Raw genomic sequence first — 115,343 nt, forward strand, 5'->3', positions numbered from 1 at the left:
CGTCGAGATGAGCGTTTCGGGCGGAGTGGCCGGCGCACTGCGCGACCGCCGGGCCGATCGCGCTCCGGAAGACTCCGTGTCGGCAGACGCGGTCGAGACGCTGACGGCATCCGTCCCGCTGACGGCCGCCGTGCCGCTCCTGGATGCCGCGACGGACGATCGGGTCTACCCGCCGCAGGAGTGAACGGCCGCGACCGGATCGTGATCAGTGCGCCGAGAGGCCGCCGTCGACGAAGAGCGAGTGCCCGGTCACGTAGGCCGAGCCTGCGCCGGCGAGGAAGACCGCCGCACCCGCGAAGTCCTCGGGCAGTCCGTTCCGCCCGATCATCGTGCGCGCGGCGAGACTCGCGACAGCCTGCGGATCCTGCTGCAGCCGGGCGTTGAGCGGTGTCAGGACGAAGCCGGGAACGAGCGTGTTGCTCGTCACCCCGGTGCCGCCCCAGGCCTCGGCCTCGGAGCGCATGAGGGACTCGACGGCACCCTTGGATGCTCCGTAGATGCCGCTCGTGGCGAAGGCGCGGTGCGCCTGCTGCGAGCTGATGTGGATGAGGCGCCCATAGCCGCGCTCCGCCATTCCGGGCGCGAAGCGCCGTCCGAGCAGGAAGGGCGCGAGCGCATTGACGGTCATGGTCGCGTCCCAGTCCTCCTCCGTGATCTCGGCGAAGGGCGGGCGGATGTTGATCCCGGCGGAGTGCACGACGATGTCGGGCTCACCGAAGGGTCGTGCCGCGTCTTCGGCGGCGGCGCGGATGCCGGTGCGGGAGCTGAGGTCCCCGATCACTCCCTCCGCGGTCCCGCCGGCATCGCGCAGCGCGTGGACGGTCTCGGCGATGCGTTCGGCGCCGCGGGCGACGATCACGGTGGACGCACCCGCTCCGGCGAGGGCGGTCGCTATCCCGCGCCCGATCCCGGAACTGCCGCCCGTGACGATCGCCGTGCGTCCGTTGAGCGAGAAGAGGCTGTCGAGGTAGGTCATGGGGTCTCCGGGTGCGTCACCAGCTGAGGGCGGCCGTGAGCGAGTGGTCGGGGGAGGCGTGGGCGAACTCGGGAAGCGCCTCGATCTCGGTGACGAACTCCGAGACCGCCGCTGCGTAGGCGGGGTCGAGGTGCGTGCGGGCGATCTCGTGGAGCGGGGGCAGATCCATCGCGACGATGAGCGAAAGACGGGCGGCGACGGCGTCGTGCGCTCCGGCATCCTGCAGCACGCGGATGCCGCCGCGCAACGCCGCGAGGTAGTCCAGCAGCACGGGGAGCCGAGCCTTGCCCTGCGTGATCGAGGTGCCGTCGGCTCGGACCCGCCAGTGCGCGACCACATCGGGGATCACGTCGAAGGCGGTCGCCTGGGTGTACATCAGCTGCGCCACGACCTGATCCTCGTAGGCGACTCCTTCGGGGAAGCGCAGGTCTGCCCAGAAGTCGGTGCGGCTGATCTTCGACCAGGCCACGATGTTCGCCGATGCGGCCGGGTGGTCGAGGATCGTCGTGCCGAGGCGCTGCGGGTCCGTGGCCGCGGCTACCCAGGGCTGCACGCGGCCGGCCACGTAGGAGTCGCCGCGCGTGCGCGTGCGCACGTACGCTCCCGCCACGAAGTCGCTGCCGCTCTCGGCGAGCGTGCCGGTGAGGCGGGCGAGCGCGGTCGGGGTGAGTTCGTCATCGGCATCGAGGAATCCGAGGAGGGGCGTGTCGACGAGCTCGAGTCCAGCGTTCCGCGCGGCACCGAGACCGTGAGCCTCGTCGCGGCGGAGCAGGCGGAAGCGCGGATCGTCGGCCGCGGCCGCCCGGAACACATCATCGGTGGCGTCGGTCGAACCGTCGTCGACGAGGATCGCCCGCCAGCGCGGCTCGGTCTGCGCGCGTAGAGAGTCGATCGCGGCAGGGGCGAAGGCGGCGATGTCCCGCCCGGGGACGATCATCGTCACGATCGGGTCGGGTGCGCTCACCCCCTGATTGTATGGCCGCGGGGTCAGGCGAGGACGGCGCGCACCGACTCCGCGACCAGCCGGGCGAGGTGCTCGGGGGCGTCGTCGGGGAGCGCTCCGCGACCGAAGGTGAAGCGCACCGAGGTCTGCGCGATCGCGGGGTCGATTCCGCACGCCAGCAGGACGGGGGAGGGCTCATCGCTGCCCGCCGCGCACGCCGAGCCGCTCGACGAGACCACCCCGCGTCGCTCGAGTTCGAGCAGCACCGATTCCCCGCTCGTGCCGGCGAACGTGAAGCTCGCGGTTCCGGGGAGCCGCTGCGCAGGGTCTCCCGTGAGCGCCGCCTGTGGCACCGCCGTCAGGACCGCGGAGATGAAACGAGCCGTCGCCCGTCCGACCCGCGTGGCGACATCCACCCGTTCGACCTCGGCCAGGTCGAGAGCCGTGGCCAGCGCCACCGCTCCCGCGACGTTCTCGGTTCCCGACCGACGCCCGCGCTCCTGCCCGCCGCCGTGCAGCAGGGGTTCGAGCGGAACGCGCCCGCGCACGGCGAGAGCGCCGGTTCCCTTCGGGGCGCCGAGCTTGTGCCCGGCGATCGAGACGGCATCCGCACCCAGTCCGTCGAGGGGCAGCCACCCGGCGGACTGCACGGCGTCGAGATGCAGGGGCACCCCGGCATCCCGGGCGAGATCGGCGAGCGACACGGCATCCTGCACCGTGCCGATCTCGTTGTTCGCATGGCCGACGCTCACGAGTGCCGTGTCGTCGCGCAGGAGCGCCTGCAGGTCGGATGCCGCGATCCTTCCGCATCCGTCGACGGGCAGGAGCGACACCTCGATGTCGTGGAAACGGCGCACGAAGTCCGCGGACTCGAGGATCGACTCGTGTTCGATCGGCGAGACGATCAGATGGCGCTTGCCTCTCGCGAGGGCGCCGAGCGTGATGCCCTTGACCGCGAGGTTGTTCGCCTCGGTGCCGCCCGAGGTGAACACCACGTCACCGGCACGCATGCCGAGCGCCCGGGCGACACGACGTCGCGCGTCGTCGAGTGCGCTCGCCGCGGCCTCGCCCACGGTGTGGTGGCTCGAGGGGTTGCCGAAGACGTCGGTGAGATACGGCCGCATCGCCTCGAGCACCTCCGGGCGCACCGGCGAGGTCGCGGCGTGATCGAGGTAGAGCACCCGCGTCAGCCGATCCGCAGATCCAGGCCGAGGTCGAGTGCGCGAGCGGAGTGCGTGAGCGCACCGACCGAGATGACGTCGACTCCGGTCGAGGCGATCGCGGCGACCGTGTCGAGATTCACGCCTCCGGACGCCTCGACCGTGGCGCGCCCGTCGATCATGGTGACGCCCGCGCGGAGGTCGTCGAGGGTGAAATTGTCGAGCAGCACGGTGTGCGCCCCTCCCTCGAGCACGGCGGGGATCTGGTCGAGGCGATCCACCTCGACCACGACGTGCGCGGTGTGCGGAAGGCGCGCGATCGCGGCGCGCAGCGCCGTGGCGGTATCGACGCCGGAACGGGTGAGGACGGCGAGATGGTTGTCCTTCGCCATCACGGCATCCGACAGGGAGTGCCGGTGGTTGCTGCCGCCGCCGCAGGCGACGGCATGGCGCTCGAAGGCGCGCAGGCCGGGTGTCGTCTTGCGGGTGTCGGCGATCCGAACGGGCGTCTGCGCGACCGCTCGGACGTACTCTGCGGTGACCGTCGCGATGCCGCTCATGCGCTGGGTGAAGTTCAGTGCAACGCGCTCGGCGGTGAGGATGCTGCGCGCCGAGCCCGATACGGAGGCGAGCACGTCGCCGGTCTCGAACGCATCGCCGTCACCGACGTGCAGGTCGACGGTCACGTCGGGGTCGGTGAGGGCGAAGGCGGCAGTGAAGACGGTGCCGCCGCTGAACACGCCGGGCTCGCGCGTGACGAGATCCGCGGTGGCGGTCGCATCGGCGGGGATCAGCGCTTCACTCGTCAGGTCGCCCCACGGAGCGTCCTCCTCGAGGGCGGCGGCGACGACACGAGTGAGGGTGGCGGCGGTGAGCATCAGACTCCGATCAGGGCGGGTTCGCGGAAATGGGCGCCGACGGACGCGGTGCGCAGGAGCGCAGCGGATGCCGTCGCCTCGGCGAGCACCAGCAGATTCGCGTCCTCGTGCGCGGCGACGTCGATCGGGGTGGGGAGCGCGGCGCGCCAGGCGCGGATGGTCGCGAGCGCGAGTCGCAGTCCGTCGTCCGTGCGCAGCAGCCCCACCTCGTCCCACATCAGTCGCTGGAGGGCGTCGCGCGAGAACGGCGAGGAGATCGGCGTCGCCGCGTTTTCGACGATCGCGTGCGGCCCCGGCGCCTGCGGCCGAGGCCAGGGCGCTCCGATCGCCGCAGCGGCGCGGGCCCCGAAGACGGCGCCCTCGAGCAGCGAGTTCGAGGCGAGGCGGTTCGCGCCGTGCACGCCGGTGCGCGCGGCCTCGCCCACGGCGAAGAGACCGGGCATGGTCGTACGACCGTCGAGATCGGTCGCGATCCCGCCCATCAGGTAGTGCGCCGCCGGCGTCACGGGGATCGGCTCGCGCGCCCAATCGAAGCCGCGCTCGCGGGTGACGCGGTCGATCGTCGGGAAGCGCCGAGCCAGGGTCGGGGCGCCGAGCATCGTGGCGTCGAGACGAACGGGCGAACCCTGCCGGGCGGCCTGACGCGCGATGGCCCGCGACACGACATCGCGAGGTGCGAGTTCACCGTCGGGGTGGCTGTCGAACGTGAAGCGGCGACCCGTGTCGTCGATCAGTGTCGCCCCCTCGCCCCGGACGGCCTCGGAGATCAGGAAGGCGGGCTGCGCGTCGAGGATCGTCGGGTGGAACTGCACGAACTCGAGGTCGGCGACCGCCACGCCCGCGCGCAGGGCGGCGGCGATGCCGTCACCGGTCGTGCCGTCGGGATTCGTGGTGTGCGCGTAGAGGTGCCCGGCGCCTCCGGTCGCGAGCACGACGGCATCCGCGTCGAACTCGTCCGACCGCCCGTCGCGCAGCAGACGGATGCCGCGCACGGCAGCCCCGTCGACGATCAGGTCGACGAGGAACGCGTGCTCGACGACCGCCATCCCGGTTCCGCGCACGGCGGCGGTGAGGGCACGGGCGATCTCGGCGCCGGTGGCGTCGCCGCCCGCGTGCACGATGCGCGCGTGGCTGTGCGCGGCTTCGCGACCGAGCAGGAGCGCGCCGTCGGGGGAGCGGTCGAAGGCTGCTCCGCGGGCGATCAGCTCGGCGATCCGAGCGGCGCCGTCCGCGACGAGCACCCCGACCGCCGCCTCGTCCGACAGACCGGCTCCCGCGGTCATCGTGTCGGCGGCGTGCAGGGCAGCCGAGTCGCCCGCCCCGTAGACACCCGCGACTCCGCCCTGCGCATACCCCGTGCATCCGTCGCCGAGCGTGCCCTTCGTCACCACCGTGACGGTGTGACCCGCCTCGTGCGCGTGCAGGGCCGCGGTGAGGCCCGCGACGCCCGAGCCCACCACGATGACGTTCATCGCGCGCTCGCAACCACCGGCGGCTTCGCGGCGAGCATCCGCTCCAAGGAGACGCGCGCGGGGTCGGCGACGTCGGACGTGACGGTGATCCGGTTCGGAGTGCGGCCTGCGACGAGCTCCTCGAGCACCCAGGCGAGGTAGCCGGGGTGGATGCGGTACATCGTCGAGCACGGGCACACGACCGGGTCGAGGCAGAAGATCTCGTGCTGCGGATACTGTGCGGCCAGTCGCTTGACGAGGTTGATCTCGGTGCCGATCGCGAACGTCGTGGGTTCGGTCGCCCCATCGATCGCGCGTCGGATGTAATCGGTCGATCCCGCCTCGTCGGCCGCATCCACGACCTCCATCGGGCACTCCGGATGCACGATCACCCGCACGCCCGGGTGCTCGGCGCGCGCCTGCTCGATCTGCCCGACCGTGAACCGGCGGTGCACCGAGCAGAAGCCGTGCCACAGGATCACCCGGGAGTCCTCGAGGACCTCGGCGCTCGACCCGCCGAGGGGCTTGCGCGGGTTCCACATCGGCATCTGCTCGAGCGGCACTCCCATCGCCTTGGCGGTGTTGCGGCCGAGGTGCTGGTCGGGGAAGAACAGCACACGGCGTCCGCGCTCGAACGCCCACTCGAGCACGGTCTGCGCATTGGACGACGTGCAGACGATGCCGCCGTGCCGACCCACGAATCCCTTGATCGCAGCGGAGGAGTTCATGTAGGTGACCGGGATGACCGGCACGCGTCCGTCCTCGTCGGTCGCGTCGAGATCGCCGAGCACGTCTTCGAGCTGCTCCCAGCACTCCTCGACCTGATCGATGTCGGCCATGTCGGCCATCGAGCAGCCGGCCGCGAGGTTCGGGAGGATCACGGCCTGGTCGGGGCCCGAGAGCAGGTCGGCGGTCTCGGCCATGAAGTGCACGCCACAGAAAACGATCGCCTCGGCATCCGGCCGGCCCTTGGCCGCCGTCGCGAGCTGGAAGGAGTCGCCCACGTAGTCGGCGTGGCGCACGACCTCCTCGCGCTGGTAGAAGTGTCCGAGCACGACCACGCGGTCGCCGAGCGTCTGCTTGGCGGCGCGGATGCGCTCATCGAGCTCGGCCTCGTCCGCCTCGCGGTAGGCGACGGGGAGCTCTCCCTGACGCGGAGCTCCGGTCGGGATCACGTCGCCCATCGACGAGCCAGGTCCGTACCCGGGGCGGGTGTCGAAGTCCCAGGGGCCGACGGCGAGGTCGGTGGTACAGGTCTCGTCGACGGACGCGCCGGTGACGATCGCCTGGATCGCGTGATCGACCGAGCCGTCTCGCGGCGGGACGGCGGGTGCGGGGACGAAGGTGATGCTCATCGGATGCTCGTTTCTTCGGGACCGAGGGGGCCGCGGGCGGCCAGTTCGACGTCGGTGTTGTCGCGGTACAGGCGGGCGGGACGGTGGCTGCCGGTGCGGAAGCGGTCGGTGGGGATGAGGTTGCCCGTCGCCTCGACCTGACGCCGGAAGTTGGCGGGATCGAGTTGCCGGCCGAGGATCGCCTCGTAGGCCTCGCGCAGGTCGGCGAGCGTGAACTCGGAGGGGAGGAAGCCGTGCGCCACGCGGCTGTAGCCGACCTTGCTGCGCAGGCGCCACAGGGCGTACTCGATGATGTCGGCGTGATCGAAGGCGAGTTCGGGGAGCGCATCGACGTCGAACCATTCGACGTTCTCGGGCGCGCGCCCGGATGCCCGGTGCGCGGCGCTCTGCGCGAGGACCTCGTCCTGACGCAGGAGCGCCCAGTACACGATCGAGATCACGCGCGTGGGGGAGCGGTCGACGGCGCCGAAGGCGTACAGCTGCTCGAGATACGACGGGGTGAGACCCGTCGTCTCGGCGAGCGTGCGCGCGGCGGTGTCGATCGGGGATTCGTCGGGGGCGATCCACCCGCCGGGCAGTGCCCAGCGGTCGGCGAAGGGTTCGCGCGTGCGTCGCACGAGGGGTAGCGCGAGCGCGGGAGTGCCCGGCGCCGACGGGCGCAGCGTCAGGATCACGGTGGACCCCGCGACGCGGATGCCGTCAGTTCGAGTCATAGTTACCTTAACCTCCGTCTCGATCTTAGTGTCATCGAGACATTTAGTGCGAGTGGATGACGCTCCGCGGCGTCGAGTCCGAAACGTTATGTGACGGCGGAGAGAACTCTTGTCCCCCCGGACGGGGTTTGTTAGGTTACTGTCCTAACAAACCCCGTCGCTCGGCAGAGCAGCCGACGACGGCCACGATCCCCACCCCCGAGGATCGGCTCCACACCCGGAGCACCCCTCCTGCAGTGCAGCACCGAGAGGAATCAAGAATGATCCGTAATGGCAAGCGCAAGATCGCGCTCACCGCGGTAGCGGGGGCATCCGTCCTCGCTCTGGGCCTGACCGCCTGCGGTTCGGGCGGCAGCGGCGACTCCGACGCGAACGGCGACCGCGCCCTCCGCGTCTGGGCGGGCAGCCAGACCCCGATCACAGCCAACTACAACCCCTTCGCGCCCACCGTGCTCCACGGTGCGCTGGGCCCCATCTACGAGCCGCTGTTCTTCTTCAACAAGACCGCGGACACCGAGCCCGTCGGCCTCATCGGCGACACCTACGAGTACAACGAGGACGGCACGGTGATCACCGTCACCATCAAGCCCGACCTCAAGTGGAGCGACGGCGAGCCCCTCACCGCGGCCGACGTCGCGTTCTCGTTCGGCTACGAGGCCAACAGCCCCGAGGCCAACGGGCTGGTGTCGGCCGAAGCCACCGACGACACCACCGTCGTGCTCACCTACGACAGCGCCCAGTACACCACCGAGTTCCAGCGGCTCGGCTCGACGTACATCCTCCCCGAGCACATCTGGAAGGACGTCGACGACTACGCCAACTTCGCCAACGAGGACCCGGTCGGATCCGGCGCCTACGTCGTCGACAAGACCACGAGCGAGTCGTACACCCTGGTCGCGAACGAGAACTTCCGCGACGCCGCCGACCTCGGCGTCAAGAAGGTGCAGTACATCGCGGTCGACAACAACCAGACCGCGCAGGACCTGCTCGCGGCCGGAAAGCTCGACTGGACCGGCATGTTCATCCCGAACCCGGATGACGTCACCGCGAACGGCGCGATCGACTGGATCAACACGCCGCAGGACCCGACGGTGCTCTACACCTGCTCCAACGCCGACCTCGGCTGCACGGGCCCGCAGACCGACGTCGCCGTGCGCCAGGCGCTCAACGCCGCGATCGATCGCGGCACCATCAAGGAGAAGGCGTTCGTCGACCTGACCGCCGAGATCTCGCCCACCTACGCCCTGCTGCCCCGCGACGAGAAGTGGGTCGCCGACCCCGCGAACGAGCTCAGCCCGCAGGAGGCCAACGCGGCCGAGGCCGGATCGATCCTCGAAGCTGCTGGCTACACGAAGGGCTCCGACGGCATCTACGAGAAGGACGGAGTGCCCGTCGAGCTCAGCCTGACCTCGGTCGACGGATGGACCGACTACAACGACGCCGCGAAGCTCATCGCCGAGCAGGCCGAGGCCGCGGGGATCAAGATCAACGCCTCGACCGTGCAGTGGCAGGAGTTCTCCGACACCCGTCAGAGCGGGGAGTACCAGCTCATCGTCGGCGGCATGATCGGCACCTCGGTCGCCGATCCGTTCCAGATCTACCGGGACTGGTTCGGCGGCACCGCCGTCGCCTCGACCGGCCCCGTCGGCGAGGAGATCCCCACCGGGCGCTGGAACTTCAGCCGCTACGACAACCCGACCGTCGACGCCGCGATCCAGTCCGCGATCAGCACGAACGACGAGGCGACGAAGAAGGAGCTGTACGCGACGATCCAGACCGAGATCGTACGCGACCTCCCGTACATCCCGCTGGTGATCAACGCCACCCAGACCTTCTACAACACGAAGGACTACACGGGCTGGCCGACGGAGGACGACCTGTACGCGTTCCCGCCGTCCTGGGGCGCGATCGCGGCGGGCTACGTCCTGACGCATCTGCAGCCGGTCGAGTAAGCACCGCCAACGGGGAAGCAGGAAGTCAAGGAAGACGCACACATGAAGTTCTATGCACGACGGATCGGGTTCTATGCCTTCACGCTGTGGGCCGCGATCTCCATCAACTTCCTGCTTCCCCGCATGATGCCGGGCAATCCCGCCGACATCATGATCGCCAAGATGCAACGCGCGGGCGGTGACGTCTCGGAGACGACCATCCGCAACATCAAGCTCCTCCTCGGAGGCGATGACTCCTCGCTGTGGGAGCAGTACCTCTCCTACTGGGGGCGGATGTTCCAGGGCGACCTGGGCGTCTCGGTGACGAAGTTCCCGACCCCGGTGACCGAGCTCATCGGGCAGGCGCTGCCGTGGACGCTGATCCTCGTCGGCACCGCGACCGTGATCTCGTTCATCCTCGGCGTCGTGCTCGGCGCCTGGGCGGGGTGGAAGCGCGGCACGTGGGTCGATCACCTGATCCCCGCCACGACCGTGCTGCAGTCGATCCCGTACTTCTGGATGGCGCTCATCCTCGTCGCCGTGTTCGCGGTCGGCCTCGGCTGGTTCCCGATCTTCGGGGGCTACGACGTCTTCGACTTCCCGGACGGCCCGGAGCCGACCTGGGCGTTCTTCACGAACGCCGTCTCGCACGCGATCCTCCCCGCGGTCACGATCGTGATCAGCTCGGTGGGCGGATGGCTGTTCGGCATGCGCAACATGATGGTCTCGACCCTCGCCGAGGACTACGTTCTCACCGCCGAGGCCAAGGGGCTGCGTCCCCGGCGCATCCTCACCACCTACGCCGCGCGCAACGCGGCCATCCCGTCGATCGCGGGCTTCTCGATCACCCTCGGGTTCGTGGTCGCCGGGTCCATCGTCATGGAGCAGGTCTTCACCTACCCGGGCATCGGCAAGCTGATGTTCCAGGCCGTCACCAACAACGATTACGCGCTGATGCAGGGACTCTTCCTCGTCATCACGATCACCGTGCTCGCCGCCAACTTCTTCATGGATCTCATCTACGGATTCATCGACCCGAGGGCTCGCCAGAATGTCTGACACCAAGCTCACCCCGATGCAGATCGTCAAGGAGCAGCCGACCGACACGCCTGCCACGACCATGACGCTCGCCACCGCGACCGGCCGATCGAGGCGGGGACGCGGACTGATGCCCACCCGCTCGGCGAAGTTCGTGACCGGCCTCGTGCTCGTGCTCGCGATCACGCTGTTCGCGATCATCGCGCCGTTCTTCACGCAGAACCCGCGGAGCACCGACAACGCGGCCCTGCAGCCGCCCTCCGCCGAGCACTGGCTGGGCACGACCAAACTCGGCAACGACATGCTCGCCCAGCTCGCGATCGGCGCGCAGGGTTCGCTGCTCGTCGGCGTCAGCGCCGGGGGCATCGCGATCGTGCTGTCGCTGCTCTTCGGCGTGCTCGCCGGATACCTCGGCGGGTGGCGCGAAGACGGGCTCGCCCTCATCACCAACGTGATGATCGTCATCCCCGGCCTGCCGCTCGTGATGGTGATCGCGTCGTTCGTGCCGCAGCGCAGTTGGCAGCTGGTGGCGTTCGTGCTCGGCATCACGTCGTGGGCGGGTGCCGCGTACGTGCTGCGGCTGCAGACGCGCTCGCTCCGTACCCGTGACTACGTGTCGGCCGCGAAGGTGGCCGGTGAGCGATCGTTCCGGGTGATCCTCGTCGAGATCATGCCGAACCTCCTGCCCTTGCTGACCGCGCAGTTCCTCTTCGCGATCATCTTCGCGATCCTCGGCGAGGCGGGCCTGTCGTACCTGGGGCTCGGCCCGAACTCCTCGATCACCTGGGGTACGATCCTCAACGACGCGCAGTCCGGGCAGGCACTCGGACGCGGAGCGTGGTGGTGGTTCGTGCCGCCGGGCGTGATGATCGCGCTCCTCGGCGCGGGGCTCGCGCTGATCAACTTCGCCATCGACGAGATCATCAACCCGAAGCTGCGCAACGCGCCGGATGCCGCACGACGCGTGCGCCGGGCAGCCAAGACGAAGGGGGTCGCGGCATGAGCGACGCCGTCCTCACCGCCCGCGACGTCTCGATCGAGTACGAGGTCGATCCGCCGGTCAAGGCCGTCCGCAACGTCTCGCTGACCCTTCACCGCGGCGAGATCCTCGGTCTCGCGGGGGAGTCGGGGTGCGGAAAGACCACGCTCGCCTACGGCATGAATCGGCTGCTCAAGGCTCCGGCCCTCATGACGAGCGGGGAGATCGTCTTCCACGACCGCGACGGCGACGACATCGACATCGTCGGCCTGCGCGACGACGGTCTGCGGGCCTTCCGCTGGGACAAGATCTCGATGGTGTTCCAGGGCGCGATGAACTCGCTCAACCCCGTGATCGACGTCCGGGCCCAGATCTACGACATCTTCGACACGCATCGCCCCGGTATGACGCGCGCGGCGAAGAAGGAGCGCGCCGAGGAGCTGCTGACATTGGTGGGCGTCGATCCCGCGCGACTGACGAGCTTCCCGCACGAGCTCTCGGGCGGCATGCGTCAGCGCATGATGATCGCGATGGCCCTGGCCCTCGACCCGCAGGTCATGATCATGGACGAGCCCACGACGGCGCTCGACGTGGTCGTGCAGCGCGGGATCATCCGCGAGATCATGCGGCTGCGCGAGAAGCTCGGCTTCGCGGTGATCTTCATCACCCACGACCTGCCGATGCTGATCGAGATCTCCGACCGCATCGCCGTGATGCTGCAGGGCGAGATCGTCGAGCAGGGAACCGCCGCGGAGATCTACCGATCTCCGCAGCACGAGTACACGAAGCGGCTGCTGTCGAGCTTCCCCAGTCTGCGCGGAGAGCGCGGGGACTTCGTCCGCACCGGAATGCACGAGAGTCAGGAGCAGGTGCGATGAGCGCTCACACGGATGCCGGTGCCTCCGCGCGCACGCTCGAGGCGCGGCACCTCACGAAGGACTTCCATCTGCGGTCGGGCTTCAAGACCAGCATCCTGCACGCGGTGAAGGACGTGTCCTTCACGCTCGAGGCGGGCAGGACGATCGCGCTGGTCGGGGAGTCCGGATCGGGCAAGTCCACGATCGCGCGCATGCTGATGAAGCTCGAGACGCCGACGAGCGGGCAGATCCTGCTCGACGGAGCCGAGACCGGCACGCGGGGGCAGTCGCTCGCCCGCTATCGCTCCGACGTGCAGATGGTGTTCCAGGACCCGTTCGCCTCACTGAACCCGTTCCACTCGATCGTCCACCACCTCGAGCGGCCGCTGCGCATCCACCACCCAGAGCTGAGCGGCGCGCAGGTGCACGAGCGTGCCCTGGAGCTGCTGGACCGCGTGCGGTTGTCGCCGGCGAAGAGCTTCGCCGAGCGCAAGCCCCACGAGCTCTCGGGCGGGCAACGTCAGCGTGTCGCGATCGCGCGTGCGCTCGCCCCGGGCGCGCGGTTCATCGTCGCCGATGAGCCGGTCTCGATGCTCGACGTGTCGATCCGACTCGGGGTGCTCAACCTGCTCGCGGATCTGCAGCGCGAAGACGACCTCGGCGTGCTCTACATCACCCACGATCTCGCCACCGCCCGGCACTTCTCCGACGAGATCATGGTGCTCTACAAGGGCGATGTGGTCGAGCGTGGCCCGGCCGACGAGGTCATCCTGAACCCGCAGCACGCCTACACGAAGACGTTGCTGGGGGCCGCGCCGGAGCCCGAGAACCTCGGTCGCCTGCGCGACGAGGTCAGGCGGGAGCTCGCGGCGGAGACCCGCTAGACTGGGCGCACAATCGAACACGGGCCGAACGACCCCCGCGGGAGAGCCCCGGCGAACGCAGCCGGGCACCGAAGGAGCAAGCCTCCCCGCCAATCTCTCAGGTACGCGTACCGCGCGGTTCCGGCCACTCTGAAAAGCGATCCCGCCCGTCGGGGGATCCGCCGACGGTGAAAGCCCTGCGTCAGCGCGGGCGAAACTCTCAGGCCCATGACAGAGGGGGAGTTCCGAGGAACGGCGCTGCCGTCGTTCCGCCCGTCTGCATCCGGGAGAACTCCATGTCCGATCCCCGTTACACCCCGCTCCGCGAGCGCCATGAGGCACTCGGCGCGTCGTTCACCGACTTCGGCGGCTGGCAGATGCCGGTGCGCTACACGTCCGACCTCGCCGAGCACCACGCGGTGCGGCAGTCGGCCGGTCTCTTCGACATCTCGCACATGGCGGAGTTCCTCGTCACCGGGCCGTATGCGGGGGAGTTCCTCGACTACGCGCTCGCCGGTCGCATCTCGGCGATGCCCGTCGGCAAGGCGAAGTACTCGCTCGTGCTGGCCGCCGACGGGGGGATCATCGACGACGTCATCGCCTACCGCCTCGCCGACGACCGGTTCATGGTGATCGCGAACGCCGGCAACCGCGGATTCGTCGACTCCGCCTTCGCCTCGCGCGTGCGCTCCTTCCCGTCGATCATCGAGCGGCAGCAGGAGCGCGCGGAGGGCGAGGAGCGCAGCTTCGCCGGTTTCCTGGGCGACCGGGGCGTCGACGTCGAGGACGTCTCCGATTCCTTCGCCCTGATCGCGGTGCAGGGCCCGGCGGCGCAGGCGATCCTGGCCGACACGGAGGGGATCGACGCGCTCAGCGTGCCGTGGGGCGAGCAGAAGTACTACGCCTGGGCCCGGGCGACGTTCCGCGACGAGCCCCTGCTCATCGCCCGCACCGGGTACACGGGCGAGGACGGCTTCGAACTCCTCGTGCGCACCGACGATGCCGCGGCGCTGTGGGACGCGCTCCTCGTCGCCGGGGAGCCGCACGGTCTCGTGCCGGCGGGGCTCGCCGCCCGCGACACCCTCCGCCTCGAGGCGGGGATGCCGCTCTACGGGCACGAGCTGACGACCGAGACCAAGCCCGCGCAGGCGGGGCTCGGCCGGGTCGTCGCCGCCGACAAGCCGAGCTTCATCGGCAAGGACGCGGTGGATGCCGCGGCCGACGCACCCGTGCTCGTGGGGCTCGTCGCCGAGGGCAAGCGCGCCGGCCGGGCCGGCTACGGCGTCGTCGATGCCGACGGTGCCCCGCTCGGTGAGATCACCAGCGGTGCGCTCAGCCCCACTCTCGGCCATCCGATCGCGATGGCCTACGTGACCCCTTCTTCCGCGGAAGAGGGAACCGCAGTATTCCTGGACGTGCGGGGGACGAGGATCCCCGCGACCGTGACCGCTCTGCCTTTCTACCGGAGGACGAAATGACCGATCTCAGCACCCTGCACTACACCGAGGAGCACGAGTGGATCGCCGTGGAGGGCGACACCCTCACCGTCGGCATCACCGACTACGCCGCCGACAAGCTCGGTGACGTGGTCTTCGTCGAACTGCCCGCCGTGGGCACCGAGGTCGCCGCGGGCACCGTCGTCGGCGAGATCGAGTCGACCAAGTCGGTGGGCGAGCTGTACGCGCCCGTGACCGGCACCGTCGTCGAGGTCAACGACGCGGTCGTCGACGACCCCTCGCTCGTCAACGCCGAGCCCTTCGCGGGCGGATGGCTCATCAAGGTCTCCGTCGCGGGCGGAGCGCCCGACGGACTGCTCGACCGCGACGCCTACGTCGCACTCACGGAGGGCTGATCCGCACGTGGTCTCTTTCGCCGATCGTCATATCGGACCCACGGCCGACGCGCAGCGTCGGATGCTCGACGCGCTCGGCATCGGGTCCGACGTCGACCCCGAGGGGCCGCTCGAAGCGCTGATGACCGAGGCGGTGCCGTCGTCGATCTTCACGGCCTCGCCGTCGGAGTCCGCGCTCGCGGACAGCAGCATCCCCGCCGCCGCCAGCGAGACCGAGGCGCTCGCGGAACTGCGCTCCCTCGCCGCGCGCAACACGGTGAACCGGCCGATGATCGGTCTCGGTTACTACGGAACGATCACCCCGCAGGTGATCCAGCGCAACGTGCTCGAGAACCCGTCGTGGTACACGGCCTACACGCCGTACCAGCCCGAGATCTCGCAGGGCCGACTCGAGGCGCTCATCAACTTCCAGACGATGGTCGCCGACCTCACCGGGCTCTCCACCGCCAACGCGTCGATGCTCGACGAGTCCACGGCCGTCGCCGAGGGCATGCTCCTCGCACGCCGCGCGTCGAAGGCGAAGACCGACGTCTTCGCGGTCGACGCCGACACGCTCCCGCAGACGCGCGCGCTCCTTGAGAACCGGGCGGATGCCGTCGGCATCCGTCTCGTCACGGTGGACTTCGCCGCGGGCGAGCAGCTTCCGGCCGACCTGTTCGGCGTCTTCGTGCAGTACCCCGGTGCCTCCGGTCGCGTGTGGGATCCGTCCGCCGTGATCGATGCGGCGCATCTCGCCGGTGGCCTGGCGGTCGTCGCGGCCGACCTGCTCGCGCTGACCCTTCTCACCTCGCCGGGAGCCCTCGGTGCCGACGTCGCCGTGGGCACGACCCAGCGCTTCGGCGTGCCGATGGGCTTCGGCGGCCCGCACGCCGGGTACATGGCGGTGCGCGCCGGTCTCGAGCGTCAGCTCCCCGGCCGCCTCGTCGGTGTGTCGGTCGATGCCGACGGCAAGCCCGCGTACCGCCTCTCGCTGCAGACGCGCGAGCAGCACATCCGCCGCGAGAAGGCGACCTCGAACATCTGCACCGCGCAGGTGCTGCTCGCGGTCATGGCGTCGATGTACGCGGTCTATCACGGACCCGACGGGCTGACGGCGATCGCCCGGAGCGTCGCCGGCAAGGCCGGGCTGCTGCGCTCCTGGCTCGTCGAGGACGGCGCCGACGTCGTGCACGACGCGTTCTTCGACACGCTGCAGGTGCGCGTCCCCGGGCGCGCGGCCGAGTACGTCGAGCAGGCGCACCACGGCTACGGCATCCTGCTGCATGCGGCGGATGCCGACACCGTGGGCATCTCGGTCGACGAGACCACGACCGTCGACGAACTGCTGCAGGTCGCCCGCGTCTTCGGGGGCCGCGCCGAGCGAGCGTTCGCCTTCGTCGGTGACGCGAACGCCCTGCCCGCGGGGCTGCTTCGCCGGGAGGAGTTCCTCACGCACCCCGTCTTCCACGCGCACCGCAGTGAGACGGCCATGATGCGCTACCTCAAGAGCCTCGCCGACCGCGACTACGCGCTCGACCGCGGCATGATCCCGCTGGGCTCGTGCACGATGAAGCTCAACGCGGCCACCGAGATGGCGGCGATCACGTGGCCGGAGTTCGCGGGCATCCACCCGTTCGCCCCGGCATCCGACGTCGCCGGCTACCTCGAGCTGATCGATCAGCTCGAGGCCTGGCTGGCCGAGGTCACCGGATACGACGCGGTGTCGCTGCAGCCCAACGCCGGCTCGCAGGGCGAACTCGCGGGGCTCCTGGCGATCCGCGGCTACCACCTCGCGAACGGCGATGAGCAGCGCACGGTGTGCCTGATCCCGTCGTCGGCGCACGGAACGAACGCCGCGTCGGCCGTGCTCGCCGGGATGAAGGTCGTCGTGGTCGCGTGCGACGAGCTCGGCAACGTCGACCTCGACGACCTGCGGGCGAAGATCCAGGTGCACGCCGAGGAGCTCTCGGCGCTGATGATCACCTACCCGTCGACCCACGGCGTGTACGAGCACGACGTGGTCGAGATCACCTCCGCCGTGCACGATGCGGGCGGTCAGGTGTACGTCGACGGTGCGAACCTGAACGCGCTGCTCGGGTACGCCCGCTTCGGCGACCTCGGCGGCGACGTCTCGCACCTCAACTTGCACAAGACCTTCGCGATCCCGCACGGCGGCGGCGGACCGGGTGTCGGACCGGTCGCGGCCAAGGCGCATCTCGCGCCCTACCTGCCCTCGCACCCGCTCGCGCAGCGCGCGGAGCACGCGGGAGGCCACGTCTTCGCCGGTGGGGTCGTCTCGGGCGCCCCCTACGGCTCGGCGGGCGTGCTCCCGATCTCGTGGGCGTACGTGCGGATGATGGGCGGTGCGGGCCTGCGGCGCGCGACCGCTGCGGCCGTGCTGTCGGCGAACTACATCGCCGCTCGCCTGGGCGAGCACTACCCGGTGCTCTACACGGGCGAGAACGGTCGGGTCGCGCACGAGTGCATCCTCGACCTGCGCCCGCTGAAGGAGGCGACGGGCATCACCGTCGACGACGTCGCGAAGCGTCTGATCGACTACGGCTTCCACGCGCCGACCATGTCGTTCCCGGTCGCGGGCACCCTGATGGTCGAGCCGACCGAGTCGGAGGACCTGGGCGAGATCGAGCGTTTCATCGAGGCGATGATCCAGATCAAGGCCGAGGCGGATGCCGTGGCGGCGGGTCGCTGGCCGGCCGACGACAACCCGCTCGTGCACGCACCGCACACGGCCGTGTCGCTGATCGCGGGGAAGTGGACGCACGCGTACACCCGCGAGGAGGCCGCCTATCCGGTGCACGCGTTGATCGCCGGCAAGTACTGGCCTCCGGTGCGGCGCATCGACCAGGCGTACGGCGACCGCAACCTCGTGTGCGCCTGCCCGCCGATCGAGGCGTTCGCCTGATCCGATAACACGCCGACGGCACCGTTTCCTCCCGGAGGCGGTGCCGTCGGAAGTTTTACGGCGTGTTGCCGTGTGTTTCGGCGATGTTTCAGATGGTCACCACTCAGTAACGGTTGATTAGCCGGGCGCGTCGGGCGCCAGATGCCGGGATACTCTGAAATATCCCTACGTGCTCGACGATGAGCGCGCAGTCAGAAGTACACGTCCTAGGAGGACACATAGTGAAGCGCAACAAGATCGCCCTTGCGGGCACCGCGCTGTTCGCGATCGGCGCCCTGGCGCTCGCGGGCTGCGCGAGCGGTGGTGGAAACGACTCCGACGGCGGCAGCGCCGCGGGCGAGGCGAACCCGGACGCCATCATCACCACGAACGGCTCGGAGCCGGAGAACCCGCTGATCCCGACCAACACCAACGAGGTCGGCGGCGGAAAGATCCTCGACGAGATCTTCGCAGGGCTCATCTACTACGACGCCGACGGCGAGCCCGTCAACGACGTCGCCGAGGAGATCACGACCGAGGACCCGCAGCACCTCACGGTCAAGATCAAGGAAGGCCTCACCTTCACCGACGGTGAAGAGGTCACCGCCGACAACTTCATCAAGGCGTGGAACGAGGGCGCGAAGCTCTCCAACGGCCACCTGTCGAGCTACTTCTTCGAGGACATCGAGGGCTTCAGCTACGACGAGGACTCCGAGCTCACGGGCCTGGAGCAGGTCGACGACTACACCTTCACGATCGCGCTGAACAAGCCGGCCTCCGACTTCGCTTTGCGTCTCGGCTACTCGGCGTTCTACCCGCTCCCGGACGTGGCCTTCGAGGACATGGACGCGTTCGGTCAGAACCCGATCGGCAACGGCCCGTACAAGATCGACGGCGACGACGCGTGGCAGCACGACGTGCAGATCGACCTCGTCCGCAACGACGACTACGAAGGTGGCCGCAAGGCAGCCAACGGCGGTCTGACGATCAAGTTCTACGCGACGCAGGAAGCGGCCTACGCCGACCTGCTCTCGAACGAGGTCGACGTCATCGACGCGATCCCGACGAACTCGCTGGCCGTCTTCACCGACGAGCTCGGCGACCGCGCCGTGAACCAGCCCTCGGCCGTGTTCCAGTCGTTCACCATCGGCCAGTTCCTCCCGCACTTCTCGGGCGAAGAGGGCAAGCTGCGTCGTCAGGCGCTCTCGATGGCGATCAACCGCGAAGAGATCACCGAGACCATCTTCTCGGGCTCGCGCACCCCGGCCGCCGACTTCACTTCGCCGGTCATCGCCGGCTGGTCGGACTCGGTCCCCGGTAGCGAGGTTCTCGACTTCGACCCGGAGAAGGCGAAGGAGCTGTGGGCCGAGGCCGACGCCATCTCGCCGTGGGAGGGTGACTTCAAGATCGCGTACAACGCCGACGGCGGGCACGACGCCTGGGTCGACGCGGTGAGCAACCAGATCAAGAACAACCTCGGCATCAGCGCCTCGGGCGACCCGTACCCCACCTTCCAGGACCTTCGCACGAAGATCAACGACCGCACCATCACCACGGCTGCGCGTTCGGGCTGGCAGGCGGACTACCCGGGTCTGTACAACTTCCTCGGACCGCTCTACGCCACGGGCGCCGGTTCCAACGACGGTGACTACTCGAACCCCGCGTTCGACGAGCTCATCTCGGCCGGCATCAGCAACCCCGACTCCGACGCGCAGATCGAGGACTTCACCAAGGCTCAGGAGGTCCTCTTCGAGGACCTGCCCGCCATCCCGCTGTGGTACTCCAACGTGACCGGTGGATTCAGCGAGAACGTCGACAACGTCACGTTCGGCTGGAACTCCGTCCCGCTGTACTACGAGATCACGAAGGCCGGCGAGTAAGATCTAACGGCACTTCACCTGTGAGGCGGTGACGATTTTCGTCACCGCCTCACAGGCTTGTGTTCGCACGGTCTTCTTACTCCCCCCCTTCAGAAGGGACAGCGGATGCTCGGTTACATCCTGAGACGTCTCCTGCAGGTGATCCCGGTCTTCTTCGGTGCCACCCTGCTCATCTACTTCCTGGTGTTCGCCATGCCCGGCGACCCGATCCTCGCCCTGTTCGGCGACAAGACCCCCAACCCGGCGGTCGTCGAGCAGCTGCGCGAGCAGTACCACCTGAACGACCCGTTCATCGTGCAGTACTGGTACTACATCACCGGTGTGTTCCAGGGTGACCTCGGCAACACGTTCTCGGGCCGTCCGGTCTCCGCCGTGCTCGCCGCGACGCTCCCGGTCACCGGTCGCCTCGCGGTCATGGCGATCGGAATCGAGTTCACGCTCGCGATCATCATCGGAACGGTCTCGGCGCTGCGCAAGGGCAAGATCTTCGACAACGTGTCGCTCATGGTCGCGCTCGTCGCGATCGCGATCCCGATCTTCGTCGTCGCTTTCCTCGCGCAGTACTTCCTCGCGATCAAGCTCGGGTGGTTCAAACCGACGGTCGGCGCCGACAACGACTGGGGCGGTCTCTGGCTCCCCGCCATCGTGCTCGGGTTCAGCCTGTACGCCGTGAGCATGCGCCTGATGAGAAGCTCCGTCATCGACACCCTCAATCAGGACTGGGTGCGCACCGCCTACAGCAAGGGCCTCTCGCGCGGTCGTGTGATCCCCGTGCACGTGCTGCGCAACTCGCTGATCCCCGTGATCACGAACTCCGCCACCAACTTCGGCGTGCTGCTCGTCGGCGCGACCGTCACCGAGGGCATCTTCAACGTGCCCGGCGTCGGAAACACCCTGTTCCAGGCCATCCAGCGCGGTGAGGGACCGACCGTGGTCTCGTTCGTCACCGTGTTCGTCATCCTGTACGTCCTGGTGAACCTGCTCATCGACCTGCTCTACGGTCTGCTCGACCCGAGGATCCGCTATGCCTGACCCCACGACCCAGAAGCACTACGTCGCCCCGGTCGAAACCGAGTCGATCGCGGTAGATGCCGTCCGCATCTCCGAGAAGCCCAGCAACCTGTGGCGCGACGCCTGGAGCGACCTGCGCCGTCGTCCGCTGTTCTGGTTCTCCGTCGTCCTCGGACTCGTGTTTTTGCTGATGGCGGTGTGGCCGACGCTGTTCACCGCCACCGCACCGGACTCCTGCGATCTGGCGAACAGCAACGACGGCCCGGCTGCCGGGCACCCGCTCGGCTTCACGTTCCAGGGCTGCGACATCTACGCCCGCATCGCCTGGGGTGCGCAGACGTCTCTCGCGGTCGGCCTCATCGCGACCGTGATCTCGTCGCTTCTCGGCCTGATCATGGGCGCTCTCGCCGGTTTCTACGGCGGGTGGCTCGACGGTCTGCTGTCGCGCATCGGTGACATCTTCTTCGCGATCCCGTACATCCTCGCGGCCGTCGTCGTCATGACGGTGTTCCGCGACTCGCGTTCGGTCTGGACGCTGGCGCTCGCGATCGGCGGGTTCGCCTGGGCCTCCACGGCCCGTGTCGTGCGAGCAGAAGTGCTGCGCGTGCGTCAGGCGGACTTCGTCGTTGCGTCGCAGGCTCTCGGCCAGTCGAAGTTCAAGATTCTGCTCAACCACGTCATCCCGAACGCGATCGCGCCGCTGCTCGTCGTCTCGACGCTCGGCCTCGCGGCGGCGATCGTGGCCGAGGCCACCCTGTCGTTCCTCGGTGTCGGTCTGGGCAGCGACGTGATGTCGTGGGGTAACGACATCAGTGATGCCCAGGCATCGCTCCGTGTCGCCCCGATGGCGCTCATCTATCCGTCGATCGCGCTGACCCTCGCGGTGCTCGCGTTCGTGACCCTGGGTGAGCTCATCCGAGACGCCCTCGACCCGAAGGCGAGGGCACGCCGATGAGCGAGCGCATCACCGATCAGGCGCCCCTGCTGAGCATCCGCGACCTCAAGGTCGCCTTCCGCACCCAGGAGGGTCTGCGCGAAGTGCTCCACGGCATCAGCTTCGACGTCTTCCCGGGCGAGACCGTCGCGATCGTGGGGGAGTCGGGTTCCGGCAAGTCCACGACCGCCACCGCGATCGTCAACCTGCTGCCCGGCACCGGCACGGTCACCGGCGGATCGATCACCCTCGAGGGTCGTGAGCTCACCACTCTGAGCCGCACGGCCATCGAGGGCGTGCGCGGCCGCGACATCGGATTCGTGCCGCAGGACCCGATGTCGAACCTGAACCCGGTGTGGAGCATCGGCTTCCAGGTGAAGGAGGCGATCCGCGCCAACGGCATCGCCCAGGGTCGCCAGGCCGTCAAGGCCCGCGCGATCGAGGTGCTGCAGCAGGCGGGTCTCGCCGACGCCGAGCGCCGACTGCACCAGTTCCCGCATCAGTTCTCGGGTGGCATGCGCCAGCGCGCGCTGATCGGCATCGGCCTCGCGGCCGATCCGAAGCTCCTGATCGCCGACGAGCCGACCTCGGCCCTCGACGTGACGGTGCAGCGCGTGATCCTCGATCACATGGCCTCGCTGACGCGTGACAAGGGCACCTCGGTGCTCCTCATCACGCACGACCTCGGCCTCGCGGCCGAGCGCGCCGACAAGATCATCGTGATGAACGGCGGCAACATCGTCGAGGCGGGGCCGAGCCGGCAGATCCTCGAGGACCCGCAGCACCCGTACACCAAGCGGCTCGTCGCGGCGGCGCCCAGCGTCGCCTCGCAGCGCATCCAGGCGGTCGTGGAGGATCGGGGCATCGAGACCCTCGACGACCTCGCCGACATCCCGCCGACGGTGCGCGTGGCCGGGCTCACGAAGGACTACAAGATCCGTCAGGGCGGCTTCCGCAGCGAGGCCTTCCGTGCGGTCGACGACGTGTCGTTCGAGATCCCCAAGGGCAAGACGCTGGCTCTGGTCGGCGAGTCCGGCTCGGGCAAGTCCACCGTCGCGAAGATGGTGCTCAAGCTCGAGGAGCCCACCGCGGGAACCATCGAGATCGACGGGCAGGACGTGTCGAAGCTGTCCAACGCGCAGGCGTTCGGTCTGCGCCGCCGCATGCAGCCCGTCTTCCAGGACCCGTACGGTTCGCTCGACCCGCTGCGCAACATCGGCAACACCATCGCCGAGCCGCTGCAGATCCACGGTGTCGGCGACCGCGCCTCGCACCGCGAGCGCGTGGAGGAGCTGCTCGACCAGGTCGCCCTTCCGCGGGCCCTGGCGACGCGCTACCCGAACGAGCTCTCCGGTGGCCAGCGGCAGCGCGTCGCGATCGCCCGCGCTCTCGCGCTCAAGCCCGACATCATCGTGCTCGACGAGGCCGTCTCGGCCCTCGACGTGCTCGTGCAGGACCAGGTGCTGCAGCTCCTGGCCGAACTGCAGTCGGAGCTCGGCCTGACCTACCTGTTCATCACCCACGACCTCGCGGTCGTGCGCGTGTCGAGCGACCTGGTGTGCGTCATGGAGAAGGGCCGGATCGTCGAGCAGGGCACCGTCGACGAGATCTTCGCCAACCCGCAGCAGGAGTACACGGATCGCCTGCTCCAGGCGATCCCCGGCGCGTCCATTCCGCTCGGCGGAAGCGGCGCGTGACCGCTGCCGACAAGCCCGAGGGCGTGCGGATCTTCCGCGCGTCCTCGGGCACGGCCGTGCTCGTCATCTCCGGCGCACTCGCGCTCTTCCTGCTCGGCGACACGGTCGTGCGGGGCAGCTGGACGCAGATGCTCCTGGTGGCGCCGTGGGTGCTGCTGGGCATGTGGGTCGTGTACGAGCTGAGCTTCGTATCCATGGTGCGGGTCGACGACGCCGGTGTGGTCGTGCAGAACATGCTCCGGCGCACCTCGTTCGGCTGGGCCCGCGTCCGCGATGTGGACTTCCGCTGGCAGCTGGAGTTCTCCCTCGACGACGACTCGCGCGTCAGCGCCTACGGCGGACCCGCCCGCGCGCGTCCCTCGCGTCGTGATGCGGCAGAGGGCGAAGCATCCAAGGCCCCGGCCGGGATCCGCGATCTCACCGAGATCCGCGACCGCTGGGACGCGGCGACCGGGGCGGACGCCCCGATCCGCCGCGAGTGGGACTCCCGTGCGCTTCTCGCCCTCGGCGTCATCGTGCTGTGGGCGATCGGCGCGGTGCTGATCGCGAACGCCGGCTGAACGCGGGCGCGGATCGCCGGGGCTTCTCGGGCGATCAGCCCGGGAGGCCGAAGAGCGCCGGCCACGTCGCCGCCGCCCACGGGTAGCCGACGAACACCGTCGCGTCGATCAGGAAGTGCGCGACGAGGAACGGCAGCAGGCGTCCGGTGCGCAGGAACAGCCAGCCGAACAGCAGCCCCATCGCGAGGTTGCCGATGAAGGCCCCGGGTCCCTGATAGAGGTGGTATGTCGCCCGGAGCACCGAGGTCGCGATGATGATGGTCCAGGGCGACCATCCGAGCTGTTTGAGCCGGGCGAAGAGATACCCGAGCACGACGAACTCCTCCTGCAACGACGCTCGCGCGGCGGCCAGGAGCAGGATCGGGATCGTCCACCAGTGGGCGTCGATCCCGCCCGGATTCACGGCGACGAACAGCCCGAGCGCCCGGCCGACGACGTACAGGCCGAGGCCCGGGACGCCGATCGCCAGCACGAGGAGTGCGCCTCGGCCGATGTCGACGCCGACGCGTGTGCCGTCGAGGCCGAGACGGGCGAGGTGCGGTCGACGGTGCTGCCAGAGCAGGAAGCAGACGAGCAGCACCGGTACGAGCGAGAAGCCGATCGACAGCACCTGGTAGATCAGGTCGAAGACCTCCCGGTCGCTGCGTGAGGGATTCAGCGTCGCGGTCTGATCGGCGAGCGGGGTGTCGTCCGTGAGCCGGTAGGCGAGCTGGACGATCGCGTAGATCGCCGACTGGCCGAGACCGAGCGCGAGCACGATCGCGATCTCCCACCACAGCCGCCGCGCCGAGGGCTCGGAGGTCGGGTCCGGGAGCGGTCGGTCTGCGTCTTCGTGCCTCACTTTTCCGATGGTACGGCCTCCGTTCAGCCGGGGGTCCTGCGCGTGCGTTATCCTGGAACGTCGGTTTCCCGACTCCTCCCACTCCTCTTCTTAGGATTCCTGCATGGCTCACGCCCTCCGCTCTGACCTCCGCAACGTCGCCATCGTCGCTCACGTCGACCACGGCAAGACCACTCTTGTCGACGCGATGCTCCGCCAGACCGGCTCGTTCGGTGAGCACTCGCACGTCGAAGAGCGCGCGATGGACTCGAACGACCTCGAGCGCGAGAAGGGCATCACGATCCTCGCCAAGAACACGGCGATCACCTACAAGGGCAAGCACGCCGGCGGCAAGGAGATCACGATCAACGTGATCGACACCCCGGGTCACGCCGACTTCGGTGGTGAGGTCGAGCGCGGCCTGTCGATGGTCGACGGCGTCGTGCTGCTCGTCGACGCGAGCGAGGGCCCGCTCCCGCAGACCCGCTTCGTGCTGCGCAAGGCGCTCGAGGCCAAGCTCCCCGTCATCCTGCTGGTCAACAAGACCGACCGCCCCGACGCCCGCATCGCGGAGGTCGAGGAGGAGGCCCACGACCTGCTGCTGGGTCTGGCGTCCGACCTCGTCGACGACGTGCCCGACCTCGACGTCGACGCACTGCTCGACGTGCCGGTCGTCTACGCATCCGGTCGTGCCGGTGCGGCGTCGCAGAACCGTCCCGCCGACGGCTCGCTGCCCGACAACGACGACCTCGAGCCGCTCTTCGAGGCGATCCTCGAGCACGTCCCGGCTCCGTCCTACGACGACGAGGCGCCCCTGCAGGCGTGGGTCACGAACCTCGACTCCAGCCCCTTCCTCGGTCGCCTCGCGCTGCTGCGCGTCTTCAACGGCACGCTGAAGAAGGGCCAGACCGTCGCCTGGGTGCGCTCCGACGGCACCACCAGCAACGCCCGCATCACCGAGCTGCTGATGACCCGAGCGCTCGAGCGCTACCCGGCCGAGTCCGCGGGCCCGGGCGACATCGTCGCGATCGCGGGCTTCGAGAACATCACCATCGGCGAGACGATCGCCGACCCCGAGGACGTGCGCCCGCTCCCGGCGATCACGGTCGACGACCCCGCCATCTCGATGACGATCGGCACCAACACCTCGCCGCTGATGGGCAAGGTCAAGGGGCACAAGCTCACGGCGCGCATGGTCAAGGACCGTCTCGACAAGGAGCTCATCGGTAACGTCTCGCTCAAGGTCGTCGACATCGGACGCCCGGATGCCTGGGAGGTCCAGGGCCGCGGTGAGCTCGCCCTCGCGATCCTCGTCGAGAACATGCGTCGCGAAGGCTTCGAGCTCACGGTCGGAAAGCCGCAGGTGGTCACGAAGAAGATCGACGGCAAGACCTACGAGCCCTTCGAGCACCTCACGATCGACACGCCGGAGGAGCACCTCGGCGCGATCACCCAGCTCCTCGCGAACCGCAAGGGTCGCATGGAGAACATGACCAACCACGGCACCGGGTGGGTGCGCATGGAGTTCATCGTCCCGTCGCGCGGCCTCATCGGCTTCCGCAGCGAGTTCCTCACCACGACTCGCGGCACCGGCATCGCGAACGCGATCTCGCACGGCTACGAGCCCTGGGCCGGATCCATCACGACCCGCCAGAACGGCTCGATCGTCGCCGACCGTCAGGGTGTCGTCACCCCGTTCGCCATGATCGCCCTGCAGGAGCGCATGTCGTTCTTCGTGCAGCCGACCGCCGAGGTCTACGAGGGCATGGTCATCGGCGAGAACTCGCGCGCCGACGACATGGACGTGAACATCACCAAGGAGAAGAAGCTCACCAACATGCGTGCGGCGAGCTCCGACTCGTTCGAGTCGATGACGCCTCCGCGTCAGTTGACGCTCGAGGAGAGCCTCGAGTTCGCGCGTGACGACGAATGCGTCGAGGTCACGCCGGAGGCCGTGCGCATCCGCAAGGTGAACCTCGACGCCAACACGCGTGCGCGCGAGACCGCTCGCCTCAAGCGTCAGGATGCCAACGCCTGAGTCCGAACAGGACCGATGAGAGGGCCTCGCTCCGCAGAAATGCGGCAGCGAGGCCCTTTTCTCATGAAAAGCCCAGGTGGGACCTATATTCCGTCCAGGCTCTGCGGAGGGTTCGTCCAGAAACATGACACAGAATCGATGACTTGCGTCCGATGAGTCGGCTCCCGATGAGCCGCCCTGTCCGCAGGTCCGGGCGCTCGACGACCCGAAAGTCGATTCTTTGCTTCACCTTCAGAACACCCGTGCTTCCCGGCGCGCCCACGAGGCCGCCACCGCCCACTCCGCCGTCCGCTCGCGTCGGCCGTTGCTGCTCCTCGGCACCGCCGTCGGTGCGATGCTCGGCATCACTCTGACCGCCGGACTCGTCGCGGGCCCGGCCTCCGGCGCCACCGAGACCGATGACGCATCGCCCTCGGCGACCACCGGCACCACCACGACCGTCGAGGCGTCGGACGACGTCGCGGCGACCGCGACCGCCGCGACTGATGCCATCGATGCCGCCGATCAACTGTCCGCCGAGATCGACGCCGCAGGCTTCGACCTGAGCGGAGTCGTGCCCGCCGTCGAGACCGCGCAGTTGCAGAGCAATGTCGACACCCTCGACGGTCGGAAGGCCGTTCCGGCCATCGAGCTCACTCTCACCACGGTCATCGCCCAGCAGCACACCGAGAAGGTGATCGAGCAGACCGCGGCGCTCCAGTCGGCGTTCACCGCGGCGCAGGAGAAGAAGGCGGCGGACGACGCGGCCGCCGCTGCCGCCGCGCAGGCGCAGGCAGAGGCCGAGGCGGCCGCCGCGGCGCTCGCCTCGTCGAACACCCCCGAGGGGGCCAAGGCGACCGCACGTGTCATGGCGGCCGACCAGTACGGCTGGGGAGAGGACCAGTTCTCCTGCCTGAGTTCGCTGTGGCAGAAGGAGTCGAGCTGGAATTACCAGGCCTACAACCCGAGCGGCGCGACCGGCATCCCGCAGGCGCTCCCCGGCAGCAAGATGGCCTCGGCGGGCAGCGACTGGCAGACCAATGCCGCGACCCAGATCGCCTGGGGCCTGGGATACATCTCGTCCGTGTACGGCACCCCGTGCAGCGCGTGGGGGCACTCGCAGGCGATGAACTGGTACTGAGCCCGCAGGCACCCGCGAACGCCCCCGGTAGACACCTTCTACCGGGGGCGTTCGAGCGCTATCGTGGCGGATGAGGGCTGGGGCGGATCCATCGCCCGTGGCCGCGTCGGACTGATCCTCAGCGCAGCTCGGAGATCAGCACGGCGCTCGTGTTCGAGGCCGTGGCCTCGAACACGTGAGGGGCGTCGCCCGGGTAGGTGAGGTAGTCGCCGGGGTTCAGCAGTGCGGCGGCACCGGCGGGGCCGACCTTCGCCTGCCCCGAGATCAGCACCACGTGCTCGATCGTCCCGGGGTGGTGCGGATCGGAGCGTCGGGCCTCGCCCGGTTCGGCGGAGATCAGGTACAGGTCGCGCCGTGCGCCGGGCGGGGAAGCGGCCAGCAGGGTGGCGCTGTACGCGGCGGCCGAAGACGGGACGCCGCTGAGATCCTCCCGGCGGATGAGCGTGGGCCCGCTCTGGGGCGGGTCCACGAAGACGGCGAACGGCACGTCGAGTGCGACGCCGAGCGCCCACAGGGTCTCGACGCTCGGGTTTCCGGCTCCGCTCTCGAGCTGCGACACGGTGGCCTTCGAGACGCCGGCGCGCCGAGCGAGTTCCGAGACCGAGAGGGCTGCGGCTTCACGCTCCCGGCGCAGCGTGCGGGCGATGCGGGTGCGGAGATCCTCCATGCGTTCATCATGTCAAACGATCGTTCGCTTGACTAGTCGTCCTTGAATGTTCAGAATGATGGTCATGTGTTCATTGCAGCGAACGGTGCGCGAGGGGATCGCCCCGTGACCGCCGAGCGCGAGGTCTGGCGCGAGGCCCTCGGCGTCGTGCTGGCGACGAGCGCGTACGGCATCTCGTTCGGTGCCCTCGCCGTCGCGGCCGGGCTCGACGTCTGGCAGACCTGCGTGCTGAGCCTGCTCATGTTCACGGGAGGATCGCAGTTCGCCTTCGTCGGGGTCTTCGCCGCCGGCGGTGTCGCGGCGCTCCCCTCGGCGATCGCCTCGGCCGTCCTCCTCGGCGTGCGCAACGTCGCCTACGGCATGCGCATGTCGCCGGTCATCGGGGGAGGGCCCGCGACCCGTGCGCTGGCCGCCCACTTCACGATCGACGAGTCGACGGCGGTGGCGATCGCCCAGAGTGATCCGCGCCTGCGCCGGGTCGGATTCTGGGTCACCGGCATCGGGATCTTCGTCGGCTGGAACATCACCACCCTCATCGGCGCCCTCGTCGGCAACGTGCTCGGCGATCCGAAGGACTGGGGGCTGGATGCCGCGGCGGCGGCCGCCTTCCTGGCGCTGCTGTGGCCGCGCCTGCAGCAACGCCAGGCGATCGCGGTCGGGATCGCCGCCGCCGTCGTCGCCGCGGCGCTGACGCCCTTCCTCCTCCCCGGTCTGCCGGTGCTCGTCGCGGCCCTCGTGGCCGTGATCGTCGGGTGGTTCAACTGGCTGGGGCGCCCGGCATCCGATGGCCGCGCAGCGGATGCCGATGAGAAGGGGGAATCATGACCCTGTGGAGCGCGATCCTGCTGGCGGCTCTCGTCTGCCTGTCGCTGAAGGCCGTCGGATACCTCGTGCCGCCGAAGGTGCTCGAGGCGCCCCGACCCGCGCGCATCTCCGACCTGCTGACCGTCGCCCTGCTCGCGGCGCTCGTCGCGGTGCAGACGCTGGGCGACGGTCAGGCGATCGTCGTCGATGCGCGCGTGCCCGCTCTGCTCGTCGCGGCGGGTCTGTTGTGGCTGCGGCAGTCCTTCCTCGTCGTGGTGTTCGCGGCGGCGCTCACCGCTGCCCTCCTGCGTCTGTTCGGACTCGCGGCCTGACCGCGCGTAGGATCGGAGGGTGGGCGTGAGTCGGTTGTCGAGAGTTCTGTCGTGGGTGGCCTCGGCCCTGGTCGGTGGCGTCTACGGTGTCGCCGGCACGATCGCGCACAGCCAGACCTGGGGTCCGATCCCGACCGGCATGATCGTCGGAGCGATCGCGTGCGCCGCGATCCTCGTCGCCATCCGCGTGCTCACCCACGACCGCGGCGCCGCCGTCGCGGCCGGCCTCGGGATGGTGGGCATGCTGCTCCTGATCTCCGGCCGGGGCCCCGGCGGATCCGTCGTCGTCGAGAACACGCTCGCGGGACAGATCTGGACGTACCTGATCGCCGCGATCGTTCTCGTCGTCATCGCGTGGCCGTCGTTCCGGTCGGTGCCCGTCGCCACGGAGGCGGAGAAGTAGACTGGAGCGGTGACGTATGTGATCGCCCTCCCGTGTGTCGATGTGAAGGACCGAGCCTGCATCGACGAATGCCCCGTCGACTGCATCTACGAAGGCGAGCGCTCCCTCTACATCCACCCGGACGAGTGCGTCGACTGCGGCGCCTGCGAGCCGGTGTGCCCCGTCGAGGCGATCTACTACGAGGACGACCTGCCCGATGAGTGGCAGGACTACTACAAGGCGAACGTCGAGTTCTTCGACGAGGTCGGCTCGCCCGGAGGCGCGGCCAAGGTCGGCGTCATCGCGCACGACCACCCCATCATCGCGGCCCTGCCGCCCCAGGGCGAGTAGGCCGGCGCCCGTGAGCGTCCGCGACCTCGCCGACTACCCCTGGGACGCCGTCGTCCCCTTCCGCGAGCGGGCGTCCGCGCACGCCGGCGGGCTCGTCGACCTCTCCGTCGGGTCGCCCGTCGATCCCACGCCCGAGATCATCCGGCGCGCTCTCGCCGAGGCGACGGACGCGCACGCCTATCCGCAGACCGTCGGTACACCGGCACTGCGCGAGGCGATCGTCTCCTGGTACGCGCGTCGCCGCGGGGTCGATGACCTCACCGTCGCGAACGTGCTGCCCACGATCGGCTCGAAGGAGCTCGTGGCGCTCCTCCCGACCCTCCTCGGGCTGGGAGAGGGCGACATCGTCGTGCACCCCGAGATCGCCTACCCGACCTACGACGTCGGCGCACGCGTGGTCGGAGCGATGCCGCTTCCCGCCGATGACCCGGCGGACTGGCCCGAGGGCACCAAGCTGATCTGGATCAACACTCCGGGCAATCCCGACGGTCGCACCTGGACGGTCTCGGAGCTCGCCGCCGCGGTGCGCCGTGCGCGCGAGCTGGATGCCGTCATCGCGAGCGACGAGTGCTACGCGGAGCTCGGCTGGGACGGTGCCTGGGCGACCGAGGCGATCCCGTCGATCCTCGATCCGCGGGTGACCGGGGGGTCGCGGGCCAACCTGCTCAGCGTCTACTCGCTGAGCAAGCAGTCGAACCTCGCGGGCTACCGCGCCGCCTTCGTCGCCGGCTGCCCGCGCATCGTCGCCGACCTGCTCACCGCCCGCAAGCACCTGGGCCTCATGCCGCCCGAACCCGTGCAGCATGCCATGGCGGTGGCGCTCGGCGACGACGAGCACGTCGCCGCCCAGAAGGAGCTCTACCGCGAACGGCGGGAGCTGCTGCGTCCCGCCGTGGAGGCCGCCGGCTTCCGTCTCGACGGCTCGGAAGCCGGTCTCTACCTGTGGGTGACCGAGGGGCGTGACGCATGGGAGTCGATGGCTCGCCTCGCCGATCTCGGCATCCTGGCGGGTCCGGGTCCGTTCTACGGAGCAGCCGCCGCCTCGCACGTGCGTCTCGCGCTGACGGCGCCGACGGAGCGCGTCGCGGAGGCCGCTCGACGCCTGCACGCCGCCGCTTCGTAGAGAATCTGTAGGTTTCCCCCTCCCAGCACCGATCCGTTTGGCGGATGCGACAGTAGGCGTGCGGGCCTACTAGGCTGTAAAGGCGATTCGGTCGTGACCCGACCTGGCGCTGTGCGCCGTGCGATCGCCCGCTCCGATGAGATCAGGTTCCAAGGATGACCGATCTGCTCGGGGCGAGACGAGACAGACTACGGGCAGAAACCCCAAGGAGGTCCGCGTGAGTGCAGCGGCAGACCAGCAGGCCACGGCGAAGCTGACGATCGGTGACACGACCGCCGAGTTCCCCGTGCTGCAGGGCACGGCGGGCCACAACAGCATCGACTTCTCGACGCTGACCCGCCAGACCGGCTACACCGGGCTCGACTACGGGTTCGTCAACACGGCGTCGACGAAGTCCGACATCACCTTCATCGACGGCGACAAGGGCATCCTGCGCTATCGCGGGTACCCGATCGAGCAGCTCGCCGGTCGCACCAGCTACCTCGAGGTCGCCTGGCTGCTCATCTACGGAGAGCTCCCCTCGGAGTCCGAGCTGGCCGAGTTCGACGAGAAGATCCGTCGTCACACGCTGCTGCACGAAGACCTCAAGCACTTCTTCTCGGCACTGCCGCACACGGCGCACCCGATGTCGGTGCTGTCCTCGGCCGTCGCCGCGCTCTCGACCTACTACGAGGGCCAGACCGACCCGCACAACCCCGAGCACGTCGAGATCAACACGATCCGCATGCTCGCGAAGCTCCCGGTGATCGCGGCCTACGCGCACAAGAAGAGCGTCGGTCAGGCCTTCCTCTACCCCGACAACTCGCTCGGCTTCGTCGAGAACTTCCTCAAGCTCAACTTCGGCGTCAACTCCGAGCCCTACGAGATCAATCCGGTGATGTCGAAGGCGCTCGAGCTTCTGCTGATCCTGCACGAGGACCACGAGCAGAACGCGTCGACCTCGACCGTGCGACTGGTCGGATCGACCGGGGCGAACCAGTTCGCGTCGGTGTCCGCCGGCATCCAGGCCCTCTCGGGGCCGTTGCACGGCGGGGCCAACGAGGCCGTTCTCACGATGCTCGGCCAGATCCGCGACTCGGGTCAGAGCGTCTCGCGCTTCGTCGAGCGGGTGAAGAACAAGGAAGAGGGCGTGAAGCTGATGGGCTTCGGGCACCGGGTCTACAAGAACTACGACCCGCGCGCCAAGCTCGTCAAGGACGCCGCCGACGAGGTCCTCGCCTCCCTCGGCGTCACCGACCCGCTGCTCGACCTCGCGAAGGAGCTCGAGGAGATCGCTCTCGCCGACGACTACTTCCGCGAGCGTCGTCTATACCCGAACGTCGATTTCTACACCGGCGTGATCTACAAGGCGATGGGGTTCCCCACGCGCATGTTCACGGTGCTGTTCGCCATCGGCCGTCTGCCCGGCTGGCTTGCGCAGTGGCGCGAGCTGCAGCTCGACCCGCAGACCAAGATCGGTCGCCCGCAGCAGCTGTACACCGGGTCTCCGGAGCGTTCGTACCCGAACCGCTGACACGACGCCGATGCCCGTCGTCAGCGCCGAGGCCTTCGTTCCGGTCGATCCGGCGACGGCGTTCGCGGTGTCGCAGACGACCGGCGCGGTTCGCCGGCGCTGGGACGGGTTCATCAGTGAGCAGCATTTCCTCGACGGTGCGCAGAGCGCCGCGAAGGGCGTGCGCACCTTCACGCGCCAGCGGTTCGGTCTGTCGATGGTGAGCCGCTACGTGTCGTACGCTCCGCCGACGAACGTGGGGATGGTCATGGAGACCGGCCCCTGGTTCTTCGAGAAGCTGGGCGGTGGCTGGCGCTTCGTCGCCGTGCCCGATGGGTCGGGCACGATCGCGACGTGGAAGTACAACTTCTCGTGCCGCCCGGCCTGGCTCGCGCCGGTGGCTGAACGCGTCGGCGCGGTGATCCTCTGTTTCGAGATCCGGCGGCGCCTCGCAGGGTTCGTCGCCGGATGCACGAACCCCGAGGTCATCCGTTCCGTGCGGAACGGGACCCCGGGGTCGTAGACGTGCGGATGCTGCGGGTCAGCGTCCCTGCGAACCGCGGCCGCCCTGGCGGGACTGCCCACCCTGGCCGCCCTGACGACCCTGGCCGCCCTGGCGCGCGAAACCGCCGCCCTGGCTCTGGCCCTGACCGCCACCGGAGCGGGGGCGACGACGGCGTGCGGGCGGGTTCGCCGCGCCGCTGCGCTCGCCACCGGCGGGACGCTGCTTCGGAGCCTGACGCTGCGGAGCCTGCACCGGGGCGGGACGCACGTGCGGTGCGCGCTCCGGGACGAGCTCGGTCACGGCGCCGGCGGTGACGTCTTCGAGCGGGGCGACGATCGCGGCCTTGCGCAGCAGGTCCTTGACGTCGCGGCGCTGCTCGGGGAGCACGACCGTGACGACGGTACCGGCGGCACCGGCGCGGGCGGTGCGGCCCGAGCGGTGCAGGTACGCCTTGTGCTCCATGGGCGGGTCGACGTGAACGACCAGGTCGACGTTGTCGACGTGCACGCCACGGGCCGCGACGTCGGTCGCGACCAGCACGCGCACGCCGCCGTCGGCGGGGTCCGACGAGAACGCGCCGAGGTTGCGCTCTCGGGCGTTCTGCGAGAGGTTGCCGTGCAGGTCGACGGCGGGGATGCCCGCGGCGGTGAGCTGCTTGGCGAGCTTCTTCGCCTGGTGCTTGGTGCGGGTGAACAGGATGCGGCGACCGGTGCCGGACGCGAGGTCGCGCACGAGGGTCGTCTTGTTCTCGGTGGAATCGACGACGAGCACGCGGTGCGTCATCTCGCCGACGGGGACGCTCTCCTCGTCGACCTCGTGGCTGACGGGGTTCGAGAGGAAGCGGCGGGCGAGCGAATCGATGCCGCGGTCGAGCGTCGCGCTGAAGAGCAGGCGCTGTCCGCCGGCCGGCGTCGCGGTGAGGATGCGCGTGACGCCGGGCAGGAAACCGAGGTCGGCCATGTGGTCGGCCTCGTCGAGTACGGCGACCTCGACCGCGCTGAGCCGCACGATCTGCTGCTTCATGAGGTCTTCGAGGCGGCCCGGGCACGCGACGACGATGTCGACGCCGCCGCGGAGCGCCTGCTCCTGCGGGCGCTGGCTGACGCCGCCGAAGACGGTGGTCACGCGCAGGCCGGCGGCTTCGGCGAGGGGGGAGATCGTCGCGGCGATCTGCGTCGCGAGCTCACGGGTCGGGGCGAGCACCAGGCCGCGGGGGAGGCCCGCGCGGCGCTGCTTGCCGGACGCGGCGAGGCGGGCGACGAGGGGAAGCGCGAAGGCGATGGTCTTGCCACTGCCGGTGCGACCGCGACCGAGCAGGTCGCGGCCGGCGAGCGAGTCGGGGAGGGTGTCGCGCTGGATCGCGAAGGCTTCGGTCTTGCCGGAATCGGCGAGAACGGCGGCGAGTTCGGCAGGAACGCCGAGTTCGAGGAAAGTAGGCATGGATGACTCCGTCCGTACGCGAGAAGACACGCACGATAGTGGGCTGAGGTGGGCGACGGCGCTCGCAGGGGGCGTGCGCATCGGTTCGCCGTGCGAAAGGCCAGCAGAGCGCTGGTGATGGGAGCCGGGTGACTCGCTTCGGTCCTCAGAGACCCCGTGACGACGACGACGTTGGCGAGCTCGTGCTCGGGCAACAGCCACAGTCTATCAGCGCCCGCTCCGAGGCGGCCGCAGGTGCGGATGACCGCGCGTCAGGCGTGCAGCGCCTCGTTGAGCGTGACGCCGACGCCCGCGCGACGCACGGCCTCGACCGCGCCGCTGATCGAGTTGCGGCGGAACAGAAGTCCGTTCTGCCCCGACAGCTCGGCGCCCTTCACGCTGGCGCGGGTGCCCTCGGCTGTCACGGGGCCGTCGACGAGCACGATCTTGGTGCCGGCGGTGACGTAGAGGCCCGCCTCGACCACGCAGTCGTCGCCCAGCGAGATGCCGATGCCGGCATTCGCGCCCAGGAGCGTGCGCGACCCGATCGAGACGCGGTGCGAGCCCCCGCCCGAGAGGGTTCCCATGATCGATGCGCCGCCACCGATGTCGCTGCCGTCGCCCACGACGACGCCCTGCGAGATGCGGCCCTCGACCATCGAGGCCCCGAGGGTGCCCGCGTTGAAGTTGACGAATCCCTCGTGCATCACAGTGGTCCCCGGCGCGAGGTGGGCGCCGAGGCGCACGCGCGAGGCATCGGCGATGCGCACGCCCTGCGGCTGGAGGTAGTCGGTCAGGCGGGGGAACTTGTCGAGCCCCTGCACCTGGATTCCCGCGCGCTGGAGCTGCGGACGCAGGCGGGCGGCATCGGTGGGGAGCACGGGGCCGGCGTTCGTCCAGGCGACGTTCGGGAGGTGACCGAAGATCCCGTCGAGGTTCAGCTCGTTCGGGCGCACGAGCAGGTGCGAGAGCGCGTGCAGACGCAGGTAGGCGTCGGCGGTCGAGGCCGGAGCGTCATCGAGGTCGATCTCGAGCCGCACGGGCTCGACGGTGACGTTGCGCCGTGCGTCGGGACCGGTGAGTCCGTCGAGATCTGCCGCGGCATCCGAGGGCAGGGTGCCGGTGCCGAGGGTGGCATACCAGGCGTCGAGAACCGTGCCGTCGCCGGCGATGGTCGAGAGTCCGATTCCCCACACGGTGCGCGCATCAGTCATGCCTCCACGGTACCGGCTCCCGCGATCACGCCCGGCCCATGTGACCGGCGTCCGATGACCGCGCGCCGAGGTCATAGGCTGGGGGCATGGTGCTCGATCTGACCGCATCCTCTCTCGACCTCACGCGCGCGATCTGCGACATCGCGAGCGTCTCCGGAGACGAGAAGACCCTGGCCGACGCGATCGAACAGGCGCTCGCGCCGCTCGACCACCTCGAGGTGATCCGGCACGGCAACACGATCGTCGCCCGTACCGACCTCGGTCGCGCCCAGCGGGTGGCCATCGCCGGTCACATCGACACCGTCCCCATCAACGACAACCTGCCCACGCGCCTGATCGACGTCGACGGCGAGGCGTACCTCTGGGGTCGCGGCACGGTCGACATGAAGGCGGGCACGGCGGTGCAGCTGAAGCTCGCCGCCGAGCTGACCGATCCCGTCGTCGACATCACGTGGATGTGGTACGACAACGAGGAGGTCGAGGCGTCGAAGAACGGACTCGGTCTGCTCGCCGCCGTGCGTCCCGATCTCTTCGTCGCCGACTTCGCGATCCTCGGAGAGCCGTCCGACGGTGAGGTCGAGGGCGGATGCAACGGCACCATGCGCGCGATCGTGCGCACGAGCGGTGTCCGCGCGCACAGCGCACGCGCCTGGATCGGCGAGAACGCCATCCACCGCGCGGCCCCCATACTCGCCCGCCTGGGCGAGTACCGGGCGCGCGAGGTGCTGGTCGAGGGTCTTCTGTACCGCGAGAGCCTCAGCGCCGTGCGCATCAGCGGCGGTGTCGCGGGCAACGTCATCCCCGATGCCTGCGAGGTCGAGATCAACTACCGGTTCGCTCCGAGCAAGTCGGCGGCGGATGCCGAGGCTCACCTGCGCAGTGTGCTCGCAGGCTTCGACCTCGAGGTCACGGACTCGGCGGAGGGTGCACGTCCCGGCCTCGACGCACCGATCGCCCAGCAGTTCGTGGCCGCCGTCGGCGCGGAACCGCGCCCCAAGTACGGCTGGACCGATGTCGCCCGTTTCTCTGCGCTCGGCATCCCGGCGGTGAACTACGGGCCCGGCGATCCCCACCTCGCCCACCACGACGAGGAGCGCGTCCCCGTCGCGCAGATCGATGCCGTCGAGCGGGGACTGCGGGCGTGGCTCAGCTCGCACTGAGCGCCGCGCGTCGGTGGGCGCAGATGCCGCTACCGCTGCGCATCGCCGTCATCTACCTGATCGCCCGGCTCGTCACGACGGGCTTCCTCCTCTTCGCGGCATCCGCCTCGACGTCGCTGTCGCGCTTCGGAGCGGATGCCGGACTGGCCGACTTCGTGCTCGGCTGGGATGCGCAGTGGTACTGGCTGGTCGCGGAGAGCGGATACCCCTCGACGCTCGAGCTGACCGACGCGGGCACCGTCGTCGAGAACCAGTGGGCGTTCATGCCCGTCTTCGCCTACGCGGCGAAGGCGATCGGGTTCCTCTTCGGATCCTGGGGAGTGGGGGCGTTCCTGCTCTCGTTCGTGGCCGGCTATCTCGCCTGCCTCGCTCTGCATCGGCTGCTGCGTGACCGGATCGGATCCTCCGCGGCGCTGTGGTCGGTGGTGTTCTTCGCCGCGGGGCCGCTCGCGGCGATGTTCCAGGTGGGATACGCCGAAACGCTGTTCCTGCTCCTGCTCTTCCTGGCACTGGACGCGGTGCTCCGCCGCCGGTACGCCTGGCTGTACCTCCTGATCCCGATCATGGCGTTCACTCGCCCGGGCATCCTGGCGTTGGCGCTGCTGCTCGGCCTCCACGGCATCGCCCGCTGGATGAACCGTCGCCGCGAACCACTGACCACCGTCGAGATCGTGCACATCGTCGCGACGGCGGCGCTGGCGACCGTCGCCGGCTTCGCCTGGCAGGTGATCGCCGGTCTCGTGACGGGTGACATGGGGGCGTACCTCGACACCGAGCTGGCGTGGCGTCAGCACTGGATCAGCGGGGGAGTGGCCGGGTTCGTACCCTTCGAGGGCTGGATCCAGGCGTCGCAGTTCTGGTTCGCGCAGTGGGGTATCCCCGCGTGGTGGGGCCCGATCGGGCTCGTGGTCATCGTCGTCGCCACCGGACTCGCGCTCTTGCGCTCGCCGCAGGTTCGAGCGCTCGGTCTCGACCTCCGGCTCTGGAGCGCGAGCTATCTGCTGTACCTGCTGGCGGTGTTCTTCCCGCAGTCGAGCACCTTCCGGCTGCTCCTGCCGATCAGTCCGCTCTGGGGAGCGGTGGCGGTGCCGCGCTCGCGGCTCTGGCGGCTGAGCGTTCTGGCGCTGTGCCTCGTGGGTCAGGGCGTGTGGATCTCCTTCGTCTACGCGCTCGGGAACACGTTCTGGCAGGTGCCGTGAACATGAAGAATCGATGCATTTCTTCACAGGTGACGCTCAGGTCGCGACGACACCGATAAACTCTTCCCATACCACCGAGGAAAGGAAGCCGCGATGGCAGCGATGAAGCCGAGGACCGGGGACGGCCCCATGGAGGCCGTGAAAGAAGGACGACTCATCATCGTGCGCGTTCCGCTCGAAGGAGGAGGCCGTCTGGTCGTCTCCGTGAACGACGCCGAGGCCAAGGAGCTTCACGACGTGCTGGCAGCCGTCGTGGCGCCGGCCTGAGTCACCCCGATCCGTCTCACGGATCAACCGAAGGAGGCGGCGGATCATCGGATCCGCCGCCTCCTTCGTCTGTCGTGGGGAGCGTCAGTCCCGCTCGGCGAGGCTGATCAACTGCAGCAGGCCCTCGCCCGCGGGAGACACGGTCGCGAGCACGGCCGACGACTCCTGGGTCTCCTGGATCAGGGAGCGGTAGCCCGCCGTGATCTCATCGCGCTGCACGGGGTCGGCCACGCGTCCACCCGCGAGAACGCGGGGGACGAGCACGATACCGCCGCGGCGGACGAGGCGCAGTCCGTGCTCGACGTAGTCGATGACGTTCTCAGGATCGGCGTCGACGAGCACGATGTCGTAGGCGTCCTCGTTCATGCGGGGGAGCACATCGGCGGCGCGGCCCGTGATGAAGCGGGCGCGCGTGGCCGGGACCTTCGCGTCGGAGAACGATTGGCGGGCCGCGGCGAGGTGCTCGGGCTCGTTGTCGATCGAGGTGAGCACGGCCTGCGGCGCGCCGCGCAGCAGCCAGAGTCCGGAGACTCCGGCGCCGGTGCCGATCTCGACGATCGAACGGGCGGCGGTCGCGGCGGCGAGCACGGCGATCTGCGAGCCGACGGCGACGCTGATCGGCGCCGCTCCGAGCTCGACGCCGTGCGCCCGAGCGCGAGCGATCGCATCCGGTTCCGTGAGGGACTCTCGGATGAAACGTGCGTTCGCGTCGTGTTCGCTCATGACCTGATCCTCCCGTCCACGCTGTGACTCCTCCCAGCGTATTGGCTCGGTGCGCACGCGGAGCGCAGGCGCGGCGGTAGCCTGGACAGATGCAGTTCGGGTTGACCTTCGAGAAGCTTCTGCTGATCGGTCTCATCGCGGTGCTCATCGTGGGCCCCGAACGCCTTCCGCGCATGGCCGAGGGCTTCGCCAAGGTCGTGCGCCGCGCCGGGGAGTACCTCCGCGACACGCGCACCCGCGTGCGCGACGAGATGGGCCCCGAGCTCGACGACGTCGACTGGCGCAAGCTCGACCCCCGCCAGTACGACCCCCGTCGCATCATCCGGGACGCCCTCCTCGAGGAGCCGACCCCTCCGACCCATCCGATGGCGGCGGCCGCCGCCATCGCGGAGCCCGAGCCGCGCACGCCGCCGCAGAGGTTCACTCCCGGCGAGCTGCCGCCCTTCGATCTCGAAGCCACCTGATCGCATCGGCGATCGACGGCGGTCGCGACCTCAGCCGAGCGACATCGGCAGCGGGCGACCGGCGAGTCCGCGCCCGCGCCCGGCCAGGGAACGGGCGAGGGTGCGGATGGCCGTGGCCGCGGCATCCGTCTCGGCATCCAGCACGACCGGAGAACCCGCATCCCCGCCGGCGCGCAAGGCGGGGCTCAGGGGGATCGAGGCCAGCAGAGGGACGTCGGCTCCATCGGACGACAGCGCCTCCGCGACCGCGGCTCCACCGCCCGCACCGAACAGATCGACCACGGTCCCGTCGGGGAGGGTGAGACCCGCCATGTTCTCGATCACCCCGATCACGCGCTGACCGGTCTGGCGGGCAACGAGCCCGCTGCGAATGGCGACCTCGGCAGCGGCCGCCTGCGGGGTCGTCACCACGAGCACCTCGGCGTGCGGCAGCAGTTGTCCGATCGAGATGGCGATGTCGCCGGTGCCCGGCGGCATGTCGATCAGCAGGATGTCGAGGTCGCCGAAGTGCACGTCCGTGAGGAACTGCGACACGGTGCGGTGCAGCATCGGGCCGCGCCAGGCGACCACGCCCTCGCCTTCGCGCAGGAACATCCCGATCGAGATGGTCTTCACCCCGTGCGCGACCGGCGGCAGCATGAGGTCGTCGATGCGCGTCGGCTGCGTGCCCGCGGGGATGCCCAGCAAGCCGGGGATCGAGAAGCCGTGCACGTCCGCGTCGACGAGGCCGACCGCGAGGCCGAGGTCGGCGAGGGCGACGGCGAGATTCGCGGTGACGGTCGACTTGCCGACGCCGCCCTTGCCGCTGGAGACGAGGATCACGCGGGTCAGGGAGTCCGGGCCGAAGGGCATCTGGCGGGGTGCTCTGCCGTCGCGCAGCTTCTCGGTCAGGCGCTTGCGCTCCTCGGGCGTCATCACCCCGACCTCGACCTCGACGGCGTCGATGCCGGGAACGGATGCCGCGGCACGGCGCACATCGGACTCGATCTTCGTCGCGGCCGGGCACCCGACGATCGTCAGGACGATCCCGACGGTGGCGCTGCCGCCCTCCACGACGATGTCGCGCACCATGTCGAGGTCGCCGATCGGACGTCGGAGTTCCGGATCGGATACAGCGGCGACCGCGCGCCGGACGTCATCGGCGGACGTCATGCGCGCGGGCGACGCGGAGGCCTCGTCGCCACGGGCCCCGTGGTCGGCGCGGGGGAGGCCGCGGGGGCCTCGGGTTCCGCGTCGTGGTCGCCGAGGTCGGCGAGCAGCGCCTTGAGCTCCTGTCGCAGCACGTCGCGCGTGACGACGTGCGAGTTGCGCTCCTCGAGCGCCATGCGCAGCGCGACGATCTCGCGGGCGAGGTATTCGGTGTCGGCGAGGTTCCGCTCGGCGCGCTGACGGTCCTGCTCGATCTGCACCCGGTCACGGTCGTCCTGCCGGTTCTGCGCGAGCAGGATCAGCGGCGCGGCGTAGGAGGCCTGCAACGAGAGCACGAGGGTCAGAGCGGTGAATCCGAGGGCGGCGTCGTCGAACCGCAGGCTCGTCGGCGACATCGTGTTCCACACGATCCACAGGATGCAGAACAGGCTGAGGATCAGCAGGAACGCCGGTGTGCCCATCGCGCGGGCCACCCACTCGGTGAACCGTCCGAAGCGGTCGCGCGAGGTCGGACGCTGACGGGTCGTGCCGCGCCCGAGCGGGGCGTCGAGGCGGGGGGAGCGGGCCATCAGCGCACCTCCGTGGTCGTGTCGTCCGACACCTCATCGACATCGTGCGTGCGCCAGTCGTCGGGCAGCAGGTAGTCGAGCACGTCGTCGACGCTGATCGCACCGACGAGCCGGTGCGCGGCATCGACGACGGGGAGCGAGACGAGGTCGTAGCTGGCCAGCAGACGGGCGACCTCGGCCGCGGAGGCCGTGGCGGACACCGGTTCGAGACTGTCGTCGACGATCGCGCCGAGGCGCTCGTGCGGCGGGTAGCGCAGCATCCGTTGGAAGTGCACGACGCCGAGGAGGCGGCCCGTCGGCGTCTCGAACGGGGGAAGGGTGACGAAGACCGCGGCCGCGAGGGCGGGGTGCAGCTCGTGGCGGCGGATCAGCGCGAGCGCCTCGGCGACCGTCGCGTCGGCCGAGAGCACGATCGGCTCGGGTGTCATGAGCCCGCCGGCGGTGTCGGGGCCGTAGCGCAGCAGCATGCGCACGTCTTCGGCCTCCTCCGGCTCCATGAGCTCGAGGAGGTGCTCCAGACGGTTCGGGGGGAGCTGGGCGAGCAGGTCGGCCGCGTCGTCCGGTTCCATCTGGTCGAGGATGTCGGCGGCGCGCTCGTCGCCGAGGCGGTCGAGGATGTGCACCTGCTCGTCCTCGGGCATCTCCTCCATGGCGTCGGCGAGGCGGTCGTCGGACAGCTCCTCGGCGACCTCGATCATGCGCTGCTGCGGCAGATCGAGGAGCGTGTTGGCGAGGTCGGCCGCGTGCAGCTCGGAGTACGACGCCACGAGCTGTTCGGCGGACTGCGACTCCCCGGGCGCGCGCTCCTCGGTGACCTCGCTCCAGGCGGCGAAGGTCGTCGAGCCCTTCGCGAACGGCGAGGCGCTGGTCTTCGGCTTCCGGAGGAACAGCTGGCTGACGGCCCACTCGCCGAGTCGATTCGGCTCGATGGCGACATCTTCGATCACGGCCGTGCCGCTGCCGTCGGCGAAGCTCACGCGGCGCCCCAGCATCTCGGCGAGCACGCGCACCTCGCCGGCGCGCGGCGAGAAGCGGCGCACGTTGATGAGCCCGGTGCTGATGACCTGACCGGAGCGGATCGAGGTGACCCGACCGATCGACAGGAAGACGTGGCGACGGCCCGGGATCTCGACGACGAGGCCGATCACGCGGGGGGCCGCCGTACTTCGGTACACGATGACGACGTCTCGGACCTTGCCGAGCCGGTCGCCCACGGGGTCGAAAACGGCGCAACCGGCCAGGCGCGCGGCGAATACCCGTTGTGTGCTCACCCACCCAGCGTAGTCCGCGCGGCCCCGGGGCGTCCCCCGGATCGGCGCTCCGAGGACGCGCGCATCGAGGCGTGGGACAATGGGCGGATGAGCATGCTCAACCGCCCCGTGAACAGCACCGACACCGGCGAGATGGTGGCGTCCACCCGTGACTACGCCACCGCGCAGAAGACCGTGTCCACGCTGATCGCCGCCGAGATCCCCGCCCGTGACATCGCGATCGTGGGCCAGGGCGTCCGCACGGTCGAGCGCATCACCGGTCGCCTCGGCTACGCGACGGCCGCGCGTTCCGGCGCGGTGAACGGCGTACTCATCGGCCTCTTCCTCTCGGCGATCCTCGTGATCGGCAACCCCGAGGTCCCGATCCAGCTGTTCCTGGGCTTCGTGCTCATCGGCGTGGCGATCGGCATGATCCTCAGCCTCGTGACCTTCGCGATCGTCCGCCGCCGTCGCGACTTCGCGAGTGTGACGCAGCTTGCGGCCGACCACTACGAGGTCACGGTGCTGCCGGCGTCGCTGGCGAAGGCTCGTCAGGCGCTGGGGACCGCCCGCCAGGCGCCCGTGCGCCCGCCGGTCGATCTCGACGAGCCCCCGCGCTACGGCGAGCGGATCACGCCGGGGACCCAGGGCCAGGCGCCCGTGCCCTCCGGCGAACCGGTGATCCCGCCGCGGCCCGCCGCACCGGTCGCTCCCGGAGCAGACGCGACGACCGCGCCCGAGGGCGCCGAGCCCGGCGACACGGAGCAGGGCAAGCCCGCGAAGCCGGGCGAGGGCGACGCTCCCGTTGCAGGTACGCCCGAGCCCGCCTGATGCTCGCATCCGGACGCTCGTCGTTCGAGGTCGCCCTGCCCGCAGGTGGCACGCAGGTCTCTGTCGAGCGCACCTCGGGCGAGGGGCGCACGACGATCCTGATCGCGCACGGTGCGGGCGCCGGAATGGACCACCCGTTCCTCACCGGGCTCGCCGCGGCGTTGACGGAGGCCGGGTTCTCGACCGTGCGGTTCAACTTCCCCTACGTGGAGCAGGGGCGACGGATGCCGGGCCCCGCCGCGCACGCGATCGCGACGTGGCGCGCCGCCGTCGCCGCGGAGCGGGAGCTCGACCCGACGGCGCGGATCATCGCGGCCGGCAAGTCGTACGGCGGCCGGATGGCCTCGATGGCCGTGGCCGAGGGACTCGACGTCGACGCTCTCGTCTATCTCGGCTATCCGTTGCACCCGCCGGGCGCCCCCGAGAAGCTGCGCGCCGAGCATCTACCGGCGATCGCCGTGCCCCAGCTGTTCATCGAGGGCTCGAACGACCCGTTCATCCAGCCGCTCACGCAGTTCGAGGAGGTCGTCGAGACCTGCCGGGATGCGCGCGTCGCCTGGATCGACGGCGGAGGTCACAGCTTCGAAGTGAAGGGGCGCAAGCGTCCGGCATCCGATATCGGTGCCGGGCTCGCGCCCCTCCTCGTGGACTTCGCCGCCCGGATCTGACTCCCGAGGGATCAGCTCTGGACGCGGGCGATCCAGGCCTCGATCTCGTCGGCCGTGCGGGGGATGCCGGCCGAGAGGTTGACGGGGCCGTCCTCGGTCATGAGGATGTCGTCCTCGATGCGCACGCCGATCCCGCGGAGCTCGGCGGGGACGGTGAGATCGTCGATCTGGAAGTACAGGCCGGGCTCGATCGTGAACACCATGCCCGGGGCGACGATGCCGTCGTAGTACATCTCGCGGCGGGCCTGGGCGCAGTCGTGCACGTCGATGCCGAGGTGGTGCGAGGTGCCGTGCACCATGTAGCGGCGGTGCTGGCCGCCGGCCTCGGCGTCGAGGGCCTCCTCGGCCGTGACGGGGAGCAGACCCCACTCCGCGACGCGAGCGGCGATCACGGTCATGGCGGCGGCGTGGATGTCGCGGAAGCGCACCCCGACCTTCGCGGCGGCGAAGGCGACGTCTGCCGCTTCGCGCACGGCTTCGTAGACACGGCGCTGCACATCGGTGAACGTGCCGGAGACGGGCAGCGTGCGGGTGATGTCGGCGGTGTAGAGGCTGTCGGCCTCGACACCGGCGTCGACGAGGATCAGATCGCCGGGCACCACGGCGCCGTCGTTGCGGGTCCAGTGCAGGTAGCAGGCGTGGGGCCCGGAGGCGGCGATGGTGTCGTATCCCTCCCCGTTGCCGTCCTCGCGCGCCCGGCGGTGGAACACGCCCTCGACGACGCGCTCGCCGCGCGCGTGTGCCACGGCGGAGGGGAGCTCTCGGATGATGTCGTCGAAGCCGGCGGCGGTGATCTCGACCGCACGTCGCATCTCGGCGATCTCGAAGTCGTCCTTGATGAGGCGCAGCTCGGAGACCGCACGGGTCAGCGTCTCGTCCTCATCGAGCACCAGCTCGCCCTCGGCCGGCGCGAACTCGGCCAGGTGCGCGGTGGTGAGGGCGAGGTCGGCGGCGACGCCAGCCAGCGAAGGGCGCGGTCCGATCCAGAACTCTCCGACGGTGGCGTCGGCGTAGAACTCGGTCGTGGTGCGGTCGGCACGCTCGCGGAAGTACAGGGTCACGTCGTGACCGTCGTCGGTCGGGTCGAAGACGAGCACCGAGTCCGGCTCGGTGTCGGATGCCCAGCCGGTGAGGTGCGCGAAGGCGGAGTGCGCACGGAACACGTAGTCGGTGTCGTTGCTGCGCTGCTTGAGCGAGCCCGCCGGGATGACGAGGCGCTTACCGGGGAACGCGGCCGAGAGCGCGGCGCGGCGCACGGCGGCGTAGGGTGCCTGCTCGCGCGCGCCGGGAAGCGTCTCGGGACGCTCGGCCCACCCGGTCGAGATGGTGTCGAGGAAGCCCTGCGGGAACGGCTGCTTGCGATTCGTGTTGCTGTTCTCGACGTCGGGTTCGGCGATCGTGTCGCGTTCTGCTGCGGTGCTCATCCCTCAAGTCTCTCACTCGGGGATGCACGCCGCCTCTCAGCCGGCGGGCTCGAGCTGCACCACGAGGGCACGGTGATCGCTGCCGCCGGCGTCGTCGAGCACGACCGAACCGGTGGGCGTCCAGTTCTGCGAGGCCATCACATGATCGATCGGGGCGCCCGCCAACGGGGGCAGCGAGCTGGGCCAGGTTCCGACGACTCCGTTGCCGGTGCGCGAAGCGACATCGCGGCAGTACCCGATGTCACCGCCCTCGACGCCGAGACCGGCCATGTGGTCGATCGTCGCGTTGAAGTCGCCCGCGAGGATGAAATCGCCCGCGGGGCACTGGTCGGCGATCCACTGGAGATCGGACTGCCACTGCTGCATCTCCTCCACACGGGGCGCCACGGCGTGCACCGCCACGACCGTCGGCCCGCTCCCGTCGACCGGCATCAGCACGACGCTGGGCACCGAGCCGGTGTTGCTCGTGCCGTCCTGCGACGATTCGATGACCGAGTACTCCCCGAGGTCGGGGGAGACCAGGACGGTCGTCTGCCAGGACTGCGGGCCGTCGGGCACGTCGGGGCGGAACTGCACGTGGTGCACCCACATCGGATGACCCTGCTCGCGCAGCATGAGCGCGATGCGCTCGCCCACGGCCTCGGTCGTCTCGGGGAGCGCGACGACGTCGGCTCCCTGGTCGAGGATCTCCTGGGCGATCTGGTCGGCCGGCACCGCCTCGCCGGCGGTGTTCCAGGTCAGAACCCGGACGCTCGTCTCCGTCTTGTCGGGGAGGGCCGACGTGCCGAATCCGCGGGTCGCTCCGATGATTCCGGTCGCTCCGGCTCCGAGCAGCGCGACGATGAGGATCGAGGCGGCGAAGCCGCGCAGCGGGCGGGCGAGCAGGAGCAGCAGCGCCAGGAGTGCGATCACCACGAAGATGCCCAGCACCACACCGCGCGCCGCGACGACCTGCGCGAAGGGATAGGTCTGCTCCAGCCGGAAGAACTGCGGCCACACCACGACGGCCGTGGCGGCGGCGAACAGCACGGTGATCAGGATTCCGAGGAGGCGAAACATCCCCTCCAGCCTAGGAGCGCCGCCTGTGAAGTCCCTGCCGCGACAGGCGGGACTGCGCTCCCGTGCGCCCGCCTTCCGCCCCGCTCGGTACGCTCGGAGGATGGCCCCTGAGCACCCCCGTCGATTCGTCGGTCCCGCCGACCTGCATCTGCACTCGAATCACTCCGACGGAACCGAGGCGCCGGCCGAGGTCGTGCGCCAGGCGCACGAGCACGGACTGCGCACGATCGCGCTCACCGACCACGACCGCACGACCGGTTGGGGAGAGGCGGCGGAGGCGACGGCGGCGCTGGGGATGACCTTCCTGCCGGGGATGGAACTGTCGGCGAAGCACGACTGGCGCAGCGTCCACGTGCTGGGCTACCTGTTCGACCCCGACGACGCGGCCCTGCGGGCGGAGACGGATCGCATCCGCGGCGACCGCATCGGCCGGGCCGAGCGGATCGTCCGCAGCATCGGCCGCGATTACGACCTGCACTGGGACGACGTGCTCGCCCAGACCACGCCGGACGCGACGGTCGGTCGCCCGCACATCGCGGATGCGCTCGTCGCACGAGGAATCGTCCGCGATCGCACCGAGGCGTTCGACGGCATCCTGCATCCGCGCGAGGGGTATTACGAGCCGCACTACGCGCCGGATCCGCTCACCGCCGTCCGGCTCATCACGGACGCCGGGGGAGTGGCGATCATCGCCCACCCGGTGACCTCCGGTCGCGACCGTATGATGCCGATGTCGTTCCTGGAGCAGCTGATCGACGCGGGGCTCGGCGGCTTCGAGATCGACCATCGGGAGAACACCGAGGCGGGGAAGGCCCTGCTGCGCGAACTCGCCGCTCGACGCGATCTCATCGTCACCGGCTCCAGCGACTACCACGGCAGCGGCAAGCCCAACCGGCCCGGGGAGAACACCACGAGCGACGAGATGGTCGAGCGCCTGATCGCGCGCGCCTCCGGTACCACACCGCGCTACCCCTGACGGGGCTTCCCGGCATACTGGCGGTCGACTCCCGGCGCTCTCGCCGTCGTCGTCGATACGCTCGCCCGATGCAACGCGCCACCTCGCTCGAGCGCCGGATCGACGCGGCCGCTCACCGCCTGCTCAGAGATGCCCCGGCGAACGGCATCCGCGCGTTCCTCGTCGAGTTCGCCGTCTTCGTGCTCAAGCAGGCCTGGGCCTGCATCTTCGGCGCGGCGCTCCTCGTCGTGATCGTCGCCGCGCGGCTCTGGTATCCCGATGATGTGGCCCTCGCCCGGAACGATGCCCTCACGATCGCCGCCGTGCTCATCCAGGTTGCGATGCTGGTGTTCCGGCTCGAGAGCGGACGCGAGCTGTGGGTGATCCTGCTCTTCCACGTCACCGGCACGGTCATGGAGTTGTTCAAGACCGACGTGGGGTCGTGGGCGTATGCCGCCGACGGCATCCTCCGCATCGGCGGAGTGCCGCTGTTCAGCGGTTTCATGTACGCCGCGGTCGGCTCCTACATGGTGCGCGTCTACCGCCTGTTCGACCTCGGGTTCACGCGCTACCCGCGCCGATGGCTCACCGCACTCGTCGCCCTGGCGATCTACGCGAACTTCTTCGCGCACCACTACTGGTGGGATGCGCGCTGGGTTCTGCTGATCGCCGTGCTCGTGCTCTGGCTGCCGACGGTCATGCACGCGCGGGTCTGGCGGCGGACGCTGCGCATCCCGCTCCTGCTGGCGTTCGCCGGCGTCGCGGTGTTCATCTACTTCGCCGAGAACATCGGCACGCTGGCCGGTGCCTGGGCGTACCCGGATCAGGCCGATGGGTGGCAACCCGTCTCGCCGAGCAAGCTCGTGTCGTGGTTCCTGCTCATGATCATCTCGGTCGTGCTCGTGACGTGGGTGTACCCGCCGAAGGCTCCGGCGCGGGCCCGAGCCGGGACATGACAGAGGGGCGGATGCCGCAGCATCCGCCCCTCTGTCGAAACCGTCTCAGGCGCCCGCGACCGGTGCCGCGCCCGCTCCGCCGGAACCTCCGCGACGACGGCGGCGACGGCGAGCCGGTGCGGGCTTTCCGTCGTGGTGCTCCTTGCCCGCACCGTCGTGCGTGCCGGCGCCCTCGGCGCTGCGATCGGCGGCGGGGGCACCGTCGCCGTCACCCGAGGCTGCAGGTACGGCGCCCTCGGCGAACGTCGAACCGACCGGGTTCGACCCGCCGCGACGGCGACGACGGCGGCGCGTGCCGCCCTCGTCGGTGCCCTCGGCAGCGGCATCCGCTGCGCGCTCGGGGCGCGGGGTGCGCGGGGGACGGGTCGACTCCGCCTTGGGTGCCGAGACGAGACGACCCTTCGTGCCGGCGGGGATGTCGAGGTCCTCGTACAGGTGCGGGCTCGACGAGTAGGTCTCGACGGGCTCGGGCTGACCGAACTCGAGGGCGCGGTTGATCAGGGCCCACTTGTGCAGGTCCTCCCAGTCGACGAACGTGACCGCGATACCGGTCTTGCCCGCGCGGCCCGTGCGGCCCGCGCGGTGCAGGTACGTCTTGTCCTCGTCCGGGATCGTGTGGTTGATAACGTGCGTGACGTCGTCGACGTCGATGCCGCGGGCGGCGACGTCGGTCGCGACCAGGACGTCTTTCTTGCCGGCCTTGAACGCCGCCATCGAGCGCTCGCGCTGGTCCTGGCCCATGTCGCCGTGCACGCCGCCGACGTTGAAACCGCGGTCGCCGAGCTCGTCGACCAGTCGCTGGGCCGCACGCTTGGTGCGGGTGAAGATCACGGTCTTGCCGCGGCCCTCGGCCTGCAGGATTCGGGCGATGACCTCGTCCTTGTCGAGCGAGTGCGCGCGGTAGACGAGGTGCTTGATGTTCGCCTGCGTGAGGCCCTCGTCGGGGTCGTTGGCGCGGATGTGGATCGGGTTCGTCATGAAGCGACGGGCCAGCGCCACGATCGGGCCGGGCATCGTCGCCGAGAACAGCTGGGTGTGGCGCACGGCCGGCACCTTCTGGAAGATCTTCTCGATGTCGGCGAGGAAGCCGAGGTCGAGCATCTTGTCGGCCTCGTCGAGCACGACCTCGGTCGCGTTCGACAGGTCGAGCAGACGCTGGCCGGCGAGGTCGATCAGGCGACCGGGCGTGCCGACGACGATCTGCGCGCCGGCCTTGAGCTGGTCGATCTGGCCCTCGTACGCCTTGCCGCCGTAGATGGCGACGACGCTGGTCGAGCGGTTGCTGGTGAGCAGGTCGATGTCCTCGTAGACCTGCACCGCGAGCTCGCGGGTCGGCACGACGATGAGTGCCTTCACCCCGTGCTCGGGGTCGAGGCCGAGACGCTGGACGACGGGGATGCCGAAGCCGAAGGTCTTTCCGGTTCCGGTCTTCGCCTGGCCGATGATGTCCTGGCCCGGAAGGCCGAGGGGGATGGTCTGCTCCTGGATGGGGAACGCGTCGACGATGCCCTTCGCCGCGAGCGCATCGACGATGTCCTGATCGATCCCGAGATCGGAGAAAGTAGTCACTGTATTCAGATTGCCTGTCCGGCGGTCGTGCTGAGACCGCCACGTTAACGATCCACGCCGTCTCTTGTGCCACAGGCGCGGGCCCCGCTCCGACGGCGGGGACACGCCCAGCCTACCGGAGGGCGGCCGAACGCCCGAGGAGGACCTCAGCCCCGGGTATTGTGATCGTCGTGGCGAACTCGGTAGGGAGACCTCGTGGTTAAGTGGTTCTGGCAGCGCGACGATGCGCCGCGACGCACTCTCGCCCTGCGCAGCCGGGGCGACCAGGGCGACGCGACCCGCGTGGACTTCGCCGACCTCGCGCCCGAGCTGCCCCGCTTCCTGGGCCAGGCCGCCTACCTGCAGCTGGGGTACTTCGAGACCCTCACCCGTCTCATCCGTGCCACGCCGGAGCTCGCCGAGAAGGAGGCGCTCTCCCGTGCGGCCGGCGCCGCTCTCACGAAGCATCGCGGCATCGTCGAGGTGATCGCCGAGCGCGGCGACGACCCCACGCAGCTGATGCTCCCGTTCCGCGAGAACCTCGATGCTTTCCGCCGCAAGACGATCGGTGCGCGACCGCGCGAGACGCTCCTCGCCGTGTACATCACGGCCGGGATGCTCGACGACTTCTATCTCGCCCTCGCGTCCAGCTACGGCGAGACCGGGCGGCGGATCGCCGAGATCCTGCGCGAGGACGACGCGCGCCACGAGATCGTCTCGATCATCCAGGAGACGATCGAGAGCGACGAGGAGTGGCGCTCACTGCTGTCGATGTGGGCGCGACGCCTGGTGGGTGACACGATCCTCGTCTGTCGCTCGGCGCTGAAGCCCGAGGTCTTCGTGGCACCGGACGACGAGCGCATCGAACCGGTGTACACCGAGCTGATGGGCGCGCACGCGCGTCGCATGGATGCGATGGGGCTCGCGTCCTAGACGTGCGGATTTATCCAGACGTGCGGACCTATCTGGACGTGCGGATCTAGATGCCGAGGGCCGCGGTCTTCGCCGCGTCCGAGCGGCGTCGGGCGGCGACCAGAGCGAGAGTCGCGACGACGGCGACCACGACACCGCCGAGGATGCTCGCGAGCCAGAGCCACACGTTGTCCTCGCCGAGACCGGCCCACTGCAGGCCCGTGTAGAGCGCGGCGGTGACGACCGTCGCGATGCCCGGGGTCAGTGCGACGCCGCGGAGTTCGCGGCCGTCGATGAGGAAATGCGCGGCGATGCCCAGAGCGCAGGCGGCGACGAGGGCGAGAAGGATGTACATCGCGATCAGGCGACGAAGCCGACCCGGCGCGATTCCTCGGTGCCCAGCTCGATGTAGGCGAGGTTCGCGGTGGGGACGATGTAGGAGTTGCCCTTGACGTCGGTGAAGCTCAGGTGCGCGGTGCTCTGGTCGAGCGCTGCCGCGACCTGGGTGCGGATCTCTTCTGCTGCGGTGGCGGTCTCGAAGCTCAGCTCGCGGCCGGTGTTGATGATTCCGATGCGGATTTCCACGCGTACTCCTTGGAGTGTCAGGACGATGTCGTCGTCCGAGGTCTGCGCCAACTCTACCCCGCAGGTGCGTCGCCGGATCGGCGCAGGGGAGCGGTTTCGCCGTGAGCGCACACGCGCCCGACCCGCCGCGGGGGGCGATGTCGGCGCACGCCGCTAGCGTGGAGTGCATGACAGGGGATGCCGCGCAGCGAGCCGTGATCGACGCCGCGGCGACCGCATCCGGAGTCATCATCGGCGCACCGGGAACGGGCAAGACGCGCACGCTGATCGAGCGCATCGGCAGGCTGCTCGATGACGAGGGGCTGCGCCCCGAGGAGGTGCTGGCCCTCACTCCGAACAGGCAGGCGGCGACGGCGCTCCGCGACCGCATCGGCGTGCGCGTCCGCCAGGCGACGCCGGGTCCGCTCGCGCGGTCGCTCGGATCCTTCGCCTTCCAGATCGTTCGCGGAGCGATGGTGCACGCGGGTTCCGAGCCGCCGGCGTTGCTCACGGGTGCCGATCAGGACCGGATCATCGCCGAGCTCCTCGCGGGCGACGCCGAGGACGGCGGCATCCGCTGGCCCGACGCGCTCAGCGCATCGGTGCGCGGGTCGAAGGGGTTCCGTTCCGAGCTCCGTGCGCTCATCGCCGAGTGCACCGAGCTGGGCGTGCTCCCGGACGAGCTGAAGGCATCCGGCGACCCGATCTGGGCGGCCGCCGCCGACTTCGTTCTCGAGTACCGCTCGGTGCTCGACGCGTTGCGCTCGGCGCATCGCGACGCCGCAGACCTGCTCGGCGAGGCGAGCGCGATCCTCCGCGACGCGTCCCCGGGCACGCTCGGTCCGCTGGCGCCCCTGCGCGTTGTGCTCATCGATGACGCGCAGGAGTTGACCCGCGGGGGCGTCGCCGTCGTCCAGGCGCTGCGTGCCCGAGGGGTCTCGGTGCTCGCGTTCGGCGATCCCGACATCTCCTCAGGTGCGTTCCGGGGAGCGAGCCCCGAACTGTTCGCCGACCTCGTGTCGGCGATCGGAGCGGTGCACGTGCTCGACGGCGCGCACCGCCAGCACCCGGCGCTCACCGCGCTCACCCGCACCGTGACGCAGGCGATCGGGGTCTCGGGAAGGGTCGAGCACCGGCGCGCACCGCAGGCCGGCCCGATCGAAGGAGCGGATGCGGCCGTCACGTCGTTCCTCGCCCCGTCGCCGCACGAGGAGTTCGACCGCATCGCCGGTGTCATGCGCGAATGGCACCTCATGCAGGGCGTCGCCTGGGATCGCATGGCCGTCATCGCCCACGACACGCGACAGGTGACACTGCTCGAGACCGAGCTCGCCGCGCGGGAGATCCCGACACGGGCCGCCGGCGTGCAGCGTCCGCTCGGCAGTGAGGGCGTCGTGCGTGACCTCGTCGGCATCGTGCGCCTCGCACTCACCCCGGCGGCGGAGCGCACGTCCGCGGAACTCGAAGACGCCCTGCGCACGCCGTTCGGGGGGATGGACGCGATCGCTCTGCGTCGTCTGCGCGCGCGGCTGCGACACCTCGAGCTGGAACACGGGGGAGCCACACCCGCTCGCGAGCTGCTGCGCCAGGCGATGGCCGACCCCGAGCACTTCACGCTCATCGATGCCCCGGAGTCCCGCACGGCCCGGCGGTTCGCCGAGACGATCGAGGCGGTCTCGGCCGCCGCGCGGGCCGGCGAGACGATCCACGACCTGCTCTGGCGGATCTGGGAGCAGTCGCGGGCGATCGACGGCCGCAGCCTGCACATCGCGTGGCGAGAGGTGTCGTCGCAGCCCGGTGGCGCCGAGACCGCGCGATCGCTGGATGCCCTCGTCTCGCTGTTCGACGCGGCCAAGCGCTTCGTCGAGCGCACGCCGAACGAGCGCCCGGAGACCTTCGTCCGCGACATCCTCGACAGCGAGGTGCCCGAGGACTCGCTCTCGACACCCGATCGGCCGGGGCGGGTCACTCTGCTCACCCCGGCGACCGCGCTCGGCACCGAGTTCGACGCGGTCGTCGTGGCCGGTCTTCAAGACGGCGTCTGGCCGAACCTCCGGCTCCGGGGCGGGATGCTGCAGACCTGGCGTCTTCCCGACGCCGTGACGTCGATGCGCACCGGCGTCCCCCTCGAGACGCCGGGCATCCTGGATCGGCGAAGAGGAGCGCTGCACGACGAGCTCCGCCTCTTCGTCCGGGCCATCTCGCGCGCGCGGGACCGGATCCTCGTGACGGCGGTCGACGACGACGACCAGAGCCCGAGCCCGTTCTTCGCGTTCCTGCCGACGCCCGACGCCCCGGAGGCACACGCATCGGCCGAGCATCCGCTCACCCTGCGCGGACTCGTCGCGCGCCACCGACGCACCCTCACGACCGCGACCTCCGACCCGGCACGTCGTCTCGCCGCGGAGCAGCTCGCGATCCTCGCGGCCGAGGGCGTCGCCGGCGCGGATCCGCGGGACTGGTACGGCGTCACGCCACCGAGCACCGATCGTCCCCTGCGGGACCTCGCCGCCGACGGTGCGCGGGTGTCGCCCTCGAAGATGGAGTCCTACGAGGAGTGCGGCCTGAACTGGGTCGTCTCCGCGCTGGGGGGCGACACCGTCATGCCGCCGACGGCGGGGATCGGCACGATCATCCACGAGGCCATGGAGAAGGTGCCGGACGGTGATCTCGAGCAGATGCGGGCGATCGTCGCGGAGCACTGGCCCGAGCTGGACTTCGAGACCGAGTGGATCGGACGCAAGGAGCGGCGTCGAGCCGACCTCTACGTCGACCGGCTGCACACGTACCTCGGCGACGTCCGACGCGACGGAGGGCGAGTCGTCGGCAGCGAGACGCGGTTCGATTTCGCCGTCTCCCTGCCCGATGACGACGGCCTCCCGGTCGTGCACGACGTCGGTGACGAGAGAGGAGCGCGCGCGATCGTGAGCGGCTACATCGACCGCGTCGAGGCCTACCCTCCGGGGGCGGGGGAGCATCCCCCGGCGCGGGGGCGCGGGTGGACCGAGATGACCGCGGCCGGCGAGGGCGAGCGCGCGGTGGTCGTCGACCTCAAGACCGGACGCACCGATCCGGAGGCCGACGCGGGAGTCCGTGAGCACGCCCAACTGGCGGCGTACCAGGTGGCGGTCCAGCAGGGCCTGATCGAGGGTGCGCCCGCCGATGCCCTCGCCGGGGCGCGTCTCGTGATCGTCTCGAAGACCCTCGCCAAGAGCGACTACCGCATCGCCCACCAGCACACGCTCGACGACACCGCGCGCGAGGCGTTCCTGCGCCGTGTGGCCGATGCGGCCCGCGGGATGTCGGCCTCGAGTTTCACCGCGCAGGTCGAGTCGCACTGCGCAGACACCCAGCGCCGCATCCACCCCTGTCGGATCCACACCGTCCCGGCGGTGAGCGCGTGACCGGCTGGGGCGGCGGCCTCGGGCTGTCGGCGACCGATGTCGCGGCGGCCCTCGGCCAGCCCTCACCCACCCCCGCGCAGCAGCAGGTGATCGAGGCGCCGCCGTCGCCCGCCCTCGTCGTCGCCGGTGCGGGCAGCGGGAAGACCGAGACGATGTCGGGGCGCGTGGTGTGGCTCGTCGCCAACGGTCATGTGCGACGCGACGAGATCCTCGGACTCACCTTCACCCGAAAGGCAGCGGGCGAGCTCGCCGAGCGCATCGGCCACCGCCTCGCCGTGATCGACGAGTTCGGTCGCCGCGGTCTGCTGCCGCACGTGCCGGAGATCGTGGCGACGCACGCCCTGCGCCGGGTGGAAGAGGCGGCCGCGGGCCGTCAGCGCGACCTGGTACGGACTCACGTGCTCGACGAGCTCGCCGGCCGTTACGGCACGGGCTGGGACCCGACCGCTCCGCGCGCGGCCGAGGAGCTGATGATCCGCCCACGGGTGTCGACCTACAACGCCTTCGCCGACGGCATCGTGCGCGAGCACGCCGCTCGGATCGGACGCGATGCCGACGTCGCGATGCTGAGTCAGGCCGCGTCGTGGATGCTCGCGCGAGAGGTCGTGCTGCGCGCCGACCTCCCGGAACTCGAGGGGATCGACTACGCGCTCGGCACGGTGATCGACGCGGTGCAGCGCCTCGCGGGGGAGGCCCTCGACCATCGGGTCGATCTCGACGAGGCCGAGCGTCTCGCGCGCGCGACGGCGCTGTCGTTCGAGCCGTACCGCGGCAACGGCGACGTCGAGAAGGCGGCGGCGAACCTTCTCAGCCTGCCGACGCTCGCCGCGCTCGTGCGCGAGTACATCGCCGAGAAGGGGCGCCGCGGCGTGCTCGACTTCGCCGATCAGGTCGGCGGCGCCTACGACATCGTCGAGGCCGCTCCCGACGTGCGCGCCGAGCTGCGCGAGCAGCATCGCGTCGTCCTGCTCGACGAGTATCAGGACACCTCGGTCATCCAGACCCGTTTCCTCGCCGAGCTGTTCCACGACAGCGCGGTGATGGCCGTGGGAGACCCGCACCAGTCGATCTACGGCTGGCGCGGCGCGAGCGCCGACAATCTGTACGCGTTCTCGAGCGCCTTCGCGCGCGAACAGGGGGCGCAGACGTACAGCCTCATGACCAGCTGGCGCAACGACCGCGGCATCCTCGACATCGCCAATCGCGTGCTCGAGCCGCTGCAGCGGCCGGGGCTCGACGTGCCCCCGCTCGAACCCCGTCCCGGTGCGGGCTCCGGAACCGTCGATCTGCGATTCGCTTTCACGGTCGACGAGGAGGCCGCCGATGTCGCTCGCTGGTTCGTCGAGCGACGAGCCGCGCACGATGCATCCGTCGCCGGGCGCCCGCACACCGGCGCGCTGCTGTTCCGTTCGAAACGTCACATGCAGACCTTCGCGGCCGCGCTCGCCGCGGAGGGCGTACCGCACCGCATCCTCGGGCTCGGCGGACTGCTGGCGACCCCCGAAGTGGTCGACGTCGTCTCCACCCTGCGCGTGGTGCACGACCCGACCGCGGGTTCGGCACTCATCCGCCTGCTCACGGGTCCGCGGTTCGGAGTCGGGGTGGCCGACATGGCCGCACTCTACGATCTCGGCCGAACCCTCGCCGAACGCGACACCTCGATGATGCCGCTCCCCGAAGAAGTGCGCGTGCGACTGCGCTCGTCGCGCGGCGCCGATGAAGCGGTGTCGATCGTCGATGCCGTCGACGTGGTGCGAGCGGTGCGCGACGACTATCGGCTGCTGGAGGGATTCACCCCCGACGGGCGATCGCGCATCCGTGCGGCGGGGGAGATGCTCGAGCGGCTCCGACGGGCCTCGTCGCAGCCGCTGACCGAGCTGCTGCGCCTGATCGAACTCGAGCTGCGCCTCGATATCGAACTGGCGGCGAACGAGACCCGGGGGCCGGCACGGGTGGCCTCGACGCAGCTCCGCGCGTTCTCCGATGAGGTGCGTGCCTTCCTCGCGGCCGACGATCGCGGCACGATCGGGAGCCTCCTCGCCTGGCTCGACAAGGCGGAGAGCACCGACGAGCTCATGCCGCGCCCGGAGCCCCCCGAGCCGGGCGTGGTGCAGCTGCTGACGATCCACGGATCGAAGGGGCTGGAGTGGGATGCCGTCGCAGTCGTCCGTCTCGTCGCCGACGAACTCCCCAGCCGGGTCTCCGACACCTCGGGCTGGTTCGGCTTCGGGGTCGTGCCGTTCGCGCTCCGCGGCGACCGCGACGCGCTGCCGCGATTCGAATGGGACCCCGAGAGCGCGGTGGGCGGCGAGCTCGACCCGAAGAAGCGCCAGGCGCTGGCGCAGGCGTCACTGTCGGGCGGGGCGACCAAGGCCAATCCCGAGGGCGGCGCGATCAAGCGCTTCAAGGACGCGTACCGCGCCTATCAGCAGCAGGAGGAACGCCGGCTCGCCTACGTGGCTGTCACACGCGCGCGCACCGACCTGCTTCTCAGCGGTGCGCACTGGGCGGGTCAGAAGGCTCCCCGCACGCCGAGTCCCTTCCTGCTCGAGGCGATCGATGTACGGGGCCACGAGCCCATCGAACCGGTCGACCCCGACGAGAACCCCTACGACGGGCCGGGAGCGACGATCTCGTGGCCACTGGATCCGCTCGGTGCCCGCCGTCCGCTCGTCGAGTCGGCGGCGGAGATGGTCGCGGGGGCCCTCGCGCGACCCGAGACGCTGATTCCCTCCGAAGAGCTCGAGCGGCTCCTCGCCGAGCGCGCCGCGCGTCTGCGTGGCATCGACGCAGCGGCGCCGACCCGCGTGCCCGCGTCCCGTTTCAAGGACTACGTCACGGACTACGGCGGCACGGTCTCGGCGATCATCCGCCCGATGCCGGAGCGTCCGTACCGGCAGACCCGCCTCGGCACGCTCTTCCACGCCTGGGTCGAGCACCGGTCATCGCTCGTGGGCGTCGGTGCCCGCGTCGACGAGGCGCTCTGGGAGATCGACGAAGACGAGGTGGGCGGCGAGATCGGGCCGGCGCCGGGAGAGGGAACCGGCGAAGCGGCGGATGCGGCCGACCTCGCCATGCTCCAGGCGACGTTCGAGCGCAGCGAGTGGGGTTCCCTCCAGCCGATCGCCGTCGAGATCGAGATCGACTTCGCGCTCGGCGCCGGGCTCGCGGATGCCCCCGCTGACCGCGCCGGCGAGTCCGACGCGCACATCGTGATCTGCAAGCTCGATGCCGTGTACCGCCGCGACGACCGTGGAGGCCGGATCGAGATCGTCGACTGGAAGACGGGAAAGCCGCCGAAGGGCGAGGACGAGCGGGACGAGCGGATGCTGCAGCTCGCGCTGTACCGTCTCGCCTACCACCGCCGATTCGGGGTGCCGCTCGACGAGATCGATGTCGCGCTCTACTACGTCGCCGACGACCTCGTCATCCGCGGAGACCGGGTCTACTCCGAGTCCGAGCTCTTCCAGCGCTGGAGTGCCGCGCGCGCCGCGCGCTGAGCCTCGTCGTCATCGCGTTCGTCGTCGTCCGCGTCGTCACCGGCATCCGCCGGGGCCGTGAAGATATCGCCGACGCCGGTGAGGTCCTCGGTCTCGACGTCGACCATCGCGGCGCGACGCGCCGCTTCGGAGGTGTCGGTCGACGACGATCCCTCCTCCGATTCCTGCGCCCAGAGTTCGTCGGGATTGTAGGCGTCGGTCTGCATCGAGGTGTCGATCAGTGCTGCGGCTTCCGCGGGAACACGGTCGAGCGCGTCGAGGGCCGAGTCGACCCCCTCGTTCCGCGCGGCGACGACGGCGAGGTCGTCCGCGCGGAGACCCTCGGCGAGCGCCTCGAGAAGGGCAGCCGCATCGTCGACGATGTCGGGGCGGTGCAGCGAGTCCCCGTGCACCAGCCAGCGCGCGAACTCGAGTTCGGCGAGCATCCGTGCGCGCACCTCGATCGCACCGTCCGGTGAACGCTCCGACGACCGGGCGTAGGCGGCCTGCACGTCGGGTGCCGCATCGGGCGCGGCCGAGAGCCAGGCGAGGTCGACGGCCGGATCGCCGACCGAGAGGCCGTGCCAGTTCAGCAGTCCCGTGACCTGTGGGCCGCGCTCATCGTCGTCCTCGAGCAGGAAGGAGGTCGACTGCACGCCGTTCAGGGTCACGGTCGACTCGAAGCGCCACAACTCGTCATCGGCGACGGCATCCCGCCAGCGCGCCGTCAGCCGGGCGGGAACGCGGCCGGTCGAGGCCGCGTCGTCGACCAGCCGTCGGATGTCCTCACGGCTCTCCTCGGCCGAGCGTGAGACGAGACCCGCGCTCCGGACGATCGAGACGGGCAGGCCGTGCACGGCGGCGATCGCTGCCCCCATCGACTCCGCCGTGCCGCGTCCGGCCGGTACGTGGGCGGCCTCGACCTGGAAGCCGGGGAGGAGTTCGGTGACGAGGGCGCGACCATCGCCGACGCGGGTCTCGCCCACGTACTCGGGTGCGCGGAACGGGAGGATCGCCCGCGCGCCGGCCGTCAGGGCGCGCAGCGCGAGGGACTCGGCGGCGAGCTCACGGGCTGTCTCGTCGTCGTCCGCGACGCGGATCGCGAGCTCGCGCCCGTCGGCCAGCGAGGCGACGGCGGAGTCGAAACGTGCGTCACCGTCTGCGCTCAGCGTGCGAGTACCCGTGACCTCCGCGCCGGGCAGTGCCGCCGTCACGGCCGCGGCTAGAGTGAAAGGTGAGCGTCCCATGCCCTAAGGGTAGGTCGGCTCAGGGGCGGTCCCGCCTCCGCCACGCCCGTGAGAGAGGGAGTCGATCACCCATGCACCGCCCAACCCTCGACCGCGCGGCCGAGCTCCGCGAGGAATCCGGCGTCATCGATCGTCTGCGCGGAGAGACGTCGACACGCGTGATCGCCGTCCGCGATGGTCGAGTGCGCGTGACCGATGATCTGCTGGTGCGCGTCGCGCCGACCGAACCCGTCGATGCCACATGGGCGCTCCTTGGGCGCGACGAGTCCGGAACTCCGCTGCTGTTGGCCGCGCTTCCGGCCGAGAGCGCAACGATCGACGCGGCCCCCGACGAGACGTGGCTCGGGCTGCGCGATCTCGGGGCGCGGCTCCCGGCGCAGGAGAGCGAGATCCTCATCGAGGCGCTGGCGCTCGCCGCCTGGCTGCGCGATGCGCCGTTCTGCCCGACCTGCGGTGGAGGCACCGAGATCCGTCAGGCGGGATGGTCGCGTCGCTGTCTGGTCTGCGGGCGCGACCACTTCCCGCGAACCGACCCCGCCGTGATCGTGGCGGTCGAGAGCCGCGACGGCGAGCGACTGCTCCTCGGCGCGAACGCGAACTGGGGCGGTCGGATGTACTCGTGCTTCGCGGGGTTCGTCGAGGCGGGCGAGTCGCTCGAATCGACCGTCCATCGTGAGCTCGCCGAGGAATCGGGGGTGCGTCTCTCCGCGCTGCGCTACGTGTCTTCGCAGGCTTGGCCGTTCCCGCGCTCTCTGATGGTCGGCTTCCGCGCGGTCGTCGACGACGAGGCGGATGCCCGCGCCGACGGCGAGGAGATCGTCGACGTGCGCTGGTTCACCCGCGCGGAGATCACGTCGTCCCTGGAGGGAGAGGGGCCCGTCGGGCTGCCCGGGCACGCGTCGATCGCGCGCGCACTCATCGTGGACTGGCTCGAGGCGGGCGCGTGAGCGCTCTCGACGCACTCGACGAGCGGCAGCGGCAGGCGGCATCGGTCCTCCGCGGACCCGTCGCGGTGCTGGCGGGGGCCGGTACCGGCAAGACGCGCGTGATCACCCACCGCATCGCGCACGGAGTCGACACCGGCGCGTACTCGCCCGCGCGGGTGATGGCCGTGACCTTCACGGCGAAGGCCGCGGGGGAGCTGCGTGGGCGCCTGCGTGCGCTCGGGGTCGAGGGCGTCGCCGCCCGCACGTTCCACGCCGCCGCTCTCGCGCAGCTCAACTTCTTCTGGCCGACGCTCGCCGGACAGCCCGCCCCGTCGATCATCGACAACAAGGTGCGGATGCTGGGACAGGTCGCCGACGCCATCCGCCTGCGTCCCAGCACCGCGACCCTGCGGGACATCGCGTCGGAGATCGAATGGCGCAAGGTCTCCATGCTCTCGATCGAGCAGCACGCGAGCCTGGGACGGTCCGTCTCCGGCGTCGATGCGACGCAGCTCGCCGAACTGCAGCGCGGATACGAGGCGCTCAAGGACGAGCGGAACCAGCTCGATTTCGAAGACGTTCTCCTGGCGTGCGCCGGGATGCTCGAGGCCGAGCCGCGAGTCGCCGCATCGGTGCACGAGCAGTACCGCCACTTCACGGTCGACGAGTTCCAGGACGTCTCGCCTCTGCAGAACCGACTGCTCGAGCTCTGGATCGGTGACAGGCACGACATCTGCGTGGTCGGCGACGCCAGCCAGACGATCTACTCCTTCGCCGGCGCCGAGCAGCGTTTCCTCCTCGAGTTCGAGCGCCGCCATCCCGACGCGACCGTCGTGCGGCTCGAGACGAACTACCGCTCGCAGGCTCCCATCCTCGCCGCCGCGAACGCGCTCATGAAGGGGCGCCCCGGTGCGCTGGAGCTCACGCCCGCGCGCGAGCAGTTCGCGACCGAGCCGCCCACCGTCACCGCCTACGACAGCGAGCGCGACGAGGCGGAGGGAATCGCCGCGTCCGTCTCGGCGCAGATCGCCGAGGGCATCTCTCCCGCAGACATCGCGGTGCTCTACCGGGCCCACGCCCAATCGGCCGCGCTGCAGCAGGCGCTCGCCGCGGAGGGCATCCCGACCACGGTGCTGGGTGGCACCCGTTTCTTCTCGATGCCCGAGGTTCGTCAGGCGATCCTCGCGATACGTGCTGCGGCCGTCGCCCCGGTGGAACAGGGGTTCGTCCCTGCGGTGCAGCGCGTGCTGCGCGAGCTCGGACTCACCGAGGAACCGCCGGCGGCGGGCGGAGCCCAGCGCGACGGCTGGGAGGCGCGACGCGCGATCCTCCGCCTCGCCGAGGAGGCCGGGCCCGAAGCCACCTTGCGCTCCTTCGGCGATGCGCTCATGGCCCGGGCGAAGGATCAGCACGAGCCGACCATGCGCACCGTCACGCTTTCGACCCTGCACGCCGCGAAAGGTCTGGAGTGGTTGCACGTGCACCTCGCCGGATGGGCGGAGGGGGCATTGCCGATCTCCTACGCGACGAGCTTCGAATCGATCGACGAGGAGCGCCGTCTCGCGTACGTCGGCGTCACGCGAGCCGCGCGAACTCTGTCTCTGTCGTGGTCGCGCTCGGCGGGACGAGGCGAACGGGCTCCCTCGCGGTTCCTGGCAGAGATCGGGACGACGGGACGCGGCACAGGCATTCTCCGTGAAACCTCACCGCTCGCGAATCGCGGGAGCCGTCCGCGCTGAGCCGGATGATCTCGCTCTCCGCCGAGGGCGTGGCGGCGAGAAGACGCGCGGCGATCGCTCCGGCGCCCGCGACGAGCACGGCGCGAACGCGCCCGGGGTCGCGAGCGACGAGCTGCGTGTGCAGTCGGGGCCAGGCAGGGTCGAGATCGCGAGCATGGAGATCGCGGCACGTGAGGCACGGCGTGATGCCGGGAATGACCATCGGGCCTATCGTCACCTGATCGCGACCGACGGCGACGGGCAGATGCGTCACGTCGTCGCGCAGGTACGTCGCCAGTTGCATCGCCGCGGCGCTGCCGGCGACGAGCACCACGGCCGCGTCGGACCGGGAACCGTGCTCTCCGATCGGAACGCCCTCGTCGGCGAGGCTCTCCCGTAAGCGATGCTCTGTGCGGGCATCGGTCACGCCGAGACGCTCGACCCAGGCGGCGCGCGGCACGGGCGAGTCGTCGATGAGGAGGTGCTCCAGCCGCGCGAGCAGGGCTCGCGCCGCCTCGCGCGGCGCCCCGAGCCCGTGCGCGATCACGTCGAAGGAGGCTCGGCGGAACCCGGAACCCATCCGTGACAGCAGCAGCTCCACCCATGCGGCTTCGGCGTCGATGTGCAGATCTTCGTCGAGTCCGAGCTGCAGCGTGCGCTCGTCGCGCCAGAGCAGCGGGAGGGCGGGTGAGAGTCGGGTGAGTGTCGTCGGCGTGAGCGGAGGCATCCACCGATTCTGGACATTCCACGGCTTCCGTGGGGTACCGCAGAGACATCCGTGGACAACGCGACTGCTCCTCTCCGATGGGGAGGAGCAGTCACGGTTCAGACCGGTCGGTCGCCCTCGGGGCGGTCCTCCGGCTCGTCTCCGCCCGACGAATCTCCGTCCGACGAATCTCCGTCCGGCTTTCCGTCGGCGTCGCTCGAGAAGTCGTCACCGTCGAGCAGGCGGGCCAGCGCCTCGTCGAACTCGTCGGCGACCGGCTGCTCGCCCCGCGCCGTCGCCTGGAGGCGGGCGACGAGGGCCGTCGGGTCGTCGATGTCGTCGGCGGTCGGCATCAGATCGGGGTAGTCCCAGAGCGCGTCGCGGGCGGCGATACCGACGGCATCCGTGACCTGCTGCCACATCGCGGCGGCCTCGCGCATGCGGCGCGGGCGCAGCTTCAGACCGACGAGAGCCCCGAGCGCGTCCTCGGCGGGACCGCCGACCGCGCGCCGACGACGTGCCGCCTCCGCGAGCCGTGCACCGTCGGGGAGGCGTGAGGTCGCCTGGGTGGTGACGACGTCGACCCAGCCGTCGATCGTCGCGATGAGGTTCTCGAGCCGCGTCAGTGCCTCGCGCTGCGCCTCGGTCTGCGTCGGCAGCAGGGCGCCGCCCTCGATCGCGGCCCGCAACTCCTCGGGATTGGACGGATCGAGACGGCTCGCCACATCTTCGAGTGCATCCACATCGACCGTCACCCCGCGTGCGAAGTCGGTGATCTGGGCCATCACGTGCAGGTGCAGCCACTTGGCGTGCCGGTACAGGCGGGCGTACGCGAGCTCGCGCGCCGCGAGGTAGAGGGCGATCTGGTCGTCGGGGATCTCGAGCCCCTCGCCGAAGGCGGAGAGGTTCTGCGGGATGATCGCGGCGGTGCCGGCGGGAAGCACCGGGATGCCGACGTCTCCGCCCGAGACCACCTCGAGCGAGAGGTTGCCGAGCACCTGGCCGAACTGCGCGGCGAACACCGAACCGCCGAGCCCGCGCATGAGCCTGCCCGCGCCCTGCACGACGTCGCGCATCTCCTCGGGGACCTGCGTGTCGAGTGCGCTGGTGAGCGCATCGGCGATGCTGGTCGAGACGGGGCCGGCGATCTCCTTCCATACGGGGAGGGTCTTCTCGACCCATTCGCCGCGGGTCATCGCGACCGGCGCCTGGGCGAGGTCGGAGATCGTGGTCGCCTCGCCGAGCCAGAGCCCCGCCAGGGCGAACGCGTCGACGAGCGAGGTGCGCGAGCCGTCGGTGATGCCCTGTCCGTCGCGGTTCGCGATGTGCAGCGCCTGGCGCAGCGCGTTCTCCCAGGCGTCGCCGCCGAACGCGCCCTGCAACTGCGACATGATCGTCTGCATCATCGCGGGGTCGAGCGCCAGCCCGTCCATGCCCTCGAAAGCGCCACGCAGCGCCTCGGGGTCGATATCGCCACCCTGGCCTGCGAGCATCCGCCGCAGGAACTCCTGGAAGTCCTCGGGTGTCGGGTCGTTGTCTGCCATGTCGATCGCCCTCTCAGCACGCCTATAGCCGTGCCATCTACGCTAGTCACAGGTTCATGCGAGCGAACCCGATGCGGGCAGATCCCTGTACGCCGCTCGCGAACGACGGAGGATGCTGTGGAACGAACGCGGCCTGTGAAGCTCGGACTCGGCGTCTGGGCGTTGATCGTCGCACTCGTGGCACTGGTCGTCCTCACCTTCCTCCCCACCCCCTACGTCATCCAGCGGCCGGGCCCCGTCTACGACACCCTCGGCACGGCCGCGGGTCCGGACGGGGAGAAGGTGCCGCTCATCAGCATCGAGGGCGCCGAGACGTTCGACACCGGCGGCACGCTGGATCTGACCACCGTCCAGGTCGTCGGCAACCGCGAGCGCACCCCCAGCTGGTTCGAACTCGCGCTGGCGTGGACCGACTCCTCCCGCGCGGTCGTGCCGCTCGACTCCGTGTTCCCGGAGGGCGTGACCACCGAGCAGCGCGATGAGCGCAACGCGACCCTGATGGTCGACTCGCAGCACGAGGCGACCGCCGCGGCGCTGGGAGAGCTGGGCTACGACACCGGGGCCGAGGTCGTCGTCGTCGAGGCCGTCGAGGATTCCCCGGCCGAGGGCATCCTCGAACCCGACGACGTGATCACCGCGATCGACGGCGACCCCGTGGTGTCGGCGAAGCAGCTGCGCTCGCGCATCCAGGACATCGGGGGAGCGGAGATCGACCTCACGGTCCTGCGCGACGGCCAGGAGCAGGACGTCACGATCACCCCGCAGGAGTACACCGAGGGCGACACGACCACGTGGCTGATCGGCATCACCCTTCGCACCGACTACGACTTCCCGATCGACGTGACGATCCAGCTCGACAACGTCGGCGGCCCCAGCGCGGGGATGATGTTCGCTCTCGGGATCATCGACCAGCTCACCCCGGGCGAGCTCAACGGTGGCGAGAACGTCGCCGGCACCGGCACGATCGAGGCCGACGGCACGGTCGGCCCGATCGGCGGCATCCGTCAGAAGCTCTACGGCGCGCGTGATGCGGGGGCCGAGTTCTTCCTCGCTCCGGCATCGAACTGCGACGAGGTCGTGGGCCACGTGCCCGACGGGTTGCAGGTGGTCCGCACCGCGACGCTCGAGGAATCGCTCGATGCTCTCGAGGTCATCGCCGACGGCGGAGACGTCTCGGCGCTGCCCGCCTGCACCGCGTCGTGACCTCGCCGTGACCGGGATGACAGCCGCAGCCCAGTAACGCGTGCCTAGGATGGGGGTGTGACCTCGACCTCAGCTCCGAACCCGGCCACTCCTCGAACCTCCCGACGCATATTCGGCATCTCGCTGGTGATCATCGCCGCATTGATCGCGGTGTTCTTCGTCTTCGCGTCGCTCTACACCGAATTCCTCTGGTTCGATCAGGTGGGCTTCACCGGTGTGCTCACGACCCAGTGGGTCGCCACCGTGGTGATGTTCGTCATCGGCTTCCTCGGGATGGCGGTGCCGCTGTTCGTCGTGATCCAGCTGGCCTACCGCCTGCGCCCGGTCTACGTGCGCCTGAGCTCCCAGCTCGACCGCTACCAGGAGGTCATCGAGCCCCTGCGTCGTCTCGCCATGTGGGGTATGCCGATCTTCTTCGGTCTGTTCGCCGGCTTCTCGGCCGCCGGGCAGTGGAAGACCGTGTGGCTCTGGGCGAACGGCGTCGCGACGAGCGACGTCGACCCGCAGTTCGGCATCGACACCGGCTTCTACATGTTCGCGATGCCGTTCTACTCGATCGCGCTCGCGTTCGTCTCGGCCGTGCTGCTGCTCTCGCTCCTGGTCACGGCGCTCGTGTCGTACCTCTACGGGTCGGTGCGCATCGGTCAGGGAGAGCTGCGCATCTCGAAGGCGGCGCGCATCCAGCTCGCCGTCATCGCCGGTCTCTACATCCTCGTGCAGGCGGTCAGCCTGTGGCTCGACCGCTACAAGACGCTGGTCACCCCCGACGACCGCATCACCGGTGCCGCGTACACGGGCGTCAACGCCACGATCCCCGGTCTCGCGATCCTGGCGATCATCGCCGCACTCGTCGCCATCCTCTTCTTCGTCACGGCCGTGATCGGCCGCTGGCGCTTCCCGCTCGCCGCCACGGCGCTGCTGATCGTCGCCTCGCTGGTCGTGGGTGTCGGATACCCCTGGGTCGTCACGACCTTCCAGGTGAAGCCGAACCAGAACGCCTACCAGGCCGAGTACTACCAGCGGAACATCGACGGCACGAAGGAGGCGTACGGGGTTGCGAACCTCGAGACGACCACCTTCGAGGCCGAGACGGATGCCGAAGCCGGTCAGCTGCGCGCGGATGCCGACACCACGGCCTCGATCCGCATCATGGACCCGAAGGTCATCAGTCCCACCGTGCGGCAGCTCGAGCAGTACCGCGCGTACTACCAGTTCGAGGAGACGCTCGACGTCGACCGCTACGAGATCGACGGCGAGATGCAGGACACGGTCGTGGCCGTCCGCGACCTCGACATCACCAAGCTCGGCGAGGGCGACAACTGGAACAACCGTGTCGCCGTCTACACGCACGGTTACGGCCTCGTCGCTGCCGCGGGCAACCAGCGCACGAGCGACGGCGAGCCGGTCTTCCTCGAGCGCGGCATCCCGTCGTCGGGCTTCCTGACCGACCGCGAGAACTTCGAGCCCCGCGTCTATTTCGGTGAGAACTCGCCCGAGTACTCGATCGTGGGAGCCCCGGAGGGCGCCGACCCGGTCGAGATCGACTACCCGCGCGGCAAGGACGGCGCGAGCGAGACGAAGACGACGTTCAACGGCGAGGGCGGCCCCGCCATCGGCGACACGTTCACGAAGCTCCTCTACGCGCTCAAGTTCCAGTCCGAGCAGATCCTCTTCTCGAATCTGGTGAACGAGGACTCGCAGATTCTCTACGACCGCGACCCGAAGACCCGGGTGGGCAAGGTCGCTCCGTACCTCGAGCTCGACAGCGACCCGTACCCCAGCGTGGTCGATGGCCGCATCGTCTGGATCGTCGACGGTTACACGACGAGCTCGACGTACCCCTACGCGACGAGCGTGAGCCTCTCCGACGCGATCACCGACTCGAACACGCGGGCACCGAGCCTCGCGATCGACGAGATCAACTACATCCGCAACTCGGTCAAGGCGACCGTCGATGCCTATGACGGCACCGTCACGCTCTACGCGTGGGACGCCGAGGACCCGATCCTCAAGACCTGGCAGAAGGTCTACCCGTCGACCGTGAAGCCGATCAGCGACATGTCGGGCGAGCTCATGAGCCACGTCCGCTACCCGACCGATCTGTTCAAGGTGCAGCGCGACATCCTCGGGATCTACCACATCGACACCGCCGGGTCCTTCGCCCAGCAGGACAACCGCTGGCAGACGCCGAACGACCCGCGCAGCGACGCGATGCTGCAGCCGCCGTACTACCTGACCATGCAGATGCCGGGGCAGGACAGCGCGCGGTTCTCGATGTTCTCGACGTTCATCCCCGCGTCGCAGGGCGCCGGCAGCAGCCGAGACGTGCTGATGGGGTATCTGGCCGTCGATTCGGATGCCGGTGCCGAGGCGGGTGTGAAGGCGGAGGGGTACGGCCAACTGCGCATGCTCGAGATCAACGACGACACGACGGTGCCGGGTCCCGGTCAGGTGCAGAACACCTACAACTCCGACACGGCGGTCGTCCCGCAGCTCAACCTGCTGCAGCAGGGTGAGTCGGAGGTCATCTACGGCAACCTGCTGACGCTCCCCGTGGGTGGCGGTCTTCTCTACGTGCAGCCCGTGTACGTGCAGTCGTCCGAGGGGACGCAGCTCCCGCGTCTGCAGAAGGTGCTCGTCGCCTTCGGCGACAGGGTTGCGTTCGAGAACACCTTGACCGAGGCGCTCGATTCCCTCTTCGGCGGTGATTCCGGTGCCACCGGAGGAGATGACGAGGTCGAACCGGTCGACCCCTCTGAGGTCGACCCCGACACGGGTGAAGTGCCGACCACCGAACCGACCGAGCCCACGACGCCGACCGACGAGCAGGCTGCAGCCCTGGCCGACGCGCGCCAGGCGCTCCTCGATCGCGACACCGCTCTGAAGGCCGGTGACCTCGAGAAGTTCGGCGAGGCCGACAAGCGTCTCACCGAGGCCGTGCAGAAGCTCCTCGACATGGAGTCCACGTCGGGGGAGTGATCCTCGGACCGCACTGACGAATGCCGCATCCCTCGGGGTGCGGCATTCGTCGTTCCCGGGTGCCGGCGATCGTGTCGGTCCACGCATCCACCGGGCACAGCGAAAGGCCCCTGATCTGGATTTCTCCCGATCAGGGGCCTTTCTTGTGTCGCATTCTCGTTGCGGGGACAGGATTTGAACCTGCGACCTCCGGGTTATGAGCCCGGCGAGCTACCGAACTGCTCCACCCCGCGGCACAAGGAATAGCCTAACACGGGAATCGGGAGTGCGCGAATCGAGGCGCAGTCCGCGGCGATGCGGGAGGATGAGGGCATGTCCGTGAGCCCCGCCGTTTCCGTCGCCGTCTGCCAGTTCGCGCCCACCGATTCCCGGGAGGGCAATCGCGAGCGCATCGCAGAACTCGTGGCGGATGCCGCGGCGCGGGGCGCACGTCTGATCGTGCTGCCCGAGTACTCGAGCTACTTCGTGAATCCGATGGACGAGACCCTCGCGGCTCACGCGGAGACGCTGGAGGGCGACTTCGTGCAGATGCTGATCGCGCTGGCGGGGGAGTACGCTGTCGTGATCGTCGCCGGACTCGTCGAGAAGTCGGACGACACCCATCGCGTCCGGAACACGGTGGTCGCCGTTCGGGGCGACGGCATCCTGGCCGTCTACCGCAAGCAGCACCTCTACGACGCGTTCGGGCAGACCGAGTCGGACTGGGTCGAGCCGGGAGAGGTGGGCGAGGCGGCGACGTTCGACCTGGCAGGCCTGCGCTTCGGCCTGATGACCTGCTACGACCTCCGCTTCCCCGAGGTGGCCCGCACCCTCGTCGACGCGGAGGCGGACGTGCTGGTGGTGCCCGCCGAGTGGGTGCGCGGTCCGCTCAAGGAGCATCACTGGACCACCCTGCTCGCCGCCCGGGCGATCGAGAACACGGTCTACGTCGTCTCCGCCGACCACCCCGCGCCGATCGGCGTCGGCCACTCGCAGATCGTCGATCCGCAGGGAGTGGTGCTCGCCGGTGTCGGCAGCGCTGAGGGCATCGCGGTGGCGCCCGTCGAACGGGCGGTCATCGACCGTGTCCGCGAGACGAACCCGTCGCTGCGGGTGCGCCGGTACGCCGTCGTTCCGCGCTGACCGGCGAGCTCTCCGCACCTCGCGGCGGAGCCTTCGGCTCCCGTGGGCCGCTGGGAGAGCCTTCAGTCCCGCAGGCGCGCCAGGCGCGAGACGGCCTCGTCGATGACCGACACCTTCTTGCAGGCGGCGAAGCGCACGATGCCCGCGTACTCCGGGTCGGCGCGGTGCGCCGGCGGCAGGAAAGCAGCCAGCGGAATCGCCCCGACGCCGAAGCGCTCGGGCAGGGTGCGGCAGAACTCCGCACCATCGGCGCCGCCGACCGCCGTGGCGTCGGCGAGGGTGAAGTACCCGCCCTGCGGGGCGAAGACGGTGAAACCCGCGGCCTGCAGTCCGGCACCGAGCACGTCGTGCTTGTGGGCGAGCGTCGCCGCGGCATCCGCGAAGAAGGCGTCTCCCAGGCGGAGCCCGACCGCGACGGCGGGCTGGAAGGGGGCGGCCCCGACGTAGGTGAGGAACTGCTTCACGGTGAGCACCGCGGTGATCAGTGCGGCGGGACCGTGGATCCAGCCGACCTTCCACCCGGTGGCCGAGAAGGTCTTGCCCGCCGAGGAGATCGTCAGCGTGCGCTCCGCCGCGCCGGGCAGTGTCGCGACCGGGATGTGCCGGGCGCGGAACGCCAGGTGCTCGTAGACCTCGTCCGTCACGATGAGTGCGTCGTGCCGCTCGGCGAGGCGAACGATCTCGGTGAGCACGTCCGCGCCGAACACCGTGCCGGTCGGGTTGTGCGGATCGTTCACGAGGATGATCCGCGTACGATCGGTGACGGCATCCGCCAACCGGTCGAGGTCCGGCTGGAAGTCCGGCACGCGCAGCGGCACGGTGCGCAGCGTGCCTCCGGCGAGAGAGACCGCGGCCGCGTAGGAGTCGTAGTACGGCTCGAAGACGACGACCTCGTCCTCCGGACCGTCGATCAGGGCGAGGAGCGTCGCCGTGAGAGCCTCGGTCGCTCCGACCGTGACGAGCACCTCGGTGTCGGGATCGACGTCGAGGCCGTAGAAGCGCTTCTGGTGCTCGGCGATGGCGAGTCGGAGATCGGCGGTGCCCCGACCGGGCGGGTACTGGTTCACCCCATCGGCGATCGCCTGCCTGGCGGCTTCGAGAACCTCGGCCGGGCCGTCCTCGTCGGGGAATCCCTGCCCGAGATTGATCGCTCCCGTCGAGGCCGCGAGGGCCGACATCTCTGCGAAGATGGTGGGCGCGACGGCCCCGTCAGGCGAGAGCAGGCCCGCGCCCGCCGCTGTGCGCCGCCATGCACCGGTGATGACACTCATGAAGAACAGGCTATGGCCATAAGGGAAACTCACCTTCGCCATATGAAACGCACAGACTCGGAGAGCACTCTGAAGGGGCGTTGTTGAAGGAGCACACACCATGAACGAAGACAACACCCCCGACCACTCGGCACCCGACGTGCCGTCCACCGAGGCAGCAGAGGTCGCCGACCGTTCGGCGCCGCAGGCCGCCGCTGACATCCCCGCCGCGCCGGCCGCGGAGCCCGCCGCCCCCGTGCCCGCAGAGTCCGCTCCCGCGCCGCAGCCGGCCGCGGGACACCAGGTGCCCCCGACGTTCGCGTCGCCCGCTCCCGCCGCCCCCGCCCCCGTGATCGCTCCGGCCACCGCGCAGCAGTTCGCTGGCTCGACGGCCACGTCGCCGGGAGCCGCGTTCGGTCTCCACTCCGGCGCCGCCCACACCCAGCCCACGGTTCCCCTGGGCGGAACCGCGCCGCTCGGCCTCGGTGACGCACCGGCCGATCCGCACGTGAAGACCAAGGAGGCCAAGCCGCGCGGCGGCGTGCGCCTCGCGGCCATCGTGGTCGCCGCCGCACTCGTCGGAGGCGTCGCGGGCTTCGGCGGCGGCGCGATCTGGAACGCCGTCGGCACCACGCCCTCGAGCGGTGTCGCAGAGGGGCCGCAGACGGTCACCGTCAACAACCCCGGCTCCGTGAACGAGACCACGGCCGTCGCCACCAAGGCGCTGCCGTCGGTGGTCACGATCGAGGTCGCCGGCACCAGCGAGGCCGGCAGCGGCTCCGGAGTCATCATCAGCGACGATGGCTACGTGCTCACCAACACGCATGTGGTGACGCTCGGTGGTGCCGTCGCCGACCCCACGATCCGTGTGACGACTTCCGACGGTCGCATCTACTCGGCGACCGTCGTGGGGACCGACCCCATCTACGACCTCGCGGTCATCAAGCTCACCGATGCCACCGATCTCACGCCCATCGAGTTCGCGGACTCGTCCGAGCTGAACGTCGGCGACACGGCCGTGGCACTCGGCGCACCGCTCGGACTGTCGAACTCGGTCACCACCGGCATCGTCAGCGCGCTGAACCGCAGCATCCAGATCGCGTCCTCCGCCCTGCCGGACTCGTCGAGCGAGGACGCCCCGCAGGAACAGGCGCCCGAGGACGGTCAGCAGGACGGCCAGCAGGGTCCGTTCCAGTTCGATCTGCCCGGCAACGGCCAGCAGCAGACGTCGGAGTCGATCTCGATCGCCGTGATCCAGACCGACGCCGCGATCAACCACGGAAACTCCGGCGGTGCCCTCGTCAACAGCAAGGGCGAACTGATCGGCATCAACGTCGCGATCGCCAGCTCCGGATCGTCGGAGGAATCCGGGTCGATCGGCCTCGGGTTCTCGATCCCGTCGAACATCGCCCAGCGCGTCTCCGAAGAGATCATCGCCGACGGTGCGGCCACGCACGGCCTGCTCGGGGCGTCGGTGCAGGATGCGGCCTCCGTGCAGGGCGCGGATGTCGCAGGGGCGTACATCGCCGACGTGACCAGTGGGGGAGCGGCGGCAGCCGGCGGCCTCAAGGCCGACGACATCGTCACCGCCTTCAACGGCGTGCCGATCACCAGCGCCAGCGACCTCACGGCCCAGGTGCGCGCCGCGGCCGGGGGCAGCGACGCGAAGGTGACCTACATCCGCGGCGGCAAGGAGTACCAGATCGAGGTGACGCTCGGCGAACTCGCCGGCTGATCCCCCCCGCCCAGAGAAGGACGCCACCTCCGCGATAGGCTCGCGGGGTGGCGTCCTTCTCTTTCGGGTCCGGCAATGCGGCCAAGCTGCTGAGGATCCCGCTCTCCCTCGCAGGGCGCCTCGGCACGCTCGTCGTACCGCGCGGCGATCGTTGGGTGTTCGGATGCGGTGCCGGGATCGGTGACGGCGCGCTCGCCCTCCACCGTTACGCGACCGCGCAGGGCCACGAGGCGGTCTGGCTGACCCGATCGCAGCGGGAGGACGACGAGGCGGCGGCGCTCGGCATCCGCACGCTCCGACGATCGAGCATCCGGGGCTGGTGGGCGACCGCACGCGCCGGGGTCCTCGTCGTCACGCACGGTCTCGGCGACATCAACCGGTACGCCGACGGGGGCGGGTTCATCGTCCAGCTCTGGCACGGCATCCCCCTCAAGCGCATCGGACTCGACTCGCCGGCGACGACCCAGGTTCCGAACGTCCCGGGGTCTGCGATCCTGCGGCGGGCCATCGCGATCCTGTACCGGGCCGCCGCGCAGAGGATCCGCGTGCTCCCGGCCGCCTCCGACCGCTCCCGCGGGCGCCTGGAGTCGGCCTTCGGGCTGCCGAGCGACCGCGTCGTCGTCACCGGGGAGCCGCGTGTGGACGTGCTCTCGGAGGGACCGCCGGAGGAGCGTCGCGCACGAGCATCCGCCCGACTGCGCACGGCGCTCGATGGCCTGGCCGAAACGTCTCGCGTGGTGCTGTACGCGCCCACCTGGCGCGACGGTGCGGCCGACCCCGCCGTCCCCTCGGCCGACGACTGGGTGCGGATCGTCCGAGTGCTCGAGGAATGTGATGCGACCCTGATCATCCGATCGCATCCGCTCGGCGAAGGAGGCTACGTCCCGCCTCTGCCGAGCCGTCGGGTGCGGACGCTCGGCTCCTCCGTGCTCGCGGACGTGACCCCGGTGCTGCCGGCGGTCGACGTGCTGATCACCGACTATTCGTCGCTCGCCTACGACGTCGGACTCCTGGCGATGCCCGTCCTCTTCCTCGCGCCCGACGCGGAGGAGTACGCGCACTCACGCGGCTTCTACGGTCGCTTCCGCGACGTCGCGGGTGCGGATGCCGCGTCCTCCTGGCCGGACGTGCTGGAGCAGCTCGAGGGGCTGCTGTCCGACGAGGCCGCGTTCACCGAGCGGGCCGCCCGTTCCGCTACGCTCAGCGCGGAGATGCACGCCTTCCGCGACGGCCGAAACACCGAGCGGGTCTATGGTGCGATCCGCGCGCGGGGAATCCGCGCACCGAAGGGAGCAGTATGACAACGGCCCGGATCGATGAGTCGGCGCAGACGCTGGTCATCGCAGGAACCGGACCGCGCCCGGCGCACGCCGAGCTGGTCGGCCCGCGCGCGCGGGTCGACGCCCGCCTGTCGGGTGCGGGGAAGACCTGGAAGGCGGTGTTCGCGCTGCAGGCCGCCCGATGGGGCGGTCCCGCACTCCCGCTTCCCGCCGGCGAGTACCGCTTGACGGTCGCCGACACCGCGTTCGACGACATCGACGTCGCTCCGGTGCTGCTGCCCGGGCTCCGCGTCGAGGTGGCCGGGGACACCGTGCGCATCGCCGCACCGATCGATCCCATCTACGAGACCGCCGAGGGGCAGGCCACGCTCGAGGAGCGCTACGTCGCCCAGGCGGGCGGCACAGAGAATGCGGTGTTCTTCGAGAGCTTCTACGGCCGGAGCGTCGGGTGCAATCCGCAGGCGATCGACCGCGAGATCGCGAAGCGCGCCCCCGACGTCCGTCGCTACTGGAGCGTGGTGGACTTCTCGGTCCCCGTGCCGGAGGGGGCGATCGCCGTCGTCGAGGGAAGCCCGGAGTGGTGGCACGCTCGGGGAGCGGCGCGCCTGCTCGTCGTGAACGACTGGCTGCGCCGGAGATTCGCCCGCAAGCCCGGCCAGAAGGTGCTGCAGACCTGGCACGGGACTCCGCTCAAGCGGCTCGCGCTGCATCGTCCGGGATTCGACCCGCGACGGATGGCGGCCGTCGTCAAGGAATCACGGCGGTGGGACGTGCTGATCGCGCAGAACACCTACGCCGAGCGCATCCTCAAGAAGGCGTATGCGTTCTTCGGGCGTCCGATCTGGGTCGAGGGATATCCACGCAACGACGCGCTCGCGACCACCGATCCGGCCGTGATCCGCGCGGCGCTCGGCATCGGAGTCGACGAGCGCGTGCTGCTGTACGCACCGACGTGGCGCGACGACCGCACCGAGATGGTCGACTTCGTCGACGCCGAGCGGCTGGCCGAGCAGACCGATGCGGTCGTGCTCGTGCGCGGGCACTCCCGCACGCTCGACGCCGGACGCGACCATGCCGGCGCGCGCGTGATCGATGTGACCGGCTATCCCGAGACGGCCCAGCTGCTGCTCGCGGCCGACGCCCTCATCACCGACTACTCCTCGGTGATGTTCGACTTCAGTGTCACCGGCAAGCCGATGTACTTCCTCGTGCCCGACATCGAGCACTACCGCGGAACCCTGCGCGGGTTCTACTTCGATCTCGGCGCCCGGGCTCCCGGGCCGCTCGTGGGGAGCCAGGACGAGCTCGTGCGCGCGCTCGCCGCGCCCGACCACGAGCAGGTGTACGCCGAGCGCTACGACGCATGGCGGCGTCAGTTCAACGCGCGCGATGACGGGCGAGCGGCCGAGCGCGTCGTCGACCGTATCCTCGACCAGGGCTTCCTGACGGCCTGACCCGTGGCCGCAGGTCCTCGGCCCGCCATGGCCGGGGCAGGTCAGGGCAGCGGAGTGTTGCGGGTGCCCAGGCGGGAGGCATCGACGGTGTCACCGGCTCCACGCAGAACGCCGCCGAGGAACCCCCAGCCCCAGGCCAGGTGCATCGTCGGCAGCACGAGCAGCGTCCACAACCGCTGTCGGATGCCGCCACCGCCCGGTGCGGCGGCGACGGCGACGACGAGCAGCGCGTAGGCCGCGAGCGGGGCGTAGACGATCGAGGCGATGAGTGAGGCGAGGCCGCTGAGCACCCCGGTGAGCTGCAGGATGCCGATGATCACCGCGACGATCGTGAGCAGCACCAGAACCGGCGGGGCGAAGAAGCGGATGCCGTTGCGCCGCCCGAATCGCCGCACGAGCTCTCCGCGCCAGGCGCCGGTCGCGCGGAACTGGCGCGCCAGGCGCACCCAGCTCTCGCGGGGCCAATACGTGACGGCGAGGGTGGGGTCGAACCAGACGCGATGACCGGCCTGGCGGATGCGGAGGTTGAGCTCCCAGTCCTCGCCGCGTCGGATCGTCTCGTCGAAGAGACCGACCTCGTCGAGGACCTCGCGGCGCATCACGCCGAGGTACGCGGATTCCGCTTCCCCCTCGTGCGCGCCGCCATGGTAGGCGCCGCCTCCGAGGCCGACGGGGGAGTTGTAGAGGCGCGCGACGGCCTTCTGGAACGGTGCGCGCCCCTCGGCGTGCATCACACCGCCGACGTTGGACGCGCCCGTGCGCTCGAGGGTCTGCATGGCACGGGCGGCATAGCCGGGGGAGAGCTCCGAGTGCGCGTCGACGCGGATCACGGTCGAGTACCGGCCCGCGCGGATCGCCGCGTTCAGGCCCACCGGGATGTGCGCGGCCGGGTTGTCGACGAGGCGGATGCGTTCGTCGTCGGCGGCCAGTCGGTTCGCGATCTCGGTCGTTCCGTCGGTCGAGGGCCCGAGGGCGAGGATCAGCTCGACGGGAACGTCGAGATCCTGGGCGAGGACGGACTGCACAGCGTGCTCCAGATACCCGCGTTCGTTCAGCACGGGCATGACGAAGGAGACCCCGACGGGCGGCGCGTGCGAATCGTCATGCTGCATCCGTCGATCATGTCATGGGGCGTCGGACGTTCGCTGATCGAGATCTCGGCCCTGCTCCCGGCTCGGTATCCTCGAGGGATGGGTGCAATCTCCGACGCGAAGAAGGCGTACCGTCTGCTGAAACGGGCGGTCGCGTCGAGGACGGCCGTGCAGCGCGTGCGCCGCAGCCTCGCGGTCAGTGAGCAGTTCCCCGAAGGGCACTTCAAGATCGCCGTCTACTTCGCCGACGGTGCGGTGAACATGTACCAGATGCGGCAGTGGTACCGGCCGCTCGCCGAGCTGTCGAAGCGCTGGCCCGTCGTCGTGCTCGCGCGGCAGGCGACGGGTGCCGAGAAGCTGCTGGCCGAGGACGCCCCTCCGGTCGCGTTCGTGCCGACCGTGCGCAACCTTGAGAAGTTCGTCGCGCAGCACGACATCCGCATCGTGCTGTACGTCAACCAGAACACCCGCAACTTCCAGATGTTCCGGTACGGACGCCGGTGGCACGTGTTCATCAACCACGGCGAGTCCGACAAGATGTACATGACCACCAACCAGTACAAGGCGTACGACTACGCGATGGTGGCGGGTCAGGCGGCGCGTGATCGCCTCTCGCGCACTCTCTGGGCCTACGACGTCGATCGGCGCACCATCGAGATCGGTCGTCCGCAGGCCGATCACTATTCGGGTGAGCTCCCCTTCACACCGGACGACCGCACCGTGGTGCTCTATGCGCCCACCTGGGAGGGCGACCGACCGAGCGCGCACTACGGGTCGATCGCCACGCACGGCGAGCGGCTGGTGTCGGCACTGCTGGCGACCGGATCGCACCGCGTCATCTACCGGCCGCACCCGCGCAGCGGTGTCGTCGACCACGAGTACGGGGCGGCGCACCGTCGGATCATCGCCGCGATCGCCGCGGCGAACGCCACCGACCCGCGCGCTCAGCACGTGTACGACGACGGCCCCGAGCTCGGCTGGCAGCTGTCGGCCGCCGACGTGGCGGTCGTCGACATCTCCGCGATGGTCTACGACCGTCTCGCCTCGGGCAAGCCCCTGATGATCACGCGTCCGGTCGACGAGCGCGCCTCGATCGACACCACGGGCTACCTCTCGGACTGTGAGTGGCTGACCGCGGACGCCGCCGCCGACATCGTGTCGGAGGTCGAGCGGGTCCGCGCCGACGATGCGGCGATCGCGCGTCTGCGCATGTGGGTACAGCACTACTTCGGTGACACGACTCCGGGTGCCGCGACGGCCAAGTTCCACGCGGGCATCGAACAGCTCATGGCCAAGTGGGACGACTGGGAGGCGCACGAGATGGGTGCCGTCCGGCCGGATCTCGACGACGATGACGAAGAGGGCGACGAGGAGGAGATCTGACCATGGATCTCCCGCTCGCGCGAGACGTCGCCCCCCGGATCGAGTACGTGCCGGCGTCGGCATCCACGAACGCCGATCTGCGGCTGCTGGCCGAGGATCCGCTCGGCTGGCCGCACCTGTCGACCCTGATCACACGGAATCAGACCGCCGGTCGCGGACGGCTGGATCGCGTCTGGACGGCTCCCGACGGCGCGGCGCTGGCGATCTCGGTCGTCCTGCGCGTCTCGGTGGAACCGGCGCTCCGCGGTTGGATTCCCCTGATCGCGGGGATCGCGATGGCGGATGCCGTCGCCGCACAGCTGCCCGCGCGCGCGGTGGGCGTGAAATGGCCGAACGACGTGCTCGTCGACGAGCGGAAGATCTGCGGCATCCTCGCCGAGGCGACGTCGAATGCTATCATCGTCGGCGCCGGCGTCAACACGGCCATGACGGCGGCGCAGCTGCCCGTGCCCACCGCGACATCGTTCGCCGTGGAGGGGGTCGCCGCCGATGAGGATCGGCTGCTCGCCGACTACCTCCGAAGATTCGACGCGCACCTCGCGGCTCTCGCCGAGGCCGACGACGCGGTCTCCAGCGGCCTGCACGCCGTGGCGACGGAGCGGATCACGACCCTCGGTCGCACCGTGCGGGTGTCGTTGCCGGGGGAGCGGACGCTCGACGGCATCGCGCGCGAGCTCGACGACGAGGGGCGTCTCGTGGTGCGTCACGATGGGGTCGATCATCCGATCTCCGCCGGTGACGTCGTGCACGTGCGCTCTCTCGCGGACTGACACGCCGCCCGGCCGCGCGTCGATGTCGGAGATCACGGGCACAATGGTGGGGTGACGCAGCCTGTGACGCTCAGCGGTCGGCCGATGATGCCGCCGCCCGGTGCGCCGTCCGAGGAGCGTCTGATCGCACGCTTCCGCGGTCACGCGCGTCGCCTCTTCTGGTCCGCGCTCGTGCTGGTGGCGACCTTCGGGGCGACCGCCTACTTCTACGACAACCTTCCCGCGCCGTTCGAGAACTGGATGCTGCTGTCCGCCGCCGGCGGGGTGGTGCTGCTTCTCGTCGTGATTCCGTTCACGGTGTGGCTCGCACGCTCGACGACGGTGACGACCCGACGGGTGATCGTCCACGGCGGTGTGGGTGCGCGCAACCGCCGCGAGATGTCGCACGCGCGCGGGTACACGATCGGAGTGCGCCGCGGACCGCTGCAGCGGATGTGGGGCACGGGGACGATCACGCTCTCCAACGGTGTCGACGCTCCGCTGCGATTGGTCAACGTGCCGAACGTCACTCTCGTGCACGAGACCCTGGCCGATCAGATCGAGGTCAGTCAGATCCTCGCCCACCGCGACGCCCAGACCGGCACCGAGGGCTTCGCATCCGCGTGACGCGCGCCCGCACTGACGTGCGCCCGCGATCTCGAGATGTCATCCGCAGCGATGACGATGCGCGAGAATGGTCGAGACGAAAGGGAGACGGCACATGGCTTTGCGTGTGGGCGTGATCGGCGGCGGACAGCTGGCTCGGATGATGATCGCTCCGGCGGTCGAACTGGGGCTCGATCTCCGAGTCCTCGCCGAGGGAGAGGGGATGTCGGCCCAGCTCGCCGCGACCGCCGTCGGCGATTATCACGATCTCGAGACCGTGCGCGCCTTCGTCGCCGACGTCGACGTCGTCACCTTCGACCACGAGCACGTGCCGCAGCACATCCTGCGCGCCCTCGTCGCCGATGGCGTGGCCGTGCACCCGGGCCCCGACGCCCTCCAGTTCGCTCAGGACAAGCTGGTCATGCGCGCGCGCCTTGCGGACCTCGGAGTGCCCCAGCCCGACTGGGCTGCGGTCGCCTCCGAGCAGGAGCTGCAGTCCTTCCTCGACGCCCACGACGGCCAGGGCGTCGTCAAGACGCCGCGCGGCGGGTACGACGGAAAGGGTGTGCGCGTCGTCCGTGCCGCGAGCGATGCCCGCGACTGGTTCGCCGCCGTGCCCGCGGGTGAAGCTCTGCTGGTCGAGGAGCTGGTGCCCTTCGTGCGCGAACTCGCGCAGCAGGTGGCGCGCCGCCCGAGCGGTGAGATCGCGGCCTATCCCGTCGTCGAGACCGTGCAGCGCGATGGCGTCTGCGCCGAGGTGATCGCGCCGGCACCGGCGGCCGCCGAGCGCCTCGTCGAGGTGGCCGAGAGCATCGGCGTCCGCATCGCCGAGGGCCTCGGCGTGACGGGGATGCTCGCCGTCGAACTGTTCGAGACCGACGACGAGCGCATCCTCGTGAACGAGCTGGCCATGCGCCCCCACAACAGCGGTCATTGGAGCCAGGACGGCGCCGTCACCGGGCAGTTCGAGCAGCATCTGCGCGCCGTGGCCGACCTCCCCCTCGGCAGCACCGCCCCGCGTGCACCGTGGTCGGTCATGGTCAACATCCTCGGCGGTCCCGCCGAGGGAGGGCTCGGGGAGCGCTTCGCGAGCGCGATGGTCGCCCATCCCGAGGCGAAGATCCACACCTATGGCAAGGATCCGCGGCCCGGGCGCAAGGTCGGCCACGTGAACGTGTCGTCGAGCGATCTCGACGACGCGGTCTACGTCGCGCGCGCCGCGGCCGCCCATTTCGCCTGATTCGTCGGACGAGGGTGCCGCTCGGCAGCGTGCCGTGGGGGCAATCTCCAGCACCAGACCGTAGCCTGTTCTGGTGACCGAGCCACTGCACTCCTCCGCCGCGCCCCTGGTCGGCGTCGTCATGGGATCCGACTCCGATTGGCGCGTCATGAGCGACGCGTCCCAGGCGCTCACCGACTTCGGCATCGCGCACGAGGTCGAGGTGGTGTCGGCGCACCGCACGCCGGACAAGCTGATGAGCTACGCCCGCGAGGCTCGTGCCCGTGGCATCCGTGTCATCATCGCCGGCGCCGGCGGCGCGGCCCATCTGCCGGGCATGCTCGCCTCGATGACGCCGTTGCCCGTGGTCGGTGTGCCCGTGCCGCTCGCCTACCTCGACGGAATGGATTCGCTGCTGTCGATCGTGCAGATGCCCGCGGGCATCCCCGTCGCCACGGTATCGATCGGGGGAGCGCGCAACGCCGGTCTGCTCGCCGCTCGGATCCTCGGGACCGCCGATGAGGCTCTCGCCGACCGCGTCGAGGACTACGCCCGCGAGCTCGAGGCCCAGGTCGAGGCCAAGAACGAACGGCTGAAGGACTCCCTGTGACCCTCGCGCCACCGCGGGCGGGTGGGCGGCCGCTGATCGAGACCCGGCCCCTGCGGCACCCGGACTCCACCGACGAGGGGGCGATGGCGAAGCGCGGCTGGTGGCTGGTCGCGCTGAACGTGCTGATCCCCGGTTCCGCTCAGATCGTCGCGGGCAACCGTCGACTGGGACGCATCGGTCTGCGGGCGACCCTGCTCGCCTGGTTCCTCGTGATCGTCGCGGCGGGTCTGGCGCTCTTCGCGCGCCCCGTGCTGCTGTGGCTGACCGTGGGCGCGGGATGGTTCTCCGCTCTCGTTCTCACGCTCGTGCAGATCCTCCTCGTCGTGTACGTGGTGCTCTGGGCCGTGCTCACCTTCGACGTGCTCCGCATGGTGCGATTGGTGAAGGTGCCGACGGCGTCGCGGTTCGCGATCCCGGTCGTCGCACTGATCCTGCTGGGGCTCGTCGGCGGGGGAGCGGCCTATGCGGCGACGGTCGTGGGATCGACCCGCAACACGATCAGCTCGATCTTCGGGCAGAGCGGACCCAGCCTCCCGCCCGACGACGGCTACTACAACATCCTGCTGCTCGGCGCAGACAGCGGCGACGGCCGCGACTCCATGCGCTTCGACAGCATCTCGGTGGTCTCGGTCAATGCCGACACCGGAGCGGTGACGATCACCGGAATCCCGCGCGAGCTGCCGAATGCGCCGTTCAGCGAGGGCAGCCCGATGCAGGAGCTCTACCCGAACGGATTCGAGGGCCACGGTTCATCCAGCTGCGGGTGGAACGGATGGATGAACCACGTCCGCAACGCCGCCGAGGTGTGCCGCGATGACAACGGTACGGGTCTGTACCCGAATGCGCAGGCTCAGGGATCCGAGCCCGGCATCGAAGCGACGAAGGATGCCGCGGAGGGCGTACTGGGGATCAAGATCCCCTACTACGTCTTCGTCGACATGCACGGCTTCGCCGATTTGGTCGACGCACTCGGCGGCGTCGACATCACCGTGACGGAGCGTCTGCCGAAGGGTGGACCGCCCGAGGGGTGGCACGGGACGGACGTGAACGAGTGGGCGATCGGCTGGATCGAGCCCGGCGCGCAGCACATGGACGGCGACACGGCGCAGTGGTACGCGCGTTCCCGGTACACGACCAGCGACTGGGATCGTATGAAGCGCCAGCGTGAGCTGCAGGCGGCGATCCTCGCGCAGTTCACCCCACAGACCGTCCTGACCCGGTTCAATGAGGTGGCGGCGGCCGGTACGGCGCTGATCAGCACGGACCTTCCGCAGGACAAGCTTCCGGAGTTCTTCGACCTGATGATGAAGGCCAAGGAGCTTCCGGTGAACACGATAGAGCTCACCCCGGAGCAGGGCGTCGACGAGTTCCAGCCGGACTACGCCTACATCCACGAGATGATCCAGCAGGCGCTTCACCCGCCGACGCCGACGCCGTCCCCCGCTCCCTGACCGGAGGGTCACAGCGGAAGCACGGCGCCGGGCGTGAATGTGCCCACGGCCTCCTCGGGAGAGTGTGGAGGAGGCCGTGGGCTTCCGGTGTATCACCGGATTCGCCAGACGACGGTGATCGGAGGGGGAGGGATCACCGTCGTCCAGTCGACCGCCGCACGAGGCGGCGATCAGATCTAGGCGCGCTTGCGGCGGGCGGCTCCGATGACCACGAGGCCACCGCCGACCGCGAGTGCCGCAGCACCGCCGCCGATCACCCAGGGCGAGATGCTTCCACCGGTGAGCGCGAGTTCGATGGAGCCGTCACCCGTGAGAGGCAGTTCGGTGCCTGCAGCCGCGACGCTCGGGTCGTGGGCACAGCTCGACGTGCCGCTGACCGTGATGACGGCGGTGTACTGGCCGATGCCGGCGACCGATGCCGCTCGAGCCGCGGCATTGGCACCCGCGCCCGTGAACGTGATCGCATACGCGCCGGAGCCGCCGGACGGCGGGCGGAACGAGACCGTGAGGCTACCGTCGGCAGCGGCGGTGTTGCCCGAGATCTCGGACTCTTCGGCGCGGAGTCCGGAGACGGAGACGCCGACGACCTCGGAGGGCTGGAACGATCCGGCCCCGAAGACGATGGTCGAGACGTCGCAGATGTCGATGATCGGGTCGTTGACCGTCACACTCGGCTTGTCGGCATAGGAGTCGGACGGCGCCGCAGAAGCGGCGGTCGGCGCGGCGAGAATGATGACGCCAGCGGCAAGGCTGATAGCAGCCAGTTTCTTCAGCATGATGTTTCCCCAGAATTTCACGCGGAATCACACCCGGATACACCCCTGCATCCGACTGTGTGGACCCTCCCTGCCCCCACGGCAGGTTCTTAGAGCCCAGATATTCCCCAGTGAGATGAAGGTACCCCATCCCGGGGAGAAAGTCACGAGGTGCAGCGCAGTTCTTCACGTGTCGCCGTCGGCGCATCGATCGTGGGCGTCTGCACGACCGAGTCGATGCGCTCTCCTGCGCCGTCTCCCTGGAATTGCACGGTGACGGTGGTGGACTCGCCCGGCGCCAGGAGGACGTCGTGCTGCACGACCGAGCGCGTCCCGAGGAGCGCGGTCTGCACGGGCTCCTCGTCGCCGTCGCGATCGGCGCGCGACAGCGTCGCCCCCTCCGGGCCGTAGATCGCGAGCAGGGTGCGGGTGCTGCCCGGGTCGACGCCGAAGTTCCCCCCGCCCGTGACATACGGGGGAAGCGCGGTCGCGGCATCCGCCGGCGCGTCGTTCGTCCACGTCACGCTCACCTGCGTCGTCGGCATGCCCGCGCAGCTGCCGATCGCCGTGGAGACCGTGGCGTGCGCGTAGAAGTCCATCTTTCCGCCGGTGGTGTCGTTGATCAGGACGCCGACGTGCGTCCCGGCATCCGTGTCGACCGGGAGCGTGCCTCCGACCGTTGAGGCGGCGAGAACGCTCTGCTCGTCCTCGTGCGCGCTCCAGATGCGGATCCGTCCCTCGTCCGCCGAGGTGGCGAGGGCACCGAGCAGCGCGCGCGGATCACCTCCGGCGAGTGCCGCGCCGAAGAGGCCGGTGGCGGCTTGGGCGAACACCTGGTCCTGGACGACCGGATCCGGGATCGCCGCATAGATCTCCGAGAGCAGGATGCTCACCACGTTCTCCGAGGTCGCGGTGAACGGACCGAAGCTCAGCTCACCGATCGCATCGAGCAGATGCTTCGCGACGACCGTGTCGACCGCGATCACTCCGTCGACGGGGCCGCCGAACACGCCTTCCCAGCGGGTGGCGATCGCGGGGCCCGCCTCGGCGAAGTCCGGGATGCTCGTCAGATTCTGCAGATATCGGCCGGGCCCGTCCTCGAAGAGGGCGATCGTGCTGTCGCTCAGGGGGAGAGGATCCGTCAGCGGCGGGAAGTCCAGAGTGGACGCCTGCCGCTCCAGGGAGATCCTGCCGTTCTCGGCCCGCAACAGGGCGATCGAACCGATGATGCCGCCGGACGAGCGGAGTTCGGCGTTGTTCTGCATCGCGAGGACGTAGGTGCGGGGGCCTTCGCCGCCGAGCATCGTGGGGAGCAGGATCGCGGCGCCGTTCAGCGTGCCGACCACGGTCGCCGCCTCGGTGACGTTCGTGCGCACCTCGCGCACGGCATCCGCCAACGGGGGGAGGGTGGCATCGGCGTCGATGCCCTCCGCTCGTTCGAGCGCCTCATCGAGTACGTTCGAGGCCTCCGCGAGCGGCTCTCGGATCGTGGCGAACGGGGCCAGGTCGATCGCGCCTCCGGAGAGACCGAGGCTCGCCAGATCGACCTCGGCGGCGACGTCGAGCAGCGGTGTGAGCGCGTCCGTCCCTACGCTGTCGGCGATGGCGGCGATGTCGCTCACCGCGCGGAAGTTGGGGCCGACGAACGGCACGGCCGCGAAACCCTGCCACACGAAGTCGGAGGTGAGGTCGTTCGCGGATGCCGCGTGCCGGGCGATGCTGCCGGACACGTCCGCGGCCCTGTCGAGGTCACCCTCCGCGATCGCCGCTTTCAGATCCGAGGACTGCTCGGCGACGTGCGTCAGGTTGTCGACAGCCCCGATCCCTCGAATCGTCACCCAGCCGAGGGCGAGGACGAGGAGCGTCAGGACGATGCCGACGGTCCACCTCACCCATCGGCGCCGTCGTGGAAGTCGCCCGTCGCTCACGTGAGCATTCAAGCATGAACGCGGGGTGCGGGCGAGGATGCTGAGCGAACGCTGTCAGTCCGTGCGACGCGTCGGCGTCCTCCGGGCCGGAAGCGGTCGACGGAGATACTCTGAGCGCATGGGTGCTCGACTGCGTGTGGTTCTGGATCAGCTCGTGCAGGTGGTCGACCCGGATCACGCTGCCGCCGCGATCGAACTCACACGCGGACTCGTCGCGACAGCCCCCTCGGGGTGCGATGTCGAAGCGATCGTCGCCGCGGGTAGCGAGGTGTCGATCCCCGGCGTCGCCGAGGTGCGGACTCTCGGACTGGCCCGCCGGGAACTGGCGGCGTCGTGGCAGCTCGGGATCGCCGCCGGCGCCGGTGGAGGACTGATCCATTCGCCGACGCTGATGGCACCGCTGGTGCGGCACGACCGCACCCACGACAACGATCAGACGACCGTGACGGTCTGGGGTCTCGAGGCCTGGGACGCGCCGGACAGCCTGTCCCGCGCCGCGGTCGCGTGGCAGAAGGCGATGCTGCGCCGTGCCGCGAAACATGCGGATGCGGTCGTCGTGCCGACGCACACGATCGCGCAACGGATCCAGGAGATCGCCCGTGTCGGAGATCGTGTGCGCGTGATCGCGGGGGCGGCGCCCGAAGGCTTCGTTCCGCCGTTCGACGCCGCCGAGCGGCGCGGCGGGCTCGCCCTACCCGAACGTTACGTCGTCGTGCACGGCACCTGGGACTCGGTCTCCGACGGATTCCGCGGCGCGCTGGCGGCCGGGGCGCACGCCGTGGTGCTGGATGCGGCGGAGGGGACGGAGCCCCGCTACTCCGACATCGCGTCCTCCGCGGGACTGGCCGAGTCGCGCGTGCACGTCCGGGGTGCCCTCGACACGTCCGACCGCGCCGCCGTGCTCGCCGGAGCCGCTGCCTACGTCGCGAGCAGTCCGACAGCCGCCTGGCCCTGGCGTGCGGTGGAGGCGATGCGTCTCGGTGTACCGGTGGTGGGCGTCGACTCGGGAACGCACCGGGACGTGCTCGCCGACGGCGGGCTGCTCGTCGACCCGGGTGACCTGGCCGAAGCGGTCGAGAGCGCCACCGGGGGCGAAGGAGCACGACTCTCGGTGCTCGCAGCGGACCGCTCGCGGGCGTTCTCGTGGGCCGGATCGGCCGAGCGCGTGTGGGGTCTGCACGCGGATCTGTGACGAGGGGGCAGCGCCTGGGAGGTGCCTTCGGATCGGAGGGACACGCCGACACGCGGTAGCCGATATTCCGTAACAGTGGCATCATCACGTGACTTCCGTCACACTGGTCACATGTCTCGACGTGCCCCACGCTCGCGAAACAACCGGAAGATCACCCATCTCCTCACTTGTTTCCTCGCTGTCACCGCTGTTGTCGCCGGAACCGTGCTCCCGGCCGGTGCGGCATCCGCGGCTGCCCCTGTCGCGGCCCCCGCGGCGACGACGGTCTCGAACGCCGTCTCACAGGTCGTGGGAGACCCGGCGGCATCCGGCATCGTGAAGTCCACGCTCGTGGGCTTCAATCCGGGAAACATCATCAGCGACGCCGTGTTCACCAACAAGGGCACGATGACCGAGGCGCAGATCCAGGCGTTCTTCAACAGCAAGGTGTCGAGATGCCTGGGCGGCACGGACGAGAACGGCAAGCCGATCGTCTGCCTCAAGGACTTCAAGATCACGTCGGTCACGCGTCCGGCTGATCAGTACTGCAGCGGGTACTCGGGAGCTGCGAACGAGTCGGCGGCGCGGATCATCTATCGCGTCTCGCAGGCGTGCAACATCAACCCGCAGGTTCTGATCGTCATGCTTCAGAAGGAGCAGGGCCTCATCACCCATACGTGGCCGAGCGCATGGCGATACAACATCGCGCTGGGCCAGGGCTGCCCCGACACCGCTCCGTGCGACCCCAACTACATCGGCTTCTTCCACCAGATCTACGGCGCCGCGCGTCAGATGCAGATCTACATGGAGGGGCGCTGGTTCCAGTGGTACGCCCCGGGCAAGACCTGGAACATCCTCTACAACCCCAACGCCAACTGCGGATCCTCTCCGGTGTACGTCGCGAACAAGGCGACGTCGGCGCTCTACTACTACACGCCCTACCAGCCGAACGCGGCTGCGCTCCGTGCCGGATACGGCACCGGCGACGGATGCTCCGCCTACGGCAACCGCAACTTCTACAACTACTTCACCGACTGGTTCGGATCGACGCAGCAGACTCAGAGCTCCGGTCAGAACCTCCGGCTGGGAACAGACATCTACTTCGTCTCCGCCGGTGTGCGGTATCACGTCACACCGGAGGACTGGCCCGAGTACCAGGCCAAGTTCGGGGCCTACCGCCAGGTGACATCTCTTTCGGGTTACGGTGACGGCGGCAGCACGTCGCGATTCGTCCGGAACTCGTCGACCGGTGTGATCGCTTACTTCGATGGAGGTAAGACGCATCGCTTCGCTAGCTGCGACCTCGTTGCTGCGTGGGGGGGAGCATGCGCCCGGGTCGTGCAGATGGCCGACGCTGACTTCGCACGCATCGGGGCGGGGCCTGAGATGACGGCGTTCGCGCGCGTTGCGGCGAACGGTACCGTCCACCGCATCTCCGGAAAGACACTGATCCCGCTTTACGATGCCGCCGCGCGCATCGCCGCCAATGGTGGCAAGGTCGACCCTTACGCCGCCGTGATGACTCCATCGCTGCGCTCGAGGATGACGATCAGTTCTCAATTCCAGTTCGCGCCCGGCCAATTCGTTTCGGCCAACGGCACTTCAGAGGTATACCTCGCCACGCAGGACAACCGGCTTCTGCACTTGCCGTCGTGGGATCTGGCGCAGGACATCGGGCTCAGCCGCACGAAGGTTAGCGTGCCTGCAGCGAACTTGAACGGGAGACAGAAGGGGGTTTTCGGTGCTCTTCTGGCCTGCGGCGGAAAGTTCTACCTCCCTTCCGGGGCGAAGCTGAGCGTTCTCAATCGTGGGAACGTGACGGGAATGACCCCTACGAGCCTCGACGCCGCGACATGTGGGCGCCTGAATCTCACCGGTACGCCCGTCGCAACCGAGTCCTTCGTGCGCTTCCAGGGCAGCGACGCGGTTCTACATGTCACCGGTGGTGTCACTCGTCACGTCGTGACGACCGCTCAGGTCCGCGCACTCGCCGGCGGAACCTATCCACCGATCGTCCAGCTCCGCGCCGGTTCCGCTAGTGCGTTCACGGCCGGACCGGCGTACATGCAGACCGGAACACTGGTTCGGTCGGATGGAACGGCCGAGGTGTACCTGGTCGACGGCCTCTCGCTGGTGCACCTGCCGTCTTGGGAAGTCGCTACAGCGCTCGGCATCCCTCGTTCGGTGAGGGTGGAGAGTGTCGCCGCCCTCTCGACATTCGAGCGGCGTTCGCCGGGCCTGACGACATTCGTCCTCTGCAACAACGTCGCCTTCTCCGCAACGGGCGGTACGTTCACGAAGGTGACTCCCGCCCCGGGCACGGTGGTGACGGCGCTCACTCCTGAGACCTGCGCGGCGCTGAACATCAGGTAGTTCCGGCCGGCGGTCGATGCACGCGCCTCCTGCTCGTGCGAATAGGCTGGAGACCAATAGCTGGATTCCGCCATGGGAGGCGGGGATCGATGGGATGGGCACCGATGGGGTTCTGGAAGCAGAAGCATGCGGCGACGGACGATCAGACCGGACCAAATGAGATCCTCCATCCCGAGCGGGTGACGTCCAAGGAGTATTACAGTGCTCTGCTCGGCATCGACTTCGGCGACGATTTGGCGGCCGCGGAACACTACCTCGCGGATGGATGGCGGGAAGGCGTAGTTCCGCATCCATTCGTCGATAGGCCGATGGTCCGTGCGTCGATGGACGCTGCAGTCACGCTTCGTGATGAACTGCGCGCGTTTGCCAGTTCGACGCAGGCACGCCCCGCGCTCGGCGCGCTCGGTGGGATCTGGGAAGCCTCTGCGAAAGAGGAGCGCGGACGCGGATTACGCCCCGTCGATGCCGCAGCTTTTCTCGCCGGAACCCCCGAAGAGCGCGACGCCCTGCCTGTACGAGGCGGGGCGACCTGGGGTGAGTTGCGGCGTATCCTGGCCGCCTCCACCCGCGTCGTTCCGCGCATGCAGGAAGCGCGCATGTTCGACCTCGAGCACTACTCGTCACTGACCGGACGAACTTTCTTGGGATGGCGGGCCGCCCTTGACGACTACATCGTCCGTGGCGAGCGCGAAGGCGCGACACCCAATTGGGCGTTCGAACCGGAATGGTTCGCGGCCCATGACCGGAGCCAGACCCGCGGATCGCGCGCCTTCAATCAGCTCTTCCAATACGTTTCGAGCGACGAGCGGGTGAGTACCACCCCGGCAGACAGAGCCGGTCGTACGCTCGCCGAACTCCTCCGATCTCACGACGATGCGGTCCTTGAAACGTTCGGTGGGGGAGCCACAGACATACGATCCGCGAAGGCGGCCGCGGCGGCCTCCGTTCCTCGCCTTCCCGCGGTAACCCAAGGACGGCGTGTTCCGCTCCGAGGCGGGACGAGTCTTGATGTCGCAGTCATCGTCGATGCGCGACACCTGGTATCGGAATCGCACTACGAAGACCTGCGTACGCTCGCGCGCACTCAAGATCCCGCAACGCGAGCAGTGTTCGTCGTCTGCGATGCGGATGACGGACACGAGCCGCCGCTGTCCACGCTCTTCGAGGAGGAACGCTTCCACGTGCTGGACGCGGAGCTCGGTGAGCCACTCGGCGCAGTCGCGGCGCGTATCGTGGACGAGGGGGGCTTCTCGGCGTGGTCCCTGTGGCGGCCGGGGCAGCAGTGGAAGCCCGCAGGGCTGTCAGACGCCTCTCGGGCGCTGGATGCCAACCCCGATTCCTCCGGGGTCGGTGCTTACACTCCGCAGGCTCCACAGCAGTGGGGAGAACTGGAGGGGGCATTGTGGCGGACTCGCCTGGATGCCGCGGGGATCGTCTTTCGGACGGACCGGATCGCGCCCGATCCCGACCGGGACTACGGTCTGAACGCAGACGCGGTGGCTAGGCTCGCGAAGGCCGGCGATGGGATCGTCATCGAGGGGGATCGGTTCTGGGCGAGGCGGTACGACGGAGGTGTCTTCGCGAATCGTGCGGGCGCCAATAGCGCTCGAAAGTCACACCTTCCTGCTGTCGACTGCTCGCTCCCCGAGTCGACGGACACGACGGTCGTTGTTCCGACGTTTGAGGATTGGCGGATGACGGTCGACGCGGTCGCTGCTGTACGCGATCAGCGAGATGCCGCCGTGATCGTCGTGGACAACGGCTCCCGTCGTGCGGTAGGAGCCATACTCCGACAGGCGTTCCTCGGTGACGAGCACGTGCAGTACGTGCGGTTGCCCGTGAACACAGACTTCGCCGTGGCCAGCGATTTCGGAGCGCGGATCGCGAAGTCGCGGAACGTCGTTTTCCTGAACAATGACACCGTCGTTCAGGAGGGATGGCTGCGCCCTCTGGAGCATGCTCTTGCCGACGCTGTCGCCGTCCAACCGCTTCTTCTTTTCGCGGACCGAACGGTGCAGACGGCCGGGACGGTGTTTGCGGGCGGACTGTCGTCTCCGCGTCATCTCCTCTCAGGCTTCCACAGAGAGGACGTCCCTCGCGAAGTAGGTGAGTACTCGTTCTCGGCGCTCACTGCCGCATGCCTGGCCGTCTCCCGCGAGGACTATCTTGATACAGGTGGGTTCGATGCCGAGTATGTGAACGGCATGGAGGACGTGGACTTGTGCCTCCGCTTGAGGAACTCGACCGGCAGGCCACTTCGCGTCGTGCCGGAGTCGACTGTCGTACATCTCGAGAGCAAGACGGAGGGACGATTCGCGCACGTCGTCCCGAACCGTCGGCGCTTCTCCCAAGTCTGGCGTGATGAACTGCTCGGAGAACTCGACGATCGGAACGTCCTCGAAGGTTCGCGCCTGCGAGTCTCCGACATCCGGTGGCGCGACCAGCGAGGATTTCCGCTGAGGGAACCTGAGTGGCAGATCGAGCGAATCCCGAGTCTGATCGTCGATGAGCGCCCCCCGCGGATGCGCTGGGCGGTGAAGATCTCGAGCCCCGGGACCCTCCTCGGTGACCTGTGGGGTGACACGTTCTATGGCCAGGATCTCGCATGCGCACTCAGGCGTCTAGGTCAGGACGTGGTCGTCGACCGTACGAGTTCTTGGGAGCGTCCTGGAGCGGGAGACGATGAGGATGTCACGCTCACACTTCGGGGATTGAACCGGTTCACACCCCGTCCGGGATCGGTGAACCTCTTGTGGGTGATCTCACATCCCGATCGCGTGACCGTTGATGAACTGCGCAGCGGTTGGGATCAGGTGTACTCCGCAGGGGCGACATGGGCGGCACACCACTCAGCCCGAGCCGGTATCGCGATCACGCCGCTGCTGCAAGCAACGGATCCCGCTCGTTTCCGCCCGTCCGAGGAGGAGCTGCCCCGGAAGGGTGTGCTTTTCGTCGGACGCACGCGCGGTGAGAGGCGCCCGGTAGTGCTCGACGCCGCAGAGGTCTCCGACGATCTCTCTGTGTACGGAGACGACGGATGGGAGCGATACATCGACCAGCGGCACATCGCAGGAACGGTCCTCCCGAACGCGCAGCTGCCTCGTGCGTACGCAGAAGCTCGTGTGGTGCTCAACGACCACTGGGGCGACATGCGCCGGGGCGGGTTCCTCTCGAATCGGCTCTTCGACGCGGCCGCAACCGGCGCGAGGATCGTGAGCGATGACGTCACCGGCCTGACGGATGTTTTCGGCGAGCAGGTACGAACGTATTCGACACATGCGGAATTGCAGGCGCTTCTCACTCCCGATTCGGAGGCATGGCCTACCGAAGCGCAGATGAGGGCGAGTGCGGCGCGCGTGGCCGCCGAGCACTCCTTCGACGCACGTGCGCGGGTTCTTCTGGACGACGCGCTTCGCTATCGCTCCAAGGATGCTGGACGCTGAGTGAAACGACCACTCAGGTGGCCTAGGTAGGATGTTTCGGGCGTCTGCGAACTGCGGATCGCCCAGCCATCGGGAGAGGACCGCAACTTGGCAGGAACGTTCGTCGATGTCTCGGAGTATGATCGCCCGGGGCGCGGAGGTGGCATTCTCGATGTCTTCCGCTGGCACTACCTGCTTCGCGTGCTCATCCGCAAGGGAACTGCCACGCGCTATCGAAACTCCACTCTCGGTTGGATCTGGTCGTATGTAAAGCCCGGTTCCCAGTTCCTCATCTACTACTTCATTATGGGGATCGTGCTCCAGAATCACCGTCTGGACAACTATGCCGTGTACCTCTTCAGCGGGATCGTGATGGTGAACCTCTTCAACGAGGCGTTCGGCAATGCGACGAATTCCATTGTCGACAATCGCGCCCTCGTGAGAAAGATCTATATGCCGAGGGAGCTATTCCCGGTGGCTGCGATCGTCGGCGCAATCGTCCACTTCCTGCCGCAGCTGGCTATCCTCCTCGTGGTATGTCTGCTGATGGGTTGGGTGCCGACGGTCATGGGCCTTGTCGGTGCTGTGCTCGGATTCCTTCTCATACTCGCGTTCTCGCTCGGTCTTGGCTTGCTTTTCAGCGGTCTGAACGTTCGTTATCGTGATGCGCAGAACTTCGTCGATCTGATCAAGATGTTTTCCACATGGACGTCTCCAGTGTTGTACAGCTGGATCCTGATTGCGGAAGCGTTGCGGAACTACCCGTGGGCGTCCTTCCTGTACACAGCGAACCCGATCACGATTGCCGTGGAGCTGTTCCATGTCGCGTTCTGGGAACCGACGGTCTCCGATCCGCAGGGACTTCCCGACTTCTTCGGTTGGGCCGCCCTCGCGGCCGTGGGAGTGACCATTGCCACGCTTCTGATCGGACAGGCCGTCTTCCGACACTACGAACGAACGTTTGCGCAGGATCTCTGATGTCACGAATCGAAGTCCTTACCCAGTCCACTCCGAGCATCGTCGTCGATCATGTCTCGAAGCGCTTCCTCAAGAGGAACTCCCACTCGTTCAAGGAGGCATTCGTCGGTTGGATTCGCGGCCGTCGCGTCCGCGCCGATACTTTCACGGCGCTGCGCGACCTCACCTTCCAGGTTGGAGAGGGCGAATCAGTAGCAGTCCTCGGGTTCAATGGTTCGGGGAAATCCACATCGCTCAAGCTGGTTTCCGGAGTTCTCGAACCCGATGAGGGAACGGTATTGACCCGTGGTCGCGTTGCCGGGCTGATCGAGGTCGGAGCGGGGTTCCACCCCGATCTCACGGGTCGAGAGAACGTCTTCTTGAATGCTGCGATCCTCGGGATGGGTCGCAAAGAGACGGAGGCACGCTTCGACGCGATCGTCGAGTTCTCCGAGATTGGTGACTTCATCGATCAGGAGGTGAAGCACTACTCGTCGGGAATGTTCATGAGGCTCGCCTTCTCCGTTGCGATTCACGTCGACCTCGATATTCTCCTCGTCGATGAGGTCCTGTCGGTGGGAGATGCGCCCTTCCGCGAGAAGTGTCGCGCCAGGATCAAGGAGCTCGCGGAGACTGGTGTGACGATGCTCGTCGTGAGTCACGACATGAAGATGGTCGAAGAGCTCTGTGAACGTGGCATCGTCATCAACCGTGGCACGAAGATATTCGACGGGCCCATCGCGGACGCGATCAAAGTTCTCAAGGAGAGCACTCGATGACCGACGAAATCACGTTGTCCGTTATCGTACCGACGCACAACGTGCGCAGCTGGATCGTGGAGACTCTGCGATCGATACTCGCCCAGCGCGTTCGCAGCATGGAGGTCATCGTTGTTGATGACCATTCCGAGGATGGAACGGTCGATGTCGTCGATCGTCTCGCTCTCGAAGACCCGCGTCTGGTCCTCGTGCGTGCAACCGAACGTGGTGGAGGATCGGCCCGCAACGAAGGAGTGCGGCTCGCCCGGGGCAAGTACATCATCTTCGCTGATGGAGACGACATTGTGCCGGAGGGTGCGTATTCCGCACTGATCTCCTCGCTCGAGGACAGCCGCTCGGACATGGCCGTCGGCGACTACCTCAAGTTCTCGCCGAACTCGACGTGGCGCCCAACGGCTAGTATGAAGGCCTTCGATGCCCCCGCTCGCGCTGCGGTGCTCTCAGACATCCCGACGATGATCTTCAGCAGGCCGTGTTGGAACAAGGCGTTCGATCGGGAATTCTGGGAGCGGCATCGCATCCGCTTCCCAGATGTGCCGAGATCAAACGACATCGTGCCCATGGTTACCGCCTATGTGAAGGCGCAGAGCATCGATGTCGTCGAAGACGTCGTTTATCTCTACCGAGACCGCCCCGGCTCGACGTCGATGACTTCTAAAGCCTCGTCCTCCGCTTCGTTCCTCAGCTACGTGGGGCAGGAGAAGATCTGCGCGCAGCTCATCGCCTCGGTCGAGAACGAGGAGTTGCGTTCGCGCTACTCCTCGCTTATCCATGATCGAGATGGGTTCTTCCACGTTCGCAAGTTCTTGATGTCTTGGGAGCATGCGCAACCGTCCGACGATGCAGCGATCTCGTCCTTCCAGGAGCTGCTTGCGATGGTGGAGCCAGCCGCAGGTTGGATCGACAAACGGAAGCGGCTGGCACTGAACCTCTTCGCCGCCGGTCATATTCTTGCTGCGCGCGCGGTGGCACAGCTCGTCGACGGTGGTTCTTGGCGCACGGATGAGGGGTTGCTACGCCTCCGTTCGGTCGGCGCATTGCTCAAGGCCGCGGATGATGCCGCCCCTGGGCTGGTCCGAGAGCACGAATTGCTGTGGGCCGTCGCTGAATCGCTCACCAACGTCCGGATCACCGATGACGAACTCGAGCAAGAGTGGCTGCGACTCGCGCTGGACGGGGTGGAGCGTTTCGGGGCGGCCATCCGTGAGCTGGTCCCAGAACTCGCCGCGCAGGATATTGCGAGAGTCGCGCGCCGTCAGAGGGACCTCGGGGGAACGATCACCCCATTGTTCGGTAGCGACCCGCTTCGTGTGCACGCCCGCGCAACCGCTCCGGGTGCTGTTCCCGTCCTGTGGAGTCGCGATGTGATCGTCATGCCGCGACGGCATCGCTGGCGTTCGGCCGAAAACGGGGCCACTTGCGAGGCAGAGTTCGCGGTCTCTCAGCTCCCGCACGGCGTCTTGGTCCAACCGGCGTTTCTACTCGACGACGATCTCGTCGTCTCTGGCTACGCCGACTCCGAGGTGCCCGAGTACCGACCGTGGGAGAACGTACTGTACGAGCAACGAGGAGCGTGGGTACGGCTCGAGCGGCGTGCGCACTGGGTTGTACGAGCCCCGCGTCGACTGGCGATCCGGGCGATCTCGTTCATGCGTCGCGCAGCCGACAACTCTTCCTAGCAGTCAGCGGGGTGTCGCTCCCCGCTCATGCCGAGGGAGGCCGAGGGAGAACGGCTCAATCCGTCGTCGTGGTACTGAGCTCGCGGAGTGCGTCACGATAGGCGAGAGAAACCGTCCAGGGGCTGATGCCCTCGTTGAATCGCTCGAAGTCTGAAGCCTCGACGCCTTGGGTCAGAGCCCCGTCGCTGAGCAGCTCTGCGAGAGATCGGACGGGATCTGCGACATCGAAGAACGACACCCAAGGCTGGTCGCCGAACTGCTCGCGGAGGTGAGGAAGCCCAGGGAGCACCGCGGGAACCTCCATGGTGGCAGCGAGATGAAGACTGCCGGAGTTGAGGATGGCCCGATACGGGAAGACAGCGATATCCGCCGCTCGATACCATCGGGCGACATCCGCATCGGGTACGGACTCGAACGAGGTGACAATCCGCAGGCCTGCGGGCTTGAGATCGTCGAACTGAGCGATCGATTCGGGGCTCGCGGACCCAGCCAGGAGGAGGACTGGCCTTCTTCCGTCAGAATCGCGAGCAGAGGCGGCGGCCTCGAGGAGGAGGTCGATGCCCTTGTAAGGACGTATCTGGCCGAGGAACAGGACCGCTCGATCGTCAGGGCTCAGATCGAAACTCTGGCGCGCCTCTTCGCGCGAGACGTCGGAGTCGTACACCCCCAGATAACTGGGGTGAGGTATCTGGACGACCTTCTCAGGGGGGAGGGCCACGACATCGGCGACGAGCTCTGCGGTTGAAGGTGCCATAACGTGGATCAGATCCGCGGCCCCGGCGAGCACGCCGTAGAGGTCGCGCTCTGCAGCGGGGTGGACGAGTTCGTGGGGGAGCCGGTTGTGCACCGTCCAGACGATCCGAACGCCTCTTCGCCGCGCGTCCTCGAGCGCCGTCTCGACGGCTCGGACCCGTCGGGCTGCTGCGCGGTGGCTATGCGCAGCTTGCGCGATCGGCGCCGTCCAGTGAACATGCAGAACATCTCCGTCGCCCAGGATCACCAGGGTCTTGAGGAGGGACTCATAGGCCGACCGCTGGATCAATTGGTATCCGGCGGCTCGTGGAGCCAGGTTCATGAGATTGAGGTACGGGTTTCCCGTCCATGAGGGGAAGACACAGAGGCTGGGGCCAGACTTCACAGCATCATCCTATTCCGGATCGGCGGATGATCCGATTGCGTACGCGACGGTAGAAGGATCGAACGGGGTGCAACGATTCGTGACGGAGTAACTCGAACTCGCGTTTCATCAACTCCTCGGTTTCACGGAGGCGGCGCTCGAAGTAGAGCGCTCCGCCGGCACCTTCCCGCGCGATGAGCGCACGGAATTCCTGGTCGCGGACGAGCGCGTCGACGCGTCGATGCTCCTCGCTCGATTCAATGACGCTATTTCCATCAACGCCGCTTGACGATGGACGCTGATGCCAGTACACCAGTGGTTCCGTGTCGAGGTACTCAAGTGCACTGTGCTGAAGAACTCGGGAATTGAAAACCCAGTCACCGATGACCGAAAGAGAGTCGTCATAGAGCCCCAACGCATCGTGTAGCTCGCGTCGATAGAGGAAGGCGATCGGCACGAACTGGTTGAAGCGTTGCTGGTCCATGAGAAGAGGCGCAACAGAATTCGGGAGGAAGGGCTCTCGATTCGTCTCGATGAACGAATCGCCGTCTCGCTCCTCCCAGACGATCTCGATGCGTGAGACGACTCCTACGCGCTGCGGGTTGTCGTCGAGATAGCCGACAGCCCGAGCCAGAAAGCTTGATGCCCAGGAGTCGTCGTCATCGTGGAGGATGACGAGATTGCCGCGCGCCTCCCTCACGCCTGCGTTCGCGGCCTGCCATCGCCCCTGCGGTGTGGCGTGGGCGACGACACGTGTCCGCGCTCGAGTCGCACTCGGCGCATCGGCGAGCACGGCTTCGACCACTCCCGGAGCGCCGCCATCGTCGACGATGATAAGTTCCCAATTCGCGTAGGTCTGGGCGCCGATACTCCGCAGCGCTCGGCGAAGAAAAGCGGGGCGGTCCTTCGTTCGAGTGACGATAGAGACGAGAGAAGCAGGCATGGTTTTTTCCTAGGGGGATGTTGAGGGCGCCGCGTCGAGAAGCGCAGTGATCTCGTCGAGGAGATACGGCGCCAGGGAATGACTGAACGACGCCGTGATGTGGTGGAGATCTCGGTAGACGACCACACCGCCGGCGACCATCGGACAGACGCCGTCGGGGTCGCAATACGCGCCGCGAAGGTCGACCGGAGTGACTCCCGATTCATCGGCTGCGAGGGCGAGCGGATCCTCACGAAGGAAGTCAGCGGCCGCGAATGCGCACGTCTCGAAGGTGAAGCTGCTCGTCGACGTCACGCAGTCGGCTGACGATTGTGCGATACCTGGATTGTCCAGGACAGGGATCACTTGGATGCCCTGCTCTCGCGCGGTTCTCCAGCGCTCGGCGAACCGTTCTGCGCGTTGCTGACGCACTTGGTCGGTCGCTTCGAGCTGATTCCATGCGGTCACGACGATGGCATCGTATCCGTTGCTCAGCAGATCTTTCTGCAGGGACGCTTGGCGGGCAGCGCACTTGGGGTCGGGATCTGCAGACCACACGCATCCGCGCCCCACATACACATCGATCGACCAGCCGGCATCGGCAGCGACGTCTCGCAGCCCAGGAACGAGCATGGCGGCATGAGAATCTCCTGTCAGCGCGATTCGGACCGCTCCTGGATCGTCGGATCCGATGTGGCAGGGTTCGAGTGCTGTCTCGGCGGCGGTGTAGCAATCGAACGCGCCGTCCGTGTCGTCGTAGAGACCGCCTAGTCCCGGTATGAGATCCGCGCTGGATACCGGGATATCCCGGGCGCCCTCACAGCTCGGATTCAGCAGTATATTCGCCCCCCGGCAGGAAGCGGGATCGGCGACCTCGGCCTGCGCCCGCTCGGTCTGCGCCTGCGTGGAGGCTGCGATCGAAAGCGCGGGGAGTCCTGCGGCGGCGACGACGAGCAGCATCGCGACCAGGGTACCCGCGAGAATCGCGCGGGGCCGAAAAGTTGCGAGCCGTCCGAAGCGGAGAGGGTCCTCGACGAATCTCTTGCCGAGAGCGGCAAGTACGCACGTCGTGATGACGAGGAGGATGTTCTGCCAGAGTTCGAGGTCGGCCCCGAGAATTGCGGGGGCGATGACCACGAGCGGCCAGTGCCAGAGGTAGATCCCGTATGAGTTGTCGCCCAACCACTGGATCGGCTTCCATCCCTGCATGGAGGCGAGACGGAACGGCGGCGCTGGGCCGATGAGGATCAGCAGCGCCGTGGCGGAAACCGGAAGGATCGCCGCATACCCGGGGAAAGGAGTGGCAGAGTCGAAGGCGAATGCGGAGAACAGGAACGCGGCCCACCCTGCTATCCATATCAGCGATCGAAGAAGAGCGGGCACGATGATCGACGGGATTACGGCGACGAGCGCTCCGAACCCGAACTCCCACATACGAACGGGCGTCGCAAAGTAAGCGAACGAGGGAGCGGCGAAGGTGGTGACGATGCTCAGAACGAGGCTGCCGACAGTGATAGCGAGCAGAAGGGCGACGAGTGCGCGCCGTCCGTACTTCTTGGTCAGAATCGCCGTGGTTGCTGCGATAACGAGAAGCGGCCAAACGATGTAGAACTGTTCTTCGACCGAGAGAGACCAATAGTGCTGGGCGATCGGTGGCGCATTCTCAGCGGCGAGGTAGTCGACCGCATCCGCGGCCAGAACCCAGTTCTCGACGTACAGCGTGCTCCCGACGATCGAACGAAGATACTGCGTGACCAAGGCGGGCGGCGCGAACAGCACGGTGAGAGCGGTGCTGGCGAGGAGCACCAGAAGTGCTGCCGGCAGGAGACGTCGCGCTCGGGCAGCCCAGAACGCTCCGAGTCGGAGGTTTCCACGCTCTCGCAAACGAACGAGTTGTCCGGTGATCAGGTAGCCCGAGATCACGAAAAAGACATCAACGCCGATGTACCCGCCTTCGATCGCCTTCGGCCAGACATGAAAAAGCACCACCGCAGCGACGGCGAATGCACGCAGCGCCTGGATATCCGCTCGAGGGGTATGGCCCGTCGGCGTTGCCATTGCTTTGACCGTTTTCTCGCGATCTCTGCGAAGGTTAGCGCCGGCCGAGGCCACGGTACGTCCAACCGGCAGCACGCCATCGCTCGGGATCGAGGCAGTTGCGGCCGTCGATGACCTTCTTCTCGGCGACAGCACTCGCGATGGCATCGGGACTCAATTCGCGGAACTCGTCCCATTCCGTGACGACGACGGTGACTTCGGCCTTCGCGACGGCTTCTTCCAAGGACTCGGCGAACACGAGGTGCGGCCGAGCGCGACGCGCGGTTCCGACGGCCTCCGGATCGTAGGAGACGACATCCGCCCCCAAGCCGTGCAAGCGCGTCGCGACGTCGAGCGCGGGGGAGTCGCGGGTGTCGTCGGAGTTCGGCTTGAAGGCGAGTCCGAGGATCGCGATCCGCCTCCCTGCCACCGATCCTCCGAGTGCTTCTTCGACGAGTTCGACGAGACGCGTGCGCTGGCGCAGGTTGATCTCGTCCACCTCACGGAGGAAGCGGAGGGCTCGTCCATGGCCGAGCTCTTCCCCGCGGGCGGCGAACGCTCGGATGTCCTTCGGTAGGCAGCCTCCGCCGAAACCGACCCCCGCGTTCAGGAAGCGTCTTCCGATCCGGACGTCGTGGCCGATAGCATCTGCGAGTTCGGTGACATCCGCGCCGGTGGCATCGGCGATCTCGGACATCGCGTTGATGAAGGAGATCTTCGTCGCGAGGAATGCGTTCGCGGCGACCTTGACGAGCTCGGCTGTCGCATAATCGGTGACGAGTCGTGGGACTCCGCCCTTCAAGGCGGTCGCGTAGACGGCATCGAGGATCTCCACCTCCGCGCCGTCTCGAACCGCCGTACCGTAAACGATGCGGTCCGGCTGGAGCGTGTCCTGCACGGCGAAGCCTTCGCGCAGGAACTCCGGATTCCAGGCGAGCATCGCCCCGGTCGGCGTGACCATATCGGCGAGCCGCTGGGCGGTGCCGACCGGCACGGTCGACTTGCCGACGACGAGATCCCCTGGCGCGAGGTGGGGGAGGAGGCCGGTGACCGCTGCGTCGACGAATCGCAGATCAGCGCCATCACTGTCCTCGCGTTGCGGCGTGCCGACTGCGATGAAATGGACGGTGGACCCGGCGAGCGCGGCCGGGTCGGTCGTGAACCGAAGATTTCCGGAGGCGAGCGACTCCCGTAGGAGGTCGTTGAAGCCCGGTTCGTAGAACGGCGCCTCGCCAGCGGCCAGCCGCTCAATCTTCGCGTGGTCCACATCGAAGCCGATGACTTCATGGCCGATCGAAGCCATGGCTGCCGCATGCACGGCTCCGAGGTATCCACAGCCGATGACACTGAGTTTCATTCCCTCAACCCTTCAGACCTGCGACGTAGGCGCGCAGGGAGTCGTCTACCGGAGCGGGCGAGAAGCCCGATGCGATGATCTTGGTCAGGTCCAGACGGCTGTTCCGCGGACGCGGTGCCACCGGACCGGTCGCCGAGGCGAAGTAGTCCTCCGTCCTCACGGCCGTGACGCGCTCGGGGTCGTGGCCGCCGAGACGGAAGACTTCGCGCGCGATCTCGGCCCAGGACCGGGCATCGCCCGATCCGGTCACGTTGTAGACGCCGTAGGCGGCATCCGATTCGAAGAGGTGCGCGATCGCGTCCGCGATGTCCGCGGTGAAGGTGAGGCGCCCGAACTGGTCGCCCACGACCCTCGGGTCGATTCCGCGCTCCGCGAGCGAGTGCATGGTCCGGACGAAGTTGCTTCCCTCCCCGATGACCCAGGAGGTGCGCACGACGTAGTGCCGCGACGCCGTGGAAGCGGCGAGGTCGCCGGCCGCCTTGGTCTGGCCGTAGACGCCGAGCGGGCGCAACGGGGCGTTCTCGTCGTAGGCGCCGTCGAGCGTTCCGTCGAAGACGTAGTCGCTCGAGACATGCACCAGGGTGATGCCGTGATCGTCGGCGACACGGGCGAGCGCGGCGACTGCGGTCGCGTTCGCCGCCCACGCCTTCTCTCGGCCCTCCGGAGTCTCAGCAAGGTCGACCGCGGTGTAGGCGGCGGCGTTGATGATCAGACCGTAGTCGCGCCAGCGCCGAGCGGACGACAGGTCCGACGCGGTCACATCGATGTCGTCGCGCGTGGCGTACTCGATGTGGGCGGCGTCGCCGAAACGGGCGCGCAGCGCACGCCCGAGCTGGCCGGAAGCGCCGAGGACGAGGATGCGCTTCGGCGGGATCGGGGTGACATCGGCGAGCCGGGGGTGCGCCTTGTCCTTCTCCGAGATCTCGACCTCCGACAGCGGGATGGGCCAGGCGACCGCCGCCGTCTCGTCCGCGAGGTTCAGGAACGAGTACGAGGCATCGGGGGACCAGTGATCGTTGACGAGGTACGTGTAAGCCGTGTCGGCCTCGAGCGTCTGGTACGAGTTGCCCACGCCCCGAGGGACGTAGATCGCCCGAGACGGGTCGATCTCCGTGGTGAACACGGTGCCGAAGGTCGGTCCTTCGCGCAGGTCGACCCAGGCGCCGAAGATGCGCCCTGTCGCCACCGAGACCCACTTGTCCCACGGCTCCGCGTGGATGCCGCGGGTCGTGCCGACGGCGTCGTTGAACGAGATGTTGTTCTGCACCGGACCGAAGTCTTCGAGCCCGAGCGCCAGCATCTTCTCGCGCTGCCAGTTCTCCTTGAACCATCCGCGCGAGTCCCCGTGGACGGGCAGCTCGAAGACGACGAGGCCCGGGATGGGCGTCTCGATCCGTTCGAGCTGCTTCCCGAACGCGGCGCTCACTGGCCCTTGCCCGCGTAGAACGCCTCGACGGCGTCCTTGGACGGCGCCCACCAGGCCTCGTTGTCGCGGTACCACTGGATCGTCGAGGCGAGTCCCGCCTCGAAGTCCGAAAACTGCGGTGCCCAGCCGAGCTCGTCGCGCAGCTTGCTCGAGTCGATCGCGTAGCGAAGGTCGTGGCCGGCGCGGTCGGTGACGTGGTCATACGCGTCCGCAGGCTGGCCCATCTCGGTGAGGATCAGCTCGACGACGGACTTGTTGTCCTTCTCGCCGTCGGCGCCGATGAGGTAGGTCTCGCCGATCGCGCCCTTCTCGAGGATCGTCAGCACGGCCGAGGAGTGGTCGTCGGCATGGATCCAGTCGCGAACGTTCTGCCCGGCGCCGTACAGCTTCGGACGGATGCCGCGGATCACGTTCGTGATCTGACGCGGGATGAACTTCTCGACGTGCTGGTACGGACCGTAGTTGTTCGAGCAGTTCGAGATCGTCGCCTGGACGCCGAACGACCGCACCCACGCGCGCACGAGCAGATCGCTGCCCGCCTTGGTGGAGGAGTACGGCGACGAGGGGTTGTAGGGAGTCGACTCGGTGAACCGCTCGGGATCATCGAGCTCGAGGTCCCCGTAGACCTCATCGGTCGAGATGTGGTGCAGGCGCACGTCGTGTCGTCGTGCCGCCTCGAGCAGCGTGTACGTGCCGATGATGTTGGTGTCGAGGAACGGCCGGGGGTCGTTCAGCGAATTGTCGTTGTGCGACTCCGCGGCGTAGTGCACCACGGCATCCGTGTCGGCGAAGAGGCCGTCGACCAGGCCGGCATCCGTGATGTCGCCATGGACGAACGTGAGCCGATCCTCGGGGAGTCCCTCGAGCGACCGCCGGTTCCCGGCGTAGGTGAGGGCGTCGAGCACCGTGACGTGGTGCTCGGTGTTCTCGATCACGTGGTGGACGAAGTTGGAGCCGATGAAACCGGCCCCTCCGGTGACGAGCAGACGGGTCATGCGTGGCCTCTCTTGAGGATGTCGAGCAGATAGGCGCCGTAGCCGGACTTGAGGAGCTTCTCGGCGCGTTCGCGCAGCTCGTCGTCGCTGAGGAAGCCCTGGCGCCAGGCGACCTCCTCCGGCATCCCGATCTTCATGCCCGTACGACGCTCCATCGTGCGCACGTACTCGGCGGCGTCGGTCATCTGGTCGAACGTTCCCGTGTCGAGCCAGGCGGTGCCGCGCGGGAGGACCTCGACCTGGAGCTTGCCACGCTCGAGGTACTCACGGTTGATATCGGTGATCTCGTACTCGCCGCGGGCGCTGGGCGCCAGATTACGAGCGATCTCGATCACGTCGTTGTCGTAGAAGTAGAGGCCGGGAACGGCGTAGTTGCTCTTGGGGGAGGCGGGCTTCTCCTCGAGCGAGACCGCGCGTCCTTCGGCGTCGAACTCGACGACACCGTAGGCCTCGGGCTCGGCGACCCAGTACGCGAAGACCGCCCCGCCGTCGATGTTCTCGAAACGCTGCAGACGGCTGCCGAGCCCCGGACCGTAGAGCAGGTTGTCGCCGAGGACCAGGGCGACCGAGTCGTCGCCGATGAAGTCCGCGCCGATCGTGAACGCCTGCGCGAGTCCGTCCGGAGAGGGCTGCTGCGCGAACGTCAGGTTCACGCCGAACTGCGACCCGTCGCCGAGGAGGCGCTCGAAATGCGCCGCGTCGTGCGGCGTCGTGATCACGAGGATGTCATTGATCCCTGCCAGCATCAGCGTCGAGAGCGGGTAGTAGACCATCGGCTTGTCGTAGACCGGGATCAGCTGCTTCGAGACGCCCAGCGTGATCGGGTGCAGCCGCGTGCCGGACCCGCCGGCGAGAATAATGCCTTTCACGCCTCTATGTTGTCACACCGTGCCCGGATCACCCTGTCCGGCCGCAGGGGGAGCGCCCTCGCCGAGATCGCAGCCCCGCCGGGATATCCTGGTTCGGTTGTCGGTGAGAGGGTCTGGAATACATGGAAATGCTCGAACTGCTCTGGCCTGCCGCCGTGCTTCTCGCGCTGTACGCCGTCTTGGGCGGAACGTTGGCGTGGCTGATCGGACTGCGCGGGCTCTGGGCCGTGGCCGCCGCACCGGCGTTCGCCATGACCGTGGTGGGGGGTGCGAGTCTGCTCGCCGGCTTCGCCGGGATCGGCTGGTCGATCGTGCCGTGCCTCGTCCTGGCTGCGGTGATCGGCGTGGGGATCCATCTCGTACGCCGCCGCGGACGGCGTGGCGTGACCTCGTCGCCGTCGACGTCGCGGTGGTGGACCATCGCCGCCGCTGTGGCCGCCGCCGTGGTCATCGGACTGCAGATCTTCGCGGTGATCGGTCAGCCGTCGGCGATCTCGCAGACGTTCGACAACGTGTTCCACCTCAACGCCATTCGCTACATCATGGACACCGGCGCCGCCTCGCCCCTCGAACTCGGGCAGATGACGAGCCCGAACGGCGGAGTTCCTTTCTATCCGTCGGCCTGGCACGCGACCGCCGCCATCGTGGCGCAGCTGAGCGGGGTCGGTATCCCCGCCGTCGTCAACGCGCAGACGCTCGTGATCGCCGCGGTCATCTGGCCGCTGAGCGCCATGCTCCTGGCGCGGACGCTCATGGGGAAGTCGGCGACCGTCACCGTCACCGCTGCGATCGTGAGCTGCGCCATCCCGATGTTCCCGATCCTGCCGATGGACTACGGCGTCCTTTACCCGTTCCAGCTCGCTCTCGCCGTGGTCCCCGTCACGGTGGCGGCGACGGCATCCGCCTTCGGAATCGGAACATCGGCGAAGGACCTCGCGCCGGGCTGGTGGGGTTTCGTCGCGCTCGGCGCGATCCCCGGCGTCGCCCTCGCGCACCCGGGCGGATTCGTCGCCTGGCTCGCGTTCTCGGTGCCGATCGTTCTCGTCTTCGTGGTGCGCCTGTGGCGCGCGCATCGATCCGGTCGGGTTCGCGCGGCACTCGCCGCCGGCGTCCTCGCTTACTTCGGCGTCGGTGTTCTCCTGCTCATGGTGCTGCGCCCGCCGCTGCCGACCCGCGGGTGGCCGACGGCCCTCACTCCCGGACAGGCGGCGCTCGAAGTCGCGCAGGTGTCGATGTTCTACGGAACGATCGCAATCGGCGTCGCGATCGCCGTGCTCCTCGGCCTCTTCTGGGTTCTGAAGGAGCGCAGTGAGGCGCTCGTGGTCGGTGCGGCTCTCTGGGCGATCGGCGCGATCCTCTTCATCGTCGTCATCTCACTGCCCATCGGTCCCATCCGGGATGCGCTGACGGGGAGCTGGTACAACAACTGGCCGCGTCTGGCGGCGGTGTTCGGGATCGCGCTGGTCCCGCTCGCGACCCTGGGGATCGCGCGCACGGTCGAGGCGATCGGGCGGCTCTGGTCGCGGGCCCAGCCCGACGGACATCTCCTGCGCGTGATCGCCAGCGTCGTCGCCGCCGCGATCGGCTTCGTGGTCCTGCCGCTTCCCGCCATCCCGGCCGCCGTCGCGCAGGCGCAGATCCGCTTCGTGCTGGACGAGGGTTCTTCCCTCATCAGCTCGGACGAAATGGCCCTGCTCGAACGCCTCCCCGAGCACGTCCCCGCAGGCTCCGTGATCGCCGGTAACCCGTACACCGGCACCGCACTCGCGTACGCGATCGGTGGGCGCCAAGTGCTCATGCCGCACATCCTGGTGGACGTCTCCGACGATGCGGCGACAATCAACGACCACCTCGCCGACGCCGAGTCGATGCCCGCCGTGTGCGATGCGGCCGAGGCGCTCGACGTCCGATTCGTCCTCGATTTCGGGGATCGGGAGGTGCACGGCGGATCGCATCCGCTCGCAGGCCTCGAGGATCTCGAGGAATCGGGAGCGGTGCGCCTTGTCGACAGCCAGGGCGATGCCAGACTGTACGAAGTGACCGCCTGCGGTCTCGGCTGAACACGGAGAGACTTCCCTCATGAGCGACACCATGCGCATCGATCGCGTCCTGGTCCTCGTCCCCGCGTGGAACGAGGAGCGCAGTGTCGGCGACACCGTGCGCGAGATCCGTGCGGCCTCGTCGCGGTACGACGTCGTCGTGATCGACGACGGGTCGACCGATGACACGGCCGAGGTGGCCCGAGCCGCCGGCGCGGCCGTGCTCTCCCTGCCCTTCAACCTGGGGGTGGGCGGTGCGATGCGCACCGGGTTCACCTATGCCGCGCGCGAGGGCTACGGAGCCGCGATCCAGGTGGATGCCGACGGGCAGCACGACCCCGTCGACATCGATCGGGTGCTCGCCGGCCTGGAGCACGCCGACATCTCGATCGGCGCGCGCTTCTCCGACGTCGGCGAGTACTCGGTGCGCGGCCCCCGGCGCTGGGCCATGGTCTTCCTCGCCTCGGTGGTCTCGCGCATCGCCAAGACGCGGTTGACCGATGTGACGAGCGGTTTCCGCGCGGCGAACACCCGTGCGATCGCCCAGTACGTGCACTACTACCCGGCCGAGTACCTCGGCGACACCCTCGACTCACTCGTCGCCGCGCTGCACGCCGGGCTGACAGTCACGCAGGTCGGCGTCGCGATGCGCCCGCGTGCGCATGGCAATCCCAGCCAGGGGCCGCTCGGTTCCACCGTCTACCTGCTGAGGTCGGTGTTCGCGCTGCTGCTCGCCGCGATGCGACGTACGGGCTCGCGGCGGCAGGAGGAACGCGCATGATCGTCTTCGTCGGGATCGCTCTCGCCGTCCTGATCCTCGTGATCGTCCTGTGGATGCTCCTCACGCGCAAACTGCGCGAGAAGTACGCGGTCCTCTGGCTCGTGATCGCCGTCTCGGTGCTCATCGTCGGGCTGTTCCCCGGCCTGCTGGGCGGGCTCACGGCGTTGCTCGGTGTGCAGGTCCCCTCGAACCTGCTCTTCGCGACCGCGATCCTCCTGCTCCTCGGCGTCGCCCTGCACCACTCGTGGGAGCTCAGCCAGGTCGAGGAGGAGACGCGGCGACTCGCGGAGGAAGCCGCTATCCTCCGCACGCAGCTGGAGAGCGTCGAGGGCAGGCTCGCGAAGCTCGAGGCTCCCCGGACGGGGTCGGACGGCGACCCCTCCTGACGGGGCGTCAGCGCCGAGGCGGGGTGACCGCCCGAGCGACGGCGCGTCGGCCACCGCTGAGTGCTCCGCCGATCCAGCTCGCCCGGTACTCCCAGGTGAAGCGCTCGGGGACGATCTCCCGTGCGCGTCCCGCACGGAGCAGCGACAGCGCGGTGCGCAGCCTGCGGGAGCGACCGAAGGCCAGCTCCTGACGGGAGTCGGTCGCGTCGTCGGTGCGACGCGCGGCGAGGGTGTCGACCATCAGTTGGCGCCAGCCCACGTAGGCCCAGAACGTCATCCGGAAGATCGACCGGGGGCTCCGTGAACCTTCGAAGCGCTGGGACTGCGCGAGCACGTTGGTGATGGAACTGCGGATGCTTCCGCTGCCCAGCCTGCTCGGGTCGCCGAACACGTTCGCATCGTGCTGGACGTAGTCCTGGACGACGTCGTCGATGATGCGGGTGCCCCGGTGCGCCGACGCGACGACGGCGAGCCAGTGATCGTGCGCGGCCGCCCGAGTCGAAGCTCGGGGGAACGGCAGTGCGGTCGGAAGTACCTCAGGGTCGAACACGCAGAGCGAGCCGGTGAACTCGTTGGAGAGGATCGTGAAGATCGCGCCGTGGTCGTGACGCGTCGTACGGCCCGTCTCCACTTCGGAGGGGTACGAGACGAGCCGCGCCTGGGCCGAGACGAGAGAGACCTCGTCGAGGTGCGGGAGGAGCTTCTCGATCTTGTCCGCGTCCCAGCGGTCGTCCTGGTCGCAGAGGGCGATCCACTCGCTCCGCTCGTCGACGGCGAGGAGGCCGCGTTCGAAGTTCAGGTAGAAACCGAGCCGTGTGCCGTCGCCGACGATGCGGAATCGGGCGTCTCCCTCGGTGATCTCCGCCACCAGGGCGGCGATCGGCTCGGGATCGCCGTCGACCGAGATCACGCACTCCCACTCGCGGACCGTCTGCTCCTGCAGGGAGGTCAGCTGCCGGCGGAAGAGCTCCGGGTCGGGGGAGTAGGCGGCGAGCACGATCGTGCCGAAGGGATGTGTCGACACAGGCGGCCTTCCGGGTCTGCGGGGATTGAACAGCGAATGAAGCTAGTCTAAATGCGCCATGCTCGTGATTCCCTTCTCCGTCCGTCGTCCGGTGCGTCTCGGATGAGTGCTTCCTCCGTGTGGGCGGTGTTCTCGACGTTCCGTCCCGGTGACGCCGCTCTGGACGCCGTCTCCTCCGTCGCCGAACAGGTCGAGGGAGTGATCGTCGTCGACGACGGCTCGGGGCCCATCGCCGAGGCGGTGCTCGACAGGCTCGAGAGCGCGGGGGCGATCGTCGTCCGCAGGCCCGACAACGACGGGATCGCGGCGGCGCTCAATGACGGGATCGCACGCGCGCTCGACGCCGGTGCCGCCTTCGTGATCACCTTCGACCAGGATTCCCGGGTGGCGGAGGGGTTCGTCCGGAACCTCGTCTCCGCCCATGACGTCGCGACCCGTGCCGGTATCCGTGTCGGCCTCGTCGTGCCGGAGTACTTCGCCGGCGTGCGGCAGCAGACGGGGCCTGAGGCGCCCTTCGGTGACGCCGCGAACGTCATCCAATCGGGGATGCTGATCCCCGCGGCCGTGATCGCCGAGGTAGGACCCCTGCGGGAGGACTTCTTCATCGATCTCGTCGACATGGAGTTCGGGCTGCGGGTCCGCTCCCGCGGTTGGCGGGTGCTCGCCGCAGGAGGGGTGCGGATGGAGCACACGCTCGGCACCCGGTACCGGCGCGAGTTGTTCGGCCGCACGGTCGCGCTCCCGGGGATCCCCGCGGAATTCAGCCTGAGCACGCCATTCCGTTACTTCTACCGCGTGCGGAACCGCCTGATCCTCAACCGCGAGTACTTCCGCTCCGCACCGAGGCAGATCATCCGGGAAACGCTGCTCGACGGCATCCACTTCGCGAACGCCTGTTGGGTCGCGAGGCCGCGCCGCGCGCTGGCCCGCGTGTACCGGGCCGCTCTCGTCGCCGCGGTTCGCGGTCGGATGGGGCGGATGCCGGACGCACTGATGCCGATCGCGGCCGAGATCCGGTGGGACGCCCCCGTGGTCGCGGAGGGGGAGAAGTGAGCGGGCCCATCCGGACGGCGGTCGGCCGTCTCAGCGGGTTCACGATCTCCGTCGGCGTCGTGACGCTGATCGGAATCGTCTCGATCCCGCTCCTGACCGCGTCACTCGGGGATACGACCTGGGGGAAACTCGCACTCGTCCAGACCGTCTCGCAGTTCGGCGGCATCCTCGTGGCTTTCGGCTGGGGAGCGACGGGGGCGGCGACCGTCGCCGGCATCCCCATTGGGCAACGCCAGGCCTTCTATCGCACGTCGCTGCGCGCCCGCGCGTTGCTCTACGTGCTCGTGCTGCCGGTCATCGCCGTGATCCTGGCTCTCCTCACGCGTGGAGACGTGCTGATCTCGGTGCTCGGAGCCGCGGTCTACCTGCTTCCGCAGCTTGGGGCGATCTGGTACTTCACGGGCGAGGGGAAGCCGATGCGGCTCCTGCTCTGTGACACGCTCCCGACCGTCGCGGGAGGCATCGCGGGCGTGATCGGCGCCGTCGTCACGGGAGAGCTCTGGGTCTACCTCGTCGCGCAGGGCCTCGGCTTCATCGGTGCCGTCGTGCTCGACGCCGTCGTCGTGCTGCGTGGGTCGTCCGGAGCCGCGCACACTCCGGTTCCCCTGCGCACCGCGCTGAGCGGGCAACGGCATGCCGTGTCGGCGACGCTCGTCAGCGGTCTGTACGTCACCCTGCCGATGGTGGCCGTGCAGGCGTTTCTCCCCGGGCTCCAGCCGATGTACGCGTTCGCCGACCGCCTCTTCAAGTACGCGTCGGTCGCCCTGCTCCCCATCCAGCAGTACTTCCAGAGCTGGGTGCCCGACCCCCAAGCCGACTTCCGTCGCCGTGCCCGGATCGCGACCGTCGCCGCCATGCTCATCGGCGTCGTCGGCGGCACGTGCATCGCGGTGCTGAGCCCCTGGGTCTCCACGCTTCTCTCGGTGGGGAAGATCAGCGTGCCGTGGCAGGTGTCGCTGCCCCTCGGCGTCGCCTTCGTGGGGATCGCCACGGCCGCCATCGTCGGCTATGCGTGCCTGGTCGTCGTCGGGCGCGTGCGCGCGCTCGCCGTGTCGACGCTCATCGGTGCGATCGTCGGAGCGCCGCTGATCCTCGTCTTCGCCGCAGCCGGATCCGTTCCGCTCGTGGCCTGGGCCGTGGCGATCTCCGAGCTCTGCGTCGGCGGCTATCAGGTTCTCGTTCTGCGGCGGGAGCTGCGCAAGCCGATCACGGAGGTGGCGTCTTGAGCGCGGTGCGGGTGAGCGTCTGTATGGCGACGTACAACGGCGAGCGGTTCCTCGGCCCGCAGATCGAGTCGATCCTGCGCGAGCTCGAACCCCAGGACGAGCTCGTCGTCATCGACGACGCCTCGAAGGACGGAACCGTCGCCGCGCTACAGGCTTTCGACGATCCGCGCATCCGCGTGCACGCACGTCAGGAGAACCGCGGCTACGTCAAGACGTTCGAAGAGGCTCTGGGACGAGCGACCGGAGACATTCTGATGCTCTCCGATCAGGACGACGTGTGGATCCCGGGCCGCCGTGCGTTGTTCGTGGCCGCGCTCGAGGACTCCGCCGTCGCGGCCTCCAACCTGGTGCTGCTCGGCTCGGATGAGCCGTTGCCGAATCCACTCACCCGTCGCCCGTGGCGGTTGCGCGCCGCGTGGTCGCGCCAGGGAGTCCGCAACGCGGTCCGGATCTTCGCGGGCATGGCGCCGTACTACGGATGCGCGATGGCGATCCGCCGCGACGTCGTGGATCGGATCCTTCCGTTTCCGGACTACCTCCACGAGAGCCACGACCTCTGGATCGCGCTCTTCGGCAACGCCCACCGCACCATGGCGCACATCGCGACGGCGACGATCCGGCGACGCATCCACGACGCGAACGCCTCTCCGTCCCGTCCGCGCGGCATCGGAGCGGTGCTCCGCGCACGCGTGATGCTGCTGCGCGCGTGGGGGAGCGCCCGCCGCCGCTGATCAGCGGAGGATGTGCCGCCAGAGGGCGCGGCGTCCGGCGGCATCGCCACGACGGAGCACCGTCGGCACCGTCGTGAGAGCGTGGAGCCGCGCGAACAGACGGGCTCGGGCCGCTCGGGCCGTCGATCGCCATCCGCGCGCATCCGCTCGTCGCGCGGTCTCGAGGAAGAATCGACGGTCGTCGGTGAAGCGGGAGCCGTCGAGGATCGCCTTCTGCGAGGCGCTCTCGGTGTGCCGGCGATAGGCGAACACCTCGTCGTCGATCACGACGAGCGATCCGCCCGCGAACGCGATGTCGAGCAGTATCGCGAGGTCGAGCACGATGGGCAGGTCGTCGCGGAACTCGTGGGCCCGGATCGCCTCGGTGCGGAAGAGCAGCGAAGGCCAGTACAGCCAGTTCCCCCGCGTGAGGCTGGTGGCGAGGCGCTCGTCCGACAGCACGGCGTCGCCCGTTCGCGTGTCGGGGCGGAGCATTCGCTGCTTCACGCGATCGACGAGAGGCAGCGACGGTGCGCCGTTCTCGTCGATGACCCGCACGCCCGGCTGGAAGACGGCGGCATCCGGATGCCGCCGCACGGCGTCGCGCAGGGCGGCGACGTAACCCGGCAGGAGCAGATCGTCGCTGCCCAGCACCACGAGGTGATCGGCCGTCGCGAGCCTCACGCTGGCGCGGAAGTTCTCGATGATCCCGACGTTCACGTCGTTGCGCACATACCGAACGCGCGGGTCGTCCAGCTGCGCGAAGTACTCGGCCACGGAGGGATCGGGATACGCGTCGTCGATCACCGTCAGCCGCCACTCGGGATCGGTCTGCCCGAGCACGGATTCGACCGTCTGCCGCAGGAGCAGAGGGTCGCCCCAGAAGGGCAGCATGATATCGATGGTCATCGTGCCTCCAGCATACGAGCGAGCGGCGGTTCGGCTGCACGGCGCCGTGCGCGGCGAGACGGCGGCGAGTTCTGTCCCGGGTAGCATGGGTACGCTAACGGCCGCCCACCGACGGGTCCGGTCGCGACGGGTCCCTCGACGGGGATCCAGACAGGAAAGAAGCATCCATGGACCTCCTCATCGTCGGCTCCGGTCTCTTCGGGCTCACCATCGCCGAGCGGGCAGCCGCGGCCGGACGCAAGGTGACCATCCTCGAACGACGCCACCACATCGGCGGCAACGCGTACAGCGAGGCCGAGGCCACCACCGGTATCGAGGTCCACCGCTACGGGGCGCACCTCTTCCACACGTCGAACGCGACGGTGTGGGAGTACGTCAATCGCTTCACCACCTTCACGAACTACGTCCACCGGGTCTACTCCGCTCACAAGGGCGTGGTCTACCCGCTGCCGATCAACCTCGGCACGATCAACCAGTTCTTCCAGGCTGCGTACAGCCCCGCCGAGGCCAGGGCTCTCATCCAGGAGCAGGCGGGCGAGTTCGACCCGGCGTCGGCGACCAACCTCGAGGAGCGGGGCATCGGCCTCATCGGACGCCCGTTGTTCGAGGCCTTCATCCGCGACTACACCGCCAAGCAGTGGCAGACCGAGGCCAAGGACCTCCCGGCCTCGATCATCAGCCGCCTCCCGGTGCGGTACACGTACGACAACCGATACTTCAACGACACCTGGGAAGGGCTGCCGACCGACGGGTACACCGCCTGGCTCGAGCGCATGGCCGATCACCCCAACATCGACGTGCGTCTCTCGACCGATTTCTTCGACGAGGCGCAGCCCCTCAACAAGGCGGCGGTCGTCGGGCAGGTACCCATCGTCTACACCGGTCCCGTCGATCGCTACTTCGACTACACCGAGGGCGAGCTGAGCTGGCGGACCATCGACCTCGAGGAAGAGGTCCTCGACATCGGCGACTTCCAGGGCACCAGCGTCATGAACTACCCGGACGCCGACGTGCCCTTCACCCGTATCCACGAGTTCCGCCATTTCCACCCCGAGCGCGCGGATCGGTACCCGAAGGACCGCACGGTCATCATGCGCGAGTTCTCGCGGTTCGCGGGTCGCGACGACGAGCCCTACTACCCGGTGAACACCGCGACCGACCGTGAGCGCCTCCTCGCCTACCGCGAGCTGATGGCGGGGCAGAAGGACGTGCACTTCGGCGGACGCCTCGGCACCTACCAGTACCTCGACATGCACATGGCCATCGGCTCGGCGCTGTCGATGTGGAACAACACGCTCGCCTGATCGGCGACCGGACGATGTTCCTCACACCGGGATGAGCGAGACCTCGATCGGCGCGCCGGGTTCGGCGCGACGCTACCTGCACTCCCTCTGGCTCCTGTCGGCCCGCGATCTCCGCGTGCGCTACGCCACGAGCTGGCTGGGATATCTGTGGTCGGTGCTCGACCCGCTTCTGATGAGCCTGATCTACTGGTTCGTCTTCACCCAGGTCTTCTCGCGCACGGTCGGCGAGCAGCCGTACATCGTCTTCCTCATCTCGGCGCTCCTGCCGTGGGTATGGTTCAACTCGGCCGTCACCGACTTCACCCGCGCCTTCAGCCGCGACTCCAAGCTCGTGCGCTCCACCGCGATCCCGCGATCGATCTGGGTCAACCGGATCGTGCTGAGCAAGGGCATCGAGTTCCTCTGCTCGCTGCCGGTTCTCGCGGCCTTCGCGATCTTCGCGGGCGCGACGGTGTCGTGGCAGTTGCTGTGGTTCCCTGTCGGGGTGCTCCTGCAGGCGGTTCTGCTGGTGGGCCTCGGACTCCTGGTGGCTCCGCTGTGCGCGCTGTACGCCGACCTCGAGCGCACCACCCGCCTGATCCTGCGCGTGCTGTTCTACGCCTCACCGATCATCTACGCCGGCTCCGACCTCCCGGGGGCCTTCGGCGAGTTCGCGGCGGCCAACCCGCTGTTCGGCATCTTCAGCCTCTACCGGGTCGCGTTCTTCCCCGATCAGTGGAACCCGACCGAGATCCTGGGCGCGGTGCTGGTGAGCGCCCTCATTCTGGTGCTCGGCGTCCTCGTCTTCCGGCGCCTCGAACCCGCTGTCCTGAAGGAGCTGTGATGAGCGCGATCGAGGTCGTCGATCTGGGCGTCCGCTTCCGCCGTAATCGCCGAGGCCGCCGAAGTTTCAAGGATCTCTTCGGAGGGAAGGGGCGCGGCAAGCGTCCCGGCGAGTTCTGGGCCCTCCGGAACGTCTCGTTCACGGTGCAGCCCGGCGAATCCATCGGCGTCGTCGGCCGTAACGGTCAGGGCAAGTCGACCCTGCTGAAGCTCGTCGCAGGG

The 115,343-nt window shown here is 68.9% G+C and carries 98 protein-coding genes, 1 tRNA gene and 2 riboswitches (2 of these 101 only partly in view); of the genes, 63 read left to right on the forward strand and 36 right to left on the reverse strand.

Annotated features, from left to right (window positions below; all coding sequences use genetic code 11):
* A protein-coding gene (locus tag ACTJKK_RS00785) for an ABC transporter ATP-binding protein (protein WP_440747195.1) crosses the window boundary here: on the forward strand, window positions 1-184 show its final stretch. The gene continues 1,886 nt to the left of window position 1, outside the view; only the last 184 of its 2,070 coding nucleotides appear in the window; its start codon lies off the left edge, out of view; its stop codon occupies window positions 182-184.
* Between the two features lie 21 nt (window positions 185-205).
* Here ACTJKK_RS00785 and ACTJKK_RS00790 read toward each other — a convergent pair whose 3' ends face one another.
* From ACTJKK_RS00790 to ACTJKK_RS00820, 7 genes are read right to left on the reverse strand one after another with little or no spacing between them, the layout of a single operon-like run.
* A complete protein-coding gene (locus ACTJKK_RS00790; protein ID WP_440746665.1) occupies window positions 206-976 on the reverse strand; it encodes an SDR family NAD(P)-dependent oxidoreductase in 771 nt (256 codons plus the stop codon).
* Between the two features lie 16 nt (window positions 977-992).
* Window positions 993-1,940 carry a glycosyltransferase family 2 protein gene (locus ACTJKK_RS00795; protein WP_440746666.1) on the reverse strand — a complete coding sequence of 316 codons (948 nt, stop codon included), beginning with the start codon at window positions 1,938-1,940 and terminating at the stop codon, window positions 993-995.
* A 23-nt stretch (window positions 1,941-1,963) separates the two neighbouring features.
* The gene (locus ACTJKK_RS00800) at window positions 1,964-3,100 is read right to left on the reverse strand and encodes a cysteine desulfurase family protein (RefSeq protein ID WP_440746667.1); all 1,137 of its coding nucleotides are present in this window, start codon (window positions 3,098-3,100) and stop codon (window positions 1,964-1,966) included.
* A 5-nt stretch (window positions 3,101-3,105) separates the two neighbouring features.
* The gene (nadC, locus tag ACTJKK_RS00805) at window positions 3,106-3,957 is read right to left on the reverse strand and encodes a carboxylating nicotinate-nucleotide diphosphorylase (protein WP_440746668.1); all 852 of its coding nucleotides are present in this window, start codon (window positions 3,955-3,957) and stop codon (window positions 3,106-3,108) included.
* The gene (gene nadB / locus ACTJKK_RS00810) at window positions 3,957-5,429 is read right to left on the reverse strand and encodes an L-aspartate oxidase (RefSeq protein ID WP_440746669.1); all 1,473 of its coding nucleotides are present in this window, start codon (window positions 5,427-5,429) and stop codon (window positions 3,957-3,959) included. The genes nadC and nadB overlap by 1 nt, the downstream gene beginning before the upstream one ends.
* A complete protein-coding gene (gene nadA / locus ACTJKK_RS00815) occupies window positions 5,426-6,763 on the reverse strand; it encodes a quinolinate synthase NadA (RefSeq protein WP_247955850.1) in 1,338 nt (445 codons plus the stop codon). The genes nadB and nadA overlap by 4 nt, the downstream gene beginning before the upstream one ends.
* Window positions 6,760-7,476, reverse strand: a complete 717-nt coding sequence (locus tag ACTJKK_RS00820; protein WP_336640693.1) for an NUDIX hydrolase — start codon at window positions 7,474-7,476, stop codon at window positions 6,760-6,762. The genes nadA and ACTJKK_RS00820 overlap by 4 nt, the downstream gene beginning before the upstream one ends.
* A 260-nt stretch (window positions 7,477-7,736) precedes the next feature.
* Between ACTJKK_RS00820 and ACTJKK_RS00825 the strand changes: the two genes are divergently transcribed.
* The 13 genes from ACTJKK_RS00825 to ACTJKK_RS00885 all read left to right on the forward strand — a co-directional run bounded on the left by ACTJKK_RS00825 (window position 7,737) and on the right by ACTJKK_RS00885 (window position 23,959).
* A complete protein-coding gene (locus ACTJKK_RS00825; RefSeq protein WP_247632584.1) occupies window positions 7,737-9,428 on the forward strand; it encodes an ABC transporter substrate-binding protein in 1,692 nt (563 codons plus the stop codon).
* A gap of 42 nt (window positions 9,429-9,470) precedes the next feature.
* The gene (locus tag ACTJKK_RS00830; RefSeq protein WP_247622971.1) at window positions 9,471-10,466 is read left to right on the forward strand and encodes an ABC transporter permease; all 996 of its coding nucleotides are present in this window, start codon (window positions 9,471-9,473) and stop codon (window positions 10,464-10,466) included.
* Entirely contained in the window at window positions 10,459-11,448 is a 990-nt protein-coding gene (locus ACTJKK_RS00835) for an ABC transporter permease (RefSeq protein ID WP_440746670.1), read from the forward strand. The genes ACTJKK_RS00830 and ACTJKK_RS00835 overlap by 8 nt, the downstream gene beginning before the upstream one ends.
* Entirely contained in the window at window positions 11,445-12,302 is an 858-nt protein-coding gene (locus ACTJKK_RS00840) for an ABC transporter ATP-binding protein (protein WP_440746671.1), read from the forward strand. Before ACTJKK_RS00835 ends, ACTJKK_RS00840 begins: the two co-directional genes overlap by 4 nt.
* Window positions 12,299-13,165, forward strand: a complete 867-nt coding sequence (locus tag ACTJKK_RS00845; RefSeq protein ID WP_440746672.1) for an ABC transporter ATP-binding protein — start codon at window positions 12,299-12,301, stop codon at window positions 13,163-13,165. Before ACTJKK_RS00840 ends, ACTJKK_RS00845 begins: the two co-directional genes overlap by 4 nt.
* Before the next feature lie 28 nt (window positions 13,166-13,193).
* Window positions 13,194-13,288: riboswitch (glycine riboswitch) on the forward strand.
* Window position 13,289: 1 nt separating this feature from the next.
* A riboswitch (glycine riboswitch) is annotated at window positions 13,290-13,386 on the forward strand.
* 54 nt (window positions 13,387-13,440) lie between these two features.
* Complete coding sequence (locus ACTJKK_RS00850) at window positions 13,441-14,622, forward strand: glycine cleavage system aminomethyltransferase GcvT (protein ID WP_440746673.1); 1,182 nt, start codon at window positions 13,441-13,443, stop codon at window positions 14,620-14,622.
* On the forward strand, window positions 14,619-14,996 hold the full coding sequence (gene gcvH, locus ACTJKK_RS00855; RefSeq protein ID WP_247622966.1) for a glycine cleavage system protein GcvH: 378 nt from the start codon (window positions 14,619-14,621) through the stop codon (window positions 14,994-14,996). The genes ACTJKK_RS00850 and gcvH overlap by 4 nt, the downstream gene beginning before the upstream one ends.
* Before the next feature lie 61 nt (window positions 14,997-15,057).
* A complete protein-coding gene (gene gcvP / locus ACTJKK_RS00860; protein ID WP_440747196.1) occupies window positions 15,058-17,898 on the forward strand; it encodes an aminomethyl-transferring glycine dehydrogenase in 2,841 nt (946 codons plus the stop codon).
* A gap of 221 nt (window positions 17,899-18,119) precedes the next feature.
* Window positions 18,120-19,757, forward strand: coding sequence for a peptide ABC transporter substrate-binding protein (locus ACTJKK_RS00865; RefSeq protein ID WP_440746674.1), 1,638 nt, complete (start codon window positions 18,120-18,122; stop codon window positions 19,755-19,757).
* A 105-nt stretch (window positions 19,758-19,862) separates the two neighbouring features.
* Entirely contained in the window at window positions 19,863-20,789 is a 927-nt protein-coding gene (locus ACTJKK_RS00870; protein ID WP_247622964.1) for an ABC transporter permease, read from the forward strand.
* Window positions 20,782-21,723 carry an ABC transporter permease gene (locus tag ACTJKK_RS00875; RefSeq protein ID WP_440746675.1) on the forward strand — a complete coding sequence of 314 codons (942 nt, stop codon included), beginning with the start codon at window positions 20,782-20,784 and terminating at the stop codon, window positions 21,721-21,723. Before ACTJKK_RS00870 ends, ACTJKK_RS00875 begins: the two co-directional genes overlap by 8 nt.
* Window positions 21,720-23,399, forward strand: a complete 1,680-nt coding sequence (locus ACTJKK_RS00880) for a dipeptide ABC transporter ATP-binding protein (RefSeq protein ID WP_247622962.1) — start codon at window positions 21,720-21,722, stop codon at window positions 23,397-23,399. Before ACTJKK_RS00875 ends, ACTJKK_RS00880 begins: the two co-directional genes overlap by 4 nt.
* Entirely contained in the window at window positions 23,396-23,959 is a 564-nt protein-coding gene (locus ACTJKK_RS00885) for a PH domain-containing protein (protein WP_440746676.1), read from the forward strand. The genes ACTJKK_RS00880 and ACTJKK_RS00885 overlap by 4 nt, the downstream gene beginning before the upstream one ends.
* A 34-nt stretch (window positions 23,960-23,993) precedes the next feature.
* Here ACTJKK_RS00885 and ACTJKK_RS00890 read toward each other — a convergent pair whose 3' ends face one another.
* Window positions 23,994-24,800: a CPBP family intramembrane glutamic endopeptidase gene (locus ACTJKK_RS00890; protein ID WP_440746677.1), complete on the reverse strand. Its 807-nt coding sequence runs from the start codon at window positions 24,798-24,800 to the stop codon at window positions 23,994-23,996.
* A gap of 103 nt (window positions 24,801-24,903) precedes the next feature.
* Here ACTJKK_RS00890 and typA point away from each other — a divergent pair, with 103 nt between their 5' ends.
* Both typA and ACTJKK_RS00900 read left to right on the forward strand, forming a co-directional pair.
* Complete coding sequence (gene typA / locus ACTJKK_RS00895) at window positions 24,904-26,817, forward strand: translational GTPase TypA (RefSeq protein WP_247622959.1); 1,914 nt, start codon at window positions 24,904-24,906, stop codon at window positions 26,815-26,817.
* A gap of 220 nt (window positions 26,818-27,037) precedes the next feature.
* Complete coding sequence (locus tag ACTJKK_RS00900) at window positions 27,038-27,937, forward strand: phospholipase (RefSeq protein WP_440746678.1); 900 nt, start codon at window positions 27,038-27,040, stop codon at window positions 27,935-27,937.
* Window positions 27,938-28,055: 118 nt separating this feature from the next.
* On the opposite strand, the gene ACTJKK_RS00905 is transcribed toward ACTJKK_RS00900, so the two are convergent.
* Window positions 28,056-28,604: a helix-turn-helix domain-containing protein gene (locus ACTJKK_RS00905; protein WP_440746679.1), complete on the reverse strand. Its 549-nt coding sequence runs from the start codon at window positions 28,602-28,604 to the stop codon at window positions 28,056-28,058.
* Window positions 28,605-28,709: 105 nt separating this feature from the next.
* Here ACTJKK_RS00905 and ACTJKK_RS00910 point away from each other — a divergent pair, with 105 nt between their 5' ends.
* From ACTJKK_RS00910 to ACTJKK_RS00940, 7 genes are all read left to right on the forward strand, one after another.
* The gene (locus tag ACTJKK_RS00910; protein ID WP_440746680.1) at window positions 28,710-29,429 is read left to right on the forward strand and encodes an AzlC family ABC transporter permease; all 720 of its coding nucleotides are present in this window, start codon (window positions 28,710-28,712) and stop codon (window positions 29,427-29,429) included.
* The gene (locus ACTJKK_RS00915; protein WP_247622953.1) at window positions 29,426-29,740 is read left to right on the forward strand and encodes an AzlD domain-containing protein; all 315 of its coding nucleotides are present in this window, start codon (window positions 29,426-29,428) and stop codon (window positions 29,738-29,740) included. Before ACTJKK_RS00910 ends, ACTJKK_RS00915 begins: the two co-directional genes overlap by 4 nt.
* 19 nt (window positions 29,741-29,759) lie before the next feature.
* Entirely contained in the window at window positions 29,760-30,143 is a 384-nt protein-coding gene (locus ACTJKK_RS00920; RefSeq protein ID WP_247622952.1) for a histidinol dehydrogenase, read from the forward strand.
* A gap of 9 nt (window positions 30,144-30,152) precedes the next feature.
* A complete protein-coding gene (gene fdxA / locus ACTJKK_RS00925; RefSeq protein WP_042542002.1) occupies window positions 30,153-30,473 on the forward strand; it encodes a ferredoxin in 321 nt (106 codons plus the stop codon).
* Between the two features lie 10 nt (window positions 30,474-30,483).
* Window positions 30,484-31,596 carry a succinyldiaminopimelate transaminase gene (gene dapC, locus ACTJKK_RS00930; RefSeq protein WP_440746681.1) on the forward strand — a complete coding sequence of 371 codons (1,113 nt, stop codon included), beginning with the start codon at window positions 30,484-30,486 and terminating at the stop codon, window positions 31,594-31,596.
* A gap of 217 nt (window positions 31,597-31,813) precedes the next feature.
* Complete coding sequence (locus tag ACTJKK_RS00935; RefSeq protein ID WP_247622950.1) at window positions 31,814-33,109, forward strand: citrate synthase; 1,296 nt, start codon at window positions 31,814-31,816, stop codon at window positions 33,107-33,109.
* Window positions 33,110-33,119: 10 nt separating this feature from the next.
* Window positions 33,120-33,611 (forward strand): SRPBCC family protein, encoded by a 492-nt coding sequence (locus tag ACTJKK_RS00940; protein WP_440746682.1) that lies wholly within the window; start codon window positions 33,120-33,122, stop codon window positions 33,609-33,611.
* An 18-nt stretch (window positions 33,612-33,629) separates the two neighbouring features.
* On the opposite strand, the gene ACTJKK_RS00945 is transcribed toward ACTJKK_RS00940, so the two are convergent.
* The gene (locus ACTJKK_RS00945) at window positions 33,630-35,033 is read right to left on the reverse strand and encodes a DEAD/DEAH box helicase (RefSeq protein ID WP_247622949.1); all 1,404 of its coding nucleotides are present in this window, start codon (window positions 35,031-35,033) and stop codon (window positions 33,630-33,632) included.
* A gap of 251 nt (window positions 35,034-35,284) precedes the next feature.
* The gene (gene dapD, locus ACTJKK_RS00950; RefSeq protein ID WP_440746683.1) at window positions 35,285-36,226 is read right to left on the reverse strand and encodes a 2,3,4,5-tetrahydropyridine-2,6-dicarboxylate N-succinyltransferase; all 942 of its coding nucleotides are present in this window, start codon (window positions 36,224-36,226) and stop codon (window positions 35,285-35,287) included.
* Window positions 36,227-36,312: 86 nt separating this feature from the next.
* Here dapD and dapE point away from each other — a divergent pair, with 86 nt between their 5' ends.
* The 3 genes from dapE (at window position 36,313) to ACTJKK_RS00965 (ending at window position 38,852) form a co-directional block, all read left to right on the forward strand.
* Window positions 36,313-37,386, forward strand: a complete 1,074-nt coding sequence (dapE, locus tag ACTJKK_RS00955; protein WP_440746684.1) for a succinyl-diaminopimelate desuccinylase — start codon at window positions 36,313-36,315, stop codon at window positions 37,384-37,386.
* The gene (locus ACTJKK_RS00960) at window positions 37,368-38,585 is read left to right on the forward strand and encodes a hypothetical protein (RefSeq protein ID WP_440746685.1); all 1,218 of its coding nucleotides are present in this window, start codon (window positions 37,368-37,370) and stop codon (window positions 38,583-38,585) included. Before dapE ends, ACTJKK_RS00960 begins: the two co-directional genes overlap by 19 nt.
* Before the next feature lie 93 nt (window positions 38,586-38,678).
* Complete coding sequence (locus ACTJKK_RS00965) at window positions 38,679-38,852, forward strand: DUF3117 domain-containing protein (protein ID WP_017203323.1); 174 nt, start codon at window positions 38,679-38,681, stop codon at window positions 38,850-38,852.
* 84 nt (window positions 38,853-38,936) lie between these two features.
* Here ACTJKK_RS00965 and ACTJKK_RS00970 read toward each other — a convergent pair whose 3' ends face one another.
* Entirely contained in the window at window positions 38,937-39,575 is a 639-nt protein-coding gene (locus ACTJKK_RS00970) for an O-methyltransferase (protein WP_440746686.1), read from the reverse strand.
* Window positions 39,576-39,664: 89 nt separating this feature from the next.
* Between ACTJKK_RS00970 and ACTJKK_RS00975 the strand changes: the two genes are divergently transcribed.
* Window positions 39,665-40,039, forward strand: a complete 375-nt coding sequence (locus ACTJKK_RS00975) for a Sec-independent protein translocase TatB (protein ID WP_247622944.1) — start codon at window positions 39,665-39,667, stop codon at window positions 40,037-40,039.
* Between the two features lie 30 nt (window positions 40,040-40,069).
* Here ACTJKK_RS00975 and ACTJKK_RS00980 read toward each other — a convergent pair whose 3' ends face one another.
* From ACTJKK_RS00980 to ACTJKK_RS00990, 3 genes are read right to left on the reverse strand one after another with little or no spacing between them, the layout of a single operon-like run.
* A complete protein-coding gene (locus ACTJKK_RS00980) occupies window positions 40,070-41,191 on the reverse strand; it encodes an Mrp/NBP35 family ATP-binding protein (protein ID WP_440746687.1) in 1,122 nt (373 codons plus the stop codon).
* Entirely contained in the window at window positions 41,188-41,757 is a 570-nt protein-coding gene (locus ACTJKK_RS00985) for a DUF1003 domain-containing protein (RefSeq protein WP_440746688.1), read from the reverse strand. The genes ACTJKK_RS00980 and ACTJKK_RS00985 overlap by 4 nt, the downstream gene beginning before the upstream one ends.
* The gene (locus ACTJKK_RS00990) at window positions 41,757-43,028 is read right to left on the reverse strand and encodes a magnesium transporter MgtE N-terminal domain-containing protein (protein ID WP_247622941.1); all 1,272 of its coding nucleotides are present in this window, start codon (window positions 43,026-43,028) and stop codon (window positions 41,757-41,759) included. Before ACTJKK_RS00990 ends, ACTJKK_RS00985 begins: the two co-directional genes overlap by 1 nt.
* Window positions 43,029-43,115: 87 nt before the next feature.
* On the opposite strand from ACTJKK_RS00990, the gene ACTJKK_RS00995 reads away from it, so the two are divergent.
* Together ACTJKK_RS00995 and ACTJKK_RS01000 are read left to right on the forward strand one after the other, a co-directional pair.
* The gene (locus tag ACTJKK_RS00995; protein ID WP_440746689.1) at window positions 43,116-43,838 is read left to right on the forward strand and encodes a general stress protein; all 723 of its coding nucleotides are present in this window, start codon (window positions 43,116-43,118) and stop codon (window positions 43,836-43,838) included.
* Entirely contained in the window at window positions 43,838-44,506 is a 669-nt protein-coding gene (locus ACTJKK_RS01000; protein WP_440746690.1) for an alpha/beta hydrolase family protein, read from the forward strand. The genes ACTJKK_RS00995 and ACTJKK_RS01000 overlap by 1 nt, the downstream gene beginning before the upstream one ends.
* Window positions 44,507-44,517: 11 nt before the next feature.
* On the opposite strand, the gene ACTJKK_RS01005 is transcribed toward ACTJKK_RS01000, so the two are convergent.
* On the reverse strand, window positions 44,518-45,930 hold the full coding sequence (locus tag ACTJKK_RS01005) for an aminopeptidase P family protein (protein WP_440746691.1): 1,413 nt from the start codon (window positions 45,928-45,930) through the stop codon (window positions 44,518-44,520).
* Window positions 45,931-45,966: 36 nt separating this feature from the next.
* Window positions 45,967-46,989, reverse strand: a complete 1,023-nt coding sequence (locus ACTJKK_RS01010) for an endonuclease/exonuclease/phosphatase family protein (protein WP_440746692.1) — start codon at window positions 46,987-46,989, stop codon at window positions 45,967-45,969.
* Between the two features lie 100 nt (window positions 46,990-47,089).
* Here ACTJKK_RS01010 and ACTJKK_RS01015 point away from each other — a divergent pair, with 100 nt between their 5' ends.
* Window positions 47,090-47,965, forward strand: coding sequence for a PHP domain-containing protein (locus tag ACTJKK_RS01015; RefSeq protein ID WP_440746693.1), 876 nt, complete (start codon window positions 47,090-47,092; stop codon window positions 47,963-47,965).
* A gap of 68 nt (window positions 47,966-48,033) precedes the next feature.
* Complete coding sequence (locus ACTJKK_RS01020; RefSeq protein WP_440746694.1) at window positions 48,034-48,900, forward strand: DUF817 domain-containing protein; 867 nt, start codon at window positions 48,034-48,036, stop codon at window positions 48,898-48,900.
* A 45-nt stretch (window positions 48,901-48,945) separates the two neighbouring features.
* Here the strand turns inward: ACTJKK_RS01020 and ACTJKK_RS01025 are convergent, their stop codons facing one another.
* Window positions 48,946-50,469 carry a DEAD/DEAH box helicase gene (locus tag ACTJKK_RS01025; RefSeq protein ID WP_440746695.1) on the reverse strand — a complete coding sequence of 508 codons (1,524 nt, stop codon included), beginning with the start codon at window positions 50,467-50,469 and terminating at the stop codon, window positions 48,946-48,948.
* A gap of 195 nt (window positions 50,470-50,664) precedes the next feature.
* Here ACTJKK_RS01025 and ACTJKK_RS01030 point away from each other — a divergent pair, with 195 nt between their 5' ends.
* Complete coding sequence (locus tag ACTJKK_RS01030; protein ID WP_247622933.1) at window positions 50,665-51,381, forward strand: ferritin-like fold-containing protein; 717 nt, start codon at window positions 50,665-50,667, stop codon at window positions 51,379-51,381.
* Window positions 51,382-51,427: 46 nt separating this feature from the next.
* Here the strand turns inward: ACTJKK_RS01030 and ACTJKK_RS01035 are convergent, their stop codons facing one another.
* Together ACTJKK_RS01035 and ACTJKK_RS01040 are read right to left on the reverse strand one after the other, a co-directional pair.
* Window positions 51,428-51,715, reverse strand: a complete 288-nt coding sequence (locus ACTJKK_RS01035; RefSeq protein WP_440746696.1) for a hypothetical protein — start codon at window positions 51,713-51,715, stop codon at window positions 51,428-51,430.
* 5 nt (window positions 51,716-51,720) lie between these two features.
* Entirely contained in the window at window positions 51,721-51,945 is a 225-nt protein-coding gene (locus tag ACTJKK_RS01040; protein WP_440746697.1) for a DUF3107 domain-containing protein, read from the reverse strand.
* 167 nt (window positions 51,946-52,112) lie between these two features.
* Here ACTJKK_RS01040 and ACTJKK_RS01045 point away from each other — a divergent pair, with 167 nt between their 5' ends.
* Window positions 52,113-55,328: an ATP-dependent helicase gene (locus ACTJKK_RS01045; protein WP_440746698.1), complete on the forward strand. Its 3,216-nt coding sequence runs from the start codon at window positions 52,113-52,115 to the stop codon at window positions 55,326-55,328.
* A complete protein-coding gene (locus ACTJKK_RS01050; protein ID WP_440746699.1) occupies window positions 55,325-58,828 on the forward strand; it encodes a UvrD-helicase domain-containing protein in 3,504 nt (1,167 codons plus the stop codon). Before ACTJKK_RS01045 ends, ACTJKK_RS01050 begins: the two co-directional genes overlap by 4 nt.
* Here the strand turns inward: ACTJKK_RS01050 and ACTJKK_RS01055 are convergent.
* Window positions 58,774-60,054, reverse strand: a complete 1,281-nt coding sequence (locus ACTJKK_RS01055) for a phosphotransferase (protein WP_247622929.1) — start codon at window positions 60,052-60,054, stop codon at window positions 58,774-58,776. The two genes, ACTJKK_RS01050 and ACTJKK_RS01055, sit on opposite strands and share 55 nt — an antisense overlap.
* Window positions 60,055-60,125: 71 nt before the next feature.
* On the opposite strand from ACTJKK_RS01055, the gene nudC reads away from it, so the two are divergent.
* On the forward strand, window positions 60,126-61,001 hold the full coding sequence (nudC, locus tag ACTJKK_RS01060) for an NAD(+) diphosphatase (RefSeq protein ID WP_440746700.1): 876 nt from the start codon (window positions 60,126-60,128) through the stop codon (window positions 60,999-61,001).
* Complete coding sequence (locus ACTJKK_RS01065; protein ID WP_440746701.1) at window positions 60,998-62,719, forward strand: ATP-dependent helicase; 1,722 nt, start codon at window positions 60,998-61,000, stop codon at window positions 62,717-62,719. Before nudC ends, ACTJKK_RS01065 begins: the two co-directional genes overlap by 4 nt.
* An 804-nt stretch (window positions 62,720-63,523) precedes the next feature.
* Here the strand turns inward: ACTJKK_RS01065 and ACTJKK_RS01070 are convergent.
* Window positions 63,524-64,948, reverse strand: coding sequence for a zinc-dependent metalloprotease (locus ACTJKK_RS01070; RefSeq protein ID WP_440746702.1), 1,425 nt, complete (start codon window positions 64,946-64,948; stop codon window positions 63,524-63,526).
* Between the two features lie 117 nt (window positions 64,949-65,065).
* Between ACTJKK_RS01070 and ACTJKK_RS01075 the strand changes: the two genes are divergently transcribed.
* Both ACTJKK_RS01075 and ACTJKK_RS01080 read left to right on the forward strand, forming a co-directional pair.
* Window positions 65,066-66,151, forward strand: coding sequence for a YlbL family protein (locus tag ACTJKK_RS01075; protein ID WP_440746703.1), 1,086 nt, complete (start codon window positions 65,066-65,068; stop codon window positions 66,149-66,151).
* Between the two features lie 57 nt (window positions 66,152-66,208).
* Window positions 66,209-69,130, forward strand: a complete 2,922-nt coding sequence (locus ACTJKK_RS01080) for a UPF0182 family membrane protein (protein ID WP_247632548.1) — start codon at window positions 66,209-66,211, stop codon at window positions 69,128-69,130.
* A 159-nt stretch (window positions 69,131-69,289) separates the two neighbouring features.
* On the opposite strand, the gene ACTJKK_RS01085 is transcribed toward ACTJKK_RS01080, so the two are convergent.
* Window positions 69,290-69,363, reverse strand: a tRNA-Met gene (locus ACTJKK_RS01085).
* Between the two features lie 79 nt (window positions 69,364-69,442).
* Between ACTJKK_RS01085 and ACTJKK_RS01090 the strand changes: the two genes are divergently transcribed.
* Window positions 69,443-70,252 (forward strand): carbon-nitrogen hydrolase family protein, encoded by an 810-nt coding sequence (locus ACTJKK_RS01090; RefSeq protein ID WP_440746704.1) that lies wholly within the window; start codon window positions 69,443-69,445, stop codon window positions 70,250-70,252.
* 62 nt (window positions 70,253-70,314) lie between these two features.
* Here ACTJKK_RS01090 and ACTJKK_RS01095 read toward each other — a convergent pair whose 3' ends face one another.
* Window positions 70,315-71,523, reverse strand: coding sequence for an aminotransferase class I/II-fold pyridoxal phosphate-dependent enzyme (locus ACTJKK_RS01095; RefSeq protein WP_247955880.1), 1,209 nt, complete (start codon window positions 71,521-71,523; stop codon window positions 70,315-70,317).
* Window positions 71,524-71,623: 100 nt separating this feature from the next.
* Between ACTJKK_RS01095 and ACTJKK_RS01100 the strand changes: the two genes are divergently transcribed.
* Genes ACTJKK_RS01100 through ACTJKK_RS01110 form a run of 3 tightly spaced genes read left to right on the forward strand, consistent with a single transcriptional unit; the run spans window position 71,624 to window position 75,971 of the window.
* Complete coding sequence (locus ACTJKK_RS01100) at window positions 71,624-73,237, forward strand: S1C family serine protease (protein ID WP_440746705.1); 1,614 nt, start codon at window positions 71,624-71,626, stop codon at window positions 73,235-73,237.
* A gap of 47 nt (window positions 73,238-73,284) precedes the next feature.
* Complete coding sequence (locus ACTJKK_RS01105; protein WP_440746706.1) at window positions 73,285-74,538, forward strand: CDP-glycerol glycerophosphotransferase family protein; 1,254 nt, start codon at window positions 73,285-73,287, stop codon at window positions 74,536-74,538.
* The gene (locus ACTJKK_RS01110; RefSeq protein ID WP_440746707.1) at window positions 74,535-75,971 is read left to right on the forward strand and encodes a CDP-glycerol glycerophosphotransferase family protein; all 1,437 of its coding nucleotides are present in this window, start codon (window positions 74,535-74,537) and stop codon (window positions 75,969-75,971) included. Before ACTJKK_RS01105 ends, ACTJKK_RS01110 begins: the two co-directional genes overlap by 4 nt.
* A 41-nt stretch (window positions 75,972-76,012) precedes the next feature.
* Here the strand turns inward: ACTJKK_RS01110 and ACTJKK_RS01115 are convergent, their stop codons facing one another.
* Window positions 76,013-77,083: a glycosyltransferase family 2 protein gene (locus ACTJKK_RS01115; RefSeq protein WP_247955884.1), complete on the reverse strand. Its 1,071-nt coding sequence runs from the start codon at window positions 77,081-77,083 to the stop codon at window positions 76,013-76,015.
* A 78-nt stretch (window positions 77,084-77,161) separates the two neighbouring features.
* Here ACTJKK_RS01115 and ACTJKK_RS01120 point away from each other — a divergent pair, with 78 nt between their 5' ends.
* The 6 genes from ACTJKK_RS01120 (at window position 77,162) to ACTJKK_RS01145 (ending at window position 83,080) form a co-directional block, all read left to right on the forward strand.
* Window positions 77,162-78,445, forward strand: coding sequence for a CDP-glycerol glycerophosphotransferase family protein (locus tag ACTJKK_RS01120; protein ID WP_247622917.1), 1,284 nt, complete (start codon window positions 77,162-77,164; stop codon window positions 78,443-78,445).
* Window positions 78,446-78,447: 2 nt separating this feature from the next.
* Window positions 78,448-79,215 (forward strand): biotin--[acetyl-CoA-carboxylase] ligase, encoded by a 768-nt coding sequence (locus ACTJKK_RS01125; RefSeq protein ID WP_440746708.1) that lies wholly within the window; start codon window positions 78,448-78,450, stop codon window positions 79,213-79,215.
* A gap of 51 nt (window positions 79,216-79,266) precedes the next feature.
* Window positions 79,267-79,821 carry a PH domain-containing protein gene (locus tag ACTJKK_RS01130; protein ID WP_247622915.1) on the forward strand — a complete coding sequence of 185 codons (555 nt, stop codon included), beginning with the start codon at window positions 79,267-79,269 and terminating at the stop codon, window positions 79,819-79,821.
* Window positions 79,822-79,888: 67 nt separating this feature from the next.
* Window positions 79,889-81,040 carry a 5-(carboxyamino)imidazole ribonucleotide synthase gene (locus ACTJKK_RS01135; protein WP_440746709.1) on the forward strand — a complete coding sequence of 384 codons (1,152 nt, stop codon included), beginning with the start codon at window positions 79,889-79,891 and terminating at the stop codon, window positions 81,038-81,040.
* 121 nt (window positions 81,041-81,161) lie between these two features.
* Complete coding sequence (gene purE, locus ACTJKK_RS01140) at window positions 81,162-81,629, forward strand: 5-(carboxyamino)imidazole ribonucleotide mutase (protein WP_247957597.1); 468 nt, start codon at window positions 81,162-81,164, stop codon at window positions 81,627-81,629.
* Window positions 81,626-83,080 carry an LCP family protein gene (locus tag ACTJKK_RS01145; RefSeq protein ID WP_440746710.1) on the forward strand — a complete coding sequence of 485 codons (1,455 nt, stop codon included), beginning with the start codon at window positions 81,626-81,628 and terminating at the stop codon, window positions 83,078-83,080. The genes purE and ACTJKK_RS01145 overlap by 4 nt, the downstream gene beginning before the upstream one ends.
* A gap of 176 nt (window positions 83,081-83,256) precedes the next feature.
* Here ACTJKK_RS01145 and ACTJKK_RS01150 read toward each other — a convergent pair whose 3' ends face one another.
* Complete coding sequence (locus tag ACTJKK_RS01150; RefSeq protein WP_440746711.1) at window positions 83,257-83,856, reverse strand: hypothetical protein; 600 nt, start codon at window positions 83,854-83,856, stop codon at window positions 83,257-83,259.
* A 143-nt stretch (window positions 83,857-83,999) separates the two neighbouring features.
* Window positions 84,000-85,727 (reverse strand): DUF4012 domain-containing protein, encoded by a 1,728-nt coding sequence (locus ACTJKK_RS01155; protein WP_440746712.1) that lies wholly within the window; start codon window positions 85,725-85,727, stop codon window positions 84,000-84,002.
* Window positions 85,728-85,881: 154 nt separating this feature from the next.
* On the opposite strand from ACTJKK_RS01155, the gene ACTJKK_RS01160 reads away from it, so the two are divergent.
* From ACTJKK_RS01160 to ACTJKK_RS01185, 6 genes are all read left to right on the forward strand, one after another.
* Window positions 85,882-86,955, forward strand: a complete 1,074-nt coding sequence (locus ACTJKK_RS01160) for a glycosyltransferase (RefSeq protein ID WP_440746713.1) — start codon at window positions 85,882-85,884, stop codon at window positions 86,953-86,955.
* Window positions 86,956-87,342: 387 nt separating this feature from the next.
* Window positions 87,343-89,307 (forward strand): hypothetical protein, encoded by a 1,965-nt coding sequence (locus ACTJKK_RS01165; protein ID WP_440746714.1) that lies wholly within the window; start codon window positions 87,343-87,345, stop codon window positions 89,305-89,307.
* A 104-nt stretch (window positions 89,308-89,411) separates the two neighbouring features.
* Window positions 89,412-92,750 carry a glycosyltransferase family protein gene (locus ACTJKK_RS01170; RefSeq protein WP_440746715.1) on the forward strand — a complete coding sequence of 1,113 codons (3,339 nt, stop codon included), beginning with the start codon at window positions 89,412-89,414 and terminating at the stop codon, window positions 92,748-92,750.
* An 87-nt stretch (window positions 92,751-92,837) separates the two neighbouring features.
* Complete coding sequence (locus ACTJKK_RS01175; protein WP_247955895.1) at window positions 92,838-93,707, forward strand: ABC transporter permease; 870 nt, start codon at window positions 92,838-92,840, stop codon at window positions 93,705-93,707.
* Window positions 93,707-94,465, forward strand: a complete 759-nt coding sequence (locus tag ACTJKK_RS01180) for an ABC transporter ATP-binding protein (RefSeq protein ID WP_247955896.1) — start codon at window positions 93,707-93,709, stop codon at window positions 94,463-94,465. The genes ACTJKK_RS01175 and ACTJKK_RS01180 overlap by 1 nt, the downstream gene beginning before the upstream one ends.
* Entirely contained in the window at window positions 94,462-96,144 is a 1,683-nt protein-coding gene (locus ACTJKK_RS01185) for a glycosyltransferase family 2 protein (protein ID WP_440746716.1), read from the forward strand. The genes ACTJKK_RS01180 and ACTJKK_RS01185 overlap by 4 nt, the downstream gene beginning before the upstream one ends.
* A 55-nt stretch (window positions 96,145-96,199) precedes the next feature.
* Here the strand turns inward: ACTJKK_RS01185 and ACTJKK_RS01190 are convergent, their stop codons facing one another.
* Genes ACTJKK_RS01190 through rfbA form a run of 7 tightly spaced genes read right to left on the reverse strand, consistent with a single transcriptional unit; the run spans window position 96,200 to window position 104,867 of the window.
* Window positions 96,200-97,282, reverse strand: a complete 1,083-nt coding sequence (locus tag ACTJKK_RS01190) for a glycosyltransferase family 4 protein (RefSeq protein WP_440746717.1) — start codon at window positions 97,280-97,282, stop codon at window positions 96,200-96,202.
* Between the two features lie 4 nt (window positions 97,283-97,286).
* Window positions 97,287-98,204, reverse strand: coding sequence for a glycosyltransferase family 2 protein (locus ACTJKK_RS01195; RefSeq protein WP_247955899.1), 918 nt, complete (start codon window positions 98,202-98,204; stop codon window positions 97,287-97,289).
* A 9-nt stretch (window positions 98,205-98,213) separates the two neighbouring features.
* Window positions 98,214-100,241, reverse strand: a complete 2,028-nt coding sequence (locus tag ACTJKK_RS01200) for an acyltransferase family protein (protein ID WP_440746718.1) — start codon at window positions 100,239-100,241, stop codon at window positions 98,214-98,216.
* Between the two features lie 34 nt (window positions 100,242-100,275).
* Window positions 100,276-101,577 (reverse strand): UDP-glucose dehydrogenase family protein, encoded by a 1,302-nt coding sequence (locus ACTJKK_RS01205; RefSeq protein ID WP_440746719.1) that lies wholly within the window; start codon window positions 101,575-101,577, stop codon window positions 100,276-100,278.
* Between the two features lie 4 nt (window positions 101,578-101,581).
* Window positions 101,582-103,003 (reverse strand): sugar nucleotide-binding protein, encoded by a 1,422-nt coding sequence (locus tag ACTJKK_RS01210; RefSeq protein WP_440746720.1) that lies wholly within the window; start codon window positions 103,001-103,003, stop codon window positions 101,582-101,584.
* Window positions 103,000-103,998, reverse strand: coding sequence for a dTDP-glucose 4,6-dehydratase (gene rfbB, locus ACTJKK_RS01215; RefSeq protein ID WP_440746721.1), 999 nt, complete (start codon window positions 103,996-103,998; stop codon window positions 103,000-103,002). Before rfbB ends, ACTJKK_RS01210 begins: the two co-directional genes overlap by 4 nt.
* Window positions 103,995-104,867 (reverse strand): glucose-1-phosphate thymidylyltransferase RfbA, encoded by an 873-nt coding sequence (rfbA, locus tag ACTJKK_RS01220; protein ID WP_247955904.1) that lies wholly within the window; start codon window positions 104,865-104,867, stop codon window positions 103,995-103,997. Before rfbA ends, rfbB begins: the two co-directional genes overlap by 4 nt.
* A 122-nt stretch (window positions 104,868-104,989) precedes the next feature.
* Here rfbA and ACTJKK_RS01225 point away from each other — a divergent pair, with 122 nt between their 5' ends.
* The 3 genes from ACTJKK_RS01225 to ACTJKK_RS01235 are packed head-to-tail and all read left to right on the forward strand — an operon-like array spanning window position 104,990 to window position 108,073.
* Window positions 104,990-106,927, forward strand: coding sequence for a DUF6541 family protein (locus ACTJKK_RS01225; protein ID WP_440746722.1), 1,938 nt, complete (start codon window positions 104,990-104,992; stop codon window positions 106,925-106,927).
* Between the two features lie 19 nt (window positions 106,928-106,946).
* Window positions 106,947-107,687 (forward strand): glycosyltransferase family 2 protein, encoded by a 741-nt coding sequence (locus ACTJKK_RS01230; RefSeq protein WP_440746723.1) that lies wholly within the window; start codon window positions 106,947-106,949, stop codon window positions 107,685-107,687.
* Complete coding sequence (locus ACTJKK_RS01235; protein ID WP_440746724.1) at window positions 107,684-108,073, forward strand: DUF2304 domain-containing protein; 390 nt, start codon at window positions 107,684-107,686, stop codon at window positions 108,071-108,073. The genes ACTJKK_RS01230 and ACTJKK_RS01235 overlap by 4 nt, the downstream gene beginning before the upstream one ends.
* A gap of 7 nt (window positions 108,074-108,080) precedes the next feature.
* Here ACTJKK_RS01235 and ACTJKK_RS01240 read toward each other — a convergent pair whose 3' ends face one another.
* The gene (locus tag ACTJKK_RS01240) at window positions 108,081-109,097 is read right to left on the reverse strand and encodes a glycosyltransferase (RefSeq protein ID WP_440746725.1); all 1,017 of its coding nucleotides are present in this window, start codon (window positions 109,095-109,097) and stop codon (window positions 108,081-108,083) included.
* A gap of 102 nt (window positions 109,098-109,199) precedes the next feature.
* Between ACTJKK_RS01240 and ACTJKK_RS01245 the strand changes: the two genes are divergently transcribed.
* The 3 genes from ACTJKK_RS01245 to ACTJKK_RS01255 are packed head-to-tail and all read left to right on the forward strand — an operon-like array spanning window position 109,200 to window position 112,107.
* Window positions 109,200-110,150 carry a glycosyltransferase gene (locus tag ACTJKK_RS01245; protein WP_440746726.1) on the forward strand — a complete coding sequence of 317 codons (951 nt, stop codon included), beginning with the start codon at window positions 109,200-109,202 and terminating at the stop codon, window positions 110,148-110,150.
* Complete coding sequence (locus tag ACTJKK_RS01250) at window positions 110,147-111,376, forward strand: lipopolysaccharide biosynthesis protein (RefSeq protein WP_440746727.1); 1,230 nt, start codon at window positions 110,147-110,149, stop codon at window positions 111,374-111,376. The genes ACTJKK_RS01245 and ACTJKK_RS01250 overlap by 4 nt, the downstream gene beginning before the upstream one ends.
* Window positions 111,377-111,387: 11 nt before the next feature.
* Window positions 111,388-112,107, forward strand: a complete 720-nt coding sequence (locus tag ACTJKK_RS01255) for a glycosyltransferase (protein WP_440746728.1) — start codon at window positions 111,388-111,390, stop codon at window positions 112,105-112,107.
* Here ACTJKK_RS01255 and ACTJKK_RS01260 read toward each other — a convergent pair whose 3' ends face one another.
* The gene (locus ACTJKK_RS01260) at window positions 112,108-112,995 is read right to left on the reverse strand and encodes a glycosyltransferase family 2 protein (RefSeq protein ID WP_247632522.1); all 888 of its coding nucleotides are present in this window, start codon (window positions 112,993-112,995) and stop codon (window positions 112,108-112,110) included.
* A 167-nt stretch (window positions 112,996-113,162) separates the two neighbouring features.
* Here ACTJKK_RS01260 and glf point away from each other — a divergent pair, with 167 nt between their 5' ends.
* The 3 genes in view from glf to ACTJKK_RS01275 are tightly spaced (at most 31 nt apart) and all read left to right on the forward strand, a layout consistent with a single transcriptional unit that may run on beyond the window.
* On the forward strand, window positions 113,163-114,299 hold the full coding sequence (gene glf, locus ACTJKK_RS01265) for a UDP-galactopyranose mutase (RefSeq protein ID WP_440746729.1): 1,137 nt from the start codon (window positions 113,163-113,165) through the stop codon (window positions 114,297-114,299).
* Between the two features lie 31 nt (window positions 114,300-114,330).
* A complete protein-coding gene (locus tag ACTJKK_RS01270; RefSeq protein ID WP_440746730.1) occupies window positions 114,331-115,122 on the forward strand; it encodes an ABC transporter permease in 792 nt (263 codons plus the stop codon).
* On the forward strand, window positions 115,122-115,343 hold the beginning of the coding sequence (locus ACTJKK_RS01275; RefSeq protein WP_440746731.1) for an ABC transporter ATP-binding protein. It continues 513 nt past the right edge of the window; only the first 222 of its 735 coding nucleotides appear in the window; it begins with the start codon at window positions 115,122-115,124; its stop codon lies off the right edge, out of view. The genes ACTJKK_RS01270 and ACTJKK_RS01275 overlap by 1 nt, the downstream gene beginning before the upstream one ends.

The sequence above is a fragment of the Microbacterium sp. 22179 genome, from assembly GCF_052045715.1.
In the GTDB taxonomy this organism is placed as follows: Bacteria; Actinomycetota; Actinomycetes; order Actinomycetales; family Microbacteriaceae; genus Microbacterium; species Microbacterium galbinum.

Coding starts and splice junctions, on each gene's coding strand:
- ACTJKK_RS00790 (WP_440746665.1), bottom strand. CDS start 976: ATGACCTACCTCGACAGCCTCTTCTCGCTCAACGGACGCACGGCGATC.
- nadC (WP_440746668.1), bottom strand. CDS start 3,957: ATGCTCACCGCCGCCACCCTCACTCGTGTCGTCGCCGCCGCCCTCGAG.
- nadB (WP_440746669.1), bottom strand. CDS start 5,429: ATGAACGTCATCGTGGTGGGCTCGGGCGTCGCGGGCCTCACCGCGGCC.
- nadA (WP_247955850.1), bottom strand. CDS start 6,763: ATGAGCATCACCTTCGTCCCCGCACCCGCCGTCCCGCCGCGAGACGGC.
- ACTJKK_RS00820 (WP_336640693.1), bottom strand. CDS start 7,476: ATGACTCGAACTGACGGCATCCGCGTCGCGGGGTCCACCGTGATCCTG.
- ACTJKK_RS00825 (WP_247632584.1), top strand. CDS start 7,737: ATGATCCGTAATGGCAAGCGCAAGATCGCGCTCACCGCGGTAGCGGGG.
- ACTJKK_RS00830 (WP_247622971.1), top strand. CDS start 9,471: ATGAAGTTCTATGCACGACGGATCGGGTTCTATGCCTTCACGCTGTGG.
- ACTJKK_RS00835 (WP_440746670.1), top strand. CDS start 10,459: ATGTCTGACACCAAGCTCACCCCGATGCAGATCGTCAAGGAGCAGCCG.
- ACTJKK_RS00840 (WP_440746671.1), top strand. CDS start 11,445: ATGAGCGACGCCGTCCTCACCGCCCGCGACGTCTCGATCGAGTACGAG.
- ACTJKK_RS00845 (WP_440746672.1), top strand. CDS start 12,299: ATGAGCGCTCACACGGATGCCGGTGCCTCCGCGCGCACGCTCGAGGCG.
- ACTJKK_RS00850 (WP_440746673.1), top strand. CDS start 13,441: ATGTCCGATCCCCGTTACACCCCGCTCCGCGAGCGCCATGAGGCACTC.
- gcvH (WP_247622966.1), top strand. CDS start 14,619: ATGACCGATCTCAGCACCCTGCACTACACCGAGGAGCACGAGTGGATC.
- gcvP (WP_440747196.1), top strand. CDS start 15,058: ATGCTCGACGCGCTCGGCATCGGGTCCGACGTCGACCCCGAGGGGCCG.
- ACTJKK_RS00870 (WP_247622964.1), top strand. CDS start 19,863: ATGCTCGGTTACATCCTGAGACGTCTCCTGCAGGTGATCCCGGTCTTC.
- ACTJKK_RS00875 (WP_440746675.1), top strand. CDS start 20,782: ATGCCTGACCCCACGACCCAGAAGCACTACGTCGCCCCGGTCGAAACC.
- ACTJKK_RS00880 (WP_247622962.1), top strand. CDS start 21,720: ATGAGCGAGCGCATCACCGATCAGGCGCCCCTGCTGAGCATCCGCGAC.
- typA (WP_247622959.1), top strand. CDS start 24,904: ATGGCTCACGCCCTCCGCTCTGACCTCCGCAACGTCGCCATCGTCGCT.
- ACTJKK_RS00905 (WP_440746679.1), bottom strand. CDS start 28,604: ATGGAGGATCTCCGCACCCGCATCGCCCGCACGCTGCGCCGGGAGCGT.
- ACTJKK_RS00915 (WP_247622953.1), top strand. CDS start 29,426: ATGACCCTGTGGAGCGCGATCCTGCTGGCGGCTCTCGTCTGCCTGTCG.
- ACTJKK_RS00940 (WP_440746682.1), top strand. CDS start 33,120: ATGCCCGTCGTCAGCGCCGAGGCCTTCGTTCCGGTCGATCCGGCGACG.
- ACTJKK_RS00945 (WP_247622949.1), bottom strand. CDS start 35,033: ATGCCTACTTTCCTCGAACTCGGCGTTCCTGCCGAACTCGCCGCCGTT.
- dapD (WP_440746683.1), bottom strand. CDS start 36,226: ATGACTGATGCGCGCACCGTGTGGGGAATCGGACTCTCGACCATCGCC.
- dapE (WP_440746684.1), top strand. CDS start 36,313: ATGGTGCTCGATCTGACCGCATCCTCTCTCGACCTCACGCGCGCGATC.
- ACTJKK_RS00965 (WP_017203323.1), top strand. CDS start 38,679: ATGGCAGCGATGAAGCCGAGGACCGGGGACGGCCCCATGGAGGCCGTG.
- ACTJKK_RS00970 (WP_440746686.1), bottom strand. CDS start 39,575: ATGAGCGAACACGACGCGAACGCACGTTTCATCCGAGAGTCCCTCACG.
- ACTJKK_RS00975 (WP_247622944.1), top strand. CDS start 39,665: ATGCAGTTCGGGTTGACCTTCGAGAAGCTTCTGCTGATCGGTCTCATC.
- ACTJKK_RS00980 (WP_440746687.1), bottom strand. CDS start 41,191: ATGACGTCCGCCGATGACGTCCGGCGCGCGGTCGCCGCTGTATCCGAT.
- ACTJKK_RS00985 (WP_440746688.1), bottom strand. CDS start 41,757: ATGGCCCGCTCCCCCCGCCTCGACGCCCCGCTCGGGCGCGGCACGACC.
- ACTJKK_RS00995 (WP_440746689.1), top strand. CDS start 43,116: ATGAGCATGCTCAACCGCCCCGTGAACAGCACCGACACCGGCGAGATG.
- ACTJKK_RS01000 (WP_440746690.1), top strand. CDS start 43,838: ATGCTCGCATCCGGACGCTCGTCGTTCGAGGTCGCCCTGCCCGCAGGT.
- ACTJKK_RS01005 (WP_440746691.1), bottom strand. CDS start 45,930: ATGAGCACCGCAGCAGAACGCGACACGATCGCCGAACCCGACGTCGAG.
- ACTJKK_RS01010 (WP_440746692.1), bottom strand. CDS start 46,989: ATGTTTCGCCTCCTCGGAATCCTGATCACCGTGCTGTTCGCCGCCGCC.
- ACTJKK_RS01015 (WP_440746693.1), top strand. CDS start 47,090: ATGGCCCCTGAGCACCCCCGTCGATTCGTCGGTCCCGCCGACCTGCAT.
- ACTJKK_RS01020 (WP_440746694.1), top strand. CDS start 48,034: ATGCAACGCGCCACCTCGCTCGAGCGCCGGATCGACGCGGCCGCTCAC.
- ACTJKK_RS01035 (WP_440746696.1), bottom strand. CDS start 51,715: ATGTACATCCTTCTCGCCCTCGTCGCCGCCTGCGCTCTGGGCATCGCC.
- ACTJKK_RS01045 (WP_440746698.1), top strand. CDS start 52,113: ATGACAGGGGATGCCGCGCAGCGAGCCGTGATCGACGCCGCGGCGACC.
- ACTJKK_RS01055 (WP_247622929.1), bottom strand. CDS start 60,054: ATGGGACGCTCACCTTTCACTCTAGCCGCGGCCGTGACGGCGGCACTG.
- nudC (WP_440746700.1), top strand. CDS start 60,126: ATGCACCGCCCAACCCTCGACCGCGCGGCCGAGCTCCGCGAGGAATCC.
- ACTJKK_RS01070 (WP_440746702.1), bottom strand. CDS start 64,948: ATGGCAGACAACGACCCGACACCCGAGGACTTCCAGGAGTTCCTGCGG.
- ACTJKK_RS01090 (WP_440746704.1), top strand. CDS start 69,443: ATGTCCGTGAGCCCCGCCGTTTCCGTCGCCGTCTGCCAGTTCGCGCCC.
- ACTJKK_RS01095 (WP_247955880.1), bottom strand. CDS start 71,523: ATGAGTGTCATCACCGGTGCATGGCGGCGCACAGCGGCGGGCGCGGGC.
- ACTJKK_RS01100 (WP_440746705.1), top strand. CDS start 71,624: ATGAACGAAGACAACACCCCCGACCACTCGGCACCCGACGTGCCGTCC.
- ACTJKK_RS01110 (WP_440746707.1), top strand. CDS start 74,535: ATGACAACGGCCCGGATCGATGAGTCGGCGCAGACGCTGGTCATCGCA.
- ACTJKK_RS01115 (WP_247955884.1), bottom strand. CDS start 77,083: ATGCAGCATGACGATTCGCACGCGCCGCCCGTCGGGGTCTCCTTCGTC.
- ACTJKK_RS01120 (WP_247622917.1), top strand. CDS start 77,162: ATGGGTGCAATCTCCGACGCGAAGAAGGCGTACCGTCTGCTGAAACGG.
- ACTJKK_RS01125 (WP_440746708.1), top strand. CDS start 78,448: ATGGATCTCCCGCTCGCGCGAGACGTCGCCCCCCGGATCGAGTACGTG.
- ACTJKK_RS01135 (WP_440746709.1), top strand. CDS start 79,889: ATGGTCGAGACGAAAGGGAGACGGCACATGGCTTTGCGTGTGGGCGTG.
- purE (WP_247957597.1), top strand. CDS start 81,162: ATGGGATCCGACTCCGATTGGCGCGTCATGAGCGACGCGTCCCAGGCG.
- ACTJKK_RS01150 (WP_440746711.1), bottom strand. CDS start 83,856: ATGCTGAAGAAACTGGCTGCTATCAGCCTTGCCGCTGGCGTCATCATT.
- ACTJKK_RS01160 (WP_440746713.1), top strand. CDS start 85,882: ATGGGTGCTCGACTGCGTGTGGTTCTGGATCAGCTCGTGCAGGTGGTC.
- ACTJKK_RS01165 (WP_440746714.1), top strand. CDS start 87,343: ATGACCGAGGCGCAGATCCAGGCGTTCTTCAACAGCAAGGTGTCGAGA.
- ACTJKK_RS01170 (WP_440746715.1), top strand. CDS start 89,412: ATGGGGTTCTGGAAGCAGAAGCATGCGGCGACGGACGATCAGACCGGA.
- ACTJKK_RS01180 (WP_247955896.1), top strand. CDS start 93,707: ATGTCACGAATCGAAGTCCTTACCCAGTCCACTCCGAGCATCGTCGTC.
- ACTJKK_RS01185 (WP_440746716.1), top strand. CDS start 94,462: ATGACCGACGAAATCACGTTGTCCGTTATCGTACCGACGCACAACGTG.
- ACTJKK_RS01195 (WP_247955899.1), bottom strand. CDS start 98,204: ATGCCTGCTTCTCTCGTCTCTATCGTCACTCGAACGAAGGACCGCCCC.
- ACTJKK_RS01200 (WP_440746718.1), bottom strand. CDS start 100,241: ATGGCAACGCCGACGGGCCATACCCCTCGAGCGGATATCCAGGCGCTG.
- ACTJKK_RS01205 (WP_440746719.1), bottom strand. CDS start 101,577: ATGAAACTCAGTGTCATCGGCTGTGGATACCTCGGAGCCGTGCATGCG.
- rfbB (WP_440746721.1), bottom strand. CDS start 103,998: ATGACCCGTCTGCTCGTCACCGGAGGGGCCGGTTTCATCGGCTCCAAC.
- ACTJKK_RS01225 (WP_440746722.1), top strand. CDS start 104,990: ATGGAAATGCTCGAACTGCTCTGGCCTGCCGCCGTGCTTCTCGCGCTG.
- ACTJKK_RS01230 (WP_440746723.1), top strand. CDS start 106,947: ATGAGCGACACCATGCGCATCGATCGCGTCCTGGTCCTCGTCCCCGCG.
- ACTJKK_RS01235 (WP_440746724.1), top strand. CDS start 107,684: ATGATCGTCTTCGTCGGGATCGCTCTCGCCGTCCTGATCCTCGTGATC.
- ACTJKK_RS01245 (WP_440746726.1), top strand. CDS start 109,200: ATGAGTGCTTCCTCCGTGTGGGCGGTGTTCTCGACGTTCCGTCCCGGT.
- ACTJKK_RS01260 (WP_247632522.1), bottom strand. CDS start 112,995: ATGACCATCGATATCATGCTGCCCTTCTGGGGCGACCCTCTGCTCCTG.
- glf (WP_440746729.1), top strand. CDS start 113,163: ATGGACCTCCTCATCGTCGGCTCCGGTCTCTTCGGGCTCACCATCGCC.
- ACTJKK_RS01270 (WP_440746730.1), top strand. CDS start 114,331: ATGAGCGAGACCTCGATCGGCGCGCCGGGTTCGGCGCGACGCTACCTG.